At 44.1% G+C, this 115,343-nt stretch carries 92 protein-coding genes and 10 pseudogenes; 70 read left to right on the top strand and 32 right to left on the bottom strand.

Features of this window, described 5'->3' with window-relative positions; translation table 11 throughout:
• The first annotated feature begins 3 nt into the window (after positions 1 to 3).
• The 9 genes from TI10_RS16340 (at position 4) to TI10_RS26120 (ending at position 22,936) form a co-directional block, all read left to right on the top strand.
• Positions 4 to 4,476, top strand: coding sequence for a non-ribosomal peptide synthetase (locus TI10_RS16340; RefSeq protein WP_049584458.1), 4,473 nt, complete (start codon positions 4 to 6; stop codon positions 4,474 to 4,476).
• 17 nt (positions 4,477 to 4,493) lie between these two features.
• On the top strand, positions 4,494 to 10,280 hold the full coding sequence (locus TI10_RS16335) for a type I polyketide synthase (protein ID WP_053093468.1): 5,787 nt from the start codon (positions 4,494 to 4,496) through the stop codon (positions 10,278 to 10,280).
• A 60-nt stretch (positions 10,281 to 10,340) separates the two neighbouring features.
• Positions 10,341 to 11,072: a thioesterase II family protein gene (locus tag TI10_RS16330; protein WP_074525000.1), complete on the top strand. Its 732-nt coding sequence runs from the start codon at positions 10,341 to 10,343 to the stop codon at positions 11,070 to 11,072.
• 5 nt (positions 11,073 to 11,077) lie between these two features.
• On the top strand, positions 11,078 to 11,410 hold the full coding sequence (locus TI10_RS16325) for a darcynin family protein (protein WP_049584456.1): 333 nt from the start codon (positions 11,078 to 11,080) through the stop codon (positions 11,408 to 11,410).
• 23 nt (positions 11,411 to 11,433) lie between these two features.
• Entirely contained in the window at positions 11,434 to 14,568 is a 3,135-nt protein-coding gene (locus TI10_RS16320) for a non-ribosomal peptide synthetase (RefSeq protein WP_162202297.1), read from the top strand.
• A 21-nt stretch (positions 14,569 to 14,589) separates the two neighbouring features.
• The gene (locus tag TI10_RS16315; protein WP_049584454.1) at positions 14,590 to 15,048 is read left to right on the top strand and encodes a GNAT family N-acetyltransferase; all 459 of its coding nucleotides are present in this window, start codon (positions 14,590 to 14,592) and stop codon (positions 15,046 to 15,048) included.
• Between the two features lie 26 nt (positions 15,049 to 15,074).
• Positions 15,075 to 17,639 carry a non-ribosomal peptide synthetase gene (locus tag TI10_RS16310; protein ID WP_053093466.1) on the top strand — a complete coding sequence of 855 codons (2,565 nt, stop codon included), beginning with the start codon at positions 15,075 to 15,077 and terminating at the stop codon, positions 17,637 to 17,639.
• A 118-nt stretch (positions 17,640 to 17,757) separates the two neighbouring features.
• On the top strand, positions 17,758 to 22,218 hold the full coding sequence (locus TI10_RS16305) for a type I polyketide synthase (protein ID WP_049584453.1): 4,461 nt from the start codon (positions 17,758 to 17,760) through the stop codon (positions 22,216 to 22,218).
• A gap of 433 nt (positions 22,219 to 22,651) precedes the next feature.
• Positions 22,652 to 22,936: a group II intron maturase-specific domain-containing protein gene (locus TI10_RS26120; RefSeq protein ID WP_279615332.1), complete on the top strand. Its 285-nt coding sequence runs from the start codon at positions 22,652 to 22,654 to the stop codon at positions 22,934 to 22,936.
• A gap of 12 nt (positions 22,937 to 22,948) precedes the next feature.
• Here the strand turns inward: TI10_RS26120 and TI10_RS16300 are convergent, their stop codons facing one another.
• The 3 genes and pseudogenes from TI10_RS16300 to TI10_RS16290 all read right to left on the bottom strand — a co-directional run bounded on the left by TI10_RS16300 (position 22,949) and on the right by TI10_RS16290 (position 26,144).
• A complete protein-coding gene (locus tag TI10_RS16300) occupies positions 22,949 to 23,995 on the bottom strand; it encodes a PDDEXK nuclease domain-containing protein (protein ID WP_049584452.1) in 1,047 nt (348 codons plus the stop codon).
• 396 nt (positions 23,996 to 24,391) lie between these two features.
• Positions 24,392 to 25,147, bottom strand: coding sequence for a group II intron maturase-specific domain-containing protein (locus TI10_RS16295; protein ID WP_279615331.1), 756 nt, complete (start codon positions 25,145 to 25,147; stop codon positions 24,392 to 24,394).
• A 114-nt stretch (positions 25,148 to 25,261) separates the two neighbouring features.
• Positions 25,262 to 26,144: pseudogene (locus TI10_RS16290) on the bottom strand (IS982 family transposase).
• Between the two features lie 564 nt (positions 26,145 to 26,708).
• Here TI10_RS16290 and TI10_RS16285 point away from each other — a divergent pair.
• Complete coding sequence (locus tag TI10_RS16285) at positions 26,709 to 27,926, top strand: multidrug effflux MFS transporter (protein ID WP_049584451.1); 1,218 nt, start codon at positions 26,709 to 26,711, stop codon at positions 27,924 to 27,926.
• Positions 27,927 to 28,687: 761 nt separating this feature from the next.
• Positions 28,688 to 29,830, top strand: coding sequence for a Fic family protein (locus TI10_RS16275; RefSeq protein WP_049584449.1), 1,143 nt, complete (start codon positions 28,688 to 28,690; stop codon positions 29,828 to 29,830).
• A 151-nt stretch (positions 29,831 to 29,981) separates the two neighbouring features.
• On the opposite strand, the gene TI10_RS16270 is transcribed toward TI10_RS16275, so the two are convergent.
• The 3 genes and pseudogenes from TI10_RS16270 to TI10_RS16260 all read right to left on the bottom strand — a co-directional run.
• Positions 29,982 to 31,631, bottom strand: a complete 1,650-nt coding sequence (locus TI10_RS16270; protein WP_244161628.1) for a hypothetical protein — start codon at positions 31,629 to 31,631, stop codon at positions 29,982 to 29,984.
• 332 nt (positions 31,632 to 31,963) lie between these two features.
• Positions 31,964 to 32,920 (bottom strand): hypothetical protein, encoded by a 957-nt coding sequence (locus tag TI10_RS25430; RefSeq protein WP_049584448.1) that lies wholly within the window; start codon positions 32,918 to 32,920, stop codon positions 31,964 to 31,966.
• Between the two features lie 20 nt (positions 32,921 to 32,940).
• Positions 32,941 to 33,118, bottom strand: a pseudogene (locus TI10_RS16260) (Arm DNA-binding domain-containing protein); the annotation flags it as partial.
• 290 nt (positions 33,119 to 33,408) lie between these two features.
• Here TI10_RS16260 and TI10_RS16255 point away from each other — a divergent pair.
• The 12 genes and pseudogenes from TI10_RS16255 to TI10_RS16200 all read left to right on the top strand — a co-directional run bounded on the left by TI10_RS16255 (position 33,409) and on the right by TI10_RS16200 (position 46,761).
• Entirely contained in the window at positions 33,409 to 34,293 is an 885-nt protein-coding gene (locus TI10_RS16255) for a ParA family protein (protein ID WP_049584446.1), read from the top strand.
• Entirely contained in the window at positions 34,286 to 35,665 is a 1,380-nt protein-coding gene (gene dnaB-PI / locus TI10_RS16250) for an SPI-7-type island replicative DNA helicase (protein ID WP_049584445.1), read from the top strand. The genes TI10_RS16255 and dnaB-PI overlap by 8 nt, the downstream gene beginning before the upstream one ends.
• On the top strand, positions 35,662 to 37,383 hold the full coding sequence (locus TI10_RS16245; protein ID WP_049584444.1) for a ParB family protein: 1,722 nt from the start codon (positions 35,662 to 35,664) through the stop codon (positions 37,381 to 37,383). Before dnaB-PI ends, TI10_RS16245 begins: the two co-directional genes overlap by 4 nt.
• Positions 37,376 to 37,624: a TraR/DksA C4-type zinc finger protein gene (locus TI10_RS16240; protein ID WP_053093464.1), complete on the top strand. Its 249-nt coding sequence runs from the start codon at positions 37,376 to 37,378 to the stop codon at positions 37,622 to 37,624. The genes TI10_RS16245 and TI10_RS16240 overlap by 8 nt, the downstream gene beginning before the upstream one ends.
• A 66-nt stretch (positions 37,625 to 37,690) precedes the next feature.
• A complete protein-coding gene (locus TI10_RS16235; protein ID WP_049584443.1) occupies positions 37,691 to 38,281 on the top strand; it encodes a DUF2857 domain-containing protein in 591 nt (196 codons plus the stop codon).
• The gene (locus TI10_RS16230) at positions 38,278 to 38,541 is read left to right on the top strand and encodes a ParE family toxin-like protein (protein ID WP_049584442.1); all 264 of its coding nucleotides are present in this window, start codon (positions 38,278 to 38,280) and stop codon (positions 38,539 to 38,541) included. Before TI10_RS16235 ends, TI10_RS16230 begins: the two co-directional genes overlap by 4 nt.
• Positions 38,510 to 39,792, top strand: a pseudogene (locus TI10_RS16225) (STY4528 family pathogenicity island replication protein). The gene TI10_RS16230 and the pseudogene TI10_RS16225 overlap by 32 nt, the downstream one beginning before the upstream one ends.
• 269 nt (positions 39,793 to 40,061) lie before the next feature.
• Positions 40,062 to 40,760: a PFL_4669 family integrating conjugative element protein gene (locus TI10_RS16220; protein WP_049584441.1), complete on the top strand. Its 699-nt coding sequence runs from the start codon at positions 40,062 to 40,064 to the stop codon at positions 40,758 to 40,760.
• A 3-nt stretch (positions 40,761 to 40,763) separates the two neighbouring features.
• Positions 40,764 to 42,794 (top strand): annotated as a pseudogene (locus TI10_RS16215) (DNA topoisomerase III).
• 460 nt (positions 42,795 to 43,254) lie between these two features.
• Positions 43,255 to 43,716: an STY4534 family ICE replication protein gene (locus tag TI10_RS16210; RefSeq protein ID WP_049584440.1), complete on the top strand. Its 462-nt coding sequence runs from the start codon at positions 43,255 to 43,257 to the stop codon at positions 43,714 to 43,716.
• 73 nt (positions 43,717 to 43,789) lie between these two features.
• A complete protein-coding gene (ssb, locus tag TI10_RS16205) occupies positions 43,790 to 44,254 on the top strand; it encodes a single-stranded DNA-binding protein (RefSeq protein WP_049584439.1) in 465 nt (154 codons plus the stop codon).
• 620 nt (positions 44,255 to 44,874) lie between these two features.
• Positions 44,875 to 46,761: a reverse transcriptase domain-containing protein gene (locus tag TI10_RS16200; protein ID WP_049584438.1), complete on the top strand. Its 1,887-nt coding sequence runs from the start codon at positions 44,875 to 44,877 to the stop codon at positions 46,759 to 46,761.
• 227 nt (positions 46,762 to 46,988) lie between these two features.
• Here TI10_RS16200 and TI10_RS16195 read toward each other — a convergent pair whose 3' ends face one another.
• The gene (locus tag TI10_RS16195) at positions 46,989 to 47,873 is read right to left on the bottom strand and encodes an IS982 family transposase (protein ID WP_049584437.1); all 885 of its coding nucleotides are present in this window, start codon (positions 47,871 to 47,873) and stop codon (positions 46,989 to 46,991) included.
• 11 nt (positions 47,874 to 47,884) lie between these two features.
• Between TI10_RS16195 and TI10_RS24620 the strand changes: the two are divergent.
• Positions 47,885 to 48,551, top strand: a pseudogene (locus tag TI10_RS24620) (transposase); the annotation flags it as partial.
• Between the two features lie 145 nt (positions 48,552 to 48,696).
• Here TI10_RS24620 and TI10_RS16185 read toward each other — a convergent pair.
• The 3 genes from TI10_RS16185 to TI10_RS16175 all read right to left on the bottom strand — a co-directional run bounded on the left by TI10_RS16185 (position 48,697) and on the right by TI10_RS16175 (position 51,665).
• Positions 48,697 to 49,641, bottom strand: a complete 945-nt coding sequence (locus TI10_RS16185; RefSeq protein WP_049584436.1) for a hypothetical protein — start codon at positions 49,639 to 49,641, stop codon at positions 48,697 to 48,699.
• Positions 49,638 to 50,624: a DNA-methyltransferase gene (locus tag TI10_RS16180; protein WP_080985081.1), complete on the bottom strand. Its 987-nt coding sequence runs from the start codon at positions 50,622 to 50,624 to the stop codon at positions 49,638 to 49,640. Before TI10_RS16180 ends, TI10_RS16185 begins: the two co-directional genes overlap by 4 nt.
• Before the next feature lie 834 nt (positions 50,625 to 51,458).
• Positions 51,459 to 51,665 carry a hypothetical protein gene (locus TI10_RS16175; RefSeq protein ID WP_049584435.1) on the bottom strand — a complete coding sequence of 69 codons (207 nt, stop codon included), beginning with the start codon at positions 51,663 to 51,665 and terminating at the stop codon, positions 51,459 to 51,461.
• Between the two features lie 63 nt (positions 51,666 to 51,728).
• Here TI10_RS16175 and pilL2 point away from each other — a divergent pair, with 63 nt between their 5' ends.
• The 12 genes and pseudogenes from pilL2 to TI10_RS16115 all read left to right on the top strand — a co-directional run bounded on the left by pilL2 (position 51,729) and on the right by TI10_RS16115 (position 62,856).
• Positions 51,729 to 52,748, top strand: a complete 1,020-nt coding sequence (gene pilL2 / locus TI10_RS16170; RefSeq protein ID WP_074525052.1) for a PFGI-1 class ICE element type IV pilus protein PilL2 — start codon at positions 51,729 to 51,731, stop codon at positions 52,746 to 52,748.
• Positions 52,749 to 52,754: 6 nt separating this feature from the next.
• A complete protein-coding gene (gene pilM, locus TI10_RS16165; RefSeq protein ID WP_049584433.1) occupies positions 52,755 to 53,189 on the top strand; it encodes a type IV pilus biogenesis protein PilM in 435 nt (144 codons plus the stop codon).
• An 18-nt stretch (positions 53,190 to 53,207) separates the two neighbouring features.
• Entirely contained in the window at positions 53,208 to 54,908 is a 1,701-nt protein-coding gene (pilN, locus tag TI10_RS16160) for a PilN family type IVB pilus formation outer membrane protein (RefSeq protein WP_080985080.1), read from the top strand.
• 23 nt (positions 54,909 to 54,931) lie between these two features.
• Positions 54,932 to 56,233: a type 4b pilus protein PilO2 gene (pilO2, locus tag TI10_RS16155; protein ID WP_049584431.1), complete on the top strand. Its 1,302-nt coding sequence runs from the start codon at positions 54,932 to 54,934 to the stop codon at positions 56,231 to 56,233.
• Positions 56,220 to 56,705 (top strand): type IV pilus biogenesis protein PilP, encoded by a 486-nt coding sequence (pilP, locus tag TI10_RS16150; protein WP_049584430.1) that lies wholly within the window; start codon positions 56,220 to 56,222, stop codon positions 56,703 to 56,705. Before pilO2 ends, pilP begins: the two co-directional genes overlap by 14 nt.
• A 13-nt stretch (positions 56,706 to 56,718) precedes the next feature.
• Positions 56,719 to 58,272 (top strand): annotated as a pseudogene (locus TI10_RS16145) (GspE/PulE family protein).
• Positions 58,265 to 59,350 carry a type II secretion system F family protein gene (locus TI10_RS16140; protein ID WP_049584429.1) on the top strand — a complete coding sequence of 362 codons (1,086 nt, stop codon included), beginning with the start codon at positions 58,265 to 58,267 and terminating at the stop codon, positions 59,348 to 59,350. Before TI10_RS16145 ends, TI10_RS16140 begins: the two are co-directional and overlap by 8 nt.
• Positions 59,351 to 59,419: 69 nt before the next feature.
• Positions 59,420 to 60,022 (top strand): type 4 pilus major pilin, encoded by a 603-nt coding sequence (locus tag TI10_RS16135; protein ID WP_080985079.1) that lies wholly within the window; start codon positions 59,420 to 59,422, stop codon positions 60,020 to 60,022.
• Positions 60,023 to 60,688 carry a prepilin peptidase gene (locus tag TI10_RS16130; RefSeq protein ID WP_049584428.1) on the top strand — a complete coding sequence of 222 codons (666 nt, stop codon included), beginning with the start codon at positions 60,023 to 60,025 and terminating at the stop codon, positions 60,686 to 60,688.
• 2 nt (positions 60,689 to 60,690) lie between these two features.
• Positions 60,691 to 61,920, top strand: coding sequence for a shufflon system plasmid conjugative transfer pilus tip adhesin PilV (gene pilV, locus TI10_RS16125; protein WP_175445359.1), 1,230 nt, complete (start codon positions 60,691 to 60,693; stop codon positions 61,918 to 61,920).
• Positions 61,921 to 61,929: 9 nt separating this feature from the next.
• Complete coding sequence (locus TI10_RS25190) at positions 61,930 to 62,385, top strand: hypothetical protein (RefSeq protein WP_074525049.1); 456 nt, start codon at positions 61,930 to 61,932, stop codon at positions 62,383 to 62,385.
• Positions 62,386 to 62,613: 228 nt separating this feature from the next.
• A complete protein-coding gene (locus tag TI10_RS16115) occupies positions 62,614 to 62,856 on the top strand; it encodes a hypothetical protein (protein ID WP_049584426.1) in 243 nt (80 codons plus the stop codon).
• Between the two features lie 145 nt (positions 62,857 to 63,001).
• Here TI10_RS16115 and TI10_RS16110 read toward each other — a convergent pair whose 3' ends face one another.
• The 3 genes and pseudogenes from TI10_RS16110 to TI10_RS16100 all read right to left on the bottom strand — a co-directional run bounded on the left by TI10_RS16110 (position 63,002) and on the right by TI10_RS16100 (position 65,183).
• Positions 63,002 to 63,313, bottom strand: coding sequence for an addiction module antidote protein (locus TI10_RS16110; RefSeq protein WP_021324288.1), 312 nt, complete (start codon positions 63,311 to 63,313; stop codon positions 63,002 to 63,004).
• Between the two features lie 2 nt (positions 63,314 to 63,315).
• The gene (locus TI10_RS16105; protein WP_011145421.1) at positions 63,316 to 63,633 is read right to left on the bottom strand and encodes a type II toxin-antitoxin system RelE/ParE family toxin; all 318 of its coding nucleotides are present in this window, start codon (positions 63,631 to 63,633) and stop codon (positions 63,316 to 63,318) included.
• Positions 63,634 to 64,163: 530 nt separating this feature from the next.
• Positions 64,164 to 65,183: pseudogene (locus TI10_RS16100) on the bottom strand (IS110 family RNA-guided transposase).
• A 125-nt stretch (positions 65,184 to 65,308) separates the two neighbouring features.
• On the opposite strand from TI10_RS16100, the gene TI10_RS25185 reads away from it, so the two are divergent.
• From TI10_RS25185 to TI10_RS15990, 23 genes are all read left to right on the top strand, one after another.
• On the top strand, positions 65,309 to 65,473 hold the full coding sequence (locus tag TI10_RS25185; protein ID WP_155416490.1) for a hypothetical protein: 165 nt from the start codon (positions 65,309 to 65,311) through the stop codon (positions 65,471 to 65,473).
• A 78-nt stretch (positions 65,474 to 65,551) separates the two neighbouring features.
• Positions 65,552 to 66,493, top strand: a complete 942-nt coding sequence (locus TI10_RS16095) for an Rpn family recombination-promoting nuclease/putative transposase (RefSeq protein ID WP_049584425.1) — start codon at positions 65,552 to 65,554, stop codon at positions 66,491 to 66,493.
• A gap of 410 nt (positions 66,494 to 66,903) precedes the next feature.
• Positions 66,904 to 67,701 carry a hypothetical protein gene (locus TI10_RS16090; RefSeq protein WP_049584424.1) on the top strand — a complete coding sequence of 266 codons (798 nt, stop codon included), beginning with the start codon at positions 66,904 to 66,906 and terminating at the stop codon, positions 67,699 to 67,701.
• Between the two features lie 36 nt (positions 67,702 to 67,737).
• The gene (locus TI10_RS16085; protein WP_049584423.1) at positions 67,738 to 68,439 is read left to right on the top strand and encodes a TIGR03759 family integrating conjugative element protein; all 702 of its coding nucleotides are present in this window, start codon (positions 67,738 to 67,740) and stop codon (positions 68,437 to 68,439) included.
• Positions 68,418 to 69,041, top strand: a complete 624-nt coding sequence (locus tag TI10_RS16080) for a transglycosylase SLT domain-containing protein (protein WP_244161627.1) — start codon at positions 68,418 to 68,420, stop codon at positions 69,039 to 69,041. The genes TI10_RS16085 and TI10_RS16080 overlap by 22 nt, the downstream gene beginning before the upstream one ends.
• A 5-nt stretch (positions 69,042 to 69,046) precedes the next feature.
• Positions 69,047 to 69,583: an integrating conjugative element protein gene (locus TI10_RS16075; protein WP_049584422.1), complete on the top strand. Its 537-nt coding sequence runs from the start codon at positions 69,047 to 69,049 to the stop codon at positions 69,581 to 69,583.
• A gap of 103 nt (positions 69,584 to 69,686) precedes the next feature.
• A complete protein-coding gene (gene traD, locus TI10_RS16070; protein ID WP_049584421.1) occupies positions 69,687 to 71,849 on the top strand; it encodes a type IV conjugative transfer system coupling protein TraD in 2,163 nt (720 codons plus the stop codon).
• Entirely contained in the window at positions 71,830 to 72,582 is a 753-nt protein-coding gene (locus TI10_RS16065) for a TIGR03747 family integrating conjugative element membrane protein (protein WP_049584420.1), read from the top strand. Before traD ends, TI10_RS16065 begins: the two co-directional genes overlap by 20 nt.
• Before the next feature lie 192 nt (positions 72,583 to 72,774).
• Positions 72,775 to 73,665, top strand: a complete 891-nt coding sequence (locus tag TI10_RS16060) for a DNA-processing protein DprA (protein WP_049584419.1) — start codon at positions 72,775 to 72,777, stop codon at positions 73,663 to 73,665.
• Positions 73,666 to 74,235: 570 nt separating this feature from the next.
• Positions 74,236 to 74,562: an integrative conjugative element protein, RAQPRD family gene (locus TI10_RS16055; protein WP_049584418.1), complete on the top strand. Its 327-nt coding sequence runs from the start codon at positions 74,236 to 74,238 to the stop codon at positions 74,560 to 74,562.
• A complete protein-coding gene (locus TI10_RS16050; RefSeq protein ID WP_049584417.1) occupies positions 74,559 to 74,795 on the top strand; it encodes a TIGR03758 family integrating conjugative element protein in 237 nt (78 codons plus the stop codon). Before TI10_RS16055 ends, TI10_RS16050 begins: the two co-directional genes overlap by 4 nt.
• A 39-nt stretch (positions 74,796 to 74,834) precedes the next feature.
• A complete protein-coding gene (locus TI10_RS16045; RefSeq protein ID WP_225814729.1) occupies positions 74,835 to 75,221 on the top strand; it encodes a TIGR03745 family integrating conjugative element membrane protein in 387 nt (128 codons plus the stop codon).
• An 18-nt stretch (positions 75,222 to 75,239) separates the two neighbouring features.
• A complete protein-coding gene (locus TI10_RS16040; protein WP_049584416.1) occupies positions 75,240 to 75,617 on the top strand; it encodes a TIGR03750 family conjugal transfer protein in 378 nt (125 codons plus the stop codon).
• Entirely contained in the window at positions 75,614 to 76,270 is a 657-nt protein-coding gene (locus TI10_RS16035) for a PFL_4703 family integrating conjugative element protein (protein ID WP_049584415.1), read from the top strand. Before TI10_RS16040 ends, TI10_RS16035 begins: the two co-directional genes overlap by 4 nt.
• Before the next feature lie 59 nt (positions 76,271 to 76,329).
• Positions 76,330 to 77,190, top strand: coding sequence for a TIGR03749 family integrating conjugative element protein (locus TI10_RS16030; RefSeq protein ID WP_244161638.1), 861 nt, complete (start codon positions 76,330 to 76,332; stop codon positions 77,188 to 77,190).
• Positions 77,180 to 78,658 carry a TIGR03752 family integrating conjugative element protein gene (locus TI10_RS16025; RefSeq protein WP_049584413.1) on the top strand — a complete coding sequence of 493 codons (1,479 nt, stop codon included), beginning with the start codon at positions 77,180 to 77,182 and terminating at the stop codon, positions 78,656 to 78,658. The genes TI10_RS16030 and TI10_RS16025 overlap by 11 nt, the downstream gene beginning before the upstream one ends.
• A gap of 25 nt (positions 78,659 to 78,683) precedes the next feature.
• The gene (locus TI10_RS16020; protein WP_080985088.1) at positions 78,684 to 79,103 is read left to right on the top strand and encodes a TIGR03751 family conjugal transfer lipoprotein; all 420 of its coding nucleotides are present in this window, start codon (positions 78,684 to 78,686) and stop codon (positions 79,101 to 79,103) included.
• Positions 79,103 to 81,982 (top strand): conjugative transfer ATPase, encoded by a 2,880-nt coding sequence (locus TI10_RS16015; RefSeq protein WP_387555300.1) that lies wholly within the window; start codon positions 79,103 to 79,105, stop codon positions 81,980 to 81,982. Before TI10_RS16020 ends, TI10_RS16015 begins: the two co-directional genes overlap by 1 nt.
• Positions 81,979 to 82,389 carry a TIGR03757 family integrating conjugative element protein gene (locus TI10_RS16010; protein WP_049584411.1) on the top strand — a complete coding sequence of 137 codons (411 nt, stop codon included), beginning with the start codon at positions 81,979 to 81,981 and terminating at the stop codon, positions 82,387 to 82,389. The genes TI10_RS16015 and TI10_RS16010 overlap by 4 nt, the downstream gene beginning before the upstream one ends.
• Positions 82,390 to 82,442: 53 nt before the next feature.
• Positions 82,443 to 83,384, top strand: a complete 942-nt coding sequence (locus tag TI10_RS16005) for a TIGR03756 family integrating conjugative element protein (protein WP_139180551.1) — start codon at positions 82,443 to 82,445, stop codon at positions 83,382 to 83,384.
• A gap of 15 nt (positions 83,385 to 83,399) precedes the next feature.
• The gene (locus TI10_RS16000; RefSeq protein WP_049584409.1) at positions 83,400 to 84,827 is read left to right on the top strand and encodes an integrating conjugative element protein; all 1,428 of its coding nucleotides are present in this window, start codon (positions 83,400 to 83,402) and stop codon (positions 84,825 to 84,827) included.
• 2 nt (positions 84,828 to 84,829) lie between these two features.
• The gene (locus TI10_RS15995; protein ID WP_049584408.1) at positions 84,830 to 85,204 is read left to right on the top strand and encodes a hypothetical protein; all 375 of its coding nucleotides are present in this window, start codon (positions 84,830 to 84,832) and stop codon (positions 85,202 to 85,204) included.
• Positions 85,201 to 86,715: a conjugal transfer protein TraG N-terminal domain-containing protein gene (locus TI10_RS15990; protein WP_049584407.1), complete on the top strand. Its 1,515-nt coding sequence runs from the start codon at positions 85,201 to 85,203 to the stop codon at positions 86,713 to 86,715. The genes TI10_RS15995 and TI10_RS15990 overlap by 4 nt, the downstream gene beginning before the upstream one ends.
• Positions 86,716 to 86,764: 49 nt before the next feature.
• Here TI10_RS15990 and TI10_RS25180 read toward each other — a convergent pair whose 3' ends face one another.
• Together TI10_RS25180 and TI10_RS15980 are read right to left on the bottom strand one after the other, a co-directional pair.
• On the bottom strand, positions 86,765 to 86,929 hold the full coding sequence (locus TI10_RS25180; RefSeq protein ID WP_152964017.1) for a hypothetical protein: 165 nt from the start codon (positions 86,927 to 86,929) through the stop codon (positions 86,765 to 86,767).
• Positions 86,930 to 87,589: 660 nt separating this feature from the next.
• Entirely contained in the window at positions 87,590 to 88,543 is a 954-nt protein-coding gene (locus TI10_RS15980) for an Abi family protein (protein WP_049584405.1), read from the bottom strand.
• Between the two features lie 168 nt (positions 88,544 to 88,711).
• Between TI10_RS15980 and TI10_RS26390 the strand changes: the two genes are divergently transcribed.
• Both TI10_RS26390 and TI10_RS25175 read left to right on the top strand, forming a co-directional pair.
• On the top strand, positions 88,712 to 88,846 hold the full coding sequence (locus TI10_RS26390; RefSeq protein WP_255619222.1) for a hypothetical protein: 135 nt from the start codon (positions 88,712 to 88,714) through the stop codon (positions 88,844 to 88,846).
• Positions 88,847 to 89,039: 193 nt separating this feature from the next.
• Positions 89,040 to 89,186 (top strand): hypothetical protein, encoded by a 147-nt coding sequence (locus tag TI10_RS25175; protein WP_152964021.1) that lies wholly within the window; start codon positions 89,040 to 89,042, stop codon positions 89,184 to 89,186.
• A gap of 191 nt (positions 89,187 to 89,377) precedes the next feature.
• Here the strand turns inward: TI10_RS25175 and TI10_RS15975 are convergent, their stop codons facing one another.
• On the bottom strand, positions 89,378 to 89,926 hold the full coding sequence (locus TI10_RS15975; RefSeq protein WP_049584404.1) for a helix-turn-helix domain-containing protein: 549 nt from the start codon (positions 89,924 to 89,926) through the stop codon (positions 89,378 to 89,380).
• Positions 89,927 to 90,209: 283 nt separating this feature from the next.
• On the opposite strand from TI10_RS15975, the gene TI10_RS15970 reads away from it, so the two are divergent.
• Together TI10_RS15970 and TI10_RS15965 are read left to right on the top strand one after the other, a co-directional pair.
• On the top strand, positions 90,210 to 90,440 hold the full coding sequence (locus TI10_RS15970) for a helix-turn-helix domain-containing protein (protein WP_074525050.1): 231 nt from the start codon (positions 90,210 to 90,212) through the stop codon (positions 90,438 to 90,440).
• Between the two features lie 254 nt (positions 90,441 to 90,694).
• Entirely contained in the window at positions 90,695 to 91,060 is a 366-nt protein-coding gene (locus TI10_RS15965; RefSeq protein WP_049584402.1) for a hypothetical protein, read from the top strand.
• A gap of 443 nt (positions 91,061 to 91,503) precedes the next feature.
• On the opposite strand, the gene TI10_RS15960 is transcribed toward TI10_RS15965, so the two are convergent.
• Both TI10_RS15960 and TI10_RS15955 read right to left on the bottom strand, forming a co-directional pair.
• Positions 91,504 to 92,334, bottom strand: a complete 831-nt coding sequence (locus tag TI10_RS15960; protein ID WP_049584401.1) for a phosphoenolpyruvate hydrolase family protein — start codon at positions 92,332 to 92,334, stop codon at positions 91,504 to 91,506.
• A complete protein-coding gene (locus TI10_RS15955; protein WP_049584400.1) occupies positions 92,306 to 93,562 on the bottom strand; it encodes a Tm-1-like ATP-binding domain-containing protein in 1,257 nt (418 codons plus the stop codon). The genes TI10_RS15960 and TI10_RS15955 overlap by 29 nt, the downstream gene beginning before the upstream one ends.
• 140 nt (positions 93,563 to 93,702) lie before the next feature.
• Here TI10_RS15955 and TI10_RS15950 point away from each other — a divergent pair, with 140 nt between their 5' ends.
• Together TI10_RS15950 and TI10_RS15945 are read left to right on the top strand one after the other, a co-directional pair.
• Positions 93,703 to 94,323 carry a hypothetical protein gene (locus TI10_RS15950; RefSeq protein WP_049584399.1) on the top strand — a complete coding sequence of 207 codons (621 nt, stop codon included), beginning with the start codon at positions 93,703 to 93,705 and terminating at the stop codon, positions 94,321 to 94,323.
• 197 nt (positions 94,324 to 94,520) lie between these two features.
• Positions 94,521 to 95,020, top strand: a pseudogene (locus tag TI10_RS15945) (IS982 family transposase); the annotation flags it as partial.
• 12 nt (positions 95,021 to 95,032) lie between these two features.
• On the opposite strand, the gene TI10_RS15940 reads toward TI10_RS15945, so the two are convergent.
• Positions 95,033 to 96,418: an MATE family efflux transporter gene (locus TI10_RS15940; RefSeq protein WP_049584398.1), complete on the bottom strand. Its 1,386-nt coding sequence runs from the start codon at positions 96,416 to 96,418 to the stop codon at positions 95,033 to 95,035.
• 1,472 nt (positions 96,419 to 97,890) lie between these two features.
• Between TI10_RS15940 and TI10_RS15935 the strand changes: the two genes are divergently transcribed.
• From TI10_RS15935 to TI10_RS15920, 4 genes are all read left to right on the top strand, one after another.
• Positions 97,891 to 99,303, top strand: coding sequence for an ABC-F family ATP-binding cassette domain-containing protein (locus TI10_RS15935; RefSeq protein WP_074525051.1), 1,413 nt, complete (start codon positions 97,891 to 97,893; stop codon positions 99,301 to 99,303).
• Positions 99,304 to 100,139: 836 nt separating this feature from the next.
• Positions 100,140 to 100,448 (top strand): hypothetical protein, encoded by a 309-nt coding sequence (locus TI10_RS15930; protein ID WP_049584397.1) that lies wholly within the window; start codon positions 100,140 to 100,142, stop codon positions 100,446 to 100,448.
• A 360-nt stretch (positions 100,449 to 100,808) separates the two neighbouring features.
• Positions 100,809 to 101,993 (top strand): hydroxymethylglutaryl-CoA synthase, encoded by a 1,185-nt coding sequence (locus TI10_RS15925; protein WP_049584396.1) that lies wholly within the window; start codon positions 100,809 to 100,811, stop codon positions 101,991 to 101,993.
• Between the two features lie 3 nt (positions 101,994 to 101,996).
• Positions 101,997 to 102,776, top strand: coding sequence for an enoyl-CoA hydratase-related protein (locus TI10_RS15920; RefSeq protein ID WP_049584395.1), 780 nt, complete (start codon positions 101,997 to 101,999; stop codon positions 102,774 to 102,776).
• 256 nt (positions 102,777 to 103,032) lie between these two features.
• On the opposite strand, the pseudogene TI10_RS26695 reads toward TI10_RS15920, so the two are convergent.
• From TI10_RS26695 to TI10_RS15895, 4 genes and pseudogenes are all read right to left on the bottom strand, one after another.
• A pseudogene (locus TI10_RS26695) lies at positions 103,033 to 103,430 on the bottom strand (TraC family protein); the annotation flags it as partial.
• A 1,385-nt stretch (positions 103,431 to 104,815) separates the two neighbouring features.
• Positions 104,816 to 105,052: a helix-turn-helix domain-containing protein gene (locus TI10_RS15905; protein WP_049584392.1), complete on the bottom strand. Its 237-nt coding sequence runs from the start codon at positions 105,050 to 105,052 to the stop codon at positions 104,816 to 104,818.
• 55 nt (positions 105,053 to 105,107) lie between these two features.
• The gene (locus TI10_RS26385; RefSeq protein WP_279615328.1) at positions 105,108 to 105,236 is read right to left on the bottom strand and encodes a hypothetical protein; all 129 of its coding nucleotides are present in this window, start codon (positions 105,234 to 105,236) and stop codon (positions 105,108 to 105,110) included.
• A 475-nt stretch (positions 105,237 to 105,711) separates the two neighbouring features.
• Positions 105,712 to 106,437: a Tm-1-like ATP-binding domain-containing protein gene (locus TI10_RS15895; RefSeq protein ID WP_244161625.1), complete on the bottom strand. Its 726-nt coding sequence runs from the start codon at positions 106,435 to 106,437 to the stop codon at positions 105,712 to 105,714.
• Positions 106,438 to 106,577: 140 nt separating this feature from the next.
• Here TI10_RS15895 and TI10_RS15890 point away from each other — a divergent pair, with 140 nt between their 5' ends.
• Positions 106,578 to 107,198 (top strand): hypothetical protein, encoded by a 621-nt coding sequence (locus tag TI10_RS15890; RefSeq protein ID WP_049584390.1) that lies wholly within the window; start codon positions 106,578 to 106,580, stop codon positions 107,196 to 107,198.
• Positions 107,199 to 107,274: 76 nt separating this feature from the next.
• Here the strand turns inward: TI10_RS15890 and TI10_RS24060 are convergent, their stop codons facing one another.
• The 9 genes and pseudogenes from TI10_RS24060 to TI10_RS26690 all read right to left on the bottom strand — a co-directional run.
• Positions 107,275 to 107,517: a hypothetical protein gene (locus tag TI10_RS24060; protein WP_244161624.1), complete on the bottom strand. Its 243-nt coding sequence runs from the start codon at positions 107,515 to 107,517 to the stop codon at positions 107,275 to 107,277.
• Between the two features lie 36 nt (positions 107,518 to 107,553).
• The gene (locus tag TI10_RS15885) at positions 107,554 to 107,886 is read right to left on the bottom strand and encodes a hypothetical protein (RefSeq protein ID WP_049584389.1); all 333 of its coding nucleotides are present in this window, start codon (positions 107,884 to 107,886) and stop codon (positions 107,554 to 107,556) included.
• A complete protein-coding gene (locus TI10_RS24605; RefSeq protein ID WP_139180550.1) occupies positions 107,883 to 108,677 on the bottom strand; it encodes a TNT domain-containing protein in 795 nt (264 codons plus the stop codon). The genes TI10_RS15885 and TI10_RS24605 overlap by 4 nt, the downstream gene beginning before the upstream one ends.
• 223 nt (positions 108,678 to 108,900) lie before the next feature.
• On the bottom strand, positions 108,901 to 109,347 hold the full coding sequence (locus tag TI10_RS15875; RefSeq protein WP_049584387.1) for a hypothetical protein: 447 nt from the start codon (positions 109,345 to 109,347) through the stop codon (positions 108,901 to 108,903).
• Positions 109,348 to 109,349: 2 nt separating this feature from the next.
• Positions 109,350 to 109,691 carry a hypothetical protein gene (locus TI10_RS25170; RefSeq protein WP_053093461.1) on the bottom strand — a complete coding sequence of 114 codons (342 nt, stop codon included), beginning with the start codon at positions 109,689 to 109,691 and terminating at the stop codon, positions 109,350 to 109,352.
• A gap of 110 nt (positions 109,692 to 109,801) precedes the next feature.
• On the bottom strand, positions 109,802 to 110,143 hold the full coding sequence (locus TI10_RS15865; RefSeq protein WP_053093460.1) for a hypothetical protein: 342 nt from the start codon (positions 110,141 to 110,143) through the stop codon (positions 109,802 to 109,804).
• Between the two features lie 468 nt (positions 110,144 to 110,611).
• Positions 110,612 to 110,809, bottom strand: a complete 198-nt coding sequence (locus tag TI10_RS15855) for a hypothetical protein (protein ID WP_049581114.1) — start codon at positions 110,807 to 110,809, stop codon at positions 110,612 to 110,614.
• A gap of 210 nt (positions 110,810 to 111,019) precedes the next feature.
• A complete protein-coding gene (xerC, locus tag TI10_RS15850; protein WP_049581113.1) occupies positions 111,020 to 112,120 on the bottom strand; it encodes a site-specific tyrosine recombinase XerC in 1,101 nt (366 codons plus the stop codon).
• A pseudogene (locus TI10_RS26690) lies at positions 112,107 to 115,343 on the bottom strand (CHC2 zinc finger domain-containing protein); the annotation flags it as partial. The pseudogene TI10_RS26690 and the gene xerC, both read right to left, overlap by 14 nt.

Genomic DNA, 115,343 nt, shown 5'->3' with positions numbered 1-115,343 from the left:
ATTATGTCTATTAGTAGAAAATCATATGAAATGACAGGGATTCAAAAAGGGGTGTGGGTAACAGAGTTGAAACACCCGGGGACCAGCATGTTTAATATTGGTGGTACCTGTAGTGTTGAAACAGAATTAGATTTCCCAAGGTTAGCTAATGCGATACAGAGAGTTATTAGAGAAACCCAAAATTTAAATTTCACTTTGAATGATGAGATTCCACCGAAACTTATTTTAGATAGCCGGGTGGGAAAAAATATCGATTTTATTGATTTTCGTCACAGAGAAAATCCACAAACAGAATTTGAACAATGGCGCACAGAGTGCATGTCTCAAAAAATGGATTTGGCGACATGCTTATATTATTTTTGTTTGTATCAAGTGTCAGATTCAAAATGTGGCTTTTTAATCAAAATACATCACTTAGTTTGTGATGGCGTGACAATGCATAATATTATAGCCAGGATTTGTGAGTGTTATAATCATCAATTAAATGATGTTGTGCATTGTGAGCTTAATGATGATCAAAGCTATTTTTGGGCGTTAGAAGAGAAATATTTATCTAGTCGCCAATATGATAAGGATAAATTATTTTGGCGTAATTTCCTTGCTGGCAAGGTAGAGAATAGCAACTTTATTTTAGGTAATAGAACGCTTTCAACCCAAGCTACTCGGAAGATTTATGATATTCCTAATCAGATATCAGAGAGAATAAAACATGCCTGCGAAAAATTAGGATGCACAGAAAACATATTTTACTATGCGGCTATTGCTCTCTTGCTATCTCGGCTTTCAGGGAATAAACAAGTCTCTTTTGGTATACCGCTTCATGGCAGGAAAAAGATAAATCTGGTACGGAATTCAATGACGGTATCTACCGTTCCAACACAAATAGCAGTGGATGAATACACCGATTTTTCCAGTTTAATTAAATCAGCTTTAGAGAATAACAATCGGATATACAGACACCAAAAATATGATTACACCGAGTTGGTTAAAGAAACGAGAGCCGGGGCATCGGTTAATGATTTGTTTGATGTTAGCTACAACTACGCCAACACTGGATATAACTTGGTTCTGGGGGAATTTCCACTGATTGTTGAAGATATATTCCCTGGCGAACAGCAATATTCAATTCAATTCCTTTTTAAAGAATTATTAAGTGAGAAATCGACAAAGATATATTGTGACTACAAGGTAGAAGAATATACGCAGCCGCAGATTGATTCAGTCATCAATTTATTAATTGAGATTCTGGATAAAGTTAGTACCGATCCATATTGTCAGTTGCTGATGGTTGCGCCAGTAAGAAAGCATAATCTTCAACTGATTGAAACAGGCCCCAATAATGCTGTACCAACCACCGCGACGATCATCTCGTTATTTGAAGAGAGTGTGGATTGTAATAAAGATCGGCTTGCCATTATTGAAGAAAATAGAGCATTGACTTTTCAAGAGTTTCAAATCTTAGTGAAAACAATCAGTGCTAATCTCTTAAGCCACGGGGTTTCTGGAGGATCTCGAGTTGCTATTTTACTGCCTAAAAGTGCGGAGCAAATCGCGACTTTATTAGCGATTATGACCGTCGGGGCGACATATATTCCGCTTGAAAAGGATTTGCCGCAGGAAAGAATAAAATACATTTTGGCCGATAGCGAATGTGCATTAGTTATCACAAACCATGATGGGGCATCGTTATTGCCAGCAGATGTTGCTTACTGCGATAGTACGGCTCTGTCTGAAACTTTGCCACAAGATGATTTGGCACGTTTACAAATAAGGTGTGAACCTACCAGTGAGGCATATTTAATATATACTTCTGGCTCCACCGGCTTGCCGAAAGGCACAATTATTCGTCAACCAGAACTAGTGAATTATTGCCAGTGGGCGGCACAGGTTTATTACCCGGAAAAATCTGATGTAGCGGCATATTATACACCGCTAACTTTTGATTTAACGGTGACTTCACTGTTCCCGGCTCTGCTTGCTGGTTCGGCTATTAAAATATACACAGAAACATCAAACTTTATCCTGAGCGATATTATTCACGATGGTGTTGCGACAGTAGTGAAATGTACGCCATCACATTTACGCGCTATCCAACATGAAATTATCGGCCCTCACTGCGCGATTAAGCGCTTTATCGTGGGGGGAGAAAACTTAAAAGTCAGCGTGGCAAATCACACATATCTTCAATTTGGTGGTAAAGCCGATATTTTCAATGAATATGGACCAACAGAAACCGTGGTTGGTTGTATGATTCACAAGTTTGATCCCGCCAAAGATACCGATGTTTCAGTGTCTATTGGTGAACCTATCGACAATACGCAGATATATATTGTGGATAGTTATGGACGCCACTGTATTCCGTATATGAAAGGTGAAATGGTTATCGCCGGAAATGGCGTGTCTGCGGGTTATTGGAATCGCTCGGAATTGACTCAGAAGAGATTCATCACTGACAGATTCTATCCAAAACAACGAGCCTATTTATCAGGTGATCTTGCTTATCGCAACGAATTTGGGCAAGTAACTTATTTAGGTCGTATTGATAAGCAAGTCAAGATCAGGGGGCGCCGGATTGAGATCGAAGAGATCGAGACAAAATTACTGGAATATAAGGATGTTCAGGATGTAACTATACTGGTCGACGAAACCAATCCTGACGCCTCAATCTTAAAAGCTTTTGTTGTTTTAACGGAGGAATCATCTGTCTGTGGAGAGGAATTAAAACAGTATTTATCAAGTCACTTACTCCATTATATGGTGCCGCAATTTATCAAATGTATTGACGAAATTCCTTTAACTTTTAACGGTAAAGTTGATAGCGCCAGATTGCTGGAGCTTGAAGATGATAAAATAAGTACTAATGACAATGAGAAAATTAGCGCCTTAGAAATATCGGTGCTCGAAGAATTTAAACGGGTACTGGGTTGCGCAGAGTTATCTATATACAGTGACTTTTATCAATCTGGCGGCGACTCAATAAAAGCGATTCAATTAGTCACATTGCTACAGAAAAAAGGCATTAGCGTAACAGCGAAAGAAGTGCTCCAGTTGCCGACGCCAAAATTGTTGTGTCGCCATATTGACAGTCGGGCGACGCTTATGGAGCAAGAAGAAGTCGTTGAGCTTTCTACTTTCTCACCCACGCCAATTATGAAATGGTTTAGTGGTCTGTTGTTAGGAAGGAAAGAGATATACCACCAGATGTTATCTTTATCTCTCCCATCATGCTTGGATCAAACGGAACTGGATAAGATCTTAGATACTCTTATATCATTCCATCCGATCCTGAATACCTATGTAAAAGATAAGCACTTTACTTTACAGGTACGAGAGGGAATGAAGCATATTAAAACACGTAAAGTGAATGTGACGGGGTTTGAGCAACGGGAATGTGTTGCGAGAACGCTTTTAGAAGAATCAAGCTGGCCTGAATCTGAGCTATTTCAGGCGATTATCCTTGATGATGGTAATGAAACCGAATTATTGCTTATTGCGCATCATTTGATTATTGATGGCGTGTCCTGGCGTATTTTGATAACAGACTTAAATACGCTTGTTGAGCAGCATTTAAATCGTCAACCGCTCAAATTACGCCAGCAAAATAACAATTACGCTAGATGGATTGATTTTACTGAACACTATGCAAAAACGGTCAGCGAGGATGAGATCGGTTTTTGGCAAGAGCAAATAAGCGGCTCTCCTTTATTCACTTATCAAGACTTATATAGTCGTAAATTAACGATCGGTTTGTTAACCAGTGAAATAGCGGGCGTTAACTTTGAAAGTTTTACCAAATTATGTGGAATGTTGAAAATCAAACCCAATGAATTGTTTTTTTCATTATTTACTTACTCATTATTTAAAATTTTCAATAGAAATAATTTTACCGTTGAACTTGAAGGTATCGGCAGAAATTCAGAACAGAGCGAAGTGGATTTAAGCCATAATATAGGATGGTTCACCTCAATTTATCCATTAATATGCCACTGTGACGATAATATATCTTCCCATATAAAAAAGACAAAAATAGCCATGCGTCGGGTTAATGATAATGGTATGGCCTATCAATCCATTCGCCATTGCTCGACAGAAAAACAGTTAGGCCCTATTCATAACGTGCCGAAGTTCAATTATTTAGGTGATTTTTCAGGATCGGCTCACCAAGGGGTCGTGAACATCAAGTCAATCTACCCTCATGTTATTTCCAGTGCGGATAATATCTATACCGATGCTTTTGATTTTAATATTTATTGGCAGCAAGGGTGTAAAGTGAGTGTGAGCTATATTGAGCAGTTGATAGATGCGCCTGAAATTGAAAATATCATTAATGTTATGGCGAGCAAGCTCAAGGAACTTATTGATTCAACCAATTATGATGACAAGGATTTTTATATACCAAGCGATTTCCCGACTATTTCATTATCAAATACCGAACTTGAACAACTAATCTCTGAATTATCTGTGCTTTCAATTTAAATTTGGGTTATTAACTTATGACAGATTCATTTGATATTGCCATAATTGGTATGGCATGCCGATTTCCAGATGCTAAAAACCCAGAGGAGTTTTGGCAGAATTTAATCTCAGGGAAAGAAAGCATTAAAACATTCACGCAAGATGAACTACTGGCTAATGGTTATAAACAAGAGGATATCAATAATCCCAACTTTGTAGCGGCTAAAGCGACGCTTGAAGATTATAAATCCTTTGATAATCATCTTTTCGGATATTTAAAAGATGAAGTTGATAAGATGGACCCGCAGTGTCGATTGTTACATGAATGCTGTTGGCATGCATTGGAGGACGCTGCTTATATCGGCCAAAATAGTGATGAAAGAATCGGTCTATTTGCCGGGGCGGCGTCAAACATTCCCTGGATATCAGGCTTATTAAAGCGCAAGCTCACGCCTGCTGAAACATTCGATATCGTGAATTGGAATTTACCTGAGTCCATCATTACCAGAACGGGATATCGATTAGGGTTGAATGGACCTGTCATGGCTATTCACACCGCTTGTTCAACGTCGCTGGTTGCTATTCATACCGCGTGTCAGTCAATTTTAAGCGGGGATTGTGACTTAGCTTTGGCTGGCGGAGTTTCTTTAACGTTACCTCAAGAGTCTGGCTATCTTTATCAGCAAGGAATGGTGCGTTCGGCTGATGGTCATTGCCGACCTTTCGACATCAACTCCAATGGTACTGTTGGCGGCAGTGGGGCCGGCATTTTGTTGCTTAAGCCTTTGGATAGAGCCATTGAAGATAATGACTATGTTCATGCGGTGATTAAGGGATCGGCGATAAACAATGATGGTCAGCGCAAGGTTGGATTTACCGCTCCGAGTGTTCAGGGGCAGGCGGAAGTCATAGCCAGTGCTCAGATGTTGGCTGGCGTTGAACCAGAGGATATTAGCTATATAGAGTGTCACGGTACCGCGACTGAGATAGGTGACCCGATTGAGGTATCAGCGCTGTCTAAAGCGTTCGGAAACTCGAATCATGTCTGCATGCTTGGTGCGGTAAAAAGTAATATCGGGCATCTGGATGAAGCAGCGGGTGTTGCGGGTGTCATAAAGACGGTGATGTCTTTAAAAAATAAGCAACTTGCGCCAACCCTCCACTATAACGAGCCTAACGACAAGCTACATATCGAAGAAACGCCGTTCAAAGTCGTGGATAGACCAATGGCGTGGGCAGTTGCAGGAAACCAGAAACGCATTGCCGGCGTCAGTTCATTTGGTATTGGCGGGACGAATGCCCACATTATTTTAGCGGAAGCAGATGAACCAATCGTTCTCAAGAAAGAAACCGCGACATTACCGAATGTGTTTTTGCTTTCAGGTGAAACCCCTGAATCACTTACCAATAATCAACATAATTTGGCTGATTTTCTCCAGGCTAAGCAAGATGTCAGGTTGTCTGATGTTGCTTACGTATTACAACAGGGCCGAATACATCATAAATATAGAAAATCAATTGTTGCTTCCTCATGCGACGACTTAATTAAAGCGCTGCGAAAACCCAGTTCCCAACATATAAAAGCTTCTGGGACAGAGCATCAAATAATATTTCTGCTGCCCGGTCAGGGAGCGCAATATACCAATATGGCGCTTGCCTTGTATGACACTCATACGGAATTTCGGGATATTGTTGACCATTGCCTTGCAATAGCGTCTCACCATTTGGGTGAATCTCTGAAAGAAAAGTGGTTTACCGATGGTGTTTCAAATGAATTGCAGAAAACGAAATACGCTCAACCTGCCATTTTTATTGTTGAGTATGCGCTCTCTCGTTGCTTGATGGAACTTGGCGTTCAACCTTCAAGCTTGCTCGGCTACAGCTTTGGTGAATTAGTCGCTGCGACGATTGCAGAAGTGTTTTCCCTGGAAGATGCCATTAGTTTTGTGATTGCGCGTGGCAAGCTGATGCAAGATTTGCCGGTGGGGGCTATGTTGAGTATCCCACTGCCTGTTGCAGAAGTTAACGCTATATGCCCGGCAGGGGTAACTGTGGCGATTGATAATAAAGATTCGTGTGTGGTCTCGGGATCGGCAGCAAACATCGAAGAATTCACAGCGATCCTCAAGAAAAAGCGCATTCTGACCACTCCAATCAAATCTAAGCATGCGGCGCACTCGCCAGCGATGAAACAGATTAATGGCGCGCTCCAGGCTGTAATAGCTCAGTTTAATCTCAGCGCGCCAAAGATCCCGCTCATCTCTTCCGTGACGGGATTGCCGTTAACCACCGCGCAGGCGACTTCAACGGAATACTGGGCAGCACAGGCTGAGCACACAGTCTGCTTCGTCAAAGGATTTGAGTACCTGATTGAGAAACACAAAGCCTGTATTTTTATTGAAGTTGGCGCTGGCCGAGATCTGATCAATCTGGCCCGGAGATATCTCTCTCCAGAGGGTTATAATGTCCTTATCCAGTTACTGCCAGAAGAGATCAAAGCGCCAGATCTGCCTTATTCCTATTGGGGGGCGTTAGGTAAACTTTGGCAACAGGGAGTGCAGATTGACTGGCATAAAGTACGATTTACCGATGATTGCCGGCGTATCCCATTGCCGGGATATGCGTTCGATAGACGCGTTTTTTGGCCCAAGGAAACAAACTTCCTGAATATTTTCTCTAACGCGCCAGATGCAATGAAAGCAGAGAGAAACGTTGAAAGAAAAGGGCGGATGTCTGATTGGTTTTATCAACATGCTTGGAAACAACAGCCGTTGAGCACATCAAATGTGCAATCAAGCGATGAAACAACGCTGTTGCTACGGTTCAGTCATACACCGACACAAACATGCTGTATGGCGCGTAGCCTACAATGTTATTACAAAAAATTAATAAAGATTCGTGTGAGCAACGAAAAGGTTTTTGATCTGGATGGGGAGAGCCAAATTAGATCAGATAATCAGGAAGACTTTACTCAATTCTTTAAGTTACTCGCAGAGAGTAATACTTCCGTGGCAAACGTTATTGTTGATTGTCTTGACTCAGCGCTGGCGGTCGATGAATTGTTGTCACAAATTCTTAATCTCTTAAAGTCGTATCGTGCGCAAGTAGCCAACAGCACCATTAAAAATGTCACTTTTCTGGTGAAAGATGCCGTCGTGATATGTAATGAAAAGAGCATTGATCCATCATCAGCGGCAGTTATGGCAATAAGCACCGTGATCCGTCAAGAGTTCCCGGATTTATCTTGTCGGGCTATCGATGTTGGCGATATGGCGACAGATTGCGGGGCGACAAAGCTACTTGCTGAAATTGCATCTGGTGGAAACGAGACTGTTGCGTATCGTAATAACAGAAGATGGTGTGAGGACTTCGTTCCCTATGTGCCTTTAGCTACACGAAATCACGCTTGCCTGAAAAAAGAAGGAACTTACTTACTGATTGGCGGCGCGGGCTTTATTGGTAAAACATTTTCAAATTACCTCGCTAAAGAATATCAAGCTAATTTAATTATTACTTCGCGCTCTAGCTCTCATTTGGACAATTCCTGGCAACAAATAGATAAACAGGCTTCCTCATTGCAGCTTATCCAGGCTGACGCGAAAGATCTGGATGCAATGTCTGAACTCGTTCAAAACGTCATTAAAAATCATGGCAAGATAGATGGCGTATTCTATTTAGCGGGGATTACCGGAGAGGCTTCACTAAGATCTATTATTGAAACTGATAAGGCTTATATCAAGGCGCACCTTGAAGCTAAACAAAAAGGCATTGAAGTCTTAGAGAAAGCGTTAGCAGAAGCTGACTATGATTTCTGTGTTGTCATTTCCTCACTTGCTCCAATTCTTGGCGGGCTTGGGTTTTATGCTTATGCTGCCGCTAGCGCTTATTTAGATGCGTTTGTCATTCAGCACAACCAATGTCACCAGAATAACTGGACATTAATTAATTGGGATGGATGGGAAGTCGCGGTAAAAAGTGACATTAATGAGAAAATTGGCGCCAGTTTGTCGCATTTATTGGTAACGAAAGAAGAAGGTATCTTATTACTGGCAGATGTGCTCAATTATCAAGAAAAAGACGCTTTGATTATCTCGACTGCTGATATCAATGCCCGCATTACGCAATGGTCTAAACCAAGTCAACTTGAAGAGCAAGGGAGTGATAATAGGCATAAAGAGTACTCATGCCGGCCAGATCTTGAATGTAACTTTATTACTGCTCGTAACGAGATTGAAACTAAACTGGTTGGAATATGGCAAGAGTTTTTACGTATTAAACCGCTAGGTATAGAGGATGATTTCTTTGATTTAGGCGGGAATTCTCTCAAAGCGATCACTTTACTATCGCAGATACACAAGAGCTGTAGTATTGATGTGCCGCTGACATATTTCTTCAAACACCCAACGGTTAAAGAGATCGCCGAATTTGCTGGAGCTCAATCTGAAACGTCAGGGTATCAGGCAATTCAGCCCGTTGCTGAACAGGATTCTTATCCATTATCTCCCGGCCAGAGACGTATTTATTTACAACAAATGTTTGATAAAGGATCTGTGGCTTATAATGAAACCGCAGTTTTTAATATTGTCGGTCATTTGGATATCCCAAAATTCAGTGAAACTCTACGGAAGTTAATACAACGACATGAATCGCTGAGAACTTCGATAGTATTAGTTGATGGTGAACCGAGACAAAAATGTCACAAAGAGCCCATTGTTGAACTTAAACATATTAAATTCAATACAGAAGGATTAAGTCCGCTTCAAGTTAAAGAGCAGATCAAGCGCTTAATAAAACCATTTAACCTGCATAAAGATGCGCTAATTAGGCCAATTCTTATTGAATTAAAACAATATGAATATCTATTTTTCTTGGACATTCACCACATCATATCTGATGGTCTCTCTCAGGATATTTTTGTCAGAGATTTTCTCGATATATATCAAGGCGTAAAATTAACGCCTCTCAATATACAGTATAAAGACTACACTATTTGGCAAAGTGAAATAGCAAATAGTTGCCGAGTATTAGCACAAAAAGACTTTTGGCTAGCAAAACTGAAAAATATACCAGAACTTCAACTGCCGTATGATTTTGATCGGGAACAGATAACAGATGATGGTGGGGAAAGGCTTTACTTCTATTTAGCAAATGAAACTACCGAACGGCTGGTTAATGAATTCAGTAGCGATGGTGCAACTAACTTCATGATCTTCATCTCTACTTACTACTTGTTATTAGCTGATTTAACAAAGCAAATGGAATTTTGTATTGGAACGCCAATATTGGGTAGGCCACAAAGTGAGTTACAAGATGTAATAGGTATGTTTGTCAACCTTCTTCCAATTCCATTTGATTTTGATGAATCGATGACTTTTAGGGACTTAGTTAACTCGGTTTCTGATATTGTTATCTCGTCATTTGATAATTCAAATATTCAATTTGAAGAAATAGTTAAAGCAATAAATATAAAGCCTAAGAAAAATAGAATGCCGATATTCGATACCGTATTCTCATATATGAATATTGGCATGGCTGATTTTGAGATGCCTAATTTGAAGTTAAGCCGATATGAAATAGAACAACAGAGTTCCAGATTTGACCTGGCGTTCTTTGTGAAAGAAATCAATGATGGATACGAGTTTAGCTTTGAATACAAGAGTGAATTATTTACAAGCGAAAAGATTAAGTTTTTCATAGAGCGATATATTAATTTGGTCGATGATCTCTTAAGTCATCCGAATGTTGCTATTGCTGAATATTTTAAACATGCAAAAGTGAATTTGGACACTCCTAAAGATGAAAGTCTTTTAGAATTTAACTTTTAATGGATTGATAAATGGAGTAAAACATACTCATACTCCATTTTATTGACATTATTTAAAAATATGAAAAATTTTATAGATATTAACGATAGCAAAAATGCAGATATTCGGCTCTATTCGATTCACCATGCGGGTGGTTCGCACATACTTTATCGATCTTGGGAGCATTTGCTGCCGGGTTGGATAAAATGTATCGCTCTTGAAGTGCCGGGAAGAGGGATGAGTTTTGGTGAGCCGCTGCCGAAATCGATGGAGCAGGTCATCGAGTTATTTTTGAATCAAATTCAGACGGATAAGCCATTTGCCATTTTCGGCCATAGTATGGGGGGCCTGATAGCGTATGAATTAACGCTAAGGTTACAGAGTTTAGCTATTCCCCCGGTTTGGTTAGGTATTTCGGCTTTCAAACCCCCACACTTAAAAAATAAAGAGAATTTATCTCGCGCGTCATTCAATGATGATGAGTTAATCGAATATCTTGAGAAATTGGGCGGTTCGAAGGACTTTTGTGACGATCAGGTGGTGATGAAAATGATGTTAGATATTGTGAGGAGTGATTTTAGAATAATAGAATCCTGGCGTATGAGCGATTTGGAAGTTAGCGACAAAACGACAGTTCATAGTTTTTCTGGCCTATATGATGCGGTAGTAACGCCTCAAATGATCTCTTGTTGGAAAGATTACGTAAGTGGTGAATTCCTTCATAGTACTTTTGATGGGGACCATTTTTACCTTAATAAATTCCCAAGTGGCTTGATAAAGAAAATAGCAAACGATCTGAATTTCAATCGGTGATTTATATGAAATATGTAATTATTTTGACATTGGTTTTTAGTGATAAATGGAATGCTTTAAATCGTTCTCAAAGAGAGCAATTGCAGAATGAATCGCTGCCTGAAATTCTAGTCAAGTACAATGATTCTATTAGTCTTAGAACAGTAGACTCGGAAGGGTTTTCTGCTGATTTTCAAGATATTGTTATTATTGAGACGGAAAGCTTAGAACATTACTACTGTATGCTCCAGGATATGCGCAATACAACAGTAATATCAGATGGGTATTTGAAAATTTCCAATATATTTATGGGCATAGAAAATGCCCATGAAATATATAAGTCGCATAAATTGTCATGAAATGGACGGATTAAGAAATGCCTGTGAATTATAACATTGTCGCTTTAAGTCCAATGCAAGAAGGAATGCTTTATCATTCCATTGAAGAGGGAGGCAAAGATGTTTACGTGACAAACTTTACCTTAACCATTGCTGGTCTGATTGATGAAAAGAAATTAGCAGTTGCATGGAACCGAGTGGTATCAGAACATCAAGCATTACGAACGGTTTATCGCTGGAAAGGGTTAAGCCATCCAGTTCAGATTATTTTTGAGGATAAACCGCTTCACATAGATTTCAGAACATTTGAAAATAATCGCTATAGGGCAGCTCAAGAAAATATTAATGATATAATTTCTCAAAAAACTGAAATTGATTTAGAACATTGTCCAGTCAAAATTAACTTATATAAAGTAAGCGAAGATAATTATATATTTCATGTTCAATATCATCACATTTGTATGGATGGTTGGAGTCTGGGGCTATTAATAACTCAACTTTGGGATTATTATGATCATCCTCAATTAAAATGTGTTGGAAAAATTTTTGATTATGAAGATTATATTATTCACTTAAATAAAGTTAAGCAATGTAATGAAGCAAGAGGATTTTGGACTGGCGCCATATCTCAAGACGCAGCAATTAGCTTACCAAGTAAACAAAATTTACTCTCAAAAGGAGTAGGTAAAGTTGAATGTACATTAGATAAAAATCTAATAAACGAAGTTGAGTTATATTGTAAAGGAAATGGATTTACGCTTGCTATTGCAATATACGCTGCCTGGTCAATTGTTTTATCAAAGTATAATGATTCGGAATCTATTTGCTTTGGTACTACAGTATCGGGTAGAGATAATTTAATTCCCGGCATTGAAAATAGTATTGGTTTATATATTCAAACACCACCATTATTAATCGATAATCTCTCCAGTCAAACGACGCTTTTAAGCATCATGAAGAGAGTACAAGCCAGTATATTGGATAGGGATGGTTATAAAGAGTATCCAATATCTGAAATACAAAGCGTTAATAAAATAAAGCATAATCTTTTTGATAGTATTGTGGTGATAGAAAATTACCCAATTGCGAGAAGATTACAAGAGCTGTCAACAAGTGTGGATATTCTTTCATATACAACATCTGAAACCACAAATTTCGATCTGAGCTTAGAAGTTAATTTGCTTGATTCCGCGATTTTAAAACTCAGTTATAATTCCGAAAAATACGAACAATATTTTATTAGTGGCATCCTGAAACAGTTCACGAGAGTATTAAAAGCGATAGCTTATAATGCAGAAAAGGCTTTATCTGAACTCTGTTTCTTGGATGAGAAAGAATATAATCAGATAGTTATTGATTTTAATAATAATGATGCTTCATTACCGGGGCCTGCTCATTTAACTTTAGCGTGGCAGGCCGCTGTGGCAAAATATCAAGGCGATATCGCCATTAGACAGCAAGGTACTCGCGTTACTTACGCGCAACTTGATGAGCTATCTAACCAAATTGCAAAAAATCTCTACTTAAAAGGCGTTAAGCATCAAGAGTTCGTTGCAGTTAAATGCCGTGCCAGCATTCATACCATAGCGCTGTTAATTGCGATAAATAAGTTAGGCGCTGCGTATGTCCCGATAGATATATCCACGCCTGAAGAACGAGTGAATAAGATCTTATCTAATGGCATTAAACATATTATTTACCATGACGATTTGCTCAGTTTGTCAGAGGTAAAAGAGGGTGACAGCCAGCTACCAAGTTTGGCATACTCTGAAAATGACCTTGTGTATACGATATTTACCTCAGGGTCTACCGGAGAGCCAAAGGGGGTGATGTTGGAACACCACACGGTTATGAACTATATTTACTGGGCGATTAGTGCCTATCATTCCGATGGTTATCGTTCAGTTTATCCTTTATTTACCAGCCTGGCGTTTGACCTAACCGTGACTTCTATTTGGTGTCCGCTAATTTCTGGCGGAGAAATAGAAATTATCGCTAAAGAATCATTTGAAGCCTTACAAGATGTTGCTAAAAACCAAAGTATAAGTCATGTCAAGATCACACCTTCGCAATTAAATCTACTCAATCAGATCTGCGATAATAACAGTTCACTACAGACATTTATTCTGGGTGGTGAACAGTTAGAAAGTAAATTGTGTAAAGAAATTACAGATAAGTTAAAGCCAGGAGTCACTATTTATAATGAATATGGCCCAACGGAAGCAACGGTTGGTTGCATGATCTATCGATATCAAAAAGATCAAAAAGAAAACCCGATTGTTCCCATTGGTAGACCAATTAATAACGCTAAAATATATATTTTAGATAAGAATTTACACCCTCAACCAATAGGTGTTCCCGGTGAGATTTATATCGGTGGAAACGTTCTTGCCAGAGGATATTTGAATCGGCCAGATTTAACGGCTGAAAAATTTATTGATAGCCCCTTTGACCAGCAATCAAAACTCTATAAAACAGGAGATTTGGCTTTCTTTAACGGCGAGGGTGATGTTGAATATATTGGTAGAGTGGACAATCAAATAAAATTGAGAGGTTATAGAATTGAGCTAGATGAAATAGCGACAAAGATAAAGTCATATGACGCATGCCGTAATGCCGTTGTGGTTATTAAGAAGATTCATGGAGAAGATCAGCTAGTTGCCTATTACGTTTCTGATCAAGATATTCAAGAGAATAATCTAAGGCATTATTTATCTGAATCTCTTCCTAGCTACATGGTGCCTGGCATATTTAAATCTGTCGATGAAATTAAATTGACAACAAATGGGAAAGTCGATTTAGCAAGCCTGCCTGATCTTGATTTAACAAGTCCAAATATTGCTGACTTAGAGCGTTCAAGCTATAAAGATAAAGTGCTTGAAGTGTTTTCTTCAATTTTAGAGATAGATCAAATAGACCTTAAGACCAGTTTCTTTGATTTAGGGGCTAATTCGATAAAACTGCTTAGAATCACAAATGTTTTAAATGAGTTCCTGCCTTTCCCGTTAAAAGTGGTTGACTTCTTTACATACACGAATATGGCGACTCTTATTTCATATATTGAATCTGGTGAAAAACAGGAAATAAATTTGGTCAATAAAGAAGAATCTATGTCGAGACGAGACCGGTTGGCGGAACGTCGTGGAAAAATGAAGAAAAGAGTCAGTTTTGTTAATTAATAAATATGGAGATAAATAATAATGACTGCAAATTATGTTAAAAACGTTGTCTTAACAGAGCTAAATGGTGATGTTGAAGAAATAAAAAAGGTTGTAGATATTTGGTATCTTGCTTCAATCAAATGCCATAACTTTGTTAGCGAGAGTTTTTGGCACTCATGTAAGGAAGATATGATAAAAATATATATTCCTGGCGCTGAAACTGTGGTTGCAAAGTATAATGATGAAATTGTTGGGTTCATCAGTTTGGTTGATAATATTCTCGCGTCAATATTTGTTCATCCTGATTTTCAAGGTAAAGGGATTGGCAAGAAATTACTATTAGATGCTTTTGGTAAAAAAAGTGATTTGGTGCTTAACGTTTATTCAAAAAACAAACTGGCGAGAGATTTTTATAAAATGAATGGCTTTATAGAGGAAAAGGAAGGTGTAGATGAACATACTGGTGAGTTAGAAATTACAATGAAGTGGAATGGCTAATTAATTTTTAAAGATGAGATATTAAAATGGCTGATAATGGTAATGTAATTAGTGAAGCTACGGTAAATTATTGGAAGGGATTCTTATCTGAATACCGTAGTCCAGAGTGCGAGATTTCTTATTGCAAAGATATCTCATCTAAACCAACAAAGTTTAGCTTTTCTGAAGAAACTTCAAACACTTTACTCTCAATTGCAAATGGTTCAAATAAACGATTGAGTATGTTGCTCACCTCTTTGACCGCTTATGTTCAGGCAATTATGTTGAAGAGTTCTGAGATAACTGTTGTTACTGGAAATTACCTCGAAGATTCTGTTGAGCCAAAGATATTATGCTTACCGTTTAACTTTGATAGTGAGTGCGCCTTAAAAGAGGTAATCGTAGCTGCTTCAACAAATATGCAACAAAAGCTTGCGTATTCTGTAGAATCTTTTCAAAACATTTTTGATAATACAGTCACCTTCCCTTTATCTGTTATATTGAAAAATTGTCAAAAGGCGTCTGATGAATTTTCTGAGCGCTCCTTATCGCAATTATTCTTTGAACATGATAATGCGCTGATATCATGTGAAGTGACTTCCATATACGATTCAGAATACGTCACCACTATGATGAATATGGTGGAATCTTGGGCGAGTAAAATACGCTCTGATGGTAAAGTTTCTGAGTTGCTAATACCTGATCCCTTTTACTTAAATGTTATTGAAGCAGAAAACGGTATTGATACCGAACAATCGATACTGGCTTTATTTAAGCAACAGGTAGGTATTCATCCTGCAAAAACGGCTATCGCAGATGGCGTCGGGGAATTGAGTTATGCTGAACTGGATAAATTGAGCGATGCTTGTGCCATCGGATTAATCGCGTTAGGTATCGAAAGAGGCGATACGATTGGTATACATATGTCGCGATCTTGCTCAGCAATAGTGGCAATGTTCGCGGTGCTGAAAGCCGGCGGAAAATACTGTCCTTTTGATATCAATTGGCCTGTTGGCAGAAAGAAATATGTATTAGATATTGCAGACATGCGATTAGTTATATCGTCAATTGATACCAGACTGGAATTGGAAGAATACAGCCAGATTACCTATGACAATCTGCAACAAGATGGATTTGATGCAACACAAGATGTTCAATTGCCTGAAATTAATGGTCAAGATTCCGCTTACGTTATTTTTACCTCTGGCTCGACGGGTAATCCAAAAGGGGTTGAAATTCCTCACCGTGCCGTCGTCAATTTGGTCAAAGGACTAGAGCAAAAGGTTTATCGCAATTACCCGTGGGATTTGAACGTCTCAATGATATCAGCCCTAAGTTTTGATGCGTCGGTACAGCAGATGTATCCAGCGCTTTTACTGGGCCATACGCTTCATATTGTGCCTGATGAAGTCAGGAAAGATGGCAAGAGAATCAGTCAATTTTGGCGCGACAGGAAGATCCACATTGCCGATTGTACTCCAACCCATTTAAGGATGATTAGGTCACAAATGAGTGGTCAGCGCATTGATTGTCAGGTAAAGCATCTGATGATTGGCGGTGAAAAGCTAGAGCGGCAAAACTGGTTGAATTTCGCTCAGTGTTGGGCGTCTGTTCCTAACGCCTCTAACGCATATGGGCCGACAGAATGTTGCGTACAATCGCTCTCTTTTGAATTTAACGCTTCAAGCCAGATAAAGACCAAGACTATTCCTATTGGTCTGCCAATGTCTGGTGAGGAAATTGTACTGATTGATGAGTTTATGCGAATTCTTCCTAAAGGGGCGGTGGGGGAAATTGCTATATCTGGGAAAGGGTTGGCAAAAGGGTATCTCAATAATGTTCAATTATCTCAAGAATCTTTTATCTTCATAAATGGTAAGCGTTACTATCGAACAGGTGACCTGGCAAGATATATTGGTGAGGAAGGTATGATTTATTTAGGACGAATAGATAGTCAAGTAAAAATAAACGGATATCGAATAGAAATTGGCGAAATAGAAAAAGTTATTCAACAAGAGATATTAAAACGGTATTCCGCGGATGATATTAAGCCAATCGTTGATATCCATGTGATAGTCAATAACAAAGATCCTGATAATCAATTATTAATCGCTTACATTTGTACTACTGAGGAAATTGATTTCGATGCACTTCGTAAGGAAATTGCATCTCATCTTCCTGATTATATGGTTCCAGCATATTTCATTGCAGTTGATTCATTCCCACAAAATAGCAGTGGTAAAATTGATAACGCTAAATTACCCGATCCTCGTTTCGACGTAGTGCAAAAGAGAGTTGTGGCATGTAATAGCGAGACGGAACAGCAAGTACTCGATATCTGGGCGGATTTACTGAGTACTCGAAAGGAGAATATCAGCTTAACCGATAACTTCTTTGATTTAGGTGGTTCATCATTTAAGTTAGCTCAGCTTAGTTTCAAGCTGAGTGAGGTATTTGCTCGAGAAATAGAAGTTGTTGATTTGTTTCAATACACGACGATTCAGTCACAAGCAAAGTATATAGATGAAAACGAACAGCCGCTAGATAATTCGGATAACGGCGCTAATTCAACAGAGCAGTTCGATGAAGCATTGAAAATATTTGGTCTTTAAACTTAGATTTCATCAATATCATCCATTCGAAAAATATCAATTGTAATATATTGATGTTTTAATTAAACGTCTCTCAATAATTCAATAGCTAATTTAGCACTTGCTAATATTGGAAATTATGAAAAAAGATAATCATATGCACAAATTTACCAGGCAAAAATTGACAGGATTAGAAATAGCTATTGTAGGTGTTTCTTGTCGTTTCCCTAATAGTGAAACAGTAGAGAGTTTCTGGAAAAACTGTCTAGAGGGTAAAGATTGTATCTCTCGTTTTTCTGATGAAACATTGGCGAAAAATGGCGTGCCTGAACAGCATTATTCGAGTGAAAATTATGTCAATGCGAAGGGGGTTATTGATAATCCCCTAACATTTGATGCTGATTTTTTTAATTATAACAAGCGTGAAGCTGAGTTTTTAGAGCCGCAAATTCGTAAATTACATGAGTGTGGTTTTGAAGCATTAGGTTCTGCCGGTATTGTTCCGTCTGAATATAAGGGGGCGGTTGGTTGTTATTTAGCGTCAAGCGCTCAACTTGGTTGGCAAATGGCCGCTTATGAGGAGTGTGAACAAGATGGCGCCAGCCTTTTTTCTGCATTTAACCTAGTAGAAAAAGACTTTGCGGCAACTCGACTGGCGTACAAATTGGGTTTAACAGGGCCTGCAATTACCGTCCAGACAGCGTGCTCTTCATCACTCACCGCGATACACCTGGCATCAAGAGCCTTGTTGTTAGGCGAGTGCCAGACAGCGCTCGTTGCCGCTGCGACCTTAGTGACACCCCATCAACAGGGCTACCTACATCAAGATGGCATGATCACTTCTCCAGATGGAACTTGCCGACCATTTGATGAAATGGCGAACGGTACGGTCGGTGGCGAAGGTGTTGGCGCGATCGTGTTGCAACCGCTCAAAATTGCATTAGAGCAGGGACGACCTATTTTGGCCTTGATTAAGGGATCAGCGCTTAACAACGACGGTGCAAGGAAGGTCGGTTACACCGCGCCGAGTATTGACGGACAATTCGAAGCGATTAGAGGTGCTTTGGTTATGTCTAAGGTTGAAGCTGAATCCATTTCTTATATTGAAACCCACGGGACGGCGACAAAGCTTGGCGATCCAATAGAAATAACTGCTCTGAATAAAGTTTTCTCCAAAGTCCCACAGCAGAGTATTGCTATTGGGTCGATAAAGTCGATTATTGGTCACCTTGATAGTGCGGCTGGCATGGCCGGGGTAATAAAAACAGCTCTGATGTTAAAACACAAAAAGCTGTGCGCTAATCGGTACTTTACGAATCCTAATCCCAAAACAAAACTCTCCTCTTCACCTTTTTATGTTAATACGGACAGTAAAGATTGGGATAGTGCGACCGTGAGGCGAGCAGGGGTGAGCTCATTTGGTATTGGGGGAACAAATGCTCATGTGATACTGGAAGAATATGTCTGTGAACCTCACGATGATCAAGCTTCTGATGCAGTAAAACTACTCCCGCTGTCTGCTAAATCTGAGTGGAGTTTGGCTGAAATGGAGAACAGGTTAATTGGGTGGTTAGCCTCTAATCCTAATAAATTAGCCGACGTTGCTCATACCTTACAAAATGGTCGCGAGCATTTTAATCATCGATCTGTATTAGTTTGTTCAGATGACAGGGCGACATATTCTACAGCAGACTTCGTTCGCGGTAGATGTGAACGTTCGAACAGACGTATTGTTTTTCTCTATCCAGGCCAAGGCTCGCAATATCAGGTTATGGGGCTAGGTTTATATCTCCGTGAGTCGGTTTTTAAAGAACATGTAGAGCACTGTTTGTCGCTTTTGCACGATGAAAAAGGAAAACAGATAAGCAGCTACTTAATGGAACCGGAAAGTTCTCATGTCTTTCCTGCTGAAATCATACAGCTTGCCATATTCATCATTGAATACGCGACAACGCGATTGATGGAATCGAAGGGCATTCAGCCTGATATATTACTCGGCCACAGCTTGGGTGAGTATGTTGCGGCGACTGTTTCAGGCGTTTTTACGCTAAAAGATGCTCTATTTTTGGTTGGTCGGCGAGCACAATTGATGGAGAAGATGTCTCCGGGGGCTATGTTAAGTGTACCGCTATCGAAACAGCAAGCCGTAGAACTACTGGAAGGAAGTTTAGAAATTGCGGCGCTTAATGGTAAAGAATCGACAGTATTATCTGGCTCTATCGAAGACATCGAGAACCTGGAATCTTACTTGCAACTACAGGGCATTCATTCACGTAAGCTGAAAACGACCCACGCGTTTCACTCTAAAACGATCGATGAAATACAGAATGAATATGCACTGGCATTGCAAACCGTTGCGTTTAATGCTGTCAGCATCCCAATTTTGTCGAACTTATCTGGTGATTGGCATGACAACAATGAAATTAGAAAACCGGCATATTGGTTGTCCCATCAAAGAGATAAAGTCGATTTTTTAGGGTGTTTAGAGACGCTTTCTTCACAACAGGATCTTGTTTTCATCGAAGTGGGACCAGGCAATGCTCTCGCCAGTTGTGTACAGAAGTTCTTCAAAGAAAAACCGGATCAACAAATACATATTGCCAATATGCTAAGACATCCGAATTTGCCAGAGGGTGATGTCACCTATTTTTACAGTCAAATGGCTAAATTGTGGTGTACTGTCGGATTAGGGAATTGGCAAGTGTCAAGCAATCAATCTGGTCGTCTCATTCATTTACCTGTGTACGCATTTGCCGAACAAGAGTTCACAAAGCTCAGAGATAGACTTGTAAGAGGTCGAACACCACAGATTAAATCACCGGATATCAAACAAAATATTTTGTATCAACCAGTATGGTATAGAAGTTCGTGTGATGATATTGAGAAAAGGACACATGAAGGGCAGGTATATGCTCTAACCACACGTCGTGGCGCTGATAACAATAGAGCGTTGGTCGATAGTGTTTTACCAACGCGCAATATTATCCTTGTCGATGAAGTTGACAAGCTACCTCCGTTAAATCTAACGGGCTGTTGTTCGTTTGTATTAATCCCGAATGCAGAAGACTTTGTTTGTGATCCAATAGCACATTATCTTGAATGGCTCGTATGTATTAAAGAAATATTGTCTATTAAGTCACTCGCGGCCTCTCGGTTTATTCTGTTAACGCCTCAAATTGAGAATGTGCTCGGGTATGAAGCCACCGATGCAGCTATCTCATTATTGAAAGGCTTAATACAGTCAATTAACTACGAGCATCAAGAGCATTATGGCTATCAAATTGACATCTCCTTCGATGAATTAGCAAAGGATAATTCAACCCAGTCTTTATTCCGTCACTTAGTTAGCTCTGATATTAATCATCGATTGGCAATAAGACATAATCAAATTTGGTTGCCAGAGTTCAAAGTGCTGCCGAATAAAAAAGTTGAAACTCATCAACAATGTAATGGGTTGCGTGAGAGATGCTTAGTCTTAATCAGTGGCGGATTGGGTGGAATCGCTTTGCAGTTATCGCAAAGCCTGGCACAACATTATAAGGCCCGTATTGTGCTGGCATCTCGAACAGCTATTCCTGAACGTTCACAATGGGCAAGTATCAAGGAAAATAAGCAGCAATCGGCGTTAATTAAACAAATTGAGTGCTTGGAGAAGGTTGAACAACTCGGTGGGGAAGTGATACTGCGACAATTGGATGTTACAGATGAAACCCAACTTTTCGACACATTACAGTGTCTGGAAAATGATTATGGGGCCATTAATATGGTGATCCATAGCGCTGGCTCGGATGCCGGCGCGTTGATTATGCAACCTGATATATCATCACATCGTAAAATCATGACTGCTAAAGTAGAAGGAACGATGAACCTGCTATCGTACTTTGAAGGGAAACCACTAAGTTCGATGGTGTTATGTTCTTCATTACTCTCTTACTCTGGCGCTCCTGGGCAATCTGCTTATGTTGCTGCTAATGCATTTCTCGACGCCATTGCTGATAGGCGAGATCTAAAATTCAAGGTCTATTCTCTCGCTTGGGATCGCTGGCTGGAAGTTGGCATGGCGTTGAGAAATATGAAAATTGACGCATCCACAGCAGGGTTAACGAATCAGCAAGGTGAAGCTGTATTTCTACAAGCACTTTCACAGGCGACTCAACAACGATTATTAGTTTCTGTCATACCCATTGAGGAAAGACTAAATACTCTGGAAAAAGAGAAAGCCAGTACTTTGGCAGAGACTAAAAGTGGGATCGTAGATAAAAGTATTTCGATTAAACAGGTAATTTCAGAAGAAGTACAACACCAGCTCGGGCTTTCTGAAATTGACGAGCATTGCAGCTTCTTTGCACTCGGTGCTACATCATTGGATATCGTTCAAATCAATGAAAGGCTTAAGCAACGTATTTGTTACGATATTCCTATATCAATGATGTTTACCTACAGTACCGTGTCGAAACTAGAAAATGCGGTGGCATCTAAGTTGAATAACACTCAAGAAAGTGAAGTGACATCATTACAACCTCGCACTTCAGCGAGCCAACTTGCAAAGCAAAGAATGAAGAATAAGAGGGTAAAGAAATCAGTTAATTACGCAGCATAAAATGTCAGATCTCAGACCTTCCCTCGCAGAGCATTTGTAAACTCTCATTTTTTCAACAAAAGTCTCATAAGGCGTTTTACCTTTCAAATCACCATGTGGTCTGTGATACATGTGGTCTATGATAGTTGTAAAACGCTTTCTTTTTCTACTTTGTAAGAGCTCGCGTTTGAAATCTTGTGGGCTCGCATTTATCCGTTTTTTTAGTCAAAGTACCAAAGAAGCACTTAACAACCTTTACCATAAAAATATGTTGTCCTTCTGACCCTAATCCCGGATTGCTTACTGTAAGGATGTAGAACGAAAAGGAAAATATGAACATACCTGTTTTGATTTTCTTGGATATACGTTCAGGCCAGGGTTGGTCAGGAACCGTAAAAGAAACAGTTTGTTTGTGAGTTTTACACCGGCAGTCAGCAAAACCGCCCAAAAAGCCATGAGATCCAAAATCCGTAAGTTGAAGATCCGAATGCGGATAGAACTGAACCTGATACAACTGGCAAACTGGCTAAACTCCATAATCAATGGCTGGTTGAATTATTATGGGCAATTTTGCCGATCGGAACTGTATAAGGTCTTCAGGCAACTCAACAAAGCGCTGGTGCGCTGGGTCAGGCGAAAGTTCAAGGCACTGAGCAGACACAAAACCCAAGCCTCAAAATTGCTTCAAAGGAGTTGGCGTAGATTCAAGAGGAGAAATTTTCTCCCCTTTACGCGTTAAAGTAAAAAAATTCTACTGCGGTTTTTCTTGTTGATCTAACAAATGCTGACGCTCTTTTTCGAGCTGTAAACGAAGCTCTTCTTCACTTGGCAGTTCCAACATGTATTTTGAGGCAAACAATTGCTTGCTGTCGTTGAGTACTGAATATTTGGCAACGGTATGATTGTTTTCGGTACATAAAATTAAGCCGATGGTTGGGTTATCATCACTGCGGCGTTTTTTCTCTTCGTACATGCGCACATACATGTCCATTTGCCCCACATCTTGATGGGTGAGCTTATGCATTTTCAGGTCAATCAACAAAAAGCATTTGAGATGAAAGTTGTAGAACACCAAATCAATGTAATAATCACCATCATCGGTACTGATACGTTGCTGACGTTCGACAAATGCAAAGCCTTTACCGAGTTCCAGCAGGAACTTTTGCAGATTGTCAATTAGCGCTTGTTCAAGTTCACTTTCTTGTAGTGCAGCACTCGGTAAACCTAAAAAGTCGAAAATATATGGGTCACGCAAGTAATCTTTTACCGATAAAGTCAGTGCCGTGGTTTTTTGCTGCGCTTCATCCAGTACAGACTGGATATTTTGTTGCTTTGCTTGAGTAGAAAGCAAGCGCTCGTAATAGAAGGTACCGATTTGGCGTTCTAACGCGCGAGCAGACCAAGCCTGCTCAATTGCTTCTTTCATATACCATTGTCTGGTTTGCTCGTTTTCAATGCGGGTTAAGGTGCGGTAGTGTGTCCAGCTTAATTCGTGACGCAGTGCGTCACGATTTGGAAAAGTAATATAAAACAATCTCATATAACGAAGATTGGAGTTATCAAAGCCTTTGCCAAACTCTTTGGTTAAAGAAGTGGAAAGGTTTTTGAGTACTTTCTTACCATATTCAGCGCGCGTCTGTCCTTGTTGTTCATCTTCGACAATCAGGCGGCCAATTTCCCAATAAGTTTGCACCATAACAGTATTGACTGCTTGTGCGGCTTGTTTGCGACCTTGGGTTAATAGCGCCCTAATATTGTCTAGCAATAGGTTTGATTCCGGTAATGCGGGTTGATTCATTATGCAGCCTCCATGTCTTCTATTTTTTCTCTGTATACATAGAATATGTATTTTTAAAAAACAGATCGTTGCAAATGGGTAGGATGCCTATATCACGAAAAATATCATATGCATTCCAGACCGCTTGTTTGATTGAGTTAGCACTCATCATTCATTATTCTCATCAAGTAACTTTTGAAACATGCCCTGAAGTATAGGGGAATCTTAAATCCGGAGACAATCCTCCCTGAATATTCGCAGAGTAGCCAGAGACAGTTACCTGTTTCCAGCCCTCTAAGAACCGTGCGTGCGCCTTTCAGCGCACACGGCTCAAGCCTTACTAAGGCCTGATAATGACCCGGTAACCCAACGTGCTTTACTCCTGGATAAATCCCTTCCCTTATGCTCAGCTTCGGGCTATCTGATCTGTGCACGACGCTCAAAGTACTGTCGGTATGTCGGATCATAAGGGGTCGCATTAGCTCTGATCTTGATGTGGCGGACGATCGGGGTACTCGCCATTGAGAACAGGTCGAGACATCCCTGTTCTCCCTTCACATTCCTGAACATCGAGAAGAAAGTCCATTGACGTAAACCAAGGCGACGAAAATAACGCTTTTGCTTCCATCGGGCTGATTTGTTTGGATGTCGTCGATTTATCCAGATAAGCAGAGCCTGAAACACCTGATGGTCAACGTAAGCAAAGGTCTTTTTCGACACAACATGACGGTAATAATTGGCCCAGCCTCTCAACTTTCTGTTGAGTTGCCGGATCAGGTTTTCCGTTTTGGCGGTTGCATTGGTTTTGATAAGCTCTCGTATATTCCTCAGCATATGTTTGACTGCGCCTTTTGCTGGTTTTATCAGCAACTTGCCACGGTATTTGCGTATGTTGAAGCCGAGAAAATCAAAGCCCTCGTCGATATGCGTTATCCGGGTTTTCTCTGCTGAGAGCTCCAGACCCCGCTCTCTGAGAAAGGCAGCTACAGCAGGTTTCACCCGTTCTTCCAGTACTTCTTTCGAACTCCCGGAAATGACGAAATCATCCGCATATTTAACGACATAGACTTTCTGGCGAGGGGCAACGCGTTGTGCCACCCACTCCAGCCCGTCCAGTGCCATATTAGCCAGAATCGGTGACGCGATACCGCCTAATGCACAGTGAAGATAAATGCGCAGTGATGCTAAATTGGGCGTATGGGATCAGGCCATACGCAACAAAGAGTAAGCATAATAAATTGAGAGATGCTACAGGCTGTTTAAGAATCTAAGTAACCTGAGTTCTGGTTAAGCCGTCACTAATATGTCCATTTCTGAGCGGGAGATATTCAGTGACGGTTTGTTCTCTTTGAAACAATAAGCGATTAGCCCTCCTAACACATTCAACATGAATCCCTGTAGACTACGGTGTCGTGAGTGCTCTATCTGAGAAATATTCTTTAACTGATCATGGATGGTTTCTATGATGAAACGCTTTGATAACATTACCTTATCCCACACTGAGAGCGCTTTGGCCTTCATGTTACTGCGCGTATCCGTTATCAATGTCACCCCTGTCGCGTTTAAATCATCAAACAGAGCCTGACTGATATATCCCTTGTCGCCGTAAAGCGTTCCTGTTAATCCTGCGGCTAACTCACGGACAGGCTCCCGATCATCGACATTACCCGGAGTGAGTTTAGCTGACACAATTTCTCCTTGATGATTGACTATCAGATGCAGCTTAAAACCGAAAAACCCTCCCATTGACCCTTTTCCTCGTTTCGCTATGCCGTCAAACACCTTATGGCGAGGGATACGAATGTTATGACAAACACGAATACTTGTGGAATCGACAAAAGCGAGTCCCGTGGGTTTCCCTTTCACCTGCCAAATAGCTACAAAGCGGTCCTAAAACTGAGGAAACGACGCCTAAGAACCGGGTATAGCTGAGCAGGGTGGGAAAGTCTTGTTGAGGGTATCGTCGGACTAATCCAAAGTAGAAATTTTTGAAATCGCGATAATGTGACATATGAAAAGCAATCACAATGGTCATAATCTCGCTGGCACTCATGCGGCCATGACGTCTGCGTTGACGATGTCCTTCCTCGATACCCTGTTGTTCCCAGAGTGGAATGAATACACGGCAAAAATCATCGACATCGCAGAAGAGTTCAACTAGTTTATCCATGCCTGTTCCTAATAAGATCGTTTTTTTCTTGGTCGAAAATTTTGATCTTGGAACAGGCACTGAGTTCCATTTTTTTATCCAGAGTTCAGGTTCCTTAGTTTTCGTGTCTTAACAATGGTAGGGAAATGTGATTTGGTATTACTAGGTTGTGAGTTTTTAAAAATATATCATTGCTCATATAATAACATCAGTTATTATATTTATAATAATAATGACTTTATTTTCAGTATTATATGTTGTGTTTTGTGTTTTTTTTATTTGTTTTTGAATTTAAATTTTATGTTTTTTTGTTTACTAAAAAATGTTATTGATGTTACTATATTTTCAGTTGATATTTACATGAGTTTATTTTTATAAATGTTAATTATTAAAGAGATTGTATAAATTAATAACCATGCCAATGTGGAATTTTCTAATGTGAAATTATAATTGTTTTGATGTTATTAATTTATTCATTAAATAAGTGATTGTGTGCATTTGGTGTATTTTAATTGGTGCGTGGTTTTTATTTTATACGGAATCTATTCTGGGGTAATGTTTATTATATTGATTGGTTAATGGTCCATGAAAAATAAATCTTCGTCTTTATTATTTATCGTTTTAATGGCTTTTCTTTCTATGGGAGGGTTGGTTTCATCGGATATATTCCTACCCGCCTTGAGTAAAATGGGAAACTATTATCACGTTAGCGAATCCAGTATACAAAGTGCAATAGCTATATTTTTATTTGGTATAGCATTTTCTCAACTTATTTATGGGCCATTGAGTGATTGTTTAGGAAGAAAAAAGGTTCTTATTTCTGGAATGATTATATGGCTGATTTCAACAATCGGTATTTTTTACAGTACGCATATTAGTGAGTTGCTATTATTGCGTTTATTCCAGGGAATAGGCGCTTGTGCTGGTATTACATTAAGTCGTGCCATTATTAATGATTTGATGGGGAAAGAAGAGGCAGCCAATTTGTATCTGATTATTTTCCCTTTTGTGGGAATGTCGCCCGCGGTCGCACCAATGATCGGAGGTGTGTTAAGTGAACATTATGGTTGGAAAGCCTGTTTTTTATTTCTTACTTTATTTATAACAGCCACGCTTATATTGTGCTTGCTAGTTCTGAAAGAATCACTGCCAATAAAAAAACGCCAAAAATTGAGTGTTAAAAATATATTTGTCAGTACTTGCCATGTGATAATAAATAAAGAGTTCCTTTACTATGCAGCAATACCTTGTTTCGCTTATACGGCATATTTTTCTTATTTGATTGAATCTCCATTTATTCTTACAGCTATGGGATTACCAGAAAAATATGTTGGTTACACCTATATAATGCTCTCTTTGAGTTACGTGTTGGGTAATCTTACTGCTAAGAAATTAAGTCGCCAGCAGGGCATGAAAAAGACGATTTCTCATGGCTATCTCATCTTTGCTGTTGGAGGTATCGCTTTCACGATACAAATGTTTTTTAGTTCCTACCCATTGATAACTTCTGTGCTAACAATATCAGTATTGACTTTCGGTAATGGTTTTTTGCTGCCACTAGGTACTGCATCGGCAATTGCCACTCATTCTCAAGCGGCCGGGACAGCTTCCGGCGTAATGGGAACATTGCAATTAGGTAGTGCAGGACTGGCATCATTGCTTATTGGTTATATATCTCACCACGAACCGATTAAAGTGGCATCTATCATCACCGTTGTTTCCTTGATCGGTAGCATTATTTATATAACTGGTAATAGAGGTAATAAAGAAATAAGTAAAAACAAAAAGTATAAACTAAAATAGGAATGAAAAATGGTTAATAATATAGATGTCACATTACGTGTATTAGTGTGATTACCGAGGGAGATTGACGATCCTATCATCAAACACAAAGCTGGTTTATTGAACCCAACATCGTGTTAATTTATTGATTTATTTTGGATTGGCCTGGCAGTTGCAATAGGATTTGTAAGTATTGCGTTCAAGCAGAAAAAAGACACATAATTTCTCATGTATCCTACATCATAACCCTTGTATTCAATTCAATATCGAAGTACTGAAAAGCTAAACTAACTACAGTTATACATTCGGGTTCTTGTTTCGGCCGCCGGTTGAGTTTTCTCATCTCTCAACCAACGCGTTTTGAATTGGTGCCGGACTCGGAATCATATCCACGATTAACATGCTGTTTGTCATTGGTTTTATTGGTATCTCTCTCAAACAGCGCCCCCTCGAAGGCCCCCACAAAAAATCGCTTTTGTTTTGTGATAGTTATCACGAAAAATCGGTATTTAAGATAGTGAGGCTTCGTTATGTGTGGAGTCAGGTCCACATATAACGACCAGAACTCCACACATAGCGGCGCTAAAAAATCCATACTGCATTATGCAATCAAAGCCCCATCCCCCTTCTCATTGAACATCTTTCAAACTTACATTTGATATGTTGGAATAACGGTTTTTGAGATAATCAGAAACAGTGTTCTTTCTAATATATAGATTCTATTACTATTTTTGCTATACTTTTGAGATGTTTTTATTCACCAGTTGAGATAACTAAACATCATGGTTCAATTTAATCACTTTGAACTCTCGCTTCTGAACCCCAGCTTTGACTCCCCTTTGGTCGATGCGCTGACGGAACTGGAGTTACTCCGACACCTGCGGCTGGAAACTGATGTTCACCCTATCCTGTTTGCGCAGTTGAAGGCCGTTTTCCACATGCTGGAGAGTCTTGGCTCCGCAAGGATTGAGGGAAACCACACCACGCTTGCCGACTATGTTGAAAGCAAGGTTGAAGGAACGCAGAGTTCGACGGACCAACTCAAAGAAATCAACAATATTGAAGCCGCGATGGAGTACATCGACGAATACCTGAGCAACGGCGATGACATAACAGAATATTTTATCCGCGAGTTGCATAGTCTGGCGGTAGCCGGGCTGCAACAGGAAGGCGACAGAACGCCCGGAGCATATCGGCAACATAACGTCAGCATCGCTCTGTCTGACCATTTACCGCCGGACCACATCCGCGTTCCTGATTATATGGCGGAACTGACCGCCTTTATTAACCGTGCCGATAAGCCAAAGTACGATCTGATGAAGATTGCACTGGTGCACCACCGCTTTGGCTGGATACATCCATTTGGCAACGGTAATGGCAGAACGGTCAGATTGCTGACCTATGCATTGCTTATCAAGTATGGTTTTAATGTTCAGGCTGGTGGGCGGGTTCTCAATCCGACAGCGGTATTCTGCAACGATCGTGAACGCTATTACGCCATGCTTTCGTTAGCCGATAAGGGAACAGAGCAGGGGCTGGAAGAATGGTGCTTATATGTGCTTTCGGGGATCTCCTCTGAGCTGAAGAAAGTCGATCAACTGACAAACCACGCTTTCCTGAGCGAAAAGATCCTGTATCCGGCCATCGATTTCTCATCGGAGAGAGGGCTGATAAACCCGCTGGAATCGAAGGTTCTGAAACGCGTTGTTGAGCTGGGGACGATAAAAGCGGGCGATCTACGCGCCGTTTTGCCTGATCTTAAACCGACGCAGGTGACTTATCAGCTTGGTAAGCTGATTGAACGGGGACTGCTTCAGCCAGTAGAAGAGGGGGCTCGTACCTATACGGCGAAGTTTTCTAACTCATATCTGATTCGTGGGGTGATTAAGGTTCTGCGGGAAGAAGGGTTTATTCCTAACCTATAATCTTAATGAGCAAATTGTTACTTACAATGTAGATAGCTTTTTTAACACATGTTTATTTCTTCTGTAATAGTCCCCCTTCATAGAAGGGGGCATTGATAACGCCCCAGAGGGTGGTGTTCAGATGGGTATGAATATTAAGGTGGTTAATATACTATAAATTTTCTTGTAACCAAGCTTCTAACGCATCTATTTGTACAAAATTAATATTAGTTTCATATGGCGGATATCTTAACCACCAGTAAATTTGTCTACTAATATATAAATGGATAAATTTAACTTCGTGATTATCTGCTGGCTCACTCCAGTTTAGTAGAGTACGAAGATTATTATAATTTTCTGCTAGGAAATCAATTCTTTTTTCTATTTTCCCAATCTGTCCCCTTTTATCACCTCTACCAAATATTTTCTCTCGTAAACGACGCATATCCTTAATGCAATAGTAGGGCTGATTATACTTACACTCTATATTCAACCAGGTATTGCTATCAGGAAAATAGGCTAAGGTATCAAAATCACCTACATCAGGAAATTTTTTCTTTGGAAAGCGTTTCTTAAAGTCGATGCCAAGTTTAATTTGGGTTGCGAACCTTTTTACAATATCAAAAGTGGTTATTTCTAATTGCTTTTCAATACTCTCTTTTATTTTACCAACTTCATGTGAAATGTGGCTCCATTCGAATTCGGCAGGAAGATATCCATTTGCAATATGGGCAATCCATATTGTGCCTGCCCGATATGCTGCCGCAGCTCCCCAGATTATATTATTATTACTAATTTCTATTAGTGGGCGAATATTATATCGGTGATCTCGTTTATTATGGTCGGATATGGGTACATCAAAATATTCAGAATCAGCACCCAGCAATTTTCTTATCTTATTCGGATTAAGAATAAGAAAATCTATTATTTTATCTACTTCTTCATTAATCAGGTTTGTATTGCTGTTAAGTAATGTAGTTACCATATCAGCCCTTGTTGCCTGATATGAAAGATTTAATTCAATTTGGTTAAGTCGAGCCCATTGAAAAAGAATAGAGAAAACAGCAAGTAAACTCGAGTATTTGAAACCGAGATCTTGTTGAAATATACGATCAAGAACATCTAAATTTTCATTTATAATGTCGGATTCTACTGAGTCATTATCATTTAAATTATAACCTAACTTATAGCCTGCTTGTTCTTCACTAAACTTATCTTCTTTAATCTCACGATCTTCGGAAAAAAATACTTGTGGGATGTAAAAATTATCTATATTCAAACCACCTACATCAATATCGTTATGCAAGATGTCACTTGCATTATAAAGTACTATTAACCAATCAATATCAGCAAGTAATTGTAAGATATCATCGGTAGCAGGTATGGTTTTACTTTTTGTGTTAAGACTCAAAGCGCATTCAAGCAAATATCTATAATTTGCTGACATACGGTTGAACTCAGTACTCTGTTTTGATAATTTTTCTGTTCTATTATAATTAACCTCATGTTGAAGGCTTAACATAATATTTTTCTTTTTTCTATGATCTTCGGTTACATAAGCATCATAGTTTTTAATTACAAATTGTAGCAAGTGCTCCCTGTTCATTGAGCGTATTGTTGCGTGAATTTTTTCTCTGAAAAAATCGGCTAAAGGGTTAATAATATCCTTGGCCTTTTGTAACTCATAATTACCTTCCTGAACTCCAGACTCTTTAATTAAGTTAGCCAATGTTTTTCTGGCTAGTTTAAAGTGTTTGGCTTCAGGAATGTTTGGTTTTATTTCTAAAGTATCAAAGGTGCGCTTTTCGCTGGATATTGCCATCCTTGCGGGTCTGTTCCCTGTATTGATTATCTGTTGCCTAATATCTTCGGAGAACTCGATATGAAGTATTTGGGAGAGCGATTGTAAGAACGCAATGCAAACATCAGCCTGGAAACTGGCATTTTGAGGTCTGTTAAGACGATATTGCATGAGAGGTAAATTAATGTGAATTTTTATATTTGCAGAAGAATTATCTTTGTTAATTAATGATACGTGAGTGAACAACTCAGGATCAAAATTTTCTGTAATGTCGGAATTACTATCGACCAGATATTTTTTGTCAATAGCGCAGTGAACGGTAATTCTTTTTATATTTTGGAATGATATATTCTCTAAAATATCTTTTCGTTGCGATAGCGCATCACAAGTGCACTTGGTGATGCTTCAGCTAACGGACATAATACGTCTGTTAATGACAGCCATCTCTCACCATCGACATCCATCAACAGATCTCTAACCAGATTGTCGATGGCGGCAATGATGAAATCTGAATTAATCCCTTCACTGCTTTCAGCGTAGATTCTGAGCTTTACCAGTGAGTCAGCGATTGATTTCAGAATAAAATCTGATTCTGAACGAACTTTTCCATAGATAGCCGCCATCCAGCGATCTTCGTTTTTAAGCTCCAGGGCAGGATCGGGTTTAAGTAGCGTTTGTTTTACAACCAAAAAGAAACGTTCAAGCTGACTTTCTGTTAGTCGAGGGGCTAGTTGATACAATAGCTCAATGGGAAATTTTGCTTTCCATACATCACCAATCTGTAATACCGGAGAGTCATCCCGAAGAGATATTTCGCGTAGTTCCTGTTCCAGTTCTTCGTAATCTTTTTGCGCAATAGTTTCAACGCAATATTTATCGCCTTCCTTTTTGGTATTCCAGCATCCTACCAGAGTCAGCGTGATTAGCGCTTTTGCTGGCGATGTGGTCAGCCATACGGGAGATGATATTGCCGGATTTTTGGCCCTAAGACGTCGATAAACCGACCAGGATCGTCCAGTTGTTCGCGATAACCGCCTTGCATCGGATTCCTCCTCTCCTAAAGCAATGAGCTTCTCTTCAAAATCGCTTCGGGTAAGACGTTCCAATGTAATGGTATCACTTCGCTTATTGCTCGTAGTATTGTGATCGCCTAGGGAAAAGGGAATAAAAATAGTTCGTTCAGGCTGGTGTCGGCTTTGTCTGGAAATATCACTGTTCATCGCCAGACAAAATTGAATTGAGGGATTTTTATCAATAAAGTGCCATCCATCATCAGTAGTTATGCAGGCTGATATATTTTTATGTCCCATTCAAAGGTATTACCGCTTTTCTTCGCCAGCGTAACGGTCGGGTAAGCGCCAAATGCCCTTGCCGCCAAAGCGGTACTTGAGTTGCCAGAGTTTAGAACCGTTGGGTTTAATCAGCAGGTACAGACCCTGCGCATCGCTGAGTTTGTAGGGTCTATCGAGCGGCTTGGCGTTACGGATGGCGGTATCGGTGAGTGGCATGGCGGGGGCTCCAGAGTTTATCGAACCAACAGGCCCCAATTAAGCCCCCAAAAACTCTGGAAATAAAAAATACTGGCATTATCTATTGATAATCCAGTCTCTTTGTAACTTACTGATTTTTTAACGTTTCAGGGCGTATAGAAACGCCATGAAACTAAATTTTGGTGCCCGGAGGCGGAATCGAACCACCGACACGAGGATTTTCAATCCTCTTGCTGAGATGTTAGTATTTTGTAACAAATTTTATTCTTTCGTGCATATTACGAATTACTTAAATTCGAGTGTGCAAAATGAAGATACTTCCCGTAATTTCTCCTAAAGGTGGCGAGGGTAAATCCACACATGCTGCCAACTTAGCCGGTTTTCTTGCTGATGCCGGATTCAAAACTCTCCTTCTTGACGCTGATTATTCTCAACCCACTTCAAGCAGTATTTTTGCACTTGAGTACGAAGCCCCAGCTGGTTTGTATGAGCTTCTTATGCAGACTGTTGACCTGGGTCAGAAAGACCAGATTATTTCACGTTCAGTGATAAATAATTTGGATGTCATTATTTCCAATGATCCTGATGAACTCCTGCCTACGGCCATGCTTCATGCTCCTGATGGGCGTTTGCGTCTGAGGAATATATTGCAGCACCCTCTGTTCAGCCAGTATGACGCTATCATCATTGATTCAAAGGGAGCTACTGGTGTGATGGCGGAGCTGGTTGTGCTGACCGCTACTGAATTTGTGTTAGGTGTGATTAAGCCCATTCTGCCAGATGTCCGTGAATTTCTGCGGGGATCGTTGCGGATGTTGACGCGACTGCAACCGTTTGAGAATTACGGTATTCGATTACCTTTAATTCAGATACTGGCTAACGGCATTGAGGGGACTAATCTTGACCGCGATACGTTGAATGAACTGGCCCATATTATCGAGCATAAGCGTTACGATACGACCTCGCTTGATGGGCGAATAGTGTATCGACTGCTGAAAACCCGCATCGATCTGCTTGATATTTATAAGCTGGGGCATGTACGTGCTCAACCTGTTCACCGTCTTGAATACAAAACTACCCGTAAAAGTCCTGCTGCTGCGCAAACGATGCATTGTCTGGCTTGTGAATTGTTCCCTGAATGGCATGAACAGTTTGATGCACTGATTGCGAATAAGGGGGCAAAGAATGCGTGACCCTTTCTCTTTACCGGATGGCATTGAACAACCGTATTCTTGTGATGCCGAGCAAGCTGTTCTCGGTGGACTGATGTTGGACAATGATCGATGGGATGAAATCATACCGCTGATACATGCTGATGATTTTTTCCTGCCCGCTCACCGACGGATTTATGGCGCTGTCGCAACCATGTTTGCGGCCAATTTGCCTGTTGACGTACTAACGTTGTCTGAAATTTTAGAGCAAAAAGAGCAATTAAAACAGGTTGGAGGATTTGCTTATTTAGCCGAACTCGGCAAAAACACACCGAGTGCTGCAAATATTGTTGCCTATGCGGAAATTGTTCAGGCTAAAAGTCGCTTGCGTCAATTGATAACTCTGGGAAATGAGATGAGTGCTCAGGCTAGTCATCCCCGAGCTGAGTTTACTGACATTACTGAAATGGCTGAACAGCGTTTATATACGCTGTCTGAGCAGAGAGCTGAACATCAAGATATTAGCTTGAAAGAAGGGCTGGGGTTGCTGATTGAAAAATTAGAGCAAGCCAATGGCGGTAATGGGGTAACGGGTACTTCGACAGGCTTTAGTGAACTGGATACCAAAACCTGTGGTCTTCAGCCGGGTGATCTTATCCTGCTGGCTGGTCGGCCTTCTATGGGGAAAACCGCACTGGCACTGGCTTTCTGTCTGGGCGCACTGGAGAGTGCCCCTGATGCTGTTGTTCAGATTTTTAGTCTGGAAATGCCGATGGATCAATTACTGATGCGTATGGTGTCCATGTTGGAACGTGTTCCGCTTGAACGTCTGCGCAGTGGATTAATGGATGATGAAGACTGGGCACGGCTCAGCAGAGCAATGGAGACGCTAATTCAATGGGAAAATAGGCTGATAATTGATGACAGCAGTTATCAGACCCCGGCTTTATTACGCGCCCGTGCCCGCCGGAATGTGCGCAAATATGGTCGACCTTCATTGATTATGGTGGATTATCTGCAACTTATCCGAAGCCCGGAGCAGGAAAACCGAACGCAGGAAATTGCAGAAATTTCCCGTAGCTTGAAAGCGCTGGGTAAAGAATTGGGTTGCCCAGTACTTGCGCTTTCACAACTTAATCGTCAACTAGAGCAACGTGCAGATAAACGCCCTAATAACGGGGACTTACGGGAATCGGGAGCGCTAGAGCAAGATGCTGATCTGATCTTGTTTGTTTACCGAGATGAAGTGTATGACGCCAATACATCGGATATTGGGGTAGCAGAAATCATTATTGGTAAACATCGCCAGGGATCGATTGGAACAGTCAAGATCCAGTTTGATGGCACCTGTACCCGGTTTAGTGATCTTACTGAGAAGTATTATGATCTTGGTGCTGAAAGGGGAAATAGATGAGTAAGTATAAAACCTCGCTAAGTGACGCAATACTTCAACGTGGCAAAACACCACAATCACTCACGGGTACTGTTGTTTTGCCTATAGCAGAAATGCCAATGGTATTAACGCTAGATGAGTTACAGCCAAACCCGGATAACCCTCGCCTCAGTCGTAATCCCCGTTTCGCCGATATTAAGGCTTCTGTTCGTGCCAGAGGACTGGATTCTGTACCGAAAGTGACGCGAGATCCAGAAGAGAGTGGAAATGTTTACATTTTCAGTGATGGAGGTAATACCCGTTACCAAATCCTATGTGAATTATGGAAAGAAACGGGTGAGGAACGCTTTTTTCGAATCCCTTGTTTGTTTAAACCCTGGCCAGGTCGGTTGCAGTGCGTCATCGGGCATCTGGCAGAAAATGATGTTCGGGGGGATTTAACGTTTATAGAGAAAGCCCTCGGTGTTTGCAAAGCAAGTTCTATGCATGAGAAATGTCTGGGAAGACCTATCTCGCAACGAGAATTAACAGACTTACTAAAGCAAGAAGGGTTTCCAATATCACAAACCAGCATCAGTCAGATGCATAACACGGTACAATATTTATATCCTCATATGCCCAATTTGTTGATATCTGGTATGGGGCGTCCGCAAGCAGTAAACATATTGTCTTTACGCATTGATGCTCAAAAAACCTGGAATAGTTTTTCTTCAGAGGCATTGTGTGAGAAGGACTTCGATTCAGTTTTTGGTGAGGTGTGTCAGCGCTTTGATAATCCTGAAGTCTATTCTTTTGACATGTTACGGGATGAACTGATTGGGGAATTAATAAAAGCTTTGCCACATCCTGCCCTTAATTATGATCGTTGGTTATTGGAACTCGATCCGAAAGAACGAAACCGTCGTCAGTTATTTGGTGAGCCCCCTCCTATTGCTGAACATTTGCGCGATGCGGATATACAAGCCGCTGAGGTGTCTGAAAAGTCGGTACCGCCTGTGACTAAAAGCGTTGCTTGTGTTTCGGCAGGGGAATCTGAGTCGCATGGGGAGGTTATCGAATGTCTGGAAGATAAAAAGACAGAGGAATGTGAAGCTTGTCCGCCCAAAGTTGAAGTTCAACCTGATGTATATGAAACTCGGCCAACTTTATCCAGTGAGTTATCGACAATACAGGATAAGGAAGATATTGCGCCTTTAATGTCAGCACCTTTATCGCAGACAATTCCCTCTACGTTAAGTGGATTTAATTACTGTCTTCCAACACCACCACAAACTTCATTATTAACAGAGCCTGCGCCATCTGATGGATTGAGTTTTGCACAGACTGGTCTGGAGCCGGTCAGTGATATCTGGTCTATCTCACCGGTACGAGATGATATTGAGCATTTACAAGATATGGCGTTTCGTTTGGCATTCGAGTTAGCCGAAGAAATGGAGGGAGCGGATGAACTTGAGGAAGCTAAAGATACGGCCTGTGAAGTGGGTTATCGATTAGCTGATTCCCACACGGCATCACGTTTTGTTCAGGTTCTGTTGTCGTTAACAGGGAATAGTGACAATAACAGTGAATCAGATATGGACATGTTGGGAGCCTGGTTTATAGGGTCTGAAAAGGATGCGCCAGTATTGTCTGATGTGGCGGTAGTGAAATTTATGCGTCTTATTCGGGTGCTGCGCCGATTACGTGAACTGCAACGCGAGTTGTCAATCGTTTCAACGGAGGGAGATTGCAATGTCTGATGATATTGATGACACAACGGCTCAGGCTGTTACCGCGATGTGGCTGGAGGAACGGATAGCGGCTGTCCGGCGGGAGATGCATACCGGTAGGGTATCACTGAAATATTGTGAAGGATGTGGTAATCGGATTGATGAGCAACGTCGACAGATTTTGTCGGGGGTACGGCTGTGTGTTGGGTGTCAGGAAGTTGCTGAGCATTGGGAACAGGTCAGACGTGTTATCAGAGGCCGTCGTGGTTAGTAAGTTCAGATCTTATGTGTTTCAATTTTGTTCAGACATATTGTATTGCATTGAGAGAGGTGCCTTATGAGCCAGATATCCCAGGTAACCAACGCCTTGTTAACTCAACTGGTCATGGAGTTGAAATCGGGTTACCTCCGTCGCTGTGAATCACTGGGTTTGATGGACGAAGAAATGCGGATGCTACACAGCCTGACTGTGGAAGACTTGCATTATCTGATGAATAGTCCGGTGTCAGTCCTTACGCTTCGTATCCATCATGAAAATTTTGCGTTAATGCTGCAACAAGCCCGGCGTGAACAAAAACGTCTGCAACGTCTTGATCAGGCTCTGATGTTGGGGGGCTCAATTGAATTGATGCAACACTACTTTGGGTTGACTTCTGTTGAGGTGAGTTCCCGTCGTCGTATGTTAGGCATTGAAGCTCGCCAGGGGCGATGCCTCATGCTGGCAGATAAAGAAAGTGCGGAGGTTTGGCGACTGTGGAAAACGCATGTCACTGATCTGGATAGTGCGGATGGACTGGATGTGATGATGCAGGCTGCTGAACAGCTGGCTGTGTCACTGACGGCAGTCTGGAATGCTGTACGTGGTTGGATTGAAGATGAAAAGAACACGGTGAAACCTGAGGTTGGCCAGGGACGGCAAGACCGGTGAAAAAGACAGAGATCACTCAGGGTTTGTTGGCCCCCTGTTCTGTACCGCTTGTCTATAGAAGGAAAGCGGTAGAACAATTGAAACGTTATCGGCAGGGTAGCAAAAATTACACTCGGATCAGAGCGAAAGGCAAAGGTAAGGTTTCTTATCGTTGCTTAAAAATCGATATTGGCATGTTTTGGCGGTTGTTGAGTCGTAACGGAGGACGAGATTGGGAAATGATGACACATGAGCGGTACAACAATGAAATCTGGAAATAACGCACGGAAAGCCCCGTTGTCCTCTGATAGCCTCATTGCTTTCACGCTAGAACAAATGAACGCACGACTGGCAGCGCAAAGCGGGGACGATGAGAAAAAACAGTTGCGCAGTGGGTTGTTGTATCTGGGGAATGTGCATGATGCTATTCCCCGTCAGTTAATCCTGGATACCCGATTGTCTCCACTCGATAAGATGGCCTGGATAATGATACGCCTGTATGCACAACAAAATGCAGGGCAGTCTTTCCTACCTATGATGAACTGCAACTGCAATTGGCTTCTCCGCACAGTGGTAAGGCGTCACGGGAAACCGTCAGCCGAGTATTACTGATGTTGCGAATAACCGGCTGGCTGAGTTTGTGCAAACGAGTCAGGGATGACAAGGGGCGTGTGAAAGGAAACATCTATGCTCAGCATGATGAACCCTTGATGTTTCATGATGCTGAAGCGCTTGATCCCAACTGGCTGGACACGGTGGGGGAGGCGTGTCGTCACAAAAACCGGGTGATTAGCCAGACTGCCTGGTCAGTATTGATGGAAGTTAAAGATGATCCGATGATGCGCCATCGCCGCTCCCGCATTGCTTTACTGGAAAATCGGTTAGGTCAGGTACAAACGCCGCAACAAATGGCGGCGTTGCAAGCAATAAGTCAGTCAGGTTCGGTAACCGAACTTAATCCAAAAGGTCAGCACAGACTGAGTTCGGAAACCGAATTCAATACAAAAACAGGGGACAGTAATCCGAATTCGGCAACCGAACTCAGTCTAAAATCAACGGGTTATGACAGAGTTCGGCAATCGAACGGTTACGTACGTCATTTCACACACAGTGTGAATAAAAATACGTACGTAGCAACATCGGATGGTGATAACCCGATTGTTGAGCATTTGTTGCCTGTAGCGTTAAGAAATCAGCTCTCTGATGACGACATCAGAATGCTGACGGAACAACTCCAGGCACTTCCGCCTGATCAGAGGCATTTGGTGTTGGATAGTCTGCGAGCTCCATTGGAAAGCGGTTCGTTAAAAAACCCGGTGGGGTACTTGTTGATACTGATGAAGCGTGCCAGGCAGGGGGAGTTACGCGATCCTGGCATAGCGAACAAAGTGGAAAATCTTGGTGCAAAGCAAACTATACCTGCCCGCCGCCAGAAAGAAATTTTTTCTGCGCCAGAGGAGCGAAGAAAGGCCACTCCTGCTGTGATGAGAAACGTGATTGCTGAAATTCGGCAGAATTTGATGAAAAGATAAATAGGATCACTTTGGATGAGTCTTAAAGGGGTTATAGCGTCAGGCGTTCCGAAGCATATGGGTATTTTTAAATGTCATCAAATAGATAAAAACGGTGATTAGAGTCTAATCATGGTTCTAACGACATACAGTGATTAGAGTCTAATCATTAGGGTTATAGGATGCTAATCAGGTTTTTGGGGTGAGGAAAAAAGAGTTTTGAATTGTGGTAACAGCCTGATAACGCAACTATCTCAGTGATATCCTTAATGTCACAGAGAGAATGTACCATGACTGAAACTAAAGATACGCATGCTGTTCGCTCAGGCGCACTGCATTCCTCACTTACCATTGAGTTGCATACTCATTACGCTATCAGCCTGTGGAATGGTCGCCGGAATGAAAGCAGCAAAAAGAATAAACCGGTGATTATTAGCATGCCGCGATTTTTCTTACTAGCCGGTCGGATTAGCCATGATTCCCTGATAGATAATCCGTATGCCGATATGGCGATGTTGGCACTGGAAACTAAGCTCGCCTCTGCTCATGACCAGATGCAGGCGGCGTTAGCGGAACTGGAGGCTACACTCTCGGGGGTACCTGCTCAGATCCATTTATCTGATATTGCCTCTGTCGCCCCGCTCAATATTGGTGTCTACAGTCGCACTCCTTTGGGTTACCGCTGTGTTTGGCTATTAGTGGGTTACGATCAGCTGGTGATGAAAGCCTTGCAGGCACACCACTATGCGCTGATTTCCCGTCAGCAATGTGACGGATTTTTAAAAAAAGGGGGGCACTGGGTACGCCAAATCTACGGTGCTGTCCAGCCGTATCGTAGCTTTGCTGTTACTCGTGACGATATCCTTTCCCAAACCTCTGCTGGCAGGGAAGCTATTACCCGTTTGGGGCTGCCGGATGAGGGTGTTATGCGGGGTGAAAAACGTTCTGTTTTTTCTCCTGCATTAAAAAGTATGGTAAAGCAGAAATAAGCGATGAAACTGTTTCTGTGTGAAAAACCGTCTCAGGGGCGGGATATTGCGACGGTATTAGGTGCAACAAAGCGTGGGTAGGGATATTTAACTGGACCGGGGGTGACGGTGACTTGGGCAGTTGGGCATTTATTGGAAACTGCCAGTCCAGAAGTTTACGGTGAACAATATGGTGCTCCCTGGCGGGTATCGGTATTGCCGATATTGCCGACGTCCTGGCAAATGGTGGTCAAAAAGGAGACGGCTGACCAGTTTGCTGTTATCAATCGTCTGTTGAAACAAGCGGATGAAGTGGTGATTGCCACTGATGCTGATAGAGAGGGAGAAGTGATTGCCCGGGAGTTACTGGATTATTGCCAGTTTCAGGGACAGATATCTCGCTTATGGCTGTCTGCTCTGGATGAGGTGAGTATTCGTGCGGCGCTTGCTAATATTTTGCCCGGTGAACGAACGGCATCGTTATACTTGGCGGGGTTAGGGCGGGCCAGAGCAGATTGGCTCATCGGCATGAATTTTACCCGACTCTATACCGTGAAAGTCCGTGAATGCGGATATAGTGACATTTTGTCTATTGGACGTGTTCAGACGCCAACTTTGGCATTGGTTGTTTTTCGAGATCAGGAGATTATCGCCTTTACGGCTAAACCTTATTGGCAGGTGGTGGCTGACCTTCAGTGTGACAGACGAATTTTCCGGGCGGATTGGGTGCCCGCTGCGACCTATTGTGATGAAGAAAAACGTTGTATTCATCAGCATGTAGCGCAGGCGGTAGTTCAGTTATGTCAACAAGCTGGTGTGGCTACGGTATTGGAAATCAATACTAAACGGGAAAAGCATGCGGCTCCGCTGGCATTTGATCTTGGTAGTTTGCAACAGCTGTGCTCGAAGAAATGGGGCATGGGGGCTCAGCAGGTACTGAATATTGCCCAGAATTTGTATGAGACGCATAAAGCTACGACCTATCCTCGTACAGATTGTGGTTATCTGCCTACGGCCATGCAGGCGGAAATTCCGCAAGTATTGGATGCTGTGGTTAAAAGTGATCCTGCTATGCGGATGGTGGTAGATAGTCTGGACAGAAGGTTGATTTCGCGTATTTGGAATGACAAAAAAATTACGGCGCACCACGGTATCATTCCGACAAAACAGCCCTGTGATATGAATAAGATGACTGATGATGAGCGTAAAGTGTATCAGCTGATACGTCAGCATTATTTGGTACAGTTCCTTCCTCTGCATGAAGTGGATATAACCGAAGCGACTTTCGACATTGGTGGTCAATTGTTTCGTACCCGGGGAAATGTAGTGATTGTTCCTGGCTGGAAGGTCTTGTTTTCAACGGGTAAAGATGAAGCGGTATCCATCGGGAAAGACGATTCTTTAGGAGAAAGTTTGCCGTCAATGGTTAAAGGCGGTCAATGTCAGGTTAATGAGGCTACTTTACGAATGTTGCAAACTCAGCCACCCGCTTACTTCACGGAGGGCGCATTGATTGCGGCGATGAAAAATGCCGCTGCTTTTGTCAGTGACCCACAACTTAAAAAGGTATTGAAGGAAAATGCGGGGTTGGGAACTGAGGCTACTCGGGCTGGGGTACTGGATACGTTGTTTAAACGGGGTTATCTGACGAAAAAGGGCAAGTATATCCACGCTACACAGATTGCCAGCGAGTTGATAGCTGCGTTGCCAACAGCGTTGACCAATCCTGGATTGACGGCATTATGGGAACAGGCGTTGGATGATATTGCTCAGGGGCAGGCAACGCTGTCGGATTTTATGAACCGTCAGATCCAATGGACTCAATATTTAGTGGAGCAGGTTCAGGCGCAGAAGGTTGTTATCACGCCGCCGCCCTCATTGCCTTGTCCGGTGTGTGGAGGAGTGACGCGTCAACGTCAGGGAAAAAACGGTATTTTCTGGGGGTGTATAAAATACCCGGAATGTAATGGGATAGTGAGTACTGCCGATGGAGAAAGAAAAACCAGGACTACCAGGCGTAAGAAAGTGTTGAGCAAACCAGCAATGACAAGGTGAGTCCATTTTTATGCATTTGGACTGGAGATTTGGTGAGTGTTGTCTTCGGACCGCGTTTTTTTATTATATTCGCAAAATTATTTTCACCGTTGACGGTGTGGTCATCTGATTTAAGAATAAGCCGGTTAATGTGTTGTTTTTTAGCAACCGCCAATGTTCTCGTAGTCTGAGAGGAACGCTTTCGGGTGACTGCTCTTAATGTCAGAAAGGTCTGAGACTGACGCTTTCGAGTGACCTGCTTAAATGCCACAGTAACCTGAAAAGTGGCGCCTTTGGGTGGTACACCCGTTTATCCTTTGAAAACGGGTATCATAGATAATGGTTATCTGTGATGAAGGTACATTTTAACTTCCAGACAGCCAATGCCTGATTCTGGCTTCCGGCGGGAAATATCATTTCCCGTCAGGGGGTGATGTGTTCTCCGTCGTTTCTTTTTTTCACTCTATGGAGATAACACATCATGTCGACAACTCATGCCACGGAAAATAAATTCTTCAACCTGAATATCAATGGATTAGGGTATCTCAGTAATGTCCGCAAGGTGAATGGTCAGAATGGCAGTTTTTTCAGCGCGGTCATCAATGCATTGAGTGGGCCAACAGAAAATCCGTCTTATGTTCGCTTTGATGTCACGGTTGCCGGTAAGGAAAACAGTGACTTAATCAGCCGCTGCCATAAAGCGGTTGATGAGGACAAAAAAGTCTTACTGGGTTTCACATTAGGTCAGCCATCTACCGGGATTTTTACGTTGAATAAGGGTGAGCATGCCGGTGAACAGCGTGTCAGTTTGAGAGCGCGGTTGATTAAAATTGACTGGATCAAAATCGGGCAGGAGATGGTTTATAAAGCTGAAAAACCTGAATCCGTGCCGCCTGTACAGAATAAGTCTTCGCAAAAGCATTATGCAGAGAATTCATTTTGACTGCCCCTGAAGTCTCTCCGGAGTGCATTTTTTCGGGGAATTTTTTTCATCTACATTTTGAAAGGGAAGTTACATGGCTTCACGCGGCGTGAATAAAGTGATACTTATTGGGCGTTTGGGACAAGAACCTGAAGTGCGCTATCGGTCAGAGGGTGATGCAGTGGCGGTATTGTCACTGGCAACATCGGAAACCTGGCGGGACAGACAAACGGGTGAGCAGAAAGAGCGTACCGAATGGCATCGGGTGGTCATTTTCGGCAAACTGGCCGAAATTGCTGGTGAATATTTGAAAAAAGGCAGCCAAGTATATATTGAAGGTCAGTTGCGTACCCGTAAATGGTTTGATAAGACTAGCGGTCAGGACCGATACAGCACGGAGGTCGTGATCAATCAGCAGGGTACGATGCAGATGTTAGGGGGGCGTAGTCAAAGTGAGCCTTCCCGGTCAAGTGGTCGGGGACAATCGCAACCCTCTTCGTCAGCACCGACCCGAGGAAGTGAACCACTAATCGATTTTGATGATGACATTCCGTTCTGAGTGCGCCGTTTTGCTTTGTAAATCAAGTGTTTAAGGTTGCTTATGATCAAAAGTATAGGCTGTTGGAAAGCCTATTGCAAGCCTGACTTATCCTTGCTTAGTAATAAGCTTGAACCTTGAAAAAGGAAGGGGAGTGCAGCATGTCAGGGAAAAGGCTGGTGGCGGGGAAACTATCTACTTTGCGCCAGTCATTGCAAGTCCTATAAGGTTAAACCTGATTGGTTGAATCACAGTTCATAGTGGGTTTCGGGATATCTTTGACTCACGATAGTTTAGGAGTCTTACCAAAGTTTATGACAATTATAGCTAGAAGGTTGTCATATCCAACAACTTTGGCACCTGCTCGGTGAGAGTGGAAATTGGACGTAAGTGGAACCTAAGTAGGACGCATCTTGAATACAGAGAAATGCGGGATCATCTAAGTTGGTTTGAACTAAACAACCAATATGATGACAGAGTCTCCATAGTACCCAATGTAACTCTGTAATGGAGTAGCAATCGGTTTCAATCCGATCTGAAACCTAAGTATAAGTGATAGAGCAATTTATTTCGAAAGCTTAGATGTAGGGGGAAGGGAGACAGTTAGACACAATACTAATAGAAGCGAGGTTCGATAGTCAGTGCTATCAGCAAGAACACTCAAAGCTCTAAGTGGTATTAACAAAGCAAGTGTACAAGGACATAAGGTCAAGAAATTACACAAGTTAATGTGTAACAACCTTGATTTATGGGCAACGGCATATGCCAACATTTACTCTAATCGTGGTGCCATGACGAAAGGGGTGAATGATAATACGCTTGATGGAATGGGTAATGACAGAGTTCTAAACCTAGTCAGCCTCATTAAATCTTCGGATTACCGCCCCAAACCCTGTAGACGCACTTACATACCCAAGGATGCAAGGAAGCCTAATGGTAAGAAACGACCTCTTGGTATTCCTAGTGGTGATGATAAGTTAATTCAAGAAGTCATGAGAATGCTTCTAGAAGGAATTTACGAACCTGTCTTCAGTGATTGGAGTTATGGTTTTCGTAGAAATAGATCTTGTCATACAGCTCTAACTGAGATTCGTAACAGTTGGAAAGGAACCAAGTGGGTATGTGATGTAGACATAAAAGGTTTTTTCGACAACATTGACCATAACCTCTTGCTCAAATTCCTAGGTAAGAGGATATATGACAAAGCTTTTCTGGCACTGATTAAAAAGTTCTTGAAAGCTGGTTATATGGAAGATTGGCGTTACTTTGGCACCCACAGTGGAACACCACAAGGTGGAATTATTTCACCGATACTTGCCAATGTTTTCCTCCATGAACTTGATGAATTTATGAAATTGAAAATCAAAGAGTTCAGTAAAGGGGATAGAAGGAAGCCTAATCCAGAGTACAGAAGGATTCTACAGAATAGAGCAAACCGCATAAAGTGGATAAGACAAGGATATGGTGCATCTGGTTTTCCTGCTGACGAGCAGAAGCTTGAAAAATGGAAGCAAGAGGCAACTGAGCTAGAAGAAAAACTGGCAAATACGTCCAGTGTTCTGATGGCCGATCCTGACTTCAAACGGATGCGGTATGTCCGTTATGCCGATGACTTTCTAATCGGAATTATTGGCTCAAAAAATGAAGCAGTGCAAGGGATGAAAGAAGTCACTGAATTTGTGGAATCAGAGCTAAAACTTGAAGTTTCTAAAGAAAAATCAAGCATAGTAGATCCTAAGCAAGGTTTTGTCTTTCTCGGATATGAAGTTAAATGTCGTAGAGAAAACAAACGAGTTAAATGTGTTGTGGGACACAACTCGGATGGCAGTAAAACTCACGCTGTGAAGCGTACTATTACTGAACATATTCACCTTGGTGTACCAAGAGAGAAAATCCAAAGATTTTGCGCTCTTCGTGGCTATGGGGAATACGATTCACACAATGATAAGAGTAGTAGCAAGCCTGTAATGGCATTTTTATCTGATTACGAAATAATCAGCCAATACAATGCTGAAATGCGTGGCTTTGCAAACTACTATAACTTGTCGCCAGTTCTGTATCTCAAGAAATTACATTGGATATGGATGAATAGCTTATTCAAAACACTGGCAAATAAGCATCAGACATCAAGGACTAAGATTGCTAAGCGATTGAAGCAGCCCGATGGAAGATACGTTCATCGTGAGAGTCGTAACAATAAAGTCTACGAACTGGAAATTTTTCAGTTGAAAAACAGAAGTGTGTCGATGGCAGAGTTCGTTGATCCGTTACCGAATACATTTAAGTATACGTCCCGAACTGAACTGCTCGATAGAATGGCAGCCAGAAAATGTGAGTATTGTGGTATTCAATCTGGATATCTGGAAGTTCACCATGTGCGGAAACTAAAAGATATCAAGGGTGATACAGAGCCTTGGAAACGACTAATGATCTCTCGAAGAAGAAAGACTTTAGTTTTATGCAAAGACTGTCACATTGATTTACATCGTGGAAAGTTACCTGACTATCGTAACCTTGCTAAAGTCTAACGGAGAGCCGTATGCATAGAAATGTGCATGTACGGTTCGGTGGGGGGACAACGGCTAACCCTATCGGCAAAAATGTTTGAATAGGGCGCACGTGTTCTACCCAATAGTTCATCTAAGAGTGAAAGTGTAAAGAAATCAAATTAATGCCCTTATTTATAAGGGTTCAGATTATTAACAAAGTGCTGGTTTTTTATCCGGCACTTTGTTTTAATTAACCTGAGTTCTGGTTAAGCCGTCACTAATATGTCCATTTCTGAGCGGGAGATATTCAGTGACGGTTTGTTCTCTTTGAAACAATAAGCGATTAGCCCTCCTAACACATTCAACATGAATCCCTGTAGACTACGGTGTCGTGAGTGCTCTATCTGAGAAATATTCTTTAACTGAGCATGGATGGTTTCTATGATGAAACGTTTTGATAACATTACCTTATCCCACACTGAGAGCGCTTTGGCCTTCATGTTACTGCGCGTATCCGTTATCAATGTCACCCCTGTTGCGTTTAAATCATCAAACAGAGTCTGACTGATATATCCCTTGTCGCCGTAAAGCGTTCCTGTTAATCCCGTTGCTAACTCACGGACAGGCTCCCGATCATCGACATTACCCGGAGTGAGTTTAGCTGACACAATTTCTCCTTGATGATTGACTATCAGATGCAGCTTAAAACCGAAAAACCCTCCCATTGACCCTTTTCCTCGTTTCGCTATGCCGTCAAACACCTTATGGTGAGGGATACGAATGTTATGACAAACACGAATATTTGTGGAATCGACAAAAGCGAGTCCCGTGGGTTTCCCTTTCACCTGCGTCAAATAGCTACAAAGCGGTCCTAAAACTGAGGAAACGACGCCTAAGAACCGGGTATAGCTGAGCAGGGTGGGAAAGTCTTGTTGAGGGTATCGTCGGACTAATCCAAAGTAGAAATTTTTGAAATCGCGATAATGTGACATATGAAAAGCAATCACAATGGTCATAATCCCGCTGGCACTCATGCGACCATGACGTCTGCGCTGACGATGTCCTTCCTCGATACACTGTTGTTCCCAGAGTGGAATGAATACACGGCAAAAATCATCGACATCGCAGAAGAGTTCAACTAGTTTATCCATGCCTGTTCCTAAATAATGGCCGGCCTGCCATCGATCCGGTCATGCTGATTAAGATGATGTTACTGGGCTATTTATTTGGCATTCCCAGTGAACGCTGTCTTGTACAGGAAATTCAGGGGAATGTGGCTTACCGTTGGTTTCTGCGCCTCGGACTGACAGAGAAAGTGCCTGATGCTTCAACCCTGAGCCAAAACCGCCGCCGCCGTTTCAATCACAGCGAGGCCTTCCAGCAGATTTTTGATAATATTGTTGAGCAGGCCATCGCCAGAGGGCTGGTGGGGGACGGATACTCTATACTGACAGCACTCACCTGAAAGCCAGTGCCAATCCGCATAAATCCAGGAACGAACAACGTGCTGTACCCCCTGGCGCCTATTTTGACGCACTAGATAACGCTGTCAATGAAGACCGAGCCGCAGCCGGAAAAAAAGTCTGAAGCCAGCCCTTAAGGAACGGCAGAGAAAGACGAAGGTCAGTACCACTGATCCGGAAAGCGGATTTATGCACCGGACCAACAAACCCAGGGGATTCTTTTACCTTGACCACTGTACGGTGGATGGGCAAGTCGGGATTATCACCGATACTTATGCCACACCGGGCTATGTCCACGACAGCCAGCCTTTCATTGCACGGTTGAAGCGCCAGTTTAGCCGCTTCTGTCTCCACCTCCTTGCTGTTTACTGCAATCACTCCACATGTGTTCCATAGTCGGTCGTGCCAGCGAGGCTCATAAGCTGGCAGGTTGGGGTTCCGAAGTCAATCTATGACTACTGGTGTTGGCGGGATGCGATCTTCGCCACTTCCTATAATAGGCAGTTATTGTCTAATCTTCTTTAATTGCAACTTCGTTAACATCCTGCCCTTGTCGCTCTAGTAATTCCCACAAATCAGAAAAGAAAAAGTGATCAATGGTCTTAATATGCTGAGAAAGCAAAGCATCATCCGCCATATTAGGACGAATGTCGCAGTAATAAACTCCATCAAGTGGATTTAATTTGACCGTATACGCTTTGAAATGCCCTGGCAGGAACGTTGCGCTAACACCATATTCATTCTCACGTTTAGTTTTCTTGCGCTGTACGTCATTCAAGAAAATTGCAATATGCGGAAGCTTAGTATCAGTAAGACGGTTATAAAGAAATTTATCCATAAAGACTTTATCTATTCTGTCTTTACTTGATGTTTTAACAGAACCAATTATTTTCAGCTCATCATCTTTGCTCAATAACAAATCATGTTGATAGTTCGATTTGAAAAGTTCTGTTCCATCCACACCTTTGATAGGAACCTGCATAGTTCCAGAAACACAATCAACATTGAGCGAAACAATTAGCAATCTAATAAGTCTCTCGAACAGATCACCATTTACTTTTCTCGCTTGATTAGATTTACCAGCAGGCAGGCCATCCAAAGCGGCACCAACTGATTGTTGAAGTGTATAGATGGTGCGGATAAGGTTTTCGCGTAAGTAGCTAGATGGCTGTTGCCCATCGCGCAATTGCTCTAGCGTCAAACGGAATTGTGGCGCAGCTTGCGCAAAGCCTGCCGCATCATACATCAGCCTTGAATTTAGTGGGCGCGTTATATTGAAACTTCCATCCTGTTTGTACTGGAAAAATAGGTAGTGGCTCTCATTTTGAGAAACGATACGTGCCTGCAATCCTGTATCTACGTATTCCAAGTAACGAGAGCAAAAATCAATATAATCTTCGACGGTATGAAACCGTTCTTTGTCTGTGGCATGGTCAACTAACTTAGAAAGATTCATCGGATAGATTTCCTTCTTTCTGCTGTTTTTCTATCATGTTCTATCCACTCTTCCTTCGTCATACGTCGAACGCTTTCAAGCCGTTTTATCGCCCATTCGTTGTACAGTGGATCAAGGTCGCACGCCATCCACTGCCTGTTAAGCTGTTCTGCCACAACCGCTGTCGTTCCAGAACCGGAAAATGGATCAATCACTAGATCACCTTCATTTGATGAAGCCAGAACAAACTTGCGCACCAACTCTTCTGGCTTCTGAGTAGGATGTGGCGTTTTCTCCCCCATACCATTGCAAGTAGTCGGAATATCAAAAACATCCTTCGGTTTTGCCCCTTGAGGATGTGGAGTCCAATTATCACGTTTCTTGTTTGTACCTTTGCCATAGGCACTAGATTCCGCTTGTGGATGTGACGGGTACTTAAGTGTATGCGCCCCATACGGAGTACGAACATCGTCAATATTTAATTTAGCGGCATCAGACTTCCTAAAATGGATGATGCTCTCATGTGAACGCCCCCAATCACTACCTAAGTTGGCCTTATTTTTGTAATGCCAAATCAGCCAACGACAATGTTTGAAATATTTTGAAACTGGATGTTTAAGATCAGCTAGAGTTTCAGAAAACCCACATACATACAGTGACCCTGTAGGTTTCAAAATACGAGAAGCCTGTTTGATCCATTTGATGGACCATTCAATGTATTTTTCTTGGCTCTCGAAATTATCCCAATCTGCCTTTTTGATGTTGTATGGTGGATCAGCAAAAATAAGATCAACACTGGCATCATTGAAAGATTCAAGCCAAGCAAATGAGTTACCTTGATACAAACGTCCATTGGGACACTCATATTGGAGCCGAAATCCTTTAGTTTCAGTTACTGGCTTAAAATCTCGTCCATTCTCAACAGGACAAGCTTCTGTTGGAATAACTGCTAAATTAAGACTTCTATCTGCGCCTTTACGCAGCTTTTCCGTTGTTCTGCCCATTACAAACACCCAACCTTTCAATTTTGTCTATTGCCACTTTAAGGTTCGAACACCATCTTTGGCATATGTTGATTTACCATAACACCCGTTGTATGAACGGCCTGAAACACCATCGGGGCGTTTTTAACCCCTGAGGCGTAAAAATCCTGTATTGTCCATAAAAATGTCCCAGAATGGGGGAGCGTGCACATTTACGCTAAAAGTCTCACCTTTATGAGATATGATATTGAATTATAGATAGAAACGCGTTCAGTTTTGGCTTCATTTTTTATATATCCTCGCATACCTTAGTAAAGCCATTTTTAGTCTCACTTATTGTTTATGATGCTATCAGGTATCATAACGCATTAGACACGATTTATGACACCTGTTTCCGTGCTGTCTTTTGGCTGGTATCAGATATCTTCAGATATGGGACAGTCAAAAATAGCTCCGGCTAGTATTCATAGAGAGAAGCATGTGCCTGTTGATTTGTCATCCTTAAACCACCTCCTAGGGAGGTAATGCTGTTCGGCTAAGGTTTCTTGTAATGGGTTGGATATTTTTCTGGTATATAAGGCACTGAACGCTCATAACTTTGGTGCTTTTTCTCTTTTGGTAGGATAAACATCTTTATATTCTCTTCATCTTTTTCAATCTGGGTGGCAATGTCCCACCATACTTAATTCACAATAACGAACTTATGATTCAATTAGGTTTAATGCTGCATAAAGCTTATCCTTGTGGTAATACTTCCGCTTCTTGGGCTATTGCTGACATTTCCTTACTTATTAAAATTATACGTAACCAGTATCCCCCATAACTCCTGTCTGATACCCGATGGGAAACGACTTCTTAGTGTAACTTCACTTCTGAGTTGCTGCCTTTTTCAATATACAGCGATATCCGGCGATTCAGCCTTATCTGCGTAGCTCTGGGTTTGCTCATAACTGGCAGGCAGATCCGTTCTGGCATTAATTTTTCACTCTGACGAATTGACTCATCTGACGCACTGACTTCGATTGGTGCGTTTTTTTTGATTTTGCAAAAAGAGTTCTGCATTGAGCTCAATCCCGGATCCTCGCACAGTAAGTCGCATTTAGGATCACTTGCATGGGAATGCTTATGAAAAATCCTGCTTTTTTCTCACTTAGTTGGTTGCCCGTCATGGTGCTGGCTGGGTGTACCGGACAAGCTCAGGAGACTACCGCGTCAGGTGTAAGTTTTCACCATTCTCATCAGGCACGTCCCGCTGTATCCGATATCTATCCTCTGACACCTGAAGTCACACGCTATGATCGCTATACCTTAGTGAGTGTAGGCAGTCAGGCAGCGCAACGCGAACCACTAAATCAGATCATCAATATCACCATGCCAGTACCGTTGGTACAACGCATTGGTGATGGATTGCGCTATTTGCTATTTGGAACCGGTTATTCGCTGTGTGATACCACCGCACCCCATTTCGTTAAATTGATAGGCCGGCCATTACCTGCTATTCAACGCAAAATTGGGCCGATACGGCTCAGTGAAGCGTTACAGATTGTTGCCGGGTCTGCATGGCGTATCCGGGTAGATGAGGTGAACCGTGAAGTGTGTTTTGTTTTACGTGATGAATATCGTCAATTTTCCGAGACAACTGTTGGCCGGGTGACACCGCCAAAAATGCGGGTGCCGGCACCTACATTGTCCAACAGCACATTAGCCACTCCGTTACCGGTGAAGCCACCGATAGCTGAAAGACCAAAAACTGATACCCCTAAAATTCCTGTGACAGGAGGAAAACCTACTGCCATTTCTTCTGTACTACCCACTCAGCCTGTTAAATCCCTACTCAGCGGTAGTACGCCAGTGACAACGGTACCGGTAGGAAACATCTGGCGTGCGGAAACAGGAACCACTTTACGTAGAACTTTGGAGCGGTGGGCCAACGCGATTGATTGTCCGGTAGGGGGACACTGGGTCGTGGTGTGGTCGTCACCGACGGATTACCGCATTGATGCACCGCTGACGTTCAAAGGCAACTTTGAGTCCTTGTTGGTACAAGTGTTTGATCTTTACCGCCAGGCTGAGAAGCCGTTGTTTGCCGAAGTCAGCCGCTTTCAGTGCCTGATTTCAGTCAGTGATAAACCCGTAACACGGTAAACCGTAATGGGGTACGTCATTAGTGCGTTTGCTTTGGTTTTTCTGTTGATTGCAGGTGGTATACAGCTGCGACAGGCAGAACAACTGCACGTCGATGGTGACAACGCAAGGGCTCGAATACTGGCAGACCACATGTTGCTGTTAGCCAGTGCCATTAATCACTGGCGTGGCGGCTCATCTAAAAATGACACGGTGGATCTCCGTAAGCTCATTCTGCCTTTTCAGCCTGATGCCCGTATCCGGCATGTTATCAGTCAAGGCCGGCTCTGGGTGTGGATGCCGGAAATACCCGGTCTTATAACTGCTCTGCGCGAACGCACTAAGGGGTTAATGTTGATTGGTGAAGTCCGGCAGGGACGGTTGTATGGCTTATCTGGTCAAGAGATAGGGCTCACTCTTCCTGACGGGATTAGCGATGGTGATGTGGTGTATTTCAACTGAAAAAGCGGACAGGATTTGATGAAAAATAAACTGTATTCACTCAGGCTTTGTACTTGCCTTGTTCCATTAGCGGCGGTAACAGGAATGGCGCTGATGTCCGGTTGCACCTTGCGGGCAGTGGATAATATGGCGCGTGAGGCCAGTATGCAAAGTCGAGTAGCACAACAGCATTTGCATCAACAGCATAGCCTGAAACAGCCAGTAGTAACCTGGGTAGATAAACCCTGGGTGAATCTGAAACCGGTAGTTCAGCCTGTCGCATCGGTAAAGTTGCCGACCTGTCAGATAACGATTAACAGTAAAGTTGGGCTGACATTACCGGAACTGGGGCAACGCATTACCCAACTTTGTGGTATTCGGGTCACAGTAACACCCGATGCTTTATCACGCGTATCAACGACTGCGGGTGGGTTGACACGCCAGATGCATGGGGCATTACCGGCACCTGATGATAAGGGACGTATGCCATTGGATTGGCTGGATGATCGCGATATACACTCAATTGATGCTGATGAGCGTCGAGAGCCAGAAGGACTCACGGGTCTCAATTGGCAAGGGGAGCTAACGGGGCTTTTAGACAATATTGCCAGCCGGTTAGGGATTGCATGGAAGATAGATAACAGGGCAGTCGTGTTTTATCGGTTTGAAACCCGGACATTTCAGTTGAATGTTCTCAACACCCGTACCAGTAGTAATGCCAGTGTTGCCTCAGGTTCAACCAGCAGTATGGGGACATCAGGGGGCAGTGGTAATGCCAACAATTCTGTTTCTGGGGATGCCAGTTCTTCACAGAAAACGACGGTTGATCTGAACAGTGATTTATATGAAGACATCCGTAAGACGGTAGAGAATATGCTGACGCCTGAGCGTGGTCGTTTTTGGTTGTCAAGCTCCAGTGGAACACTGATGGTAACAGACACACTGGCGGTGCTTGATTCGGTATCCCGTTATGTAGAAGAGCAAAATACTGTTCTCAACCGTCAGGTTTTGTTGAATGTTCAGGTGCTGAGTGTCAGCACTACCCGTAAAGAACAAATGGGACTGGACTGGGGATGGGTTTATAACTCATTGCATAGTCTGGGGGCTACGCTGTCTGGCAGTTTCGGTGGTATGGGCAGTGGGGCAACGTCTGCGGGGGTCAGTATTTTGGAAAGTGCAACAGGGAAGGCGGCAAAACTCTCGGGTTCCAGCCTGCTGATAAAGGCGTTGAGCGAGCAAGGTAATGTCAGTGTGGTGACCTCTCAAGGAAGTGCGACCACTAATTTGACCCCGATTCCGATACAGATGGCTGATCAAACGGTGTATGTGGCTCAAAGCAGTACAACGATTGCCGCAGATGTGGGCGCGACCACAGCTCTGACACCCGGGGTGATTACTACCGGGTTTAATATGACCTTATTGCCGTTGATACAGCGTAATGGTGATGTTCAGTTACAAGTGGCTTTTAACCTGTCTGATCCGCCGACTATCCGTTCATTCACATCTAAAGAAGGCAATTCTTATATCGAAATGCCGTATATCCGGCTACGTTCACTGAGCCAGAAAGTGAATCTACGGGCTGGACAGGCTCTGGTACTCACCGGATTTGAACAGGCTGATACACGGGCCACTAAGGCGGGCACCTTTACACCGGGTAATTTCCTGCTTGGGGGAGGACAGTCCGGAGAGAATAAGCGCAGTACGTTGGTGATTTTGATCACCCCCGTATTACTGGATTGAGGAATGAAAGGCTGCATGAATCAATGAAAAGCATCGATTTAGAAATATCCGGTGAGACACCCGAAGTCACGGTTGTACAGGCCGGACGCCATTGTTGGATCAGTGGTCTGCGTTGGTCGCCGTACATCAAGATGAAACGGGGACGCCGTAGAGGGCAACGTGTTCGTCCTCAATACACTGATGTACATCTGGTCGTGGGAAATCGAGCAGGGAGACGTCAGCAGACTACACGTATGATGGGAACGGGAATGATCAGGAAATTGTATTGCCGTCATACACAGTATTCTTTAGCCATCGCCTTTTTATCGCATTCCGGCCCAAACGGGTACGGGATTTACGATTTGGGCGAGGGGCAACGGTTATTTTTGGCGACGCAGAATGGTTTGCCGTCCGTAATGGCGGATATTGTCGGAACCCGCGAGAGTGCCAATGCAGCACTGTCCCGTTTTTTAACTTTTAACCCGGCTCCTAATAAAAGCTGGCGGGTAGTATCTGACCCTGATAATCCGGCGCACTGGCGCTCAATAACTTCTGCTTTGTCTGCTCATCAGTATCGGATGTGTCGCTTGCAACGGCGGTGGCGGTCACCATTATTGTTGATGGCCGTATTCATCTCTCTGTTGATAGTCGTAGGGGTGTTATTACCGTTAGGAAAATCTCCCGATGAGAGATTACCGATGACTGAAATTGTGCAGGTCAGGGCATCACAATTGTTTGAAGAAACGCCAAAACCTGTTGATTTACCTCATCCGTGGGCCGATAAGCCGTTGCTGCCCGCATTTTTGGCACGTTGTCTCATGATCAATCGGACGATTCCAGTGTTATTGGCGGGTTGGCGCTTGACGGCAGGTTCATGCCGAAAAGATGGCGTCCGTCTTCACTATGAGATTATGCCTGGCGGTACAGCGGCTCATTTTGTTCAGCGTGTACAGACTGTATTTAATCAGTCACCGGTTTTTGATCTGGTTCAGGGAGCAAAAGAAGGCCGGGTATTCCTGCCGTGGAAACCTTTGCCGGTTCGCGATGAAGCGGTGCCTGCGGTTTCAGTACAGTTGATGAAGATGGTTTCGAATTTCCAGCAATGGCAGATCCCCCTGATGTTAAATGAACTCACTCCAGCATCGGCATTACCGGGAGACGGGCAATCTATACCTTCCCAGGATTGGCGAGAATACCTCTTCAGCTTCAGTAGTCGGGTGATGCCAGCATGGCTATTTGCTGAACTGGATGAGACAGGGCTGCGACTGAACAGCGTCACGTTTACCCTGACCTCACAGGGACAGTTAACCTATCAGGCAGAGGGATACATTTATGCCCGGAAATAATATTGCCTTGTGTATCAGCTTGTTAAGTGGGCTAATTTTTATCAGTCCACCCGTTCGGTCAACAGAGGATAGCGCGCTTTCGGCAATGGGTATTATAGCGGCATCTGCGGGTGTGACTGTGGGACAGTTAGAACATTTACACGCGAAAAATCTGCTGCTGGAAGCTGAATTGCAGCGGGCAAAGTTACAACGCCAACTGGCAGAAAGTCAGCATTTGGGGTTGACGGGCAGTAATGATATTGATCTGCCGGTGACCGTATCACCTGTGGTAACTGCGGGACACTCTGTGACCCGTCCGGTGGTTCAGGAGATTTATGGTCGGGGAAATGCATTGCGGGCTAGCGTAAGTCTGCCGGGCCACGGTGTGATGGAATTAGCTGTCGGTGACGCAGTGCCTGGTACTCAGTTCAACGTTAAGGCGATCACGCTTTCTGCGGTCACGCTAAGTGATGATTCGGTACTCACGTTCTGAGAGAAGAAAGGGAATGAAAGAAAGTCTCCAGATTAATGATGCCGTGTTGCTGTTATGTGAAGAACAACAGGCTACGGTATTAATTGACAATAATCGTCGGGGTGATCCGCAGGTCCAGACTCGGGTCATGCAATTACTTGAAGCCACACCAGAGGCCGAAATTCGCTTTGTCAATTTGTCAGAATTGCAGGCAAACCGCCAGAAACAGCATCAGCGGACGAATGAACAGGGAGTTTGTCTGTCGGACTTAATTGATGTAAGTGAACGCCAGAAGCAGGTACTGACCTGTTTTGAACTGGCAAAAAAGCTGAATGCGTCAGATATTCATCTGACTATCAGTCCGGGGCTGACCCGAATTGAAATGCGTATTCACGGTGAGCTGGAAGTCGTCAATGAACTGTCGGAAGAGGAGGGAATGGCACTGGCATCTACGATCATCCTGTCAATGTGTGATGTCACTGAAACGCAATTTTTTCCAGGCCGTCAGCAGGACGGGAGGATTAAAGCGGATTTTCTGCGTCGGGTACATTTGTATGGTGCCCGGTACAGCCATATGCCAACAGCAGATGGGTTGTATGTTGTGATGCGTGTGATTGCCGATGATGGTGACAAAGTGCCTACACTGACACAATTAGGTTTTTTGCCGCAGCAAATCAAACTGGTTTCCCGTATTTTGTGACTGCCGGAGGGCCTGATTGTGCTATTGGGGCCAACCGGCTCCGGGAAGTCCACGACATTACGCACTTTTTGTCGCCAGTATCTTGACAGGACAAGGGGCAAAAAGCGGTTATTGACCGTTGAAGACCCACCGGAGGGGCGGATTGCTGGTGCTATTCAAACTCCCATCGTGTGTGACAAAAGTGATGAAGAGGCGGTCAGGCTTGCCTGGCACCGAGCGCTCACCTCTGCGCTGCGTCTTGATCCCGATGCCGTTATGCCAGGCGAAATGCGTGACCTGACCTCTATGTTAACGGCCATTTATGCTGCGCAAACTGGACATAGTGTCATGACGACTCTGCATACCAATAGTGCAGTCGGTATTCCTGAACGCATGATAACGATGGGGGTGAATGCAGGGCTGATTGCAGATGCACAACTGTTGATTGCGTTGATTAGTCAGCGTTTGGTACCGACATTATGTCCGCACTGTCGAGTACCTTGGGCACAGAAACAGGCTGTACTGGATGAGGAACAACGGGCTTATCTGATGCGTTATTGCCATGCTTCTGGTGTGTGTGGTGTGGAGAATTTATATTTTCGTCATCCTGAAGGATGTGAACATTGTTGCCAGACTATTGCCCTGAGCGGACGGGTTGTTAGCCGAGGAGTGACCGGTCGTAGTGTGGTGGCAGAAGTCATTAGGCCAGATGCCCGATTCTTTACCTTGTTGATGACTGAGGGAAAAGAGGCTGCGAGGCAACACTGGGTATCGAATTTGGGCGGGATTACTCGTCGTCAGCATTTACTGAATAAGCTGAATGCAGGGCTGATTGACCCATTGGAGGCAGACTTAGTTTGTCCGCTGGATGAGGATGATTATTTGCTGATGGAGCAGTGTGATGCGTGAAATGTCATGGGTCAGCCGTCTGCGCTATGTGTTAGTTCGCCACACTTTCTTACCGAGTTATCGCATCATTTTCTATGAGGCGTTGCGTTTTCTACTGGAAAACAAGATACCGTTATTGAAAGCATTGCGGCAGATACGTGATGTGTATACCCATTTCGATACCCATTGGCATCCATTTGCTGAACTCATTGACGATTGCATCTCGGCGCTCACTGATAACAGTCAAACTAATACCTTGGAACATGTGCTGGCTGCTTGGGGACCGGTAGAAGAGGCGGCGTTAATTAGTGCCGGTATGCGTAGCGGTCATTTGCCTGAAGCGTTGAGTCAGGCCATGACACTGATAGGTTGCCGTCAGCGTATTCTGATAGTGTCGCTCAGAATGATGATTTATCCCTTACTGTTAGTATTACTGATGACGGGATTACTGGTGATCACAGCAACAGAATTGGTACCAACGCTAAGAAGTATTTCAGATCCGGAAAACTGGCAGGGTGTGCTGGCATGGCTGAACGGGATGGCGACATTCTTTGAGAAGGCTTTCCTGTGGTGTGGTGTCTTACTGCTCTTTTTTATTGTGGGTGTGGTGTATTCGTTGCCGCGGTGGATCAATCGTCTGCGTCGCATAGCAGATCATCTTATCCCCTGGTCGGTCTATAGCGATATTCAGGGGGCTATTTTTTTACTGAATATGGCTTCCCTTTTACGTGCCCATGTTCAGACGCTGGATGCTTTAATTATCCTGCAACGCTTTGCATCTCCCTGGTTACAGATTCGTCTGGAATCTATTGCTGATTGTGTCCGTGAAGGGGATCACTTTGGCCGGGCATTGCATCACTGCGGCTATGGTTTTCCGTCAAAGGAAGCTGTTAATTTTCTGTCATTGCTGACGGAAGGTGATGGTACTCCGGACATTATTGGGCGCTATGGTGAGCGGTGGCTGGACCAAACAATCGCTCGGGTGAACAGGCGGGCCAATTTGGTCATGTTGAGTTCACTGTTGCTGGTTGTCGGGGCATTTATGTTGATCCTGCTGGCCGTCATGGAAATACAGAACATGGCTAACATCATGCAGTAGTACCCTTAAATTGAGCCTCCATTTTAACGATTTTCTCCATAAAGAACCCTTTATATAAGGCATAAATCAATGCAATACATGATGATACAGAAACAAGACAGAATGGTCCGTCCCCCTGAACGGGGTTGGGCTATTTTGGAAAATGGGGCGGTCGCTCTGGTTGTGATTGCCGTGATTACTGTAGTTTTGGGAGGAATTTATATGTTGTATGACCGCAAGGATGCTGTTGTAGAAACAACGAATCTGCAAACTATCATCTCCAGTACTCAGGGGTTAATGAAAGGCAGTGGTGGATATGAATTTAGTCATGCAGACAAGATGACAGGTATCCTGATTCAGTTGGGGGGCGTACCGAAGAGTATGACGGTTCGCGGCGATACGACTGTCGGTAATGCCACGCTGTGGAATACCTGGGGTGGTCAGGTTAAGGTCGGACCGAGCAGCACGGGGGGATTTAATAATGGATTCACGGTAACTTACGAGAGAGTCCCGCAGTCTGCCTGTGTTTCACTGGCGACTGGGATGAGCCGGGGAGGGAGTGCATCAGAAATCGCCATTAATAATACTTATCACGCTGATGGTAAAGTCACACTGGAAAGCGCCAGTACAGAATGCACAAAGAACAACGGTCGTACCGGTACCAATAAACTGGTCTTTACGATTAACGGTTAAATGAAGACACTGATTGCGGTTAGCTTTCCTACAGAATATACCCCTCTGGTTATGATGACGTTATTTGTCATCGGATGCGTGCTATTGCGTCCTGTGAGTAAATTTTTGCACGAATACGGTATGTCGATGTGTTCAGGGCATCCGGCACCACGAATGGCTATCTGTCTATACATGGTGTCGGGCACATTGATGTTGTTATCACCAGCTCCGCTGATGGAACGGATAGCCGCACTGTTGCTGTTGAGTTTTTTGTTGCAATTATCGGTTATGGACGTTTTGAGTGGCTGGCTTCCTCGTCAGTTTACATTGGCTTGTCTGGTGTCCGGTGTATTGATCAATATTTCGTTGCAGTCAGTATCCATAACTCTTTTTGCTACAGTGCTTATGCTTGCTGGAATGGGGGTGTTGCGCAAGCTGATGAACTGGCATTCTCAATGTGAAGCACTGGGAATGGGGGATGTCTGGCTTATTGGCGCATTGTGTGCATGGCTGACAGGGTTACCGGCACTGATAGGCTGCATGATCGGTCTATCCGGTTTCGTGCTGTGGCATTTGGCACAATTACCTCATCGAAGTTCGAAAGGCGGGCCGCTGGGACCCTGGCTCAGTTTGGGGAGTGTGGTCATGTTGTTGGAGCGGTTATATCAGCCAATATGGGTAATCTAGTAATGACAGAAAGAAATGGCTGTAACGACAGTGAACCTGACCGGGGATATATGATGCTGGGCACTGCCGCTGGACTCATGATATTGCTGATATTGGCGGCGTTGGGCACCCGTATTTATAACGATTATCTGACGGAGAAGTCCTGGCAGGTCATGGCGGCGCAAAGCAGTCGTTTCAGTGCGGCGTCGAAAGCTTATATTGGCCGTTATTACGATAAATTGCGGCATTCAGCAACGACAGCTCAGCCTGTGATTATCACCCCGGATATGTTGAGAAAAACGGGGCTGTTGCCATCCGGATTCAAAGACACCAACAGTTCAGGACAGCGCTATCAGACCGCTGTAGTGCGAAATACCCGAGATCCGGCATTATTGCAGGCAATGGTGGTGACACAAGAAGGGAGTCAATTGCCTTATAAAGCTCTGCGCTTGATATCGATGGATATCTCTACCGGATTGGGGGGATATATTCGGGATGGAAAGACGGCTACCGGCGCAATGAGTTCATGGACGGTGCCTTTAAAGGATTTTGGGATAAACAGTGGTGAAGGTCATCTGGCCGTGTTATTGAGCGCAGATGAGTTATCTACTGCCCGTGAGGAGAGCGACCGATTGTACCGTTTTGCTGTCCCCGGTCGTCCGGAGCTGAATAAAATGCATACTGACATTAACATGGGAGGCAACAACCTGAACAATACGGCTACTGTGAATGCACAGACTGGACATTTCAGTGGTGATATCCGGGCGAATGCCGGCCAGTTTCAGGGGGATATTCGTAGCCACGATGGCTGGATTGTGACGACAAGGAATAAAGGCTGGTTAAATGAAACCTATGGGGGTGGTTGGATGATGTCAGACAGCAACTGGCTTCGCAGTGTCAATAATAAAAGCGTTTATACTGAGGGGCAAATCAAAAGCGGTACCCTCCGGGCTGATGGGCGTTTGTCGACCGGGGAGTTTTTACAACTTGATAAAGTGGCAGTGGTGGGTACGCCCTGTTTACCCAATGGATTGGTTAGCCGCGATAGCAAAGGCGCCATACTGTCCTGCCAGTCGGGGCTGTGGACAAAAGCAGAAGCTACCTTGCAGCAGAATCAATGTTATCAGGATGGAAACTGGGGGGGACGTGATTTCTCTGAACACCGATGTAAGCCTGGATATTATGCGGCGGGACTGAAATTTGTGGGTCACCAAAGGAGCGAATCAGCTTATGTCATTACCTGCTGTAAATGAAAATGTCACATGTTCATATATCTGATTTTTATTTTGTTGGTGTTATGTTGTCCTTGTTTTGCACTGGTGAGCAGATTAACGCCCTGGCGGGGATTTATCTGTTCGGGTTTTCGACACAGGAAAAAACGGTATTACGTCATTCATCTTTCCCCGACTGACAGGATAGGGCGTCTGACGCGAAGCCGAACCCGGTGCTTTCATGCGGCATTTGTTCGCGAACTTGAAGGGGCACTTTTACGGGCAGACAGGGATATTCTGTTTCGTTCTCATTTGATGCGACCTGCTCAGATACAGCTGGCCTGTTCGGTTCTGGCACGTTATCCAACATGGCGTTACCGGATGGTTAACGTGGTGATCCCTCTCTGGGAGCGAACAGGAATTACATTACAAAACTTACTGTATGAGTGGCGTTATGTTCCGACGGCTGCCTGTGGTGTTATGGTGGTGGTGAAGCAGGAAAAATAACATCTTATATTGGGGGATAATTTTCATTTTTTCATGTTGAATTTTTTATCGTCATCCTCTCTGGTTTTGCCCAGTATGCTTCCCGGTATCAGGTTAATCATATGATTAGACTCTAATCATGACCTGAATAAGTCGCATTCCTGTGTCCGTTGCTTTGTCAGGCAATCTGATAATACTAAAAAATACGCTAGGCACAGCGCTAAATAAAACAAACAAGGATGTTGTGGTATGACAACTGAAATACCTCTTCTGTCGCCGACGTCTGAAGCTGAAATTGATAGCTTGCGGCAGGTGGTTTCTCAAAAGACCCAACCCAGATTGTTGTCGTTAAAAAAATGTCTGAGGTATCTGTCAATATTGCTTGTTATTGTCAGCATAGCGTTGCTGGCATTCGTGGTACGGCAGCAACATCATCAAGTTAGTGGAATTTCAGTCATTGATGCGAAATGGATCATTCCAGCATTTGCCTGATGAGGTGCAAAAGCTGCATGAACGGCTTGATAAAGCGGATACCGGCTTTGTCTCCCATCAGGACTGGCAAATGCAAAAATAAGGCTGATGTGGGTTGAAAACCGTCGTTAATCACAGGTTTGACGGTTATAATTATCTGGCAGAATTAAGCCATTAATGCGATATGAGAGAATTGAAATCCTGTTGCTGCAACGACGTTACGCAAAGTTTTCAAAGTCGGATTGCCTTTAGGCGACAGCGTTCGGTACAGAGTCTCGCGTGAAACACCTGCCTTATCTGCAATCTGTGCCATTCCTCCTCGTGCTTCTACAACATGGCGTAATGCCATAAGAAATGCTTCCTGCCCGCCTTCTTCATCCATATCAACAAATGCCTGATGCAGATAATGCTGAGCAAACTCAGGATCTTCACGGAGAAGCTGCACCATTGCATCATCATGTAAACGTGCTTTGGCCATAATTACCTCTTCAAATAGTCCTTCAGACATTCAATCGCCTGATCTATATCGGCATCTTGGGTTCGTTTATCGCCCCCAACTAACAATAACACCACTTCACGACCAACTAAGCTGTAATACACTCTGTAGCCAGGCCCCTGATCTATGCGAAGCTCCCAGACACCCTCTCGACAAGGTTTATTATCACCAAAATTTCCGGTAGCCATTCGGTTAACCCGTGACGAGATTTTCGATTTCGCTATAGGGTCACGAATACCTTTCAGGAACTCCATATACAAGTCCCGGTTATCGGAGGTGAGATAATGTTTGATCGTGTTCATATAAATTATTGTATCTTTAAAGCTACGAATCTGTCAATGTAGCATCTTTCGGTACGAATAATGGAGAGCGTAAAAAACCGTGGGGCAATCATTTAAATGCTCCCCTCGGACGGCAGTTCTGAATGGCGAGCTAAAAAGCACAATTTGAACGTTGGTATCCCAGCATCAAAATTAATGAGCTAGTCGGAATATGGTTGATGGTTTTACATTAGCTATAGCGGCATAAACGCCAATGTAGTGCCCCACAGATTTTATGCTCTATATGAACGCATCCCGTTTGCAAGACAAAAATTACTCTGACATCGACGGTAGGTTGCAGCTCTATATCCGGCCTTATTACAGCCAGAGCTGCGGGCCTCGATGTAATCCGCTGACTGACTCCTCACTCTCCTAACGAGCTTTACGCTCAGAGCATAAATCAGGTTTAGCAAGTCACGGTCTTACCTGTCTTTGTCATCATTATCATTGCCTTAGCAATCTTTCTACATTCATCCTTGTAGTTAAAAGTGAAAGTTGATCAGTGAAACACCTCAGTAAGGTCTGACACTGACGTAATCTTTTTGATATTCCTGCTGATGGGCGACCAATGCCCAAACAGTACGAGCCAGCTTATTGGCCATCCCCACTATCACTACACAGACCGGACGGCGTTTTTTCAGCTCCGTCACCCACGGCAGCGGTATTTTTGTCAGTAAGGTGGCCACTCTTGCACCGTGAATAAACAGGGTTCTTAGATAGGTATCTCCCCGTTTACTGATGCCCAGTAATTTGACCCGGCCTCCCGTTCCCGTTTGTTTCGGCACCAGGCCCAAATAGGCCGAAAATTCCCTGCCCGACCGAAACGCTCTGGGATCGCCCATCGTTGCGATGGCGGCTGTCGCAATTAAGACACCGACGCCGGGAATTTTCATAATTCGCTGACAATCAGCATTCTGCTTTGCCCACGTCGTCAGTTGTTTTTCCACCTGTTCAATTTGTTCATCGATTTCGTTCAAACGGTGGTATTGCTTTTCAAGCAGATTGAGTAGGAATGGTGCCAGTTTTTCCTTTAGTCGCTCAAGGACTTCAGGCATGGCTTTATCCAGCGAGGTTCTGCCCTTATGTACGGTTTCACCAAATTCCAGCAGTAAACCCTGTAACGAATTGATCTGCGCGGTTCTGAATTTGACGAGTTGATAGCGCATCCGGTGTAATGACAGAATGGCCTGCTATTCTTCATTTTTGATAGCAACGGATTTACCGGGTTGCTGAACGGCCAGCCAAATCGCCCGGGCATCCTGAACATCGTTTTTATTTCCCATCCGAAATGCCCTGACAAACTGAGCCTTAAGCAAACGCACTTCATGTCCCAGCTTTCTCAGTTCCCGTGCCCAATAGTGAGCGCCACCGCACGCTTCCATACCAATCAAGCAAGGCTCACGGTTACTAAAGAAAGTTAAAAAATCATTTCGTTTTAGTTGCTTGTCAATGAGTTCACCGGTGTATTCATCAACAAAATGAATTTGCATCAAATGTTTTGCAATATCGACGCCAACAGGAGTAAATTTCATGGGTGGATCCTCCCGTCATCAGGGAGCAACAGGCTTCCCGCTTAGGCACTATAAGGCCGGAAATCTGAGAGGCTCCATGCTTCACCTCTCAATTTCAGCACGGTGCCAAGGGCTAAGTGATTGGGATGCGCTCATTACATTCTCATCAAAAAAATCGATTGATTGCCTGTGTCTATGTGCATACCCCTGCCATTCGTGTTTCACTGGAAACATTGTTGGCGTTTGCTGAGCCTATGCGCCAGACAGCACAAGCGCTCAGTCAACTGGTCACGGCTGATAACGTAGCATGATGAATTATAAAACCACCTTGGTACTAGACTTTATTGTGCTGTACACTGATGATGGGAATTATTTTTTAATAAGAAAATATGAATAATAAAAAGGCGCGCCCCACACCCCATGATGCTACATTCAAAGGGTTTATGGCTCAGATAGAGAATGCCCGAGACTTTTTTGACATTCATCTGCCGGAGAAAATTAAGAGGCTATGTGATTTTAATACGTTAACACTGACTAATTCTTCATTCATTGACCGTCAGTTACGTTCAAGAATGTCCGATGTGCTCTATTCGGTGAAAACTCAACAAGGTGACGGTTATATTTATGTACTTGTTGAACATCAGTCAACGCCGGATAAAATGATGGCATGGCGCATGATGCATTATGCTTTTATGGCGATGAATCAACACCTTCAACAAGGAAATAAGGAACTCCCGCTGGTTGTGCCCGTTTTGTTTTACCACGGTGATAGCAGCCCTTATCCTTTCCAGCAACGCTGGACACAATGCTTTTCATTACCTCGCTTAGCGGAAGAGGTGTATTTCAATCCATTTCCACTAGTCGATGTGACCGTGATTGATGATAATGAGTTAGTCAATCATCGCAAAATCGCCGTGATGGAACTGGCGATGAAACATAAAAATTTGCGAGACAGGGTTGAAGCTGTGACCACATTATTGGCACAGGCCCTTAAGTACAATTATAATAGTGACAACGATGTTGTTACTATTCTTAACTACCTGTTTGTTACAATGGATTCTCCACATTTTGAACAGGTACTTCAGAAACTGATTGAACAGGTAGGCAGCCATCAGGAGGCAATAATGAATATTGCACAGAGATTACGGGAACAAGGTATTCAGCAAGGTATTCAGCAAGGTATTCAACAGGGCATTCAGGAAGGCATTCAGGAAGGTGAAAAACAAGCTTCAATTAATATTGCCCGTGCCTTTTTAAAGAATGGTGCCAGTATTGAACTGGTTATGAAAAGCACCGGTCTTAGCCGTGAAGAACTCCTCTCCTTACAATAACCTTTTCCTTTCTATTTTTTGTACTTTTACTCACCTTTTTAAGGTGGGTAAAAGTATTTGCTAATGTCAACAGGCGCGGAACTCATTGGGGCGCGGGCATCCTTGCCTATAGTGACGCCGGATAGATTTAAGCAAGCCAAAAATTCATCAAAAATTAGTGTTGCAAAAACGAGGGGAACCATAGATTTTATGCTCTATATTGGAGTGTAATTTTCATTTTTTCATGTTGAATTTTTTATCGTCATCCTCTCTGGTTTTGCACAGTATGCTTCCCTGTGTCGGGTAATCATATGATTAGACTCTAATCACTACTGAATAAATCGCATTTCTGTGTCCGTTGTTTTGTCAAGCAACTCGATAATACTAAAAGTATGCCAGGCACAGTGCTAAATAAACAAGGATGTTGTGGTATGACAACTGAAGTACCTCCTCTGTCGCTGACGTCTGAGGCTGAAATTGACAGCTTGCGGCAGGTGGTTTCTCAAGAGACCCAACCCAAGTTGTTGTCGTTAAAAAAATGTCTGGGGTATCTGTCAATATTACTTGTTATTGTCAGTATAGCGTTTCTGGCATTCGTGGTACGGCAGCAACATCATCAGTTAGTGGAATTTCAGTCATTGATGCGAAATGGATCATTCCAGCATTTGCCTGATGAGGTGCAAAAGCTGCACGAACGGCTTGATAAGGCAGAGACCGGCTTTGTCTCCCGTCAGGACTGGCAAATGCAAAATGACCAGTTTCATCAGGCATTGATAGCGCAACAGGGATCCATCAACGACCAACAGAAACAGCTCTCACGGTCAGTTACTGATTTAAGCCGTGCTCATCAGGATCTTACCGAAGCAGTGAGTGTATTGAAAAATATCGGGAAACAGCAGGAAATGCGCGTTGACGCATTAATCGCGTGGAAATCTCAGCAGGAAAAGCATTCTGGTAGAAAAGCGGGCACACCTGACCGGGAGGTTCTTCGAGCTAAGAAACAGAGAGTTGCTCCTTTCATACTTTCGGGTATTGAACGTCGGGGAGAACAAGTTTATGCCGTTATTATTCCACGAGACACAGATCCTCATTCCCAAATATCTCAAATGCGCTTACTGACTCCGGGTGAAAGCGCATTTGAGTGGACTCTGGTCAGTATCTCCGATCATCAGGCTTTGTTCCAGGTACAAGGGCACCGTCAAACCCTGTCAGTTAACGAGGGACAATAATGAGAAAAGGTTTTTTTCAGCCAGAGGTGTTGGTTGATGCTGGTTGGCGTTGTCATGCCTCTGTCAGCCTCGGCGGCACAAGTTGCTATCTCGGAACAGACAACCACGGTTGCGAAAGCGACCCGGCAACAGGTTATGCAGGCCGAAAATCACCGTATTCAGGCGCAAGCGTGGGGGCTGACAGAAGCCGAATTTCAGCGTTATCAGCAATTGATGCAGGGGCAACGGGGTATTCAGTCTCCTGGACTCGATCCGTTGAGTGCATTGGGCATTGAGGCAGAAACAGTACAAGCGCGTCAACATTATGCAGAATTGTGGGTCAGGCAGGAATATGTCCGTGCTGAAAAGGAACTGGCGTTCCAGCGGGCGGTGGATGCGGCCTGGAAACGTCTGGCACCGAATATTTTGCCGGTTAATTTAGGGAAGGGGGACGGAATCGCACAGGGTAATCAGGGACGGCTGGCGTTGTTTGTGAAAGAGGATTGCGCGGCCTGTGATGTTCGGCTGGCTGCTGTCTTGTCAGCTGACAGAGAGGTGGATATTTACCTTGTAGATAGTGAAGGCAATGATGATGTTTTACGTACCTGGGCAGGTAAACATCATATTCCGTCAGAAAAAGTCCGTAGTCGAAAAATCACACTCAATCATGACAAAGGGCGCTGGCGACAATTTGGTCAGGGGAAAATGCCGGTCGTGCTACAACATGAGAATGACGGATGGCGTGTGGTGGCATTTTGAGTCTCGCTGTAGCGGGCAGCCTTTTTTGGGTGACCGAGGGTATAGCCGCCGCCGTAAAGCAGACTGTGCCGCCTGGGTATCAGCAGATTGCGCGGGTGCATGGCGTACCCGCTGAAATGCTTTATGCGTTGGCACTGGCTGAATCGGCAAAACGTTTGCCACAGGAGAAACATGAACGCCCCTGGCCGTGGACGCTCAATGTGGCTGGAAAAAGTTATCGTTATGCAACCCGACAGGCGGTCTGGCAGGCGTTGCAGGGATTTATGCGCAGCGTACCCCTCAAACGTATTGATGTGGGGATTACTCAAGTGAATTTAGGCTGGAACGGCCATTATTTTCGTTCTTATTGGGATGCCTTGGACCCCTATACTAATCTTCATGTGGCAGCTCGTATTCTGAAAACCTGTTATCAATCCAATCCGGGGAGTTGGTTGAATGCGGCAGGCTGTTATCACCATCCCGCTGGCGGTCAGCCCGCGAGTAAGTATCGGAAAATCGTCGCACGTAAACTGAGCACGCTGGAGACCCGATATCCTGTTTTATCCACCAATATTGCTGTAGCTAATACGACACTGACCTGGATTGAACCGAAGGAAAAGTAAAGAAGATGTTAATCCATAACTTAACCCGTTATCGCTACCGTTTATTTTTAATGATGATGATATTAACACCTTGTTCTCAGGCTGCACTGACTATTGTGGCTGATTTGGGTGGACAATCTACGGCAGCGTATTTTGATGCCATTAATGCTCAGGATGATGAACTGACCGCCACTTCAAATGCGGAGGTGGCCCCGTCGGATTTAACCGAAGGAGGCATGTTACCGGTGGAAACACCAGAATTGTCTCCCGGACGTGTTGACGCTCGTCCGTTGCAATTGCCGGGAATGGGGGCGTTGTTCATGATTGGGGATGATGCCCGGTCAAAACAGTGGTTGAAGAAAAATTTGGTTGGTCTTCGGAAAAAGCAGGCGGTGGGGTTGCTGGTCAGTGTGCGGGATAAAACACAACTGGATGAACTGCGTCAGCTTGCAGAGGGCTTGGTATTAGCTCCCGCTTCCGGCAGTGATTTGGCTCGTCGTTTGCGCTTACAGCATTATCCAGTGTTGATTACCGATACTGGCTTAACCCAGCAGGTGCGTTGATGTGGTCCCGTCATCCTATACTATCCGAACTGGTGTTACCACACAGTTTCACCGTGCTTTTGTTGGGATTATTGTTGGCAGTTGTGGTGTTATGGCGGGCTAGATGAGCGATCGTTATGTGATTGAAGCGCGGTTACGTCCGGCTGTTGAGCTGAATACCGCTGTTGTTTCGGCGGTTGCCGCCGGTGTCTGTATCGCAGCGCCGTGGGCTGTGGCATTGTCACCATCGGTCAGTTATGTCATGGCGGCAGGTTTTGGCGTGTTATCAGGTCTCCGATTTCGGCAGGGGCTACGTGTACTGAACTACCGGCGCAATATCCGACGATTGCCCCGTTATGTGATGGCCAGCCACCAGGTGCCCGTCAGTCATCAGAGATTGTTTCTGGGGAAAGGGTTTCTTTGGCAACAAAAACATACACAGCGATTTCTGGATACCTTGCGCCCGGAAGTCGAACGTTATGTTCAACCTCCCCGGTACTATCAATTAGCGAGGGCATTTGAGCGGCGGTTTGAGTACCCATTGCCTTCTTTATGTCGTCTGACGCAACGTGATTCTCCGTGGAACCCGCTGAGGCCATTGCCGCCGGTAGGAGGCAATCCGGCATTGCATGGCATTGAGCCGGAAGAGGTTAATGTATCAATGGACCTGTGCGAGCGGGTTGGCCATATGTTGGTACTCGGTACAACCCGTGTTGGTAAGACTCGGCTGGCAGAACTACTCATCACGCAGGATATCCGGCGAGGTAATATCACGATTGTGTTTGATCCGAAAGGGGATGCAGACCTGCTCAAACGCATGTGGGCGGAAGCGCATCGTGCCGGGCGAGAAGATGAATTCCAGGTGTTTCATCTGGGCTGGCCGGATATTAGTGCTCGTTATAATGCTGTCGGACGTTTTGGCCGGGTTTCAGAAGTCGCTTCTCGTATAGCGGGACAATTGAGTGGGGCGGGTAATAGCGCCGCTTTTCGTGAGTTTGCCTGGCGTTTTGTCAATATCGTTACCCGCGCCTTGGTGGCACTGGGGCAGCGACCGGATTACACCCTGATATTACGCTATGTCACCAATATTGGGGAACTGTATGAAACTTATGCTGAAAAAATTATCAGGCAATGCCTGCCTGTGTTATGGACGCAGGTGGAGAAAAGCCTGGGTCTGCTGACGGAAGACGATTTGCCACGCAATATGCAGGGGCAGACGAATGCAGTGAAAATCTGGGCGATTGAAATGGCACTAAGCTCAGAAGCGGGGAAAAAACTCTACGATCCGATACTGGACGGGTTACGTAGTGCAGTTCGCTATGATCGCACCTACTTTGACAAAATTGTGGCATCCCTGTTGCCATTATTGGAAAAGCTGACCACGGGGAAAATAGCTGCTCTGTTGGCGCCAGATTACACGGATATGAATGATCCGCGTCCCATCTTTGACTGGCAACAAGTGATACGTAAGAAAGGTATCGTCTATGTGGGGCTGGACGCTTTATCGGATGCAGAAGTGGCTTCGGCAGTAGGTAATTCTATGTTCGCAGACTTGGTTTCTGTTGCAGGTCATATCTACAAATTTGGTTTGGATGATGGTTTACCAGAAGGCAAAACGAGAAAACTCCCTATTAGCTTACATTGTGATGAATTTAATGAGCTGATGGGCGATGAATTTATTCCGCTGATAAACAAAGGGGGTGGTGCTGGGATTGAGGTAACCGCTTACACCCAGACCTTGTCTGATATTGAAGCCCGTATTGGCAGTAGTGCTAAAGCTGCACAGGTGACCGGGAATTTCAATACCCTAGTCATGTTGCGGGTTAGGGAAAACAACACTGCCGAGCTGTTAACCCGCCAGTTGCCGGAGGTAGAGGTCTATACCAAAACTTTGGTCTCCGGGATTACCGATATCTCCAGTCCAGAGCAGGGGAGTCACTTTACCTCTAACACTCAGGACCGGGTTAGCACGATCAGAACGCCGTTAATTACTCCCGCCGAGGTGATTAATTTGCCGAAAGGTCAGGCATTTGCTCTGCTTGAAGGGGGACGGTTATGGAAGATCCGCATGCCGTTGCCAGCAGCCGATGATGATGACCTGATGCCGGCAAGTCTGCAAAAAATCGCTGATGAAATGCGTAAACATTACCGTACCAGTGAATCCTGGTGGTCGGGGAGCGCAATGCCAGATGACAGACAGGTTGACCTGAATGCGGTGTTAAAAACTGCTGTGTTGGCCGATAACTTTGACATGGAGGTGGCAGACAATGGCACAAGCGAAAACTGAGTTGCCGCAGACACCACCGAAAAAGTCAGGACCATTAAAAACGGTTTTGTGGGATTTTCCGTGGATGCTTATTGGCTTGTTGCTGGCTTCGCTGCTTTTCAGTCTGGTGATTGAATATTTTGGGATCGCTTTTTTCTGGCCGGAACAAGGTGAGACACACAGCCAGCAAGTCATGATCACGGAAAGCGGTTGGTTGTCTAAAGAATTTACTCGCAGTTTACTGTTATCGGAGCCTGCTACTACGCTCAGTATCGGGTTAAAATGGGGGTATCAGTGGGTGTTTGTAGACAGTGGTGCACTAGACTGGATTAATCAGCAGCATACAGTACAAGCTCGGAGCCACCATGAAATGGTGAGAGAGTTGAGCGATTGGAGTGTATGGCTGGCGGAAAGTTTGCGGAAGTATCTGCTGGCAACGGTATATGTGACCGTAACCTTTGTTATCCGGCTCACTATATTGGTATTGTCTTTGCCATTGTTTGTGATGGTTATAGGTGTTTCTGTCGTTGAAGGGCTAAGTCGACGTGACTTGCGACGTTATGGTGCTGCCTATGAATCGAGCTTTGTCTATCATCATGCCAAACGGTTTGTGAAACCGGCGTTTTGTGTACCCTGTTTGTTATATCTCTCCTGGCCGTCGGCTGTGTATCCTAATTTACTATTGTTACCCGCAGCTCTCCTATCGGGGATAGCTATTACCGTGATGATGAGTACTTTTAAGAAATATCTTTGAGGTAATAAATAGGTAAAATTTTTAATGATTTTTGTTAGATTTTTCAGCGAAAAAGCCTAATTTGGCAGTAAAAAGAAAAAATAATGGAATTTACTCAGTTAACCATTTAGCATGTTTTTGTACTGCCTTTTCGGCAGTTACCGTATAGGTGTTCTTAGTAACCTTTTATGTTATGAATTGGGAACAGATAAAATGTTGCAACTTGATTTTGGATCTTCAGATTCCTTCGAACGAGCGATATCTCCATTTGAGGAGATGGCTGCATATGAAGCGCTGTGGACTGAGCAGGGCGCCACATTTAAAACTATTGCTGATAAATTCCGGCAAGCACCTAATGGTACGATACCATCTGAACTTGTCCCCGAAGAAGAAAGAGAGTCTGTCAAAAAGTCACTGAAATATATTCTTAATAAATATTCTGTGGAGCATTTAGGTGTTAGAGTGCACGGAGCTAGTGAGTATCCTGATAAATTGAGAGATGCTCGTCACCCAATAGAATTGTTTTATTATCAAGGTTGGTGGGATTTAGTTAATACTCGGTGTGTAGCTGTTGTCGGTTCACGAAAGATATCTGATGAAGGTCGCCGTAGAACAAGAAAGCTAGTTAAATGTCTTGTGAATGATGGATTTACTATCATTTCTGGCTTGGCTGAGGGAGTAGATACGGTTGCTCATACGACTGCGCTGGAGCTGGGAGGTAACACAATAGCGGTTATTGGTACTCCGTTGTCTCATATTTACCCAAGACAGAATAGTGAGCTCCAAAAGGCAATTAGAGAAAATTATTTGCTAATTAGCCAAGTGCCGTTTAAACGTTATATTGAGCAAGATTACCGTAGTAATCGTCTGTTTTTTCCTGAGCGTACTGTGACTATGTCGGCATTATCTGAAGCGACTATTATAGTTGAGGCATTTGATACCTCAGGAACGATGACGCAAGCTAGAGCGGCTTTGAATCAAGGCAGGAAATTATTTATATTAGAATCTTGTTTCAAGAACACTTCAATTAGCTGGCCGGCAAAATATGAAGCGTTAGGGGCTATAAGGGTTAAAGACTATGAGGATATTAGGGAACATCTGTGACTTACTGTCTTACAAAAATTGATGAATTGAGTTGTAGAGATCACTACTATCTTGCAGAAGACGACACTTGTTAATTTTATGGTGAATAGGTAGTCACTATAAAACAATGAAAATGGTTATTAAAAACCATTTGCCGCAAGTTCATATTGTGGGTTTATTTGTAGCTAGAACTGTGTGTGAAGCTGAAATCAATTGGTTTGATGAGTGCTAAATAATTCCTCCAATTTAATATCGACTAATTATTTATTAATACCTCTAACACACCATTTAATTATATTTTTTTGGTGTCGAATTGTACTTAATTAGTCAAATCTGCCTACAGAAAATATTATCTGTAAAGTTTGAATAAATGAACGCCTAATGATCTATTATACCACTTAATTCCTTTGTTGTATTAGAAAGCCTCAGTTATCAATTCTATCTTATTAACCAGATGGGGTGTTTATAGTTTTATACCCTAAGTTCAGATATTCAAAATTTTCAAAATCAGATAAACAATTATTCACTGTAATCGTTACTCTTTTTTGTCACTCTATTGGTGTGTATATCTACGCTGATTAGAGTAATGCTATGGTTTATTTCCGCTTATTTTCCCATAGTCTTTTTGTCCTGACGATACTCATGAGTTGGCCTGTACTGGCCGGAGAAAAAGATGAACTGACCACCACACTCAGGCAGCTTGACCAGGTGCAGGCCAGTTTGGAACGTGCCCGGGTTTTGGCAGTTCAGGAGGGTCAGGCAGACCGTTTTTATTTTGATTATCTACGTGCTAACCGGGACCTCAATATTATCCGTGAAGGCATTAACCGCTATCTGACACCATCCCGTGCCCAACCAGGGATTTCTGCGGCTGTGCTGGATGTGACCGGTCAATATCGTCAGGAGCGAATACGGTGAACGAGGTACAACGCAATGCATTCAGGGCTGCTTCCGGCAATCTCGATCCCCATGTGATGCAATTTCTCTGTATCGGTTTACTGATAGCGGTGCTGTTTCTCTGGGCCGCATGGGGAATAGTGGACGTCTGGCAGGGCTGGGCCAATGAAAAGGTACGTGAAGCGGCGATGAACCGTTTTGTCATTCGTGTGGCGTTGTTGCTGGTGATGGCTATCTGGATGTTTGCCAGCTAATCGGTTTTTTAACCTGTAATGGAAAAAAGGGAAAAGGAAATGGATCTGTTAAACCGGGGATGTCAGTCACTGTTCCGCTTGTTTACCCGTATCAATACCCGTGCAGTGTCACTCTGTGTGCTGGCTTATCTGGTTTGTCAACCCGTGACAGCGGCATTGCCAACGGTTGAACCGCCTTCCAGCGGGAGTGGCGGCGGCATTTTTAATACCGTTAAAGGTTACTTGCAGGACGGCATAGTAATAGGCGGGCTGGTCGTTGCCGCGATCGCGTTTATCAATGTGGCGACAGCGGCAATCCATACTTTTTCTGAAGTTCGCAGTGACAGAGCTTCCTGGACTAAATTTGGCGCGATTGTGGTGGTTGGTGTAGTGCTGTTAGTGGCTGTTATCTGGCTGCTGGGCAAATCGACTTCCATTCTCTTTTAACCCCAGGGAAGTGTCAGTATGGTTCAGACTATTCGTTTTTTACCTGATCGTCTTAATGCCGAACCTGTCGTGTTCCGGGGATTTACTACCCCAGAGCTGGGCTGGACGGCATTAACGGGACTGATAGCTGGCACGGTCATTGGCTTGTTACTGGCACCAGTAACGGGTTGGGTGATGATACCGACGGTGGCACTGATTGCGCCGTTATTATTGATTGCCTTTGGCGGCAAATACCTGGCCCGGATGAAACGCGGTAAACCGGAGAATTACCTCTATCGGCAACTGGAAGTGAAAAAGCGGCACTATGGTCTGGGTGATCCGTCACTGATTGTCACATCACAACGTTGGTCGTTGCGCCGCAGTTATCGGGTAATAACTAAAGCGAGACGATTATGAGTCGTTTTCGTCATGCAATTCAAGATCGGGACCAGCATATTCTGACGTTACGCGCTGCCTGTGGTGTGCTGGTTTTGTTGTTGTTACTGAGTCTGAGTGGCTGGATGATGGCGCCGAGAGAGTTAACCATTCATACGCCGCCGGATGTCCGTAGTGGCAGTACCCGTCCGTGGTGGGAAGTGCCCGTTTCCCAAGTTTATGCCTTTGGTTTTTATATTTTTCAACAACTGAATGCTTGGCCGAAAGACGGGGACGTTGATTATCCGGCGAAAATAGCGGCGCTTTCACCTTATTTGACCCCCTCCTGTCAGGTGTTTCTGGAACAGGATGCTCAAAACCGGTCACAAGTGGGTGAGCTAAAAGATCGCGTGCGGGTGGTGTATGAAATTCCGGAACGGGGCTTTCGTGATAGCAATGTGACGGTGAAGGGCCGGGATAACTGGGTTATCCGGTTAGATTTAGTCGCTGATGAATATTTTCACGCTGAGCCGGTAAAACGGGCACTGGTACGTTACCCAATTAAAATCATTCGTTGGGAAGGGGATGCAGAGCGTAACCCGTTTGGTCTGGCACTGGATTGTTATGACAGCACACCGCAACGGCTGGAAGCCGCATCGCAGCCGGCACCGGCGAAAAAGGGGATATTCCAGTGAAAAAACAGGTACTCGTCGAGTTATTGGCATTGACCGCATTATTATTCTCTGGGTTGGTTATGGTTTCACCCGTTGAGGCTGTGGAGTTGATGAAGTGGGAGCGTATCCCGCTGCCGGTTACTCTGCATGTTGGACAGGAGCGAGTGGTTTTTGTGGATAAAAATGTTCGGGTAGGTTTTCCGAGTGCGCTGAATGGCAAATTGCGGGTACAAAGCACCGGTGGCGCAGTGTATCTGTATCCAAGTGAAACGTTTACCCAGACCCGACTGCAACTTCAGGATGTGGAAAGTGGGGAAGTGATTTTGCTGGATGTGACAGCTACAAATGGAAAAGGTCCCTTTGAGCCGGTTCGTGTGGTGTACCACGGGGATGTGACCACGCTGACGGACAACGACCAGGTTCACTACGGTGCCAAAGGGGATAACATGTTAGCAACGTCTCCCTTTCTTGCTGGTGAACGTCAGGCCGTCCGGCGTCAAAAACTGTCCTACACGGCTCCGCTGCCGGTGGTCTTGACCCGTTACGCCGCGCAGAATCTGTATGCGCCGTTACGTACAGTAGAAGCTATTCCCGGCATTCACCCGGTATCATTGGCGCTACCAACCCGATTGACCACATTGTATCCCTCAGCGCCGGTAATAGTCTCCCCATTAGGGGGCTGGGGGGTGGATAACCTCACTGTGGTGGCGCTGAAAGTGCGTAATACCCACCGTGAGAACGTGGTGCTTGATCCACGCAGGTTGCAGGGGCAATTCATATCAGCGACCTTTCAGCATCGTTGGCTGGGACCGTCAGGTACGCCGGAAGACACGACTACCGTCTATTTGGTGGTGAAAGGTCGGCCTGACCGTGCCTTTCTGCCTGAGCCGGTGATATCAAGAAATTCCGCCAGGAAAAAAGGAAGCCACCATGCAAATTAAGTCAAACGGCTTGGTGAAATGGGTCGTGCCTATTTTTGTTATCGCGGGATTAGCAGTGGGTATAAAGAGTTGCCGGCAATCTAATACCTCTGTTAGTCAGGCAGTTAATAATCGTGCGCTGGCGGAGTTGTCTCCTGGGGAGTTACGTACATTAGGTATTGAGGGAGATACCCCGGAAGACACGTTACGTACGTTGATCGGTGCCTTGCGCAGTATCCGTATTCAGCAGGAGGCACTGGAAAAACAAAATGCACAATTACTGACTGACAATGAGAAATGGCGAAACGGGAGTCAGAGCATGACTGACCAGATTAACCAGGCGGTAGCGGGCAACCGCGAAGAAACAGAAAAGCAACAGCAGGTATTGAAAGCGGAGCAGCAAACGCTGTTCAGCCGACTTGACCAGTTGACCCGTCAGTTAGGCAATAAAAGCATAAGTACAAACATCCCTCTGGTTGAGCGTGATATTCCGCTGGGATTAGGATTGGACGATACCGGCCAAAATACGACCTCAGGCGGGGACCGGTTGGTCTGGATTAGTCCACAGGATACGTTACCGGTTGACTCACAGGTTGCAATGAGCGGGCAGCCAGAGACTCCCCGTTTCCCCGTGTCATTTTTGGAGGGCAATGCATTGAGCCGTCAGAAAGTGGAATATGACGGTATGACTAAAAATCAGCGAGCCATTACCGATAGTCATACAAACGAGACTGTTTGGCCCGTTTATACCCTGCCCGAGAATACGACGCTGGTCGGCAGCCAGGCGATGACGGCATTATTAGGCCGGGTACCAGTAAATGACAAAGTCACTGACCCGTATCCTTTTAAGGTACTGATTGGTAAAGATAACCTGACTGCCAACGGCATTGAATTGCCGGACGTGGAAGGCGCGATTGTTTCGGGTACGGCTACCGGTGACTGGACCTTGTCTTGCGTGCGCGGCAATGTCACCTCTTTAACTTTTGTCTTTGCAGACGGTACCGTCAGAACTGTGCCGAAATCGGATAATCGCACCAATGGCAGCCATCACGTTCAGGATAATAGCAGCGGTGGTATCGGCTGGCTATCTGACAACAACGGTATTCCGTGTATCAGCGGTGAGCGTAAATCCAATGCATCCAGTTACTTACCAACCTTATTTGTTCTTTCTGGTGGCACAGCTGCGGGTGATGTGTTGTCGCAAAGCCAGCTAACCACTCAGTCCAACGGTTATGGCGGTGCGACGTCATCACTGACCGGGGATGCCGGTAAAGCGGTTTTGGGGCAAGCCGCTGCCGGAGGATTTAAGGCCGTATCCGAATGGGTCAAAGCCCGTTATGGCCAAACCTTTGATGCCGTCTACGTACCGCCGGGAGCCAGCGTGGCGATACATATTACCCGACAAATTCCGATTGACTACGAAACACAGGGGCGCAAGGTGAAATACCCCTTTAGTCTGGGACAGGAGAACAGCGATGGGCTGGACTGAGAAAATGAATATCTGTGGAGTAGGTATGTGCGGCGTCAGATTGAAATCAGGTTGTTTGGTTTGCCTGCTTGTAGTGACGACGGTCCTGACCGGTTGCAGCACGTCCAAAGAGGATATGTTGCCATCGGGAGACCAGACTATGCTGGCCTTGTGGCAGGGAAAAGCCGCGTCGTCACAGGCTACGATGGAAGCCCGTCAAGTGCTACGCCGGGAGGTGAATGAACGGGAGCTGCCGGCTTCGCCTAACTATGCTGAAAGTTATAGTCGTACACAGGAAAATGAAATCAGTCAGACTTTCCCTCGGTTACCTAATCCGGACATGGTGATGTATCTCTTTCCACATTTAGTTGCGGGGAACACGCCAGTACCGGGATACAGCACGGTGTTTCCGTTCTACAACCAGGTGCAATATGCTTTGCCGGGTGAACGGACGGAGGCGTTGTGATGTGGTCGCTGTTGAATAAAGTCCGCTTGCGTAAACGGAGTAATCTATCGGAAATTTTGGGTGAAACTGAGGTCATACTACCGTCGTCTTCCACCGTTGTTGGGCGTGAACCTTTGAGGCGTCCCGGTAAAATGACCAGCACGGATGAAGCTGCGTTGTATGACACTTGGCCGTCTATCATTGATTACCTGCCTTGGGTCGAATATTTGGACGATGAAAAGTGCTTGTTGCTGGATGATGGTCTTTCAGTCGGCGCTATTTATGCTGTTTCCCCGGTATCGACAGAAGGACGCCCCTCTGCCCGTCTGGAAGACATTCGTGACCAGGTAGAAGATGCGTTGCAAGACAGTCTGGAGGAAGAGGATACCTCTCCTTGGATAGTGCAGTTTTTTTGTCAGGATGAGGATGATCCCGCGTTATATCTGACACAACTTCGTCAGTATATTAAACCTTGGGCGCAGGGTTCAGTCTTCACTGAAGCTTGGTTGGCTGAAACCGAACGTCATCTGAAGGGGATAGCCCGACCGGAAGGGCTGTTTAACGATTCATTGGTGACTGGTCAATCCTGGCGGGGACAGCAACGCCGTACCCGGATGGTCATTTATCGTTGGGTCCCTGTCGGACAGAAAGAAAGCTTGCTACCCATTGTGTTGCTTAATCAGGTGTGTGACCGACTGACAGCTTCTCTGGCGAGTACAGGTATTTTGTGCCAACGACAAAATGGTGAACAGGTTCATCACTGGTTACTGCGATTATTCAATCCTGATCCAGATTGGATAGACAAAGCGACGTTGTATCAGGCCGCTAGTTATGCGACCCCACAGGCTGGTGAGAGGAAGCCAGATAATGATTTCACGGAAACCTTGTGGTTTACCCCGCCACGTTCTGACGTGAAAAACGGTGTATGGTGGTTTGATAATATTGCTCACCGAGCGGTACCGGTTGAACGGCTGCGTCGCCCACCAGAATCGGGAACGCTGACCGGTGAAATGGTCCGGGGTGAACATATCAATGCGCTGATGGATTTATTACCGTCAGGTACTCTTGTTTCACTGACCATTGTCATACAGGCACAGGATGCACTGGAACGGGATTTCGACCGATTGTCAAAAAATGCAATGGGAGAAAATACTGAATCAGGGCGAGTGCGTGCAGACGTAAAAGAAGCTAAGGCGCATCTGGGGCTGAGACATAAACTGTGCCGTTCTGCACTGACCTTTCTGTTACAGGGGGCTGATGTTGACGATTTGAACCGTCGGCATCAGCAACTGGCCGCAACCCTGTTGGTCTCGGGGTTGCAGCCGGTCAAACCCGAATGCGACGTCGCGCCGTTAAACGGTTATCTGCGTGCCTTACCGATGTGTTTTAACCCGCAACGAGACAAGCATCACTGGTATACCCGGTTGACTTGGATGCAGCATGTGGCTGGGTTGTTGCCAGTGACAGGGCGAGCAACGGGTACAGGCAACCCGGGTCTTAGCTTTTTTAACCGGGGCGGTGATGTGCTGACATTTGATCCGCAAAATAAACATGACCGTACCCAGAATGCGCATCTGTTGCTATTCGGGCCGACCGGTGCGGGGAAGTCGGCTACGCTCTGTGCGAGTTTATCGCAGTTGATGGCGGTGCACTGTCCCCGATTATTTGTGGCGGAAGCGGGCAACAGTTTTGGGCTGTTTGCCGATTACTGTCAACGCCTGGGGCTGAGTGTCAACAAAATCAGCATTAAACCAGGTTGTGGTGTCAGTCTGGCGCTGTTTGCCGATGCCCACCAATTGCTTCAAGTGGCATCTTATCAGTTGGATTTGGCGGGTGAAAGGTCGGCAGAGGAAACCGCAGATGACGAGGCCGATGAGCAGCGCGATATCCTGGGAGAAATAGAACTTGCGGCGCGCATGATGATCACCGGTGGGGAGAAGAAAGAGGAAGAGCGTCTGACGCGGGCGGATCGGGGCATGATACGTGAAGCCATCATGATAGCGGCGAGAGCCAGCTTTGATGACGGCCGACAGATGATCGCGGAAGATTTGCAAAATGCATTGTCTGTGATTGCCCGGGACAGCCGGCGGGATGAACAGGGGAGAGCATTGTGTACCGAACAGCGTCGGGCCCGTGCTGAAGAGATGGCGGGGGCGATGTCAATGTTCACCAGTGGTTTTGAGGGGGAATTGTTTAATCGTCCGGGAACCCCGTGGCCAGAAGCCGATGTAACGCTAATTGACCTCGGTACGCTGGCGCGTGAAGGATATAGTGCGCAGATGGCCTTGGCGATGGTGTCTCTGGTCAATACCATCAACAATATGGCGGAACGTGATCAATTTGATGCAAGGGAAATTAATTTTGTCGTGGATGAGGCGCATGTTCTGACCACTAATCCGTTATTGTCACCTTATATGACCAAAGTGGTCAAGATGTGGCGAAAATTAGGGGCCTGGTTGTGGCTGGCTACTCAGAATTTGGCGGACTATCCGGATACGGCTGAGAAAATGCTCAATATGGCGGAGTGGTGGTTGTGTTTGACAATGCCGCCGGATGAAGTCGAACAGATAGCGCGTTTTAAAAAGCTGTCTGAAGAACAAAAATCGGTGTTGCTATCAGCCAGCAAACTCCCGGGTTGTTACACCGAAGGCGTGGTGTTGTCGAAAAAAGTGGAGGCGTTATTTCGGGTGGTGCCGCCCAGTGTGTATCTGGCGCTGGGCATGACGGAGAAAGAGGAAAAGGCAGAGCGCAGGGCGATTATGAAAGCGCTTCATTGCAGCGAATTGGATGCCGCTTTTGTTGTGGCGAGAAGGCTGGACCGTGCCCGTGGTCTGATATCTGGGGAAGTGGCGGATGGGCGTGATGAGGATCTCTTATCCATGCAGGAGTGCAGGCTATGAATATCAGGGTATTCTGGGCGCTTTTCCCGTGGTTAATACCGGTATCCGTGTTTGCCAGCACAGTGATATATACCGACACAAGCCATCCACCGCTCAATGCTGATCAAAACGTCCAAGTTGTGTACCTAGATAAGCCAGAGCAGTTGCAATCACAGTTATTCAGTAAGCTGTCTGCTGATCCTCAACAGGCAGTCAAACAGGCCCGTCAGATTTTGCAGTCTCCATCGTGGCATCAACAGGAGCGACATATCAGTCAGGCTTATCAGGGGTTACTGAATGCTTGGACTCTGGGCCTTAAGAAGTTCCCGGCAGTGGTTTTTGATGATGATTATGTTGTGTATGGTACGACAGACGTCAGACATGCCCGGTTACTTTGGGAGACTTATCAGCAGGAAAAGCAGCCATGAAGTCTCCGGATTTACCGTCATTAACATGGCATTCCCGGCTGAAAAAGTTCGGCATGGTCCTGCTGCTAACGGTTGTTCTGGCGCCCGTGGCCGTTGCCAGTGTGAATACAGCCCAGATTGTGGCCGGTGCCGCGTCGGCATCGTGCATCAGTTGGCGAATAAAAGGCATATGTTATTGGCTATTGTGTTCTCCCTGGGGGTGCAAAGTGCGTACCTCGATAAAAGTGGAACATTTTATTCCTCAGGCCGTGGTCTCCGTCTATAACGCGCCTGGCGGTAATCCCTGGAGAGAAATGTCTCTGGTCAGCCAGACTGTTGACGGCGTGGAAAATACCGTAACGAGAGCACTTTCCGGGATAGCCGTGGGCGGCGGTAATCATCAGCTGAAAATCCCAGGCAACCGAAAGAACAATCTGCATTTTAAATATGCTGATGCGATTGGGCATCCGGCAACTTCAATAATGGGCGGGAAAATTTCGGGGTATGCGTGTAAAAGTGTCGCCACGCCTTTTATGCCTTACTTTTTGAGTACTCTGGACAGCCTGGTTTGGCGGACAGGTGTGCCAGAGTCGTTTTATCCCGAAGCGCTGATTCCTGGTAAACGTGAACTGGGTTATTCGTTTCGGGGCAATATGTGGGGCAATATTTATCCGCGAAGCGGGTTTGTGACGCAACAGGATGAGGATAAAGCGGCTGCGGTGGTAGCGCAACGGGTAGCTGACATTATTACCCGCACAGGACAGGGGCATGTTTATCAACTCCTGAAAGGGAACCGCAAACAGGGTTACTGGCCACCCGGCGAAGTCGTTGAGAATACGGGTAACCAAAATCATCAATGGCAACGTATAGCGCCTAAAATGAGCGCATCTTGTGCTGTTTTTCCGGATAACCGCGGGGAAGTGGCAAAGGACGGGAATTATGTCTTTGCATTGTGGCAACCCTACAGTTGCTGTCAGCGACGTGGACAGACTTTTCTCTACAGTACAGATTTTTGAGACTGGGATCATGGGATGAGACAACGATTATTTTTGCCGGTATTGATAGCACTGGCGTTTATGCGTGCTCCTGTTGTTCAGGCGGCAAGTTTTGCCATTGCGGACAGCCCGATAGGTTACGGGACAAGCATGAATGGCGCTGTATCGGACAAACTGTTTTACAACATGGGTGGCGGATCAGTGATATCGCAGCCGGCGACCCGCAGCAATCTGCAACATCTGGGCGGATTAAACCTCGGTTGGAGCAGTGACCTGATGTGCGGTAACTTTGATTTAAAAACGACGGTAGGGAATCAGCTTAATGGCCTGACTTCGGGTTTTAAAAACCTGATGGGGGAAGTGATACAAGGGGCTACTGGAGCCGTAGCCAGTTTGCCGGCAATGGTTATCCAGCGTGCTAATCCGGGATTATATGAAATGCTGACCAATGGTGTATTACAGGCAGGCATTGCGTTCGACAAATCACAACTGAGCTGCCAGAACATGTCACAGCGTATGATGAATTTTTCGGATAGCAGTAAATGGACTAAAGCGGCGTTGATGGAGGAATACAAAACGTTGGTGAATACCGGCAACGGTGATGCGGTTGGCACGACACAAAAAATGGAGGTTGCAGACGGTACACCAGGTTCAAACTGGATAGGGGGTGAAAAACGGGGAGGAAAAGGGCAGAAAGCCATTCAACCTATCCGGGATTTGGCGAAAGCCGGCTTTAATATGATGAACAATCTACCGACGAATAGCCATGCCAATGTCAGCCGTGGTCAATGTAATGGTGCTGCTTGCCAGAAATTCAAGAACAGTGAAGAAGCTGCCGCCGCAGTAGTCAGGGTGTTAGGTGATCGTTCGGTTCGTACCTGTACTGACAGTCGTCAGTGTACCAGTGGTGGTACCGAAGATCAGCCAGGTGCGAGTGTCGCTGGGACGGGGTTTGCGCCGATGCTGGAAGAGGCTACCAGAACCAATATTGAGCAATTGATGAAACTGGTCAGCGGGGAAAATGCTCCTACCGTAGTCAATCTGGCAAAACTCAAAACGGGTAGCTTGGCGGTGACTCGTGGGGTTATCCAGGCACTGAAACGTGATCCGGATAGTGGTGCGCTGGCGAGTCGGTTGGCCAATGAGTTAGCGATGGCAGACACCATTGAGACTGCGCTCACTATGCGGCGAATGTTGATAACCGGACAGGCAGAGCCGAATGCGGCTGCTCAGACGCAAGCTATGGAAGAGAGTGATCGTCGCATTGCGATACTGGACAGAGAAATTGTCGCGCTGAAGAATGAGATGGAGCTGCGTCGGGCAATTGCACAAAATACCGCCCTGACCGCGCTTGAGCGTGAACAAAATCGGGTAGAAATGAATTTGCAACGGCAGTCCACTGATAATACCGACAGTCGTATTAATGCCTTGTCCATATTGCCGAGAGGGCATGAGGGACAGTAATAATGATGTCTGAGCAGCGTGAAACTTGGGTGACTGCTGACACCAAACAGTGGTTGATTGCAGGACTGAAACGGAATTTCAGACGAGGGTTAATCGTCATGCCGATGATGGGGTGCATGTTACTTGTTGCCGCAGTTGGCTTGGAACATCCGTCCCAATTCAATGCCTTACAACATTGGATGTACATGACCCGTTACGGCTGGCTAACCTGGCGATTGGTCATGTACAGCGTTATTGCCTGTTTCATGTGGCAGCTTTGGCGATCCCCATTGCCGTTAACACAGAAAGCTGCTTTGAAACGGATTGCGCTAATTTCGCTGGGATTCGTGGGATGTTGTGAGTATGCCATGTTCTTCGTCTCCGGAGAGCAGTCATGACAACTTACAGCTATTTGGAATATTTTCTGACCCTGCTGGGTTGGATGGTGAATAATGGCTTGTGGAATGTGCTGTTGGCCACCGGGTTATTTGTGCTGCCGCTGACATTCAAAATGATAGGTATCTGGCTGAAAGTCCGGGAAGAAGGGGAGGATGAAGGGAATAAGGGCATGCTCTCAGTAACCCGGATTGAAAACACCTTGTATGGTGCTTTTCTGGTGATGATTGCTTGCTGTGTGCCGTTGGTCAATGTGAGTCTGAGTACCATTACGTATGATGACTCGCGGGCAAAAAGTTGTGGTACTTGGACACCGAAACCGGCTGAAACGGGTTATGCGTCAGTGATATCGTCGCTTGAGGGTAAAACAGCGGCCGCTCCAGTTTGGTGGATACTGGTTCATCAGATTTCCAAAGGGGTGACTCAGGCCGCAATAGCTTCTCTTCCCTGCCGCCCAGACCTGAGGCAACTGCGTTTTGAGGTGCAGCATACGCAGATTAATAATCCGGCATTGGCTCAGATATTACAGGATTTTACCCATGACTGTTATGCGCTGGCATTGTATCAGTGGAAACGCCGGGACGAGGGAAAAACCCTGGATGAAGCGGTATTACGGGATATTGAATGGTTGGGGTCAAAAACGTTTCTGAATGGGGCGGGTTATTATGATGCGCTTCAGTCAAAAACGCCCCGGCCGGATTTTCCCTGGAAACCGCGCTGTGATGATGGTTTTGCTAATACGGGACAAGGCGGCTATCCGACCTGTAAGGAATGGTGGTCAGACAGTCAAGTAGGATTGGAAAAACGGATCATGGCGCAGGCTGAGCCAGGCATGTGGTTTCGGCTATCAGCGGCATTAAAACTGATGGGTAAGGAGACATCAGAGTACAAAGAAGCGGTGATACGGCGTCTGGTGAGTCCGGAAAACCTGACAACATCTCAGGGGGGACATGTCTATGCAGGTTACGGGGGGAACGCGGATTTTACCCTGATGAATTCAGTGGGCCGTCTGGCTTCATTGGGTGGGATGTCGTTGGGCAGTCTGGCGGCATTTCCGGCATTTGATGCAATGCGCCAGGCATTACCAATGGTGCAGGCTGTTATACTGATGGCAGTGACTATCATATTACCGCTGATTATAGTATTTGCTGTCTACGAATATAAGACGGTCATTACGCTGACCTTTGTCGTGTTTGCGTTGAACTTTTTGACATTTTGGTGGGAATTGGCACGCTGGTTGGACAGCTGGTTATTGGAGGCATTGTACGGTTCGGATACGCACAGCCGATGGAATATGGCCGGTTTTCAGAATAGTACAGACGATATCATTATGAGTTTTGTGATGGGAGCGATGTTTATTGTGTTGCCGGCATTGTGGATGGGAGCGTTGTCGTGGGCGGGTATCAGAGTTGGTGGAGCATTAGAAAACACAGCGTTGAGACATGGGACTTCGGAAGCTCAATCTAGTGGTGCCAAAATAGGAGAGTCGGTGTCGAATAAAATCATGAAATAGTCTATATGATTATATTAAACAGTGATATAGATAATTTATTTCACTGTTTTTAATCATCTAGTTTGCTGCCGTTAGAGTAAAAACCATAACCTTCTGAACCATTCCGATACTTAGCTTTTAGAGATTCACTGTAGGTAGTATCTTGCTTGTTATCTTTAGCTAGTGAAAGTCCCAGTAGTAGTCCAAAGATAAGCACAATAATTCCTACTGCCATTAGTACTCCTATCAGCAAAGTGACCACTATACTGCTAACAAGTAAATAAATAGGCGTATGTCCTATCCAGCTAGGGAGATTGTATTTGTGGGCTTTAGTAACACAATGTGCATCCCAAGTACGTAAACGCCGGCATAAGTTGCGGTAAATGTTAGCGGCTTTTGCTCCCCTAGTTTGGGCACGTGTTATACGTTGTTTGTCATGATGGTTAGTCATTGGATAGCCTCTTGTGGAGGTGATGTTCAGATAAATAATATGATTATTTTCTGGTTAGGTTAGCCAAAAATCTGAGCTGCGTCTATGGCGTGAATTGTAAAACGAGTTGTGTGTTATGCACATTTGCACGGCTGATAAAGCTCATTCACCTGACCCCATCAAAGGGTCGGGTGAATGGAAGCGGTTGGTGAGCTGGGGAGGCGAACCAACATCAGCGGTGTAACTGTGTATAACGCTTATTTAACGAAAGATGGGTAGAGTCATATTTTTAACTATTATAACATATATTAGGCACAAATTTTTTGGTTGATAAGGTATGTGTAACTCAACTTATCCTTTCGTTCACCAAATTAATGTGGAATATAAAAGATATTGTTTTAGTATTATTGGCAAATTTTAACCATGTATTAAGATATTTTTGCATTGTCAAAATATATGGTAACCCTAAAGTTCCCAGAATGGATCTGTATGCCAAGTTTCTGGAAAACCAGCAGAATGTAACAGTGGTATTACTCTTGGAAATTCATGTGCTAAAATGTGAATATCTTGGCCCACATTTACTCCCAGTTTTAAGATTTTGCTTAAATGGTGAAGAGTTGCAAGAAAGACATAGATACGATTGTTATTAGCTGGAGGTATAGAAAGGTGTGGGATAATTTCTGCTGGGGCTCTTAAATTTGAATTCCAAAGACGATTATGATGTGCACATTTGTTTCTCACATCTCTTAATCCACTAATCCACCCAACCAGCGTTTCAAATTTTTTTACACCAAATTCTTTGGCTAAATTGTTGAGGATGTTTTCTCTTTCTGATATTTGAAAACGACGTTTGTCCAAGCAATCATAAATAACAAATATATTTCCCAATGTTGCTAATTCGCCGATAATCCAAAAAGGGGGTAGGGATTTATAATTATCATTTTTCTCATTATAGTACTTTTCCTTATAATGAGTGGCATATTTTTCATTACAAGATGTAAATGAATTTGATAATTTTGAACGTAATAAGTCTATTTTATTTATTTTTTTATTAAAGAAGTTTTTATCGTCGAGATACCAAAATGGATCATCTGTATATTCTGATATAGTGTGATCTAGCCTACTGCGAAATTTTATTTCTAGTCGAGAAATTATGCGAAATATGTAATTGCGTAATGATTCATCGAAACGATAAATATCAAGGCCGTTTTCAAAAAAAACGCCATCGCGAAATTGTTTTTTTCCTTCTTCATTTTGATACATGAACTGGAATAGGTAAATTTTAAAACGATAATAGCTGATAAATGATAATATGTGTTCGGCTAGTACTTTATCTTTGAAATTTAGACCCTTTTCCTCTAAATCACCAATAAGGTCTATAGGTTTGCGATGCGACTTTGAGTAGGGGATATGAGCCATGATTTAAGATTCCATAAAAAAAGCCCGCTTACGTTCCCGGAGGAAGGTAGCGAGCGTTGTCGATACTTATGCTACCAGAGAAGAGAAAAATGTCAATAACATATCAATAGGTTTTTGCCTTAACAGTAGGGTGTTTGACGCTATCTGTTTGTTGCTGTAGGATTCTTGTTGTTGATTGCGGCTATTGCCGCCAGCAACGTGCTAGGGTCGCTGATGGTGGAAATCATGCTGCTGATGCCGAAAGATATTTGGGATAAACTCTTGCTGAGAAGTCAACAGGGGTTTTCTCGCCTTTTTAATTAAAAAGGCAAAAATGAGGATACGCAAGCCTAATATGCTGGCATTTGTTAGTACTATAATTGTACATCTTTGTCTCAACAGAAGGTATATTCATTAGGAAAGCTTTAAGTCACGCGGTTTCTCAGCATCGTGAACATCAGAAAAACACAGATTTTTATTTTATAGCTGTAGTACTAAGTGATGATAGGAGAAGGTTATGCAATCAAAACGCCAAGTTTCTGAACTTAAGCAAATGTCTGTAAAAGAGCGCAAAATTGAAGGTATGCGTCGGGCTAAGGCGGCTTTTGATCTGGCTGAACGTACAGGTATGTTAACAAAGCGTTCTGTTATCGTTGAGCGCTGATTTCTTCGTTAAATTGATAAAGCTTTGTCAATGATTTCCCTTTTGAGTGGTAGTAAGTTTTTAAGTTAGTTTGCCAAGTTCGTAATTGCTCTTTGGGTGTTCTACCCGATTGTTTTTATACTCTCACGTTCAGTTCTCCGTGCTGCACCCACGCTTAACTCTATGCTGTTATGATCACCAATTGGTTGTGTTTAATTTTTTTCTTGACTTATCAGGGTAGTAATGCATTGCAAAATTTCTTTGTCTGTTGATTCATCCCCTGCAAGAGCCACTTTGATTGCTTGTTTCAAACTTGATCTAATTTGAAGCCTATCAATGGCATCCTTGATGTCTTGTTGTTCATGAGCCATTGTTAATAGCCCTTCAATACCTTTGCGATGAATTAATTTTATAAGCTTATCTACTTCGCATAGATTTAAGGAGTTAAAAACCAAGTTCCAGGAATGTCGTAATTCAATACTATCATTGTGTGCATCTGGTGTTTCAAATTTGAAATTTTTATCCCCATTTGCAAGCCAATCTAGGCTTACATTCTCCTTATTAGCAACAATTTGCATATATTTTAATGATGGGCTTGTTCCTTTATTGATGTAGTTATTGAGAGTTGAATAAGGTAAACCCCAATCCTTAGCAGCAGTCCTAATGTTTCTTTGCCCTACAAGTTGTAATAACCTACTGATAAAACCTTCTTTTTCTTCTTCGTCACTAAAAGAAGCACCTGATGCTTTTTTGTTTGTCATTTTCTCAATTTTCGTTCAATTAGTTGATTTTTAATAAAAATTACTCTCTAAAAGATGAATTTTTCAAATTAGGAAAATTTTGGTCCTAATTTGCTTTACAATATTCAAATTTGGATCAATACTTGTGTTCCAGTGAATAATTTCCCAAAGATTATTTGCACTGACAATTGGTTAGAGTAATTGAAATATAGATTGAAGTAAAACGTACTACTAACAGAGTTTAAAGCAAAGAATGTTACTCGTCGTTTTACAGTATTATTAGATAGTTATACCCGATTGGAGAATTATTGTGGAGAAAAAAGATTGGCATTCGGCAGATATTATCGCTGCGTTAAAAAAGAAAGGAAAGTCATTGGCTGCCGTTTCTCGGGAAGCTGGACTAGCATCGTCAACATTATCCAATGCTTTACAGCGTCCCTGGCACAAAGGTGAAACAATCATTGCGAATGCATTAGGACAGAAGCCCGATGAAATCTGGCCTTCCCGTTACCAGAAAAGAAGGAAGAGATATTGATCTCCAAGAGAAAGAATATGGTGACAGTTGTAGGAACCATAAAAACAACGCTCTGAAAGTGCTACAACACAATCAGAGCGTCTAACCACAACATTACAGGAACTAATGTATGGCTAATATGAATAGTAACATATCCTCATACTCAAAGTGTTATACATTTAACGCTCAATCTAATGTAGAAACCGAAGTACACACTTTGCTCACAGACTTTTCTTTGGTTTTAATTTTTTGTAAACCAATTGAGAAGCAATATTATGCACAAATGTAGCACCCCAGACACTCCCGACGACAGTGAGATATCTGATGTGAATATCCTATGGTCTGGCATGTCGGATGCGATTGCATCACTGGATCTCTCATGTGTTAGCGATACTGTACTGTGTCAGCTAATTGAATCATCTAAAGAAAATACTATGGGTATTTGTCATGGTGTAACTTTTCTTGGTGACTCAATATTGTCGTTTGCCAGTAATAACATCCATGAATTTACTCCAGAGAGTTTGTGCCAGCTCGGACATAGCCTATCGGCGCTGAGTTCTCTATTACCTATGTTGTTTACCATGCATGAAAAAGCGAGTGGTGAATATCATCGTAGGACTTTGGAAAACGAGATAAAATAGCCTTGTCAAATGAAACCGGAAAATTTTTGGATAGTTTTCCGGTTTAAAGGCATAAACTATTGCCGACAGGATATTCGATATTGTTGATACTCGTCGGGGCGATTTTTCCCCTTTCCGCCGCCCGAACCGGCATCAGGATGTCGTTACAGTGGCATCAGCACGCTAAATAAGGTATTGAATGCCATCTGGTGTGGGGCTTCTGTCCAGCCAATTGACAACCATTTTTTCATTAACATCGCTGAGTAAGCCCCGGAGACAAGCGAGACTGAGTTGTTGCGGGCCGGCAGGATGAAATAAGGGAGTCATACAGGCATGTGTTGACTGGGGATGGCATATTGGGCATCTTCCCGTATTTTGAGAAAAAGAAAACAATGCGTCATCATAACGTAACCGATATTACGGTTGTAGTACTCAGTTTCCACATAGCTTAAGTATAATTCTCACTAACCCCGATTAATTTCTTTAAATTTCTGGATCGTATATTTGATGGCTTGTTCTGTTGGCAAACGCTCCATTGCACTGGCGCCATAGAATCCATGACAATCGGGGCAATGAGCTAAAATATAGGCTACATCTTCCGGTTCCGAAATTGGGCCGCCGTGGCACAAAATAATAATGTTATTTCGGACAGTTTTAGCCGCCGAAGCACAAGCATTAACGATTGGTATACAAGATTTCAGATCATATGATGTATTAGCACTAATATCGCCGCTAGTGGTTAGCCCCAGATGTACGACGATGATATCAGCACCTGCTTGTGCCATAGCTTCAGCCTCTTTTGCATTGAAAACATAAGGCGTGGTAATCATTCCTTTTTCATGTGCCAGGCGGATTAGCTTCACCTCCAGTGCATAGCCCATGCCTGTTTCTTCCAGGTTTTTTCTGAACTTTCCATCAATAAGTCCTACTGTTGGGAAGTTCTGAATACCAGCAAAACCTTGTGCCTTCAGTTCATCTAGGAAAAGAGGTAAATTACAGAATGGATCAGTACCACAGACACCCGCCAATACAGGTGTTTCCTTAACTATCGGCAATATTTCATTACCCATTTCTCTGACAATTTCATTTGCATTACCGTATGGCATTAATCCGGCCAGTGATCCTCTGCCAGCCATTCTGAAGCGTCCAGAATTATATACGATAATGAGGTCTGCACCTCCTGCTTCCTCGCAACGCGCCGAAAGACCAGTGCCTGCACTCGCTCCAATAATAGTTTCGTTACGTTCGACTTTTTGTTTTATAGTTTTAATAATCTGATTGTATTTTTTCTTCATAAGAAATTCCCTGGTGTTCTATAATTTCCTTGAATTGTTGTATTACAAGAGTACAAAATTGTGGTGAATTTATGTGAAAAGGTGTTTTTATAACTTTTCTCAATTCTGTTTGTTTTACTGTTTTTTTTAGTCCATGACAGAAAGCCTGTGTTGATGTAGGTAAATAAAAAGGTTGTTCAAGGCAATCTAGCGCAGAGAATCCGCCTTCCGGAATAATGAATCGAATAGGTCCATTACACTTATTAAGTTTGTTCCCTATCCAGATACCAAGCTGATAGTTTTCTTCAGGTGTGGTTCGCATCAATGTCACCTGAGAATTGTGCTCAAAAAATAGCCTGTTGCTGTAACGTTCTGGAATCGTGTCCTTTGCGCCAAAGTTCACTATGTCCAAAGCACCAGCACTGCCAATCCACGGAATGCTTTTTTTTGCAATGACGTCTAAACGTGTGTCAGGACAATCCAAGACACCCCCAAATAACAGATCGGCAATTTCTGTTAATGTAATATCTAAAACACAAACTAATTTGCCGTCCTTAGCCAATTTTTCCATGCTTGTTCCACCATTGCCGGTAGCATGAAAAGCTAGGCAATCGTATTGAGTATTTAACTCAGTAGTGAGCTGATTAATGCACGGAGTCGTCATACCAAACATCGTTAACCCTAAAGCGGGTTTATGAATATCAGCCAATGGCGTAAAATAATTGACAGAACCCGCCATCATGTTTGCAGCATTAGACAAGACTGAACGAGAAATACGGTTTAGTCCGTTGAGATCGGTTACTGTATAAAGCATGGCAATATCGCTGGCTCTAACGTAGGCTGAGACATTCCCTGACGCCATAGTGGATACCATGATTTTAGGCAAACCGATAGGCAGGCTTTGCATAGCCGGAGTAATCAGCGCTGTTCCGCCTGAGCCGCCGATACCAATCACCCCCGCAATATCGTCGATTGAACTGTTCAGGAAATTCGTGAGGGCGACAGACATCGCTGTTATCGCTTTATTCCGCACGCCACAAAAAACGGAGTCAGCGCCAGCGGGATGATACTCAGCCACCTGAAGTGAATGAATATCTATCTTTTTATTCTGATGATTTTTCCCGGGAGTTGATGTAGACACATCAATGATGATTGAATCAACTCCGGCGAGGTGTAAACAACATTTCAGCCAGGCCAGCTCGTCCAGTTTTGTGTCTGCTGTGCCAACGACAACCACAAATCGTGTCATAGTGTTCACCCCATGTGACATACCCAGTTCAAAGATGGATGTAAACCTATTGTAATATTTTACAACATGCAAGTTACTTTTTATCATTAGTGATATTTTTTATTATTAATGCTATACGGTTAAAATTTTAAGGGGTTTAAATGATTCTGTTTGATGAAGAAAAGCTGTCGCCAGTCCGGCGTCGTACCCTGGAACGTATCACTCATTCAGCGCTGAAGTTATACCGTGAGAAAAAATTCCCGTCTCCTGAAGAGATTGCCAGTGAAGCTGAATATGCGAAGGTCACGTTGCGCAGCTACTTTTCAACCCATAGTGATTTTGTAGAGTATGTTGTAAAACAAGTCATTGGGTCATTCGTTGTCCCCCCTATGGGCAATAATGCAGAGGAAAATATTGAGAAATTATTAAGATGGGGCTATGAAGAAATAGAAGCCAATGAGGCGCTGATGAGGGATGCTTTACGCATTTCTCAGTTACGCTGGCAGGAATCTTTATCCGGTGAAGGTAACCCCGAACGACCCGTTTTGAAGAAAAAAAGTAACCGTAAAGAGACACTTTCTACGGCGTTAGCGCCTTTAAAAGGTCAGCTTAAAGATGATACAATACATAAGATTATTATGTTGATTTCCGTTTTATATGGTACAGAGGCTATGACTATTCTGAAAGATACTTTTGGTTTAGAAAATGATGAAATAATCGACTTAACGAGTTGGGCCGCAAAGTTGATTGTTCGGCAGGCCATTAATGAGGAGCTAAAATAACCTGAACTTTGGATAAAAAAATGGAACTAACTGCCTGTTCCAAGAGCAGAATTTTCGACCCAGAAAAAAGCGATCTTATCAGGAACAGGCATGGATAAACTAGTTGAACTCTTCTGCGATGTCGATGATTTTTGCCGTGTATTCATTCCACTCTGCTCAGCTATACCCGGCTCCTGGGCGTCGTCTCCTCAGTTTTGCAGCTATTTGACGGCATAGCGAAACGAGGAAAAGGGTCAATGGGATGGTTTTTCGGTTTTAAGCTGCCTCTGATAGTCAATCATCAAGGAGAAATTGTGTCAGTCAAACTCACTCCGGGTAATGTCGATGATCGGGAGCCTGTCCGTGAGTTAGCAACGGGATTAACAGGAACGCTTTACGGAGACAGTAAGAATACCTCTGTCAGGCTCTGTTTGATGATTTAAACGCAACAGGCGTGACATTGATAACGGATACGCGCAGTAACATGAAGGCAAAAGCGCTCTCAGTGTGGGATAAGGTAATGTTATCAAAGCGTTTCATCATAGAAACCATCCATGATCAGTTAAAGAATATTTCTCAGATAGAGCACTCACGACACCGTAGTTTACAGGGATTCATGTTGAATGTGTTAGAAGGGCTAATCGTTTATTGTTTCAAAGAGAACAAACCGCCACTGAATATCTCCCGCTCAGAAATGGATAGGTTAGTGACGGCTTAACCATAGGGTAGGTTAATTATTAAACGATTTGCCAGGTATTTTGCTATGCGCCACATCGGCAGTTTTACGAAAAAACCGCACCATCATCAGAATTGCCCCGAGTAAAAATGTAATAAGGAGGCCAAGATTAATACCTTGCTGGCCTTGTTTTAAAGGAAAAGCTAGCAAATAAGAAAAAGGAAAGCCGAATATCCAGAGCAATCCCATATTAACCCACATCGGATACCAGACGTCTCTCAAACCACGTAATACTGCCATCAGTAAGTTACGCACAGCATCAGCAATTTGAGAAAAAGCAACGATAGCCAGCATGACCTTCGCCATCCCTATAAGGGCCGCATTTTCCTCTGCCCCCAGATTGATATACAAACCGATAATAGCAAGTGGATTTAGCAAATATACAATTGCGATAGCTATCATGCAGCTGAGTACCAGCACCAGACCGACATGACCAATCTTCTTTATCAGATTATATTCACCATTGCCAACCGTATAACTGACCAAAATCGTACAAGCCTGTCCTATTCCCATAGGAATCATTAGAGCAACGGTGGAACACTGGATCAATATCTGTTGAACACTCAAAGCACCCACACCGAGCCAACCGACCATAATGTTAATCGCACTAAAAATCAGTAGTTCGCTGGCAAACTGTATTGTAATAGGAAAACCAATGTGAAAAAAAGCCACCAATCGTGCTGGATCCCATAGTACCCTGAAATCAAACAAATGGTAATTAGTAAAACTTTTAGCAAAGTATAAATAAATAAAAACACCAATCGCGAGAGTCCAGTTAGCAATTGATATACCATAGGCCCAGCCAGCCATGCCCAATGTAGGCAAACCAGCGTAACCATAAATTAAAGCATAGCCAAGCAATATCGTGAAACCCAAATTCAGTGCGCTTAATACCACGACAAGATATCCTTTCTTAATAGGAAAAAACATCTGATGACAACTTGCCAATAGTAAAGAAGGAATTACACTCCATGCCATTGCGCGAAAATAAGGATCAATCAGCGGCACTAACTCAATAGGCTGATGCATCCATACTAGCAATTTCGTTAAGTTCCAGAAGACCAACGAACTAATAACACCGAGAACAATACTAATTAACCAAGCCTGCCGGATTTCCATGCCAATTTCGCGAAGCTTATACTGTCCATAACAACGACTAACAGTGATACCGACCGCTAGCAACGGCGACATGGTAACAACCATTATAGTGCTACTCAATGCAGCTACTAGTGCACTAGCAGCCAACTCTTGCTTGCCAAGATGAGCAATAAACAACATACCGATAAAACCCACAGCGATATAGAGAATGCGTACACTTAAAATTGGTGTAGCTAGTTTCACAATTTCCTTAAAGTAAAAAAAATTATTCTTTGTTTGCATACTTACTCCTAATTCATCACATTTTAATTATTTGCTCCAAGTAACGAACTACGACTGAATTCGCATCCATCAAGGGGAAACTCATACTACACCACTATTCGACTATATTTGCTACGCAGGCCCAACCATTTCTTGATAATAAATTCTGAAACCTCAACAGTGGTACGCCGTCCGATTAAAATGCTCCTACTAGCCGATCGCCCTAAATCCTAAACTATGAATCCTCTATCCCAAAAAACCATAAATAAATTCCTCTAAATAGAGTACATAGACAATAACCCAATACAAGTAATGATTTTTTTACTGACAGTATAGTTACAAACATATATTCGATTTCAGAGAGTCCCGATGATTATCCGCATTTTTTGCCCTCACTATTTCAATAGCTTGGAAAAGATGAATAGTTCACAAAGTTCACTCCTTTACAGGATATGGGGCCTTTCAGCCCATGTTATAACCTGTTACATCGGTCATCCGGTATTTTACTCACCCGATAAATGACTGAATGGTCACCGTGGATAACGTGTTGTGATACCCAATAAGTTGATTTTCCACCACCGTGCTCTTTGGGAGCCTACCCTAGGTAATTGGCAAAATGACGGCTATTTCTGAATTCAGAACCGTTACTCAAGACTTTCATGGTCGATCACACGCCAGGAAATCACTACCGAGTATCTTCCTGTTGTAAATTGAGTTGATGTAAGCTGCTTATCCAATGGTTAAAGCTTTACTGGCTTTTAAAATGGCATGCTACTGCTCCAAATACCTGTCCGTCTAATAGGTGAATCTTCTGTATGTGATGGTTTCACACTATCTGAACTGTCAGAATATCGGGGATTGCTGCAGTTGGTACTATCAATATTGCATGCAGACTTCAGTCTGTTGGACAACAATATATATGAGGTAGAATTGCTTGTATCAAAACCAAACTCAGGGAGGGATTCTATTTTGTATAAAAATCAATTGCCATACAGACATTGATAATTTCGCATATTCAATATAATTTTATTAATAGGTTTTGATATTTCTCTTTATGTTTATTGAGTATGTAAAGCGTTATTTTTACCCATAGTAACCACATTAAAAATGTGAGGTCTGGCCCTAAAACCAAATTAAATTACTATTGCTAATTGAGTTCGCTTGGTTAGATGGCTGGGTGGCAGTTGACTCACGATAGCGTAATGTGACAAACAACACGAAATAGTTTTTGCTAATATATAGCATCTAATGTTATTGCCGTCAGGTCATAACATATTATAAAAGTAGTAGTAAGTGTGGTTTTCGGCTTTTATGTGTGCCTAAAGGTTGTAATGGGCATAAACATTACTGTACATGTGATGACGGATAAGTGCTGATCGTTTTTCTATCCATTTTGCGGAATGCCTTGATTCTAGCTCCAGCTCCTCTGTTTGGTGTTCTGTAGGTCGGGCGATCCTACCACTTTTTACTTATTACTGGGAGCATTCATATATATGATTCAACTACATGATCTTGGTGTTTCTTTTCCCCATAAAATCTGCTTCTCTGAATTTAATGCCATTATCAAAAGGGGGCAACGTATTGCGATTGTCGGAGACAATGGCTGTGGTAAGTCGTCACTCTTACGAATTTTATATGGCAGCTTGGAGCCAAGTGAAGGAAAAGTCATTACAGATTTGGAACTTAATATTGGTTATGTTGCTCAGGAGCATGGGGACAAAGATGGCTTAAGTGGAGGACAACGTGTAAATCAGGCATTAAGTCAGGCAATGGCCAATGCATCCGATGTATTATTGTTAGATGAACCAACTAATCATCTTGATGATGGTAATCGCCGCTCGTTATCTCGCATGTTGCAGAGATCACATAACAATATCAGTATCGTGCTAGTTACTCATGATGAAACTTTAATGAATGAGGTATGCGATACTATTTGGCATATCCGAGATGGGCGTATTGAAGTATTTTCTGGCCGATATATGGACTATATTGCAGAGCAAGATCTCCAGAGGAAAATGTTGGAAAAACAATTGACAACTATTAAGCGCGCCAGAAAAGACACCCATAAGGCATTAATGAAGGAGAATGAGCGTGCAAGCCATGCGCGTCAACGTGGTATCAAAAGTATCCAAAACCGAAAATGGGCCACAGTAAAGTCTCCAACTAAACTTAGTAGAGGTAGCTCAACAGCCGGACGCAAACAAGCTGAAATTACGGAACACCGTAAAGAATTATTGGAGCAATTGTCTCAGTTGAATCCTGTCAAAGTTGTCACGCCACGTTTTCATTTACCAGCAGTTGTAAGATCAAAGCAAACTGTTTTGCAGGTTACGAATGGCGCAGTAGGATATGAAAAATTACTGTTTGAAAATATTAATTTTAGTCTTGCACAAGGCGAACGTTTAGCGCTGAAAGGCTGCAATGGTAGTGGTAAATCTACATTAGCACGTGCGATTCTTGGAGATCCGGAAATTATACGTAGTGGTGATTGGCTGATACCTCAACCCCGAGACATTGGCTATTTGGATCAACACTATGCTAATCTCAATCCTAACCATACGGTGCTGCAAGCGTTGATGAATGTTGTCCCAAATTGGAGTCAGCCAGAATTACGCAACCACCTCAGCAATTTCCTATTTCGGCAAAACGAGCTTGTTCAATCCCAAGTTTCTGTGCTTTCAGGAGGGGAGAAAGCACGTTTGTCACTGGCTTGCATTGCTGCCAAAGCTCCGCCGTTGTTGATTCTTGATGAACTGACTAACAACCTTGACATAACCATACGACAGCATGTAATAGATATTCTTCAAGCCTATCCTGGCACTTTAATCCTCATTTCCCATGACATAGAATTTTTAAAAAAAGTTAGAATTACAAAAAGTTATGTCATTGATGCGGTATACCAGTAAATGCACAGAGAAAAACCCTCTCTATATCTTCTATTCCCGATGTTGTGTTTCAACCTGGACACAATCAGATATAAATTTGCTGTGAAGATATGCATTTAGAGAGTGATTGTGAATCGTTCCTGTTTTTCTTAGGTCATAACACTCTTGGACTGACTAAATAAAAATGATGTAGTGGTGTATCAATTATTCCTGAAGCCCGATAGATTCCCAAGGAAACTCTGAAAAATGTCTAATACTCCAATAAAATCAAAATATAATATCCCAGTTCAACGATATTAGATCTGATTCACAGATAGAATTATTAAGAAATAATAAACTAAAATAAATGGAAGAATCAGACTAACGACAAAGTGCTATACTTCTAGTCGACGCTTTAGTTCTAATATAAGACTCGCATATTAAGAAAGCACTTCTCACTACAATATCAGCTCGAAATAGGTCAATCTCGACGAATTGATGCCAAAAGATCAGCTAGGTTTGTAAAATTGACTTCTCCATTCATTTTGGTTCATTCGTGATTCTGATTAAGACAAGGCTACTGAGCTATTTATTTGATATCGAAATTAAGTATATCTAGTACAGGAAATGCAAGTCAATGAAGCTTACTGCTGATTCTTACGTCTGAGCTGACAGAAAAAGTACTTGATGCTTCTACCCTTGTAACGCTTTATCGTTTCAATGACAGTGAGGTCTTTCCCGCAGTTTTTTGATAATATTGCTGAGCAAAGGTCCAGTGGGGGTGTAAGCCCTCAATACTGACAGTACCCATTTCAAAGCCAGTAACATCCCACATAAGGTTTATGGATGTTCCCCGGATAATATAAAACCCGGCACTCATGTTGACCTTCTTAATACAGCGATTGATGATTAATGAAAACCGGGAAATGGTCGGAAAAAACTTAACGCTGCTAAAAACGCAAAAATATAAAGACACAAAAGTCAGCACGACTGACCCGGAAAGTGGTTTTATGCACTGGGATAACAAACTCAAAGGATGTTTCTACCTTGATCCTCAGACAATGGATAACAACCAATACGGTATTATCGTAGGTATCTGTGCAACGTTAAGGCATATGTATAATGCTTACCCTTTATTTAGAACAGCTATTTTATTTAGCCTTAACGCAAATAGTGTAATTCAGTAATGCCCGTTCCACCATTTTTTCCATTTTAAAAATAAATTCCCATATTGCAGTACACTTCAGCTACACTGAAATCTATCTCGATTCAGCCAGAAATGTAGCTATTCCCTTTGCTTAAAAGATTGTTGGATAAATCGTCGTTGGGGGTATGGATCTTCACTGTGTCATTAAATACAAAAAATATCCAATATAATCAATATATTAAAATCACCTTCTACTTTATGAGAGGAGAATGTCAAACCAAAGTACTTCTACAAGCTATTATTAAAATTTAACGGTTGCGATATCCGCAACCGACTGATACGACAATTTTTATGTACTAACTACAGCGGAACCACAAAAAAGAATACAACTGGAGAAACTATGAGAATAGGAATTGATGATATAAGTCTTTATGTTCCTGGATTCTTCCTTCCCCTTGCAACGCTGGCAAAGGTCCACAATATTGACCCCAACAAATACTTACTTGGCATTGGTCAAGAAAAAATGGCAGTACCGTCCCCTGACGAAGATATAGTTAGTATGGCTGCAAATGCTGCAGAACCACTTCTTACACCATTGGTAATAGAGTCGATATCAACTATTATCATTGCAACCGAAAGCGGTGTTGACCAGTCAAAGTCAGCAGGTCTTTTTATCCACGGCATACTTAACCTACGAGGCAACTGCCGAGTTATAGAACTCAAACAAGCCTGCTATGGGGCTACTGCGGGACTACAAATGGCCTGTGCTCTAGTCAACCAGCGCCCCAATGAACGAATATTAGTAATTGCTAGTGATATATCTTGTTACCAACCTAACACAGATGCTGAATGCACCCAAGGAGCGGGCGCTATTGCCATGATTGTCAGTCACTCACCCCGCATCCTCGATATTCATCCGTATCAGGGACGTTACAGTTTCGATGTGATGGACTTCTGGCGTCCAAACCAACATAAGATGGCTTTTGTTAATGGAAAATTATCCATCGAAATGTATTTAGAATCTCTAAAACAAACCTGGCAAAATTACCGCCTAGATGGTGGGCTACCTCTATCATCTTTACGTCATCTATGCTTCCACCTGCCATTCACTAAAATGGCACAAAAAGCTTTCTCAATCTTCGAAGCCATTGAACCGAAAGCTGCGAAGGATATTGGTCCACAAAGCTACACAACCAGTCAAATCTATGGACGTGACATTGGGAACTGCTATACAGCCTCTCTTTACATAGCACTACTCTCACTTCTGGAGAATAGTACTGAAGACCTCTCCGAACAAAATATTGGTTTGTTCAGTTATGGTTCAGGTAGCGTCGGTGAATTTTTTTCCGCCAGTGTAGTCAAAGGCTACAGTACACACCTACGAAAAACTGAACACCACCGCTTACTACAGAATCGTCATGAACTAAATCATGAACAATATTTCGAGTGGTTTTATCAGGATATAGATCCTCAAATTAGTTCCTATGAATTGCCACAATTAACTTGCGGACGATATCGCTTCAGCGGTTCTAAAAACCACTGCCGACAATATGCAAACTCCCAGCAATCACAGAAGGAAAATTAAACTATGCAAAGAATACGATTAGAGTGGATGACTAATCAGATAGCATGCCTAACATTAAATAAACCTGAACGAGGCAATGCACTTAACGAAACGTTGATGAAAGAATTCAGTGATTACCTACAGCAATTAGCCAGCAATCCAAATTTACGGGCACTTCTCATCCAAAGCACAGGTAAACATTTCTGTACAGGAGCAGACATTCATTGGCTGAAACGAAGCCTGAACTTCAGCACAGAGGAAAACATTCTCGATGCTAGACTTTTGGAAAGACTACTACAACAACTCAACGAGTTCCCCGTACCAGTCTTGATGATTGCCAAAGGTGCGGTATTTGGGGGGGCTCTGGGACTACTCAGCTGTGCTGACTATGTTCTGGCCTTGAAAGACACTCGCTTTTCTTTTAGCGAAGCACTTCTGGGACTAGTACCTGCCATAATAAGCCCATATGTGGCAAGAGCCATCGGTTTGCGCCAAGCCCGTCGCTATATGCTCACGGCAGAAGTCTTCGATGTTCAACAAGCCATAGAATTGGGTCTAGTGCACCAGCAAGCTTCCGAGTCCAATTTGGACGAACTCCGAGACAACTGGATAAAATTGATACAAAAAACCGCTCCACATGCATCACGAAAGATCAAGTCCATGCTCACTCGATTGAGCACACAGGATGGTTTGCATAACGAACAACAAACCAATATTCAGCTCATGTCTGAAACTCGTACTTCTTCCGAAGGTCAAATGGGATTACGAGCTTTCCTTGAGAAACGTCCTCCCCCCTGGAGCTAGAAAGTATGAGTTGCATTTTTCTACATTAAATTATGTAGGAGTGCAACTCTTCTCTTCACTTTTAAAAAAGGCTAATACTACAGCCGTAGTTATTCCATTGAGTGGAGACTTTTCCCCTGAGATAATAATGACATTATTGATATTGAGCATAGTACTGGTGTCGCCATTACCAGTATGACCAATGCAGAATCTGTTCAATTGCATCACCAGCTTTTCTCATCAGCCTGCACAATTCAGCTAAACCTAACGCTACTAGTCCAGCAGCATTTTTTGATAACCGGTCAAAATCCCGTTCCAGTGTATCCTGTGCCTGCATGACAACGGCCAATGAAACAATGGTACCTGAGGATAATACATCCACCAGTGCATTAATATGTTCACCCCGTGCCATTTCACCGGTCAATGTTCCCGGCGCCAGTGGACGATTCAGCCGTTCAACCGGCACCGCCCGGTGGGTGTGTCAAACCACCAGACACCGTTTTCCACATCAGAACGTGGAGGGGTAAACCACAAGGTTTCAGTGAAGTCATTATCCGGACGCAATTCACCTGTCTGCCATACAGCGTAACGGGCTTACCGATATAGCGTCGCTTTATTAATCCAATCAGGTTCGGGATTGAATAACCGCAGTAACCAGTGATGAACCTGCTCACCATATAGGTTTCTGCTTAGCTTAACTGCATCTCTACCTCCGATTTACCGATTTCGTGGCTCAATACCTAGCCTGTGAGTGCCTTCGCTAACATTTCACGACAGAAGTTACCCACAGTCGCGCATAGCTAAAGGACCCTGTAAGTGGCTAGTTCTCATCCGGAAGGGACTTTCACCTGTTATGGTAGACAGAAAAATATCTGTTGTGACAACCTGAAAAACTAAAGATAAGGCATTACGGCAATCAGATGTGTTAAAGCGTAATGGTATGACAAAACGTTGCGAAGTATCTGATCAAACTCAAGCGAATAGAGCACAAAAAATGTTCAATGAGCTTGGGGTCAAAAACATAGAGGTAAAATTTATCAAAGAATAGTAATATTAGGTTTGTAAAGATCATTACTGATCTTGCCATACTTTTAGAGTTTACAAGTGAAGAACTGTTTAATCTGGATTCAGTAATAGAAATAATGGAACAAATGGCAGCTGAACTTCAGCTACTTAACGATGATAAGAAGCAAGAGGTAATTGGATTCTTCCAAAATGTATCAAATAATTATACTAGTGAAGCGTATGAGTGTGTCAAAAGATTACCAGAATCTCTTAGCTTAATTTAGTAGAAGGCAGGCCAGCAGTCTGACCACCGTTTATTACTCCCGTACTTTGTTACACTGGCTGCGGGCGGTTCTCAATCGCAAGCTCCATATTCGTTACCTTTGCTCTATGCAGCCCCCAAGTGAACTGTTCCCCAATTTCTGGACAGTTTCCTCCGGAAGCTGGTATATAGCCCAAGCTTGGTATCACTCATATTTTTAGCACGTGGCCTCTCGGACTAAAAAAGCGCTCCAAGACGTTGTTGACTGAGTATCAAGCCGCACTGGAAAAATTGTTTATAACTGACTGAGTATATGGGGGTAGCGGGGGAATTTGAATATTAATCATTATCAATAAGTCAGAGTCATTACCAAAGAAAGCGCTACCGACCTTGATTAAGATATATAAATAAAGGTTCAAAGGTAGCGCTTAAATTATATTTAAAATTTTCTCATATAAACTCTTAAAAGGGTTTTAACCAACCCTGGATTATTAATAACATCAGCATCTTTTTCCTCATTGTACGCGACAAGAGGACGACAAATTTCTTGATTTATATCACACTCCAATGTAATAAGACCCGATAAGGGTTATAAACATTCTTTAGCTACTTTTTCAAGGATCACCTCATATAAAGAAGTTGCCAGAACTGATATATGCATATCATTGATCTAATGAAACCTGTTTTTATAGTGTCCCTCTGAATACACAAAAATAATAGTGGATTTAAATTAGAACTGGATAGCATATCGACTATTATCATTAGTTCTGTTATTCAAATAATTTTGAAAATTTTACTTAATGGAATCCTCATTCTTGTTAAAATATCGACTGGGCCAAATTTCTGAAGGATGTACTCCTAGTCTGTCCGCAATAATCCTTTCCCCTTTAGGCCATCGGCGTATTAATGCATTAGATAGTGTCGATGGACTTAGTCCCGATTCCCTTGATAATGCGGCAAGTGTTGTGCCGCGTTTACGCAATGCAGCAATAATATCTGCCGGATGCCAGTCATTTTGAGTCGTTATCATCTCTGTTTACTTCCCCTAATTGATTTATGGTGGCTATTTAAATAGGATGCATGAATCAGTGTTCATTTCCGGCAAGCAAAACCAAAACCAAAACCAAAACCAAAACCAAAACCTCTTCCGCCAGAACCGCTGTGAAAAGGCGAATAACAGACACATAGGCGAAAAATTTCTTACCAGTGTCCATGAACACAGGACCATGATTCCTAGTTATTTATCAAATTACTATTACTAAAAAACGTCTTTGTCATTAATGACCATTACTGTTGCAAGTAATGTTTTGCGTTATTACCCTGCCAAAATAATTTTCATTTTGATTCCAAAAAATTTTTCACTTTATTATGAGATAAGCTGGGACTATTGATGAATTTTAAGGACAAGACTAAAGCTGAGCATCTTTGTTCAAAGTGAACAATATCTTTATGCTCTGAATTGCATGAACGCCCAATCCCAAGAATATCGGCTAATTCCGATGGTTTCATCAATGGATCTCGCCTGAGCCGATTTAAAATTTCTTTCTGGTTATCTGACATATCAAATCATTAAAACCCTTATTGTTGCATGGATACTTTTATTTAATTGATGATCAACAGTAAAGATAATTTTTTATTTCTATTTTAATTAGAACAAAAAATCGTAAATTTCATTAAAGGGATTTCATATTAAAAAATGCGTTCAGCTTGTTTCCATGCTTTATTTTTTATTAAGTTAGGTTCAACGATCAAACTTAATTCGCGGGCAATAATCTGAACAACAACCAAATAATCTTTAATGTTAGTCTGATCAATGCAAGGAGTCGTTATACCAAACACCGTCAACTCTAAAGCGGGTTTATGAATATCAGCCAATGGTGTAAAATAATTGGCAGAGTCCGTCATCATGTTTGCTGCATTAGAAAAGACTGAACGAGAAATACGGTTTAGTCCGTTGAGATCGGTTACCGTATAAAGCATGGTGATATCGCAGGCCCTAATGTAGGCTGAGATATTCCCTGACGCCATAGTGGATACCATGATTTTAGGCAAACCGATAGGCAGGCTTTGCATAGCCGGAGTAATCAGCACTGTTCCGCCTGAGCCGCCGATACCAATCACCCCCGCAATATCGTCGATTGAACTGTTCAGGAAATTCGTGAGGGCGACAGACATCGCTGTTATCGCTTTATTCCGTACGCCACAAAAAACGGGATCAGCGCCAGCAGGATGATATTCAGCCACCTGAAGTGAGTGAATATCTACCTTTTTATTCTGATGATTTTTCCCAGGAATTGATGTAGACACATCAATGATGATTGAATCGACTCTGGCGAGGTGTGAACAACATTTCAACCAGACCAGTTCGTCCTGTTTTGTGTCTGCTGTGCCAACGACAACCACAAATCGCATCATAGTGTTCACCCCATGTGACATACCCAGTTCAAAGACGAATGTAAACCTATTGTAATATTTTACAACATGCAAGTTACTTTTTATCATTAGTGATATTTTTTATTATTAATGCTATACGGTTAAAATTTTAAGGGGTTTAAATGATTCTGTTTGATGAAGAAAAGCTGTCGCCAGTCCGGCGTCGTACCCTGGAACGTATCACTCATTCAGCGCTGAAGTTATATCGTGAAAAAAAATTTCCGTCTCCTGAAGAGATTGCTAATGAAGCTGAATATGCGAAAGTCACGTTGCGCAGCTACTTTTCAACCCATAGTGATTTTGTAGAGTATGTTGTAAAACAAGTCATTGGATCATTCGTTATCCCCCCTATGGGCAATGATGCAGAGGAAAATATTGAGAAATTATTAAGATGGGGCTATGAAGAAATAGAAGCCAATGAGGCGCTGATGAGGGATGCTTTACGCATTTCTCAGTTACGCTGGCAGGAATCTTTATCAGGTGAAGGTAACCCCGAACGACCCGTTTTGAAGAAAAAAAGTAACCGTAAAGAGACACTTTCTACGGCGTTAGCGCCTCTAAAAGGTCAGCTTAAAGATGATACAATACATAAGATTATTATGTTGATTTCCGTTTTATATGGTACAGAGGCTATGACTATTCTGAAAGATACTTTTGGTTTAGAAAATGATGAAATCATTAACTTAACGAGTTGGGCCGCAAAGTTGATTGTTCGGCAGGCCATTAATGAGGAGCTAAAATAATCAGAAGACCATTTTTTTAACATTAAGGTAAAGAACCGGGCATGAGGCCCGGTAAAAGTTTTTTTGGTGTATGGGCCTATGCATTTTGTGAGAGGTTATGTAGTGCTCCGGTCATCTTACCTTGCAATGCCCGTAGCTCTTTGGCAACAGTTGCGCGATGGTCAGTTTTTGAACAAGTTGTTATCCGCTCTTGGACCTTGTCATATTCCTGCCGATATTTATCCCTGACCGTCGCACGACAACTGCTATCTCCCTGACAGTTGACCAGTTCCTCACTCCTTGAGCGATTCTGGTCAACGCTTAAGTGATTATTGTCCACATGAATTGCAAGGTGGATAAGTTTCTAGCTCAAAGACTATCCATAAATATTTATTTTTTCCCACTGTATATCAGGCAAAATATTACGTAATAAATTCCAGATAAAATATCTAACTGCGTCATGGTAATTACAGAAAATGCATAGCCCATGTCTTCCTCCTCTTTCTGAATAATACGCTACCCAGAGACCTTCCTCTAAATGCAAGCAATATTTGTCATCTATATCTGGTTGATTAAGAGCATAGACATCATCCATCACTCCATGCTCAGAGAGTAACCTATTTATTTCATGAAATATTTCATCAAGAGGTAATTTCATATTAACAACTTTTGCCAAAATATTTTCAGCCAAATCACGTTCTAATCTCATTGTTCAACCTTCTTGATATATTTGTTCTTGATCAATTCTTCTATCGTATCATTCAATTTATATTGAACACCGCCACCAGGCTCTCCAAATGCAGGAGCAATAGTCCCTTTTTCTGCTGGGATAGGTTTTATAACTTCATACTTAACAGACGGATATGCTGCTGTTCCTGGAGCTAACGAACGCTCGGAATAAGGAACTCCTGAAGGTGATACAAAATATCCTTTTTCAGATCCAAATCTATCGAGGATAGTTCCTTTTGGGATGGTTGTTTGTGAAACACTTCCTGAAATAGCGCCATTATTTGGGGGCCAGTTCCAGTCCCCTTTTTCATTTCGATATTTACCATATTGAGACCATCCGGCAGCCTCTTCATCCACAGCAAGCGTATTCTTTTCTGCAACACGATTGGGAAGTTGTGTTGAAGGCTCTTTTGTAACATATTTACTCAAAGACAGATACGCTTTTGCTGCCGCAAACTGTATCAGTTTCGCTTCACTGTTGGGTATCCCACCGGCAACAATTTCCGCCGCTTTCTGTGGCGTCATCTGATCATTTGATAACACGACATCCAACGGAACACCAAAAAAGTTACCCCACGCAATAATCAAGCCTTTTGCCGGGTCCTGACCATCGGGGACTTGTCCTTTCAAGTAGTGAGTTAAGGCTGCGTTTATTTCTTCGGGTGTTGCCCCAGACTGGACCATTTTTTGAGCCAGTGAACCCGCGCCTTCAAAATGTTTAGCACCTTCGGAACCAAACAGATTTCCCATGCTAAGGGCATTATTGTCCACAACAACGCATTCCATTGTGAAGCTAGTCAGCGAACAAATATTTCTACCAAATAATCATAAGCTTATAACAATATTCCCCCATATGGTTTGATATCGACCAACAATGTCCCGACGCGATTTTTGAACCTGATAAGCCACTTTTACCAAACATAATGAACTGCCCCTTTTAAATGTCGGATGATTGTCTAACATTTGGGGGCAGTTCATAAATACGGGATCTTTATTAGTGTAGTATATGGGTGAAAAGATCATCAATATCAATCAAATATCGCCATTCTCCCTTATTTGTATATAAGGATAATTCATAATTTTCACCTGATTTTCCAATATATATTTCAGGGAAATTAACACCTCGTGCAGCGAATTTAAAACAATGGCTTGCTCGATACTCGAACATCATATCTATAAGACTTTCATTATCCACATCTATTTTTTCGTAAAATTCATGTATGTAATAAGCAATAGAGTCAATACTACAATTATGATCAGGTAGATCAACATAGCGGATATTAGATTCATTATCTTTCATCCATAAAATAAACTCAGACACATTGACTTTCCCATGAAAAATAGAAAATTTATCTTTATCTTTATATAAAAGAAGGTTAATAAGCTTACCTTCATCATATGATGATATTTCATCCAACAATACAATTCTTAATTTATACATCATCATTTTCCTTTAATCATTTTATTATACTCAGACTTACTGATATCACCTCTAGAGAGAAATTCTCGTAGTACTTTCGGAGGGGCTTCGTTGCCAGATATTGGATAACCATGCCAGCCACCGGCATTGTCTGGCTGAAACTCATATAATTTTCCGTCAGCTATACCATAACGTTGCTTTCCACCTTGAATAGAATTATTCAAAACTTCTTGGGCTTTTGAATTAGTTAAGTCCATTGGTGTGCCCCAACCTCCAGGAGCATGTTTAGGGCTAGGGACGTATTCATTACTATCAGATAAATAGATTAGCTCATCTTTCGTTGGCCCATTAGGAATTGGTGTCACCGTCGTATTACCACCTACATCCGGCTTACCTTCCGTATTGCCGGTATGATTTGGTGCAATGCCAGACCGATTTTCCTCATTGCCTGTATGGTTCGGTATACTACCCGGCTCTAACTGTTGGTTTCCACCGGTATGATTAGGAGATTTCCTGATATCACCGGATTGATCACCGCCGGTATGTGTTGGTAGATCAGTTGGATTAGCAACTCGAGTGTATTTAGGTAACTCTGTGTAATTTCATCATTTCCCATCATCTGAAGCATGATCAGATGGTCTAAGTCTTCTGAAGAAATCTTATCAGCAATTTCCTTTGCCACTATTCCGGTTATACCCGCCTTAACGCCTATCTCCAGAACTTTCTCTGCTACTTTGGCTCGGCATGGGGCAGCTATTGCACACCCTTCCGTTACCAGTTTACCCAAGAAATTATTGTCAGTAACAACGCATTCCATTGCGAACCTCACCGATGAACAGCGATTTTCCTAATGCCATCAGTCAGTTACAACCCGTTTTTTCCCATGTCCGTTCACCGCCGAACCCAAAACTCCCTGACGCGCTTTTCACCTCCGAAGGCCGGTTTTTCCCGCCGTGCCCTTGTCAGGGGAGTCCCTTTTTCGGCAACGGGCGAACGTCGCCCAACTTGCTTGGGCGGCGGGTGACCGTTCTGCGGGCGCGGGCGGCATAGAGCCCGCAAGCGGCGCCCCTGCGACGCTCTGAGGCACTGTGGCTTCGGGTTGCGCATAGCCTTGCATGACCACACGGTTTTGTTCAGGGAAGCCCCCCGGGGGGCTGCACGGGGCGGCGATGGCGAGCACGGGAACGAGCAACGGAGCGCAGCGCAGTGTGAGCCGCGCGCAGCCAGTGAAGCAGGGTTGGGGCGGGGGGCGGTAAATTAGCGGAGGCCGCAGGCCGACCTGCCTTCAGGGGTGTTGACTGGACGATAACGCGGCAGCTAAAGAAGCACGCTGAGTTGCCGATGGCCGGCTCAGATGCTGACAGCAGAAGGCGCCAGCCTTGTGCGCCACACCCGCCAATGCCAACCCGCGGGGGCGCCAGACATAATGCCAATTATACGCATTAAGCCGCTCATGGATGCTCAGGTTGTTACCTTTGCTCATCGGCGCAGTGCGTATAATTCCCTCGCATTATGTTGAATAGGCGTTGGGCGGCCTGGACCGGCTCTACGGGGACGCCAGAGGTTAAGCCGCCTGACGACTATTTACCCCCGCGTGCGCCGATGCCAACGGGCAGTCCGGCCACGGTCTGCCCCCACACCGAACCCGCCCAGCTTAACGGGGGCGGGCGGACAGTCAGCGGATATCGGGGTGTCAAGTCGGCGTCGGGCTGTCTGGCGGCGTGTCAGCTTCGGCGTACAGGTCGGCCAGTAAACCCACCTCATCGGCGTCGCTGACTTTTTCGTCGGCCATTTGCTCCGCCGGGTGGGTGCTGGCATGTACCACCTGCAAGGCCCGGATAGAGACCTGCGTATACACCTGGGTGGATTCCACGCTGGCATGGCCTAACATCGCCTGTATCCAGCGCAGGTCCGCCCCGTTCTCCAGCATCTGGGTTGCCATCGCGTGCCGGAACAGGTGGCAGGCGCCTTTTTTCTCAATGCCGGCGGCCCGGATATAGCCGCTCACGGCATGGGTGATACCGTTCGGTTGCAACCCGTCCAGACCGTCCATCGCCACGAACAGCGATTGAAGGTCCGGGGTGACCAGCAGTTGCGGGCGAACCTGTTGCTGATAGAACTGGAGCCAGCTTAAGGCCCGTTCGCCGAGGGGCAATACCCGGTCTTTATTGCCCTTGCCCTGCCGGATGGTCACCGTTTTGCGTGCCCCGTCAATGCTGTAGATATCGAGCCGGGCCGCTTCACTGCGCCGTATCCCCGTTGACCAGAGCAGTTCCATCAATGCCCGGTCGCGTGCGCCCTGCAACGTATGCGGGTCAGGCAGCGACAGGATATGCTCGATTTCATCAATGCTCAGGATATATTTTGGCAGCCGTTTTTCTTCCCGCGGCAATTCAATGTCCGCTGCCGGGTTCGCCAGTATCAGGTTCTGTTTCGTCAGCCATTTGAACCACACCTGCAACGGCTGCAACTGCGTGCGCTGGGTGCGGATACTCAGCGGCTCCCCGTTGGTCTTGCGGTACTGGTACAGGTAGCGCTGGTAACGTTCCAGTATTGGCCGCGTGATATCAGCGGCAGAGTACAGGCCCCGTTCGGTGGCCCACAGGATAAAGCGGTAAGTATGATGGGTCTGCACTTTCAATGTCGTCTCCGACCAGTTCCGCTCCTGCCGCCACGCCACAAAGCGCAGCAGCAGCGCATACAGGCTTTTTGGGTCATGCGCTGGACCCACCGGCTGACGGTAGACGTCATCGACGGTCAGGAGACTTCCTTTGCGCGGTTTACGGTTTGCCATGATTGACCTCCGGTTGAGATTGAGTGGCGGGCGCAGACAAGGGCGCGTTTTCTTTTTTCCTTTTATCACTGTGTCTTCCGTTACCCCGACTTGTGGCACGCTGAACCCTTGTTCTGTCTGCCCTGATGGGGATTTTTTCACCCCAGACTTGACCCTAACTTGACCCAGACTTGAGGCAGACTTGCGTTCATTTAAGTCAGACTTGCTCTCATGACCTGTCGGGATGGCTTCCGATGTTTTATCCCTGTCGGGCACGGGCAATGCGTCTCTGTGATTATTTTCCTTAATAATAGCGTTTTCATCTGCCCGGACTTGTGCCCCCGCTGACTCTTGTGCTGTCCGGGCTGATGCGGGTTTTTCTTCCCCAGACTCAGGCCAGACTTGCCCCGGACTTGGGGAAGACTTGCGACCTTCCGGGTCAGACTTGCGTTCACTGCCGGCGGTTTCTGAGTCCGGTTCTCCGACATCCAGCAGGCCGCACAGGTGGGCTGCGCCGTTGTCTTCCCCGTCCCACAGCAGTTCATAATGCAGCAGGTGTCCCCGGCTGCCGCCATGCAACAACAGGTATTCCATTTCCGTCAGCCGTTGACAGTGGTTCTTGAGCTGGCTGTCGCTCCAGTGGGTAAAGGCGCGGATATCCCGCCGGGTAAAGCGCACTTCGTTTGGCTGGCAGTGCTGGATTTGCGCTTGTGCGTTCACCATCTCTTGTATCAGCAGTAACAGCTTACGCGTCTGCGGCGGCATTTCATCCAGCGTGCGCCCAGCACCTCATGCGCCAGCCGGTTGGCGAGGGTAATGTCGTCTTGGGTGATTTCGATATATTCGATGACCTGTCCGCGGTGGGTCGTTTTCTTCACTTCACGTTGATACTGGCGCAGCAAGGCAATGGCCTGTATCAGCGTCAGGTATTTCATATGGTCGCGCCGCATCCGGGTTTTGTCTGACAGGAACGTCAGTTGATGGGCGTAAGGATTGACCACTTTCAGCGGCCTTAACAAGCGCTGGGCGTTCTGGTGTAACTGCGTCAGATAACCTTTCTCTGAGTCAGCCAGCAACCCTGCCAGTGTCTGACGGTGCCGTTGCATCGCGTGGATGGCCTGCGTCTGCTCGCGCGATTCGTTGACCGTCAGCACCAGACAGCGGTTCAGCAGCTCTTCATCCACATCAATGGCCGTCGTCGTTAACATCAGCATGACCGGTCCCTGCACCTTGTATTCCGCGTCACCAGTTCGCCGCTCTGTTCGTTTTTGCCGGTGCTGGCGATTTTCAGCTCGCCGTCGGACTGTAACAGTTTCAGGGCATAGGCCGCCTGCCGCACGCCTTCCTCTTCGGCGATAGCCAGTATCTTGTGTTGCAGGCTGGTTTCCCCCAGATAGTACAGGCTCTGTCCGGTCATCGCCGAGTACTGGATACGCTCCTCTTCCGGCATCAGGTTCAGCACGGCGTCCATCAGGGAGGATTTCCCGCCGCGCTGCTGCTCTGGATTAACACGGCCAGCGGTTTATCCAGTTTGCGCGAGACCGCCGCCAGATACCCGGTCAGCAGATTGGTCGATTCGCCGACCACGCCACAGGCGGCCATGTCGTTGATAATCTGTTCTGTCAGGTTTGGCGATGTCAGCAACGCCAGCGCGGCGGCTTCATCTTCTGCGCTGACCGTGACTGCGGTTGTCCCTGAGGCTTCGGCGTCGGCTGCTGTTGCGCGTCCTGTTGCTGCTCCAGCATCAGCAAGACCCGCCCGGCTTCGCGTTTGATGACCGACAGCTCGCATTCCAGCTCTTGCGCCGCCGTGCTGATGTAGTTCTGACGATGCCGCGCGTGATACATGTCCAGTGTATCCACATGGAACAGGCCGGACGTTTCATCCCGCACCTGCACATTGACTTTCATCACATCGGGCACCGGCGATTTTTTCATCCCCCGTATCCGCCAGACCCGGGGCCCGCTTTTCATCAGCAGTTCACCGCAGGCCGTGCGCTCACAAGGCACGGGGGCAACAGTCAGCTCTGGTGGGGCGGCTAAGGCAGCCGGTTTAGCCACATCTGCATTGTGAGGCTTTTCCGTCATATCTGACGAGACGGGCCGCTCATGACTGAACACTGCACCTGGTGCCGTTCCCTGTCCCAACCAGACCGCCTGTTGCAGGGCCAGCCCCAGCGCATGTTCGGCGTTGCCACTTTTGACGGCATAGTCATTGACATCCATGCCCGGGAACTGCACCCGCCACGCCTCAATGCCGGATTCCAGTAAGTCAGCCGCCACACTGGCCGCGCCACGGTCTCCGGCCTCGTCCCGGTCAAAGGCAATCAGCACCCGTTTCACGCCGTGATACTGCAAGGCGTCGAGGTGATCGCGGTTAAAACCGTTCACGCCGTAGGCGGCGATCACGTTGCGGAACCCGGCGCACCAGAAGGTCATCGCATCGATCAGTGCTTCGCACAGGATGATTTCCGAAGCCGCTTTCATCGCTTCCTCGTTCCAGACCCCGGCCAGTGGCGACGGCAGGTACAGATGCTTCGGGCTGTCTTTCAGCACCTTGTAATCCGGCTGGGTTCGGCGGCCATACAGTTGCAAGCACCCGCCCGCGGCTGGCTACACTGGCCGATTCGCCCAGCCGATCACCGGCACCACGACGCAGCCCGGAAGTGATCCTGCCGGGTGGTCGTACGCAACACGCCAGACCGATAGCTTGTCACGCAGTTGCTGGCCTTCCTGACTGCTTTTTGGACGGCAATAACCCCGCTGAACCGCCGATTCCCGTGATGGCCCGCGTACCCCAGCTTAAAGTGACTGACCAGTTCAGGATGATTGAGTCCGCGTCGTTCCAGCCATTCTTTCGCTTCCGGTGACGCCAGTAAATTCTGATGATAAAAATCAATCACCTGGCGCAACAGCGCCTGCCCGTCATCGTCCAGATCGGCCAGTTTCGGGCGCGGCAGGGGGGCCGCCTGTGATTCCGGCTGGGCGGCTAAAGAAGAAGCGCCACACGGCATTGTCCATGTCCGGTAACCCGGCCAGTTCCCGCAGCCGGCGGATAGCAATTTTCAGCGTCACCCCTTCCGTTTGTATCACCCAGTCCAGCACCGACCCCGCGGCGCCACAGCCAAAGCAGTGATAGAGGTTTTTGGCCGGTGAGATGACCATTGAGGGTTTTCTCATTGTGGAACGGGCAGCGCAGCACATATCCTCACCGCGTTTTTTCATCGGACGGCCCTGCTTACGCG

Origin of the sequence: Photorhabdus luminescens subsp. luminescens (genome assembly GCF_001083805.1) — a bacterium.
Classification (GTDB): Bacteria; Pseudomonadota; Gammaproteobacteria; order Enterobacterales; family Enterobacteriaceae; genus Photorhabdus; species Photorhabdus luminescens.
This window is presented reverse-complemented; position numbering and strand designations above follow the sequence as displayed.

Excerpts from the sequence above, each read along its gene's own strand:
- TI10_RS16240 (WP_053093464.1), top strand. The coding sequence starts at position 37,376 with ATGTCTGATGATATTGATGACACAACGGCTCAGGCTGTTACCGCGATG.
- TI10_RS16325 (WP_049584456.1), top strand. The coding sequence starts at position 11,078 with ATGAAATATGTAATTATTTTGACATTGGTTTTTAGTGATAAATGGAAT.
- pilM (WP_049584433.1), top strand. The coding sequence starts at position 52,755 with ATGGGGTACGTCATTAGTGCGTTTGCTTTGGTTTTTCTGTTGATTGCA.
- TI10_RS16000 (WP_049584409.1), top strand. The coding sequence starts at position 83,400 with ATGAGACAACGATTATTTTTGCCGGTATTGATAGCACTGGCGTTTATG.
- TI10_RS26385 (WP_279615328.1), bottom strand. The coding sequence starts at position 105,236 with ATGGACACTGGTAAGAAATTTTTCGCCTATGTGTCTGTTATTCGCCTT.
- TI10_RS16140 (WP_049584429.1), top strand. The coding sequence starts at position 58,265 with ATGCGTGAAATGTCATGGGTCAGCCGTCTGCGCTATGTGTTAGTTCGC.
- pilP (WP_049584430.1), top strand. The coding sequence starts at position 56,220 with ATGCCCGGAAATAATATTGCCTTGTGTATCAGCTTGTTAAGTGGGCTA.
- TI10_RS16010 (WP_049584411.1), top strand. The coding sequence starts at position 81,979 with ATGAATATCAGGGTATTCTGGGCGCTTTTCCCGTGGTTAATACCGGTA.
- TI10_RS16310 (WP_053093466.1), top strand. The coding sequence starts at position 15,075 with ATGGCTGATAATGGTAATGTAATTAGTGAAGCTACGGTAAATTATTGG.
- TI10_RS25175 (WP_152964021.1), top strand. The coding sequence starts at position 89,040 with ATGCAATCAAAACGCCAAGTTTCTGAACTTAAGCAAATGTCTGTAAAA.
- TI10_RS16335 (WP_053093468.1), top strand. The coding sequence starts at position 4,494 with ATGACAGATTCATTTGATATTGCCATAATTGGTATGGCATGCCGATTT.
- TI10_RS25430 (WP_049584448.1), bottom strand. The coding sequence starts at position 32,920 with ATGGGACATAAAAATATATCAGCCTGCATAACTACTGATGATGGATGG.
- TI10_RS16180 (WP_080985081.1), bottom strand. The coding sequence starts at position 50,624 with ATGGGCAGAACAACGGAAAAGCTGCGTAAAGGCGCAGATAGAAGTCTT.
- TI10_RS16235 (WP_049584443.1), top strand. The coding sequence starts at position 37,691 with ATGAGCCAGATATCCCAGGTAACCAACGCCTTGTTAACTCAACTGGTC.
- TI10_RS16110 (WP_021324288.1), bottom strand. The coding sequence starts at position 63,313 with ATGGCCAAAGCACGTTTACATGATGATGCAATGGTGCAGCTTCTCCGT.
- dnaB-PI (WP_049584445.1), top strand. The coding sequence starts at position 34,286 with ATGCGTGACCCTTTCTCTTTACCGGATGGCATTGAACAACCGTATTCT.
- TI10_RS26120 (WP_279615332.1), top strand. The coding sequence starts at position 22,652 with ATGAGATCCAAAATCCGTAAGTTGAAGATCCGAATGCGGATAGAACTG.
- TI10_RS15905 (WP_049584392.1), bottom strand. The coding sequence starts at position 105,052 with ATGATAACGACTCAAAATGACTGGCATCCGGCAGATATTATTGCTGCA.
- TI10_RS16270 (WP_244161628.1), bottom strand. The coding sequence starts at position 31,631 with ATGGCAATATCCAGCGAAAAGCGCACCTTTGATACTTTAGAAATAAAA.
- TI10_RS16195 (WP_049584437.1), bottom strand. The coding sequence starts at position 47,873 with ATGGATAAACTAGTTGAACTCTTCTGCGATGTCGATGATTTTTGCCGT.
- TI10_RS15975 (WP_049584404.1), bottom strand. The coding sequence starts at position 89,926 with ATGACAAACAAAAAAGCATCAGGTGCTTCTTTTAGTGACGAAGAAGAA.
- pilV (WP_175445359.1), top strand. The coding sequence starts at position 60,691 with ATGACAGAAAGAAATGGCTGTAACGACAGTGAACCTGACCGGGGATAT.
- TI10_RS16340 (WP_049584458.1), top strand. The coding sequence starts at position 4 with ATGTCTATTAGTAGAAAATCATATGAAATGACAGGGATTCAAAAAGGG.
- TI10_RS15990 (WP_049584407.1), top strand. The coding sequence starts at position 85,201 with ATGACAACTTACAGCTATTTGGAATATTTTCTGACCCTGCTGGGTTGG.
- TI10_RS16175 (WP_049584435.1), bottom strand. The coding sequence starts at position 51,665 with ATGCAGAACTCTTTTTGCAAAATCAAAAAAAACGCACCAATCGAAGTC.
- TI10_RS15930 (WP_049584397.1), top strand. The coding sequence starts at position 100,140 with ATGTTGACCTTCTTAATACAGCGATTGATGATTAATGAAAACCGGGAA.
- TI10_RS16105 (WP_011145421.1), bottom strand. The coding sequence starts at position 63,633 with ATGAACACGATCAAACATTATCTCACCTCCGATAACCGGGACTTGTAT.
- TI10_RS25190 (WP_074525049.1), top strand. The coding sequence starts at position 61,930 with ATGTTCATATATCTGATTTTTATTTTGTTGGTGTTATGTTGTCCTTGT.
- TI10_RS15940 (WP_049584398.1), bottom strand. The coding sequence starts at position 96,418 with ATGCAAACAAAGAATAATTTTTTTTACTTTAAGGAAATTGTGAAACTA.
- TI10_RS16115 (WP_049584426.1), top strand. The coding sequence starts at position 62,614 with ATGACAACTGAAATACCTCTTCTGTCGCCGACGTCTGAAGCTGAAATT.
- TI10_RS16210 (WP_049584440.1), top strand. The coding sequence starts at position 43,255 with ATGTCGACAACTCATGCCACGGAAAATAAATTCTTCAACCTGAATATC.
- TI10_RS15925 (WP_049584396.1), top strand. The coding sequence starts at position 100,809 with ATGAGAATAGGAATTGATGATATAAGTCTTTATGTTCCTGGATTCTTC.
- TI10_RS16255 (WP_049584446.1), top strand. The coding sequence starts at position 33,409 with ATGAAGATACTTCCCGTAATTTCTCCTAAAGGTGGCGAGGGTAAATCC.
- TI10_RS16055 (WP_049584418.1), top strand. The coding sequence starts at position 74,236 with ATGGTTTATTTCCGCTTATTTTCCCATAGTCTTTTTGTCCTGACGATA.
- TI10_RS16005 (WP_139180551.1), top strand. The coding sequence starts at position 82,443 with ATGGTCCTGCTGCTAACGGTTGTTCTGGCGCCCGTGGCCGTTGCCAGT.
- pilN (WP_080985080.1), top strand. The coding sequence starts at position 53,208 with ATGAAAAATAAACTGTATTCACTCAGGCTTTGTACTTGCCTTGTTCCA.
- TI10_RS16060 (WP_049584419.1), top strand. The coding sequence starts at position 72,775 with ATGTTGCAACTTGATTTTGGATCTTCAGATTCCTTCGAACGAGCGATA.
- TI10_RS16090 (WP_049584424.1), top strand. The coding sequence starts at position 66,904 with ATGACAACTGAAGTACCTCCTCTGTCGCTGACGTCTGAGGCTGAAATT.
- ssb (WP_049584439.1), top strand. The coding sequence starts at position 43,790 with ATGGCTTCACGCGGCGTGAATAAAGTGATACTTATTGGGCGTTTGGGA.
- TI10_RS16030 (WP_244161638.1), top strand. The coding sequence starts at position 76,330 with ATGGTTTCACCCGTTGAGGCTGTGGAGTTGATGAAGTGGGAGCGTATC.
- TI10_RS16315 (WP_049584454.1), top strand. The coding sequence starts at position 14,590 with ATGACTGCAAATTATGTTAAAAACGTTGTCTTAACAGAGCTAAATGGT.
- TI10_RS15865 (WP_053093460.1), bottom strand. The coding sequence starts at position 110,143 with ATGGAATGCGTTGTTACTGACAATAATTTCTTGGGTAAACTGGTAACG.
- TI10_RS16245 (WP_049584444.1), top strand. The coding sequence starts at position 35,662 with ATGAGTAAGTATAAAACCTCGCTAAGTGACGCAATACTTCAACGTGGC.
- TI10_RS16095 (WP_049584425.1), top strand. The coding sequence starts at position 65,552 with ATGAATAATAAAAAGGCGCGCCCCACACCCCATGATGCTACATTCAAA.
- TI10_RS16305 (WP_049584453.1), top strand. The coding sequence starts at position 17,758 with ATGAAAAAAGATAATCATATGCACAAATTTACCAGGCAAAAATTGACA.
- TI10_RS15885 (WP_049584389.1), bottom strand. The coding sequence starts at position 107,886 with ATGAGATTAGAACGTGATTTGGCTGAAAATATTTTGGCAAAAGTTGTT.
- pilO2 (WP_049584431.1), top strand. The coding sequence starts at position 54,932 with ATGAAAAGCATCGATTTAGAAATATCCGGTGAGACACCCGAAGTCACG.
- TI10_RS16330 (WP_074525000.1), top strand. The coding sequence starts at position 10,341 with ATGAAAAATTTTATAGATATTAACGATAGCAAAAATGCAGATATTCGG.
- TI10_RS16075 (WP_049584422.1), top strand. The coding sequence starts at position 69,047 with ATGTTAATCCATAACTTAACCCGTTATCGCTACCGTTTATTTTTAATG.
- TI10_RS16220 (WP_049584441.1), top strand. The coding sequence starts at position 40,062 with ATGACTGAAACTAAAGATACGCATGCTGTTCGCTCAGGCGCACTGCAT.
- TI10_RS16020 (WP_080985088.1), top strand. The coding sequence starts at position 78,684 with ATGTGCGGCGTCAGATTGAAATCAGGTTGTTTGGTTTGCCTGCTTGTA.
- TI10_RS15935 (WP_074525051.1), top strand. The coding sequence starts at position 97,891 with ATGATTCAACTACATGATCTTGGTGTTTCTTTTCCCCATAAAATCTGC.
- TI10_RS16085 (WP_049584423.1), top strand. The coding sequence starts at position 67,738 with ATGCTGGTTGGCGTTGTCATGCCTCTGTCAGCCTCGGCGGCACAAGTT.
- TI10_RS16025 (WP_049584413.1), top strand. The coding sequence starts at position 77,180 with ATGCAAATTAAGTCAAACGGCTTGGTGAAATGGGTCGTGCCTATTTTT.
- TI10_RS15980 (WP_049584405.1), bottom strand. The coding sequence starts at position 88,543 with ATGGCTCATATCCCCTACTCAAAGTCGCATCGCAAACCTATAGACCTT.
- TI10_RS16300 (WP_049584452.1), bottom strand. The coding sequence starts at position 23,995 with ATGAATCAACCCGCATTACCGGAATCAAACCTATTGCTAGACAATATT.
- traD (WP_049584421.1), top strand. The coding sequence starts at position 69,687 with ATGAGCGATCGTTATGTGATTGAAGCGCGGTTACGTCCGGCTGTTGAG.
- pilL2 (WP_074525052.1), top strand. The coding sequence starts at position 51,729 with ATGAAAAATCCTGCTTTTTTCTCACTTAGTTGGTTGCCCGTCATGGTG.
- TI10_RS16185 (WP_049584436.1), bottom strand. The coding sequence starts at position 49,641 with ATGAATCTTTCTAAGTTAGTTGACCATGCCACAGACAAAGAACGGTTT.
- TI10_RS15875 (WP_049584387.1), bottom strand. The coding sequence starts at position 109,347 with ATGTATAAATTAAGAATTGTATTGTTGGATGAAATATCATCATATGAT.
- TI10_RS25185 (WP_155416490.1), top strand. The coding sequence starts at position 65,309 with ATGCGCTCATTACATTCTCATCAAAAAAATCGATTGATTGCCTGTGTC.
- TI10_RS16065 (WP_049584420.1), top strand. The coding sequence starts at position 71,830 with ATGGCACAAGCGAAAACTGAGTTGCCGCAGACACCACCGAAAAAGTCA.
- TI10_RS15895 (WP_244161625.1), bottom strand. The coding sequence starts at position 106,437 with ATGATGCGATTTGTGGTTGTCGTTGGCACAGCAGACACAAAACAGGAC.
- TI10_RS16135 (WP_080985079.1), top strand. The coding sequence starts at position 59,420 with ATGCAATACATGATGATACAGAAACAAGACAGAATGGTCCGTCCCCCT.
- TI10_RS25180 (WP_152964017.1), bottom strand. The coding sequence starts at position 86,929 with ATGGCAGTAGGAATTATTGTGCTTATCTTTGGACTACTACTGGGACTT.
- TI10_RS16285 (WP_049584451.1), top strand. The coding sequence starts at position 26,709 with ATGAAAAATAAATCTTCGTCTTTATTATTTATCGTTTTAATGGCTTTT.
- TI10_RS15920 (WP_049584395.1), top strand. The coding sequence starts at position 101,997 with ATGCAAAGAATACGATTAGAGTGGATGACTAATCAGATAGCATGCCTA.
- TI10_RS15855 (WP_049581114.1), bottom strand. The coding sequence starts at position 110,809 with ATGAGCAAAGGTAACAACCTGAGCATCCATGAGCGGCTTAATGCGTAT.
- TI10_RS15965 (WP_049584402.1), top strand. The coding sequence starts at position 90,695 with ATGCACAAATGTAGCACCCCAGACACTCCCGACGACAGTGAGATATCT.
- TI10_RS16045 (WP_225814729.1), top strand. The coding sequence starts at position 74,835 with ATGGATCTGTTAAACCGGGGATGTCAGTCACTGTTCCGCTTGTTTACC.
- TI10_RS15950 (WP_049584399.1), top strand. The coding sequence starts at position 93,703 with ATGATTCTGTTTGATGAAGAAAAGCTGTCGCCAGTCCGGCGTCGTACC.
- TI10_RS15960 (WP_049584401.1), bottom strand. The coding sequence starts at position 92,334 with ATGAAGAAAAAATACAATCAGATTATTAAAACTATAAAACAAAAAGTC.
- xerC (WP_049581113.1), bottom strand. The coding sequence starts at position 112,120 with ATGGCAAACCGTAAACCGCGCAAAGGAAGTCTCCTGACCGTCGATGAC.
- TI10_RS15890 (WP_049584390.1), top strand. The coding sequence starts at position 106,578 with ATGATTCTGTTTGATGAAGAAAAGCTGTCGCCAGTCCGGCGTCGTACC.
- TI10_RS15995 (WP_049584408.1), top strand. The coding sequence starts at position 84,830 with ATGATGTCTGAGCAGCGTGAAACTTGGGTGACTGCTGACACCAAACAG.
- TI10_RS16015 (WP_387555300.1), top strand. The coding sequence starts at position 79,103 with ATGTGGTCGCTGTTGAATAAAGTCCGCTTGCGTAAACGGAGTAATCTA.
- TI10_RS16130 (WP_049584428.1), top strand. The coding sequence starts at position 60,023 with ATGAAGACACTGATTGCGGTTAGCTTTCCTACAGAATATACCCCTCTG.
- TI10_RS15955 (WP_049584400.1), bottom strand. The coding sequence starts at position 93,562 with ATGACACGATTTGTGGTTGTCGTTGGCACAGCAGACACAAAACTGGAC.
- TI10_RS16080 (WP_244161627.1), top strand. The coding sequence starts at position 68,418 with ATGGCGTGTGGTGGCATTTTGAGTCTCGCTGTAGCGGGCAGCCTTTTT.
- TI10_RS16040 (WP_049584416.1), top strand. The coding sequence starts at position 75,240 with ATGGTTCAGACTATTCGTTTTTTACCTGATCGTCTTAATGCCGAACCT.
- TI10_RS16275 (WP_049584449.1), top strand. The coding sequence starts at position 28,688 with ATGGTTCAATTTAATCACTTTGAACTCTCGCTTCTGAACCCCAGCTTT.
- TI10_RS16035 (WP_049584415.1), top strand. The coding sequence starts at position 75,614 with ATGAGTCGTTTTCGTCATGCAATTCAAGATCGGGACCAGCATATTCTG.